The organism is Brevibacillus choshinensis, assembly GCF_016811915.1.
Lineage (GTDB): Bacteria > Bacillota > Bacilli > Brevibacillales > Brevibacillaceae > Brevibacillus > Brevibacillus choshinensis_A.
Map to the genome: position 1 here is coordinate 4,307,672 of NZ_CP069127.1, position 115,343 is coordinate 4,423,014.

Here is a 115,343-nt window from a genome sequence, read left to right on the forward strand (position 1 = left end):
CTATGCCGTCATCAAAATTGACGCCGATTGCAAGCTGTTTCCACTTCCTCTCGGAAACTCCGCCCACACCAAAGTTGGCGAATGGGTCATCAGCATCGGTTCCCCATCTGTCGCCATAGAGGCAAAAACAAGCAGCTCCTACCCCATTTGCCGTTTCGGCTGGGATTGGCTTTGCTGCGCAGCCAGCCTGATGCGACTGCCCGTTTTCTCCTCAATCAGATGCACCGCAAACAACACAGGTCGACGGATGGCTTCCGCATACAGATCCATCGCTTTCATTTGCTTAAAGATTTCCCGGCCAGGCTTTGGATTGACTTCGATGAGCCACGACCTGCCATCGACGTCTACCCCGATATCCAAGCCAAATTCCATCATGCGGCCGAATTTCTCTTCGAGCACAGATGCGACCTGATGGGCCATGTGGTGGCACTCGCGCAGGATCTGCTGTGCTCCCTCTTCACCAAATCGTTTGGACACAAAGACATGAAAGGGAATGGCCCGCCCTCCTCCATGCAGATTGGAGGTAGAGCTCCCCTTTTCACCTACCCTCACGCCACACCCTGTGACACTCCATTCGCCAGCTGCGTCCTTCTGGATCAGCAGCCTGATATCCGCTATCCGATTGGAAACCAGCTCCAGATCCAATCCTTGCTGCACCAGAAAATTCCCATCGCTGATTCGCTGCTCAGTGACCCATTTGCGAACCCATCTGCCTACATCCTCGGCACGCTGGAAGCTGGCGTTTTTATAGACATAGCGCTTGTCTCTTCCTTTCAGCTCATACTGTTTTCCCCGTACGGCCACTTTCAAGATGCTCCTGCCTCCCGTACCATTTCCCGGCTTCACATACAGCATGGGATGCCGCTTCAGCATCACCTTCAGCTTTTCCGGCGTATACACGTAGGTCTCGGGGATCCACCTCTTGACTCTCTCGTCATTGGCGAGCAGCTCCGTCACCCTCCACTTCTTGCTGAAAGGACTGTTGGCAAACTTAAACAGATTGCTGTGGCGCAGCTTCATGTATTCAGGAACCCGCCTGCGATACCGATCTATGACGATCTGTGGCCAAGGATACCAACTGCTCTCCCAGCCCCCGCCACTCTTCGGAGTAAATCCCCGGATTTTCCGTTCCGCTTTAAACACATCCTGATGGGAAAATAAAAAGATCTGTGCCCCCAGCTCCTGACCGGCCTTCACCAATCGTCGGAGGTAATCTGGTTCCGCAAAGCGTTTTCCCTCTCTCCAAGTCAAAATGCCGATGACTTTTTTGGAAGACATGTCCGAACTCCTTCCTTCTTTTTCCTTATCCTATGTGCTCCTGCCCGGCAGGGAGACGAAAGCGTCGGAATCAGGCTTGTTTCTGCCGCTTATTAGCAGCATAGGCGGTTCGTTTTTTGGCGACAACAAGAAGGTATACTTCTGTTACTTACTTTTTTCAAGTCCGTATGATACAATATAGGGTAATTCAAACATGCAGGGTAGAGGTGACGCCGTCATGAGTCAAGAATTTGCTGGCGAACACATGTGTCCGAAATATGAAGGGGCTATCAATGTCCTGGGCAAACGCTGGACTGGCTTGATTATCCACGTACTGTTGCGTGGTGCTGTACGCTTTAAGGACATTCGGGAAATGGTTCCTCACATGAGTGATAAAATGCTGTCCGAGCGGTTGAAAGAACTGGAGGAATTGCAGATCCTGGAGCGCAATGTGTATCCGGAGATTCCCGTTCGCATCGAATACGAGCTGACTGAAAAAGGAAAGGACCTTCGTCCCGTCATCGATTCCATTCACGAATGGGGTCAGAAGTGGATGTAGTTCCCCCCGCCTCGTCCAATAAGGATGAGCGGGGCTTTTTTTATGTGGGCCAGGCATAACCCCACCCTTCCTGCTGTAGACTCTAGCAACCCGAGCGACAGGAGGGGATTTTCATGCGAACGGCTGTCTATATCCGGGTCAGCACAGAGGAACAGGCGCGCGAAGGCTTCTCCATTGCTGCGCAACGAGAAAAGCTGCTGTCCTATGTCCATTCGCAGGATTGGACGCTTAAGAGCCTTTACGTGGATGAAGGTGCTAGCGCCAAGGATACCAATCGTCCACAGCTCGCGCGGCTTTTAACCGACATCCAGCACGGGGAAATCGATGTCGTCCTGGTCTACCGCCTCGATCGTCTCACGCGGTCTGTACTCGACCTGTACCAGCTGCTCCAGAAGTTTGAACGCTATGGCGTACGCTTCAAAAGCTGCACGGAAGTTTATGACACGACGACGGCCATGGGGCGCCTATTCATTACCCTGGTAGCTGCATTGGCTCAGTGGGAGCGCGAAAATCTGGCAGAACGCGTCAAGCTCGGCATGGAACAGATGGTCAAGGAGCGCAAACGGCCAGGTGGCCCTCCTCCATACGGCTACGAACTCATCGACGGCAAGCTGACGGTTCATCCAATCGAAGCAAGCACGGTCAAGACCATGTTTGCCGAATACGCTCGGGGAGATTCGCCCAGAGCGATCGCTGAACACGCCAATCGTCAGGGATCCCGCGGAAAAAACGGAGCCAAATGGAGCGCCAGCGCAGTCCTTCGCCTGCTGAAAAATCCCGTCTACTACGGCGCTCTTCGCTGGAACCATGCTGACGCCGGCCAAAGGCAAAATCCGCCAGAGGAGTGGCTCCTGGAGGAATCCGCTCATCCAGCCATCGTCGACGAGCACACCTTTTTTGCCGTGCAAAACAAGATCGAGCAGCGCAGCTCGCACCATCCGCGCACCCTCTCCTCCTCCCTCCTTTTTTCCGGACTCTTGCACTGTTCCCGCTGCGGCTCACTCATGCGGGGGAAAACCATTCGCTCGCAAAGGATTGGCGGCGCACCGTTTGCGCAGGCGTATTACACCTGCCCGGGAAAACGCAGCAAACTTTGTGACGCGCCCGCCATCCGGGAAGATCGACTGGAGCGAGCGATGCTTCAGCAGCTTATGCAGTATTCCCAGCAGGCGCTGGAGGTCGCAGCCAGCTTGTGGAGCAGGCAAGCGCAGAGCAGGCAAGGAGTGGAGCTGCAAACAGAAAACGCGCTGTCACTCAAGCGAAAACGCTGGGAAGAAGCCTATGCAGAAGGATTGATTTCTTTGGATGTTTTTCGAGCGAAGCTAGCGGAGCTGAAAGCTGTGAAAGACATGCTTCAGCTGCCTGCAACCGATCCAGGTTCTCCCGACAGCTTGCACCTCCTGGGAGATTGGGGCTCGATCTGGTCGCATGCCACACGCGAGGAAAAGAGGCAGCTTACGATGTGTTTGCTTGCGCGTGTGGATGCCGAGGAATCGGTTAACCCTCGACGCGTACAAGTGAGCCAGTGGCAATTCCGTTAATTCTGGATTTTTGACTCTACGAGAACACGTGGCTCCCCACTTGGTTTGGAAAATTCGGTCACAGCCGGAATTATCAGTGCCAAAAACAGAAGATTGCAGGTAGCGAAAAGGCTTTACGAAGAAATTTTCCAGACAGATGCCGCCATCAATCCCGGAAACAGCGGGGGGCCGCTCATTAATTTGAACGGAGAAGTCATCGGTTTGAACGCTTTTATCATCCAGTCAAGTCAATGCCTGGGCTTTGCCATAGGAATTGACGCCCTGAAAACTCAATTGGAGCAGTACGTGTTCAAGTAATCCGATTGCAGGAAAAACGAAAAAGAACTGGCTGCGCCATTATCGGCGTAGCCCCACCATTCATGGATGGCGTCTATTAGCTGTACAAAAAAACCCCGTCTAGAGGGACGGGGCTTGCTTTTCAAACGCAATCAGGTACACATTTTTACCATCGGCATTGATCTGTTCTTCCGCTTGCTTCAGTTGCTGCAGCTGAGCGGCCGTCAGCTGTGCAATTGGCAATTCATTCAAGCGATTTTGCTCCATAGCCCATTCCTCCGTTGATATCAGACTCGCCGATTAGTCTGCCCAACCGGATCGGTATGTATTTACGCTGGCATATGAAAGGCCTTGGCAATGGCAGAGCAAGAGCGTTTACAAAACAGAATGGGCAATTCACGGTCTTTTGCCTGGTTCTTTACTGTTTTTGCGAGGTTGTGATTGACGTAATCCGTCAGCACGAGAATCATATGGGTGCCAGTCGGGATCTTCACTCCTGTTTGCGAGCTTTTCCGTCCCGTTACGTGGTGAATTTCCCGGAATCCCTTTTCCTGCAAAAACTCGATGATATTCCCTAGGCGGTCTCCGCCAATGACTAGAATGGATGACATAACCGTGTTACCTCCTTAAAATAATGGGATTGTGTATGTGATCGGTGTCGGTTCTCATTCGGTTAATTGATAATGAATATCACTCTTATTGATAAATATTATCATTCCCATTTGTGTTTGACAATACTCTCCATGATATCTTTTTTGTAAAATAACAAAACGTAATGGCAATGACAGAGGGCTCCCCTTCTCATGATCGTTTGGGCTGTCCCTGTGGTATGCTAATGCAGGATAGGAAATGGAAAAATCCTTTCTAACGGTCAAATCAAGGAAACTGTACATATTTCTTGCCCGGTGTATTTTTCCAAAGGTATAATGAAGAAATAGAATCAATTGCGAGGAGGTGGCGTAGGGTGCAAGACTTTACACAGCTGCACGCCATTTTTGATCGAACCAGAGGTTATATCAACCGCTTCATGGGCATTATTCAGCCGATTATTGACGCTGCCCAGGACGAGCATACTCGTCTGTACTATCACCACATTCTGGAAGAAGAAGAGCAGCGCATGGGACGTCTGCAAGAACTGGTTCCTCACCTGGAAACCTTGTCTGCTGAGAAAAAAACGGACCAGCTAAGTGACCGTGAATTGTCCCAACTGCTTTCCGATATCAATCTGGAGCGTTTTGGATTGCACAATTTCCGCGAGCATCTGGAGCTTTCCCTGTACGAGTTCCGGGATGACGAGACCCGTCAAACCCTCGATGGCATGAGGGAAAAAACTCACGCAGACTACCTGCAGGTGAAAGAAATCATGGCCAAGCTCAGTGAGCGCTTTTCCGATGTGTACACGGATCTTACCGACCATGACGAAGGTCACGATGTGCACCAGGTGGATCACCTGAAAGCGTCTGCGAATGCCCCTCAAGGCGTCGCTTCCGTCATCACTCACTCTGCAGCACCGGTTTCCGCCAAAAAAGGACTGACTGTAGGCAGCTTGAAAGGTTTGAAATAAGAGTACGATCCCGTATGACTTGGAGGTAGCGCTATGGACAAGCTTCGTAAATACCCGGATTCTCCCCTGACAAACGAGGAATGGAACCAACTGGATGCGACTGTCATCGAAATGGCTCGTCGCCAACTGGTTGGCCGCCGTTTTATTGATATCTACGGACCGCTGGGTGAAGGCATCCAGACGATCACCAATGACGTCTATGAAGAATCCCGCTTCGGTGGATTGAGCCTGCGCGGCGAATCGCTGGAAATGACCCAGCCGAGTCGCCGAGTCAGCATGACCATCCCGATTCTCTACAAAGACTTCATGCTCTATTGGCGTGATGTCGCGCAGGCTCGTACGCTGGGAATGCCGCTCGATATGAGTGCGGCAGCCAATGCAGCCGCAGGCGGCGCTTTGATGGAGGACGATCTGATTTTCAACGGTGCTGCCGAGTTCGATCTCCCAGGGCTGATGAATGTAAAAGGGCGTCTCACCCATCTGAAGAGCGATTGGATGGAGTCCGGTAACGCTTTCGCTGATATCGTGGAAGCACGCAACAAACTGTTGAAAATGGGCCACAGCGGTCCTTACGCTCTCGTGGTATCGCCAGAGCTGTACGCACTCTTGCATCGCGTACACAAGGGAACAAACGTCCTGGAAATTGAGCATATCCGCAATATCGTAACGGACGGTGTTTTCCAATCCCCTACGATCAAGGGCCGCAGCGGTGTTCTCGTAGCGACCGGTCGTCACAACCTCGACCTGGCGATTGCCGAAGACTTCGACTCTGCTTTCCTCGGGGACGAGCAAATGAATAGCCTGTTCCGCGTATATGAGTGCGTCGTGCTGCGCATCAAGCGCCCTAGTGCCATTTGCACACTGGAAGAAACGGAAGAATAAATCTTTCTTCGCATGGGAAAAGGCGCATCAATTGACTTATACAGCAATTGATGCGCCTTCTTTATGTGGATTTGGAGTCGTTCGGTGCTTGAACAAGATCATGTGATCCATTATCAACCGTGGGGTGACTTACTTTCATGTTGTTTCGCAGCTTTTTTGGACCCGTTCTTGCTGTGATCCTGCCTTATCTTTTGTTCGAGTTCCTGCGCATGAACCGCTCACTGGATCTGTTGTTTGTTTTGCCGAGAGGTCACTTTTACGTCGTCAGTTCTGTCGCACTATTGGGAATTATCATCGCCATTACGGTGGGAATGGCAGGGTCACGTCTACGGAACATCCAGGTAACCTTGCTGTCCTTGGCATTTCTCTCCCTCGCTGCCGTCTTTGCCATCCATGGATTGTCCACTCCGGACTTTCTTCTACACGCTACCCATCTTCCCAGCGTCGCAGCGCAAGGCAGCATCCTCTTGGCAACCATTTGGCTTTGGTTGTCCTCTTTTACTACCGACCATCCGTGGATCGAATTTTTAGCGCGCAAGCAGAGACATCTTCTCCCGGTCTGGACTTTATTTTTGGTTGGCAGCGGCATCGTCAGCATGCTTCATCCCCATCTCGTTGATCCGATTGATTTGGAATCTCTGCTCGTCAACTGGCTGGCATCCTTGACTATCCTGATTCTCAATGCCATCACCGTGTATCGCTATTATCAGTCCTATCAATACTCGCGGTTTCCATTGCAGCTGTCGATCGTCTACAGCTCCGGCTGGTTGATCACCTCGCAGCTCATCATGCAGCTCGGCGAGTCATGGCGGGTGAGCTGGTGGATCTATCACTTTTTGCTGCTCGCATCCATGATTGTGATGATTGTAGGGCTGTATAGACAATACGCCCTGAAACAGTCTCTGGCAGGTGCTCTGCGTGCTTTGTTTACGACAGATCCGATCGAGCGGATCACAAACAGTATCTCGCCGAGCGTGAAAGCACTGATCGAAGCCACCGAGAACAAGGACCGGTATACGGCCGGGCATAATTTTCGCGTCGCCCTCTATGCACTGCGGTTGGGGGAAGAGCTGAAGCTACGGCCGGAACAGCTGCGGGCTGTGGCGCAGGGCACCATCATTCATGACATTGGGAAAATCAATATTCCCGATTCCATTTTAGGCAAGCCTGGGAAGCTCACAGCAGCGGAACGGGCGACCATCGAAAAGCATCCGCTTTTGGGCTATGAAATGTGCAAAAACCTGGGCTTTATGAAGGATGAGCTCTCCATCATTCGCTCCCATCACGAAAAGTGGGATGGCAGCGGCTACCCGGATCGGCTTCGTGGAGAACAGATTCCGCTGATGGCTCGAATCGTTGCCGTAGCCGATGTCTACGACGCCCTTACGTCCCATCGCGCATATCGCTCCGCATGGACGCACGATGAGGCGGCTGCCTTTTTGCTGAAAAACGCAGGAACCCATTTTGATCGCAGCTGTGTAGATGCATGGATTCGCGTATGCGAGAGAGATCCTTCCGTCTATCGATATCCTGCGACGATGATTAATGAGGATACAACCATCGCCACGGTTTCCGCTGAAGATCGAATTCGGCACGTCTAATCGGACCTCTATCCAAACGAAAAGACAGCCCATTTCTGGCTGTCTTTCTTGCTTTATGCCTGTGACACGACCTGATCTTGCAGATACTGTGCCAATCCTTTTCCCAGACGCGCGATCGCTAATTCTGTATCCTCGCGATTGAGCAGCGTGTAGTTCAGGCGCATCGTGTTGAGCTTTGCTTCTTCCGCATAGAACGGTTTGCCTGGCACGAATGCCACCCCTTCTTTAACAGAGTAGGCCAACAGCTTCTCGGCATCCACATTCTCCGGCAGATTCACCCAGAGGAACATGCCCCCGCGCGGTTTTTCCCATGTCACGCCTGCCCATTGCTGCTTGGTCATCAGCTCGTGCATCCACTCCATGCGCTCTTTGTAAGAGGAGCGGATTTTTTCGATATGCGTCTCCAGATCAAAACGGGACAGCAGCTCGTGGAGCGCGATCTGGTCGATGGTACTCGATTGCAGATCCACTGCTTGCTTTGCCTTGACCATCATCTGGATCACACGCGTATCGCCGATGGCCCACCCGGTGCGAAGACCCGGTGCCACGATCTTGGAGAACGTGCTGGTGTATACCACACACGAATCATTCGGGTGCTCATCCAGAGAGAAAATGGAACGGTAAGGCGCCTCGCCGTCAAACTGGATTTCACCGTACGGATCGTCTTCCAGAATCAAGATGTTGTTTTCCTTGCATTGCCGCAGCAAGCCGAGGCGGCGCTCCATGGACCATACTTTGCCTGTCGGGTTGGCAAACGTCGGGATGACATACGCCATTTTCGGGCGGTATTTGGCAATTTTCGCTGCCAGGTCATCCATATCCATGCCTTCAGCGTCCCCCTCCACCGGAATGGCGCGAATACCACGGAATTGGAACAATTGGACCGCAGCCAAGTAAGTAGGATTTTCTACCAGCACGACGTCGCCTTCGTCCAAATAGACTCGGCAGAGCAAGTCGACGGCCTGCTGGGAGCCGGTGGTCAGCAGCATATTGTCCACGCCAACATTCATATGTTTTTGTTTCATGCGGTCAGCCACCCATTGGCGCAGCGGGAGATAGCCATCCGTCAAGCCGTATTGCAGTGATTTCGCACCCAAATCGAACGAACGATTGAAAGCTTCACGCATTTCCGCGATCGGAAAAGAATCCGCCGCTGGTAATCCTCCAGCGAGCGAGAGCACTTGATTGCCTTGGGTCAGCTTCAAGATTTCCCGGACAGCCGAGGAGGATAATGCTTCTACTGATTTTGAAAAGGAATACTCCATGTTCCGTTCCCCCTTGATTTTTCATATAAGTGGATGTGACCGCTCGCGGCGGCCGTTTTGTTTATACTTGTTTTATCACTGTCGAATGGCAATGTCCAATGCTCACTTACTATGGGGGAATAGGTTTTGACTATGTCGAGCGATTGTTCGATCGACACTGCCGCTATCTTTGCCTTGTGTGCCGTCAGGATGACAACCAAATGAAAAACCTCTTTCCAGAATCGGAAAGAGGTTATGTAAGCTTGATTCATACCTATGCGATGCGAATCACGCGTGCTTTTTCCACTTGCGGCAGGAAAGACAGATCGACATGGGCATGCGCTTCTTCCAACCCAATATCTTCGGCCAGCAAAAGAGCTTCTTCCTGGAAGGTCAGCGTACAGCTTCCTTCGTTCAGCTCGCACAGACGCTTCAATCGTTTCAAGCGTTCTGCTTTCTTTTCCGCTCTCATGCCATCATTGCGCAAATCGCACACATTCACGTGGCGAGCGTCTGCAATCATGCTGATATCGTCTACATGGACAATCAGTCGCTGTCCTTCTTCTGTTACAAAACCGATCGAGCAAAAATGCGCTCCGGACATTTCCAGACGAGTGAGAACGGCATTGGCAAACATTTCACCCGTACGCAGACGGATCGAACCTGCTTCAATAGCCCCGCCTATTTTTCGCTCGTTGGCGATTACCGTATACATATCCGTGTAACCATTAATCTGATAGCGCATGGTACCCTCCCGCTCTGCCAAAAGTTGTCGCTGAGACTAATTATCATTAACAGTATTTATCGTATAATGAAAATCATTATCTGTCAATAATGAGAATGATTTTTATTGAGAATGGACAGTGATTTTATTTTGCCCAGCTCTTCCTACCATATTCGCTACCTCTCCTGTAGGCGATGGGCAGGTGCCCGAAAACGAACAAAAAGAATGGGCCTGCTTCACAGCGGGAGCCATTGCTGCACATAAGACTTGTAAAAAGAATGCAAAAAGACCGTACCCGCTGATTTCAGCAGTACGGTCCGTCTTTTGCATTGTTGTTTATGCTTTTGTAAATATCCCCAGCCGCTCGATTCGACTCACTGCTTCAGCGAGTCGCTGCTCATCCGACAAGAGAGCCGCCCGTACGTAGCCTTCGCCCGTAGGCCCGAAGCCATTCCCCGGTGCTACCACCACGTGTGCTTTTTCCAGCAGCAGATCCGAAAACTCGATCGAGGAATATCCGCTCGGAACGGGCAGCCAAGCAAAGAACGAGCCTTGCGAAGGCTGTGCCTGCCAGCCGATGCGATGCAGATTGGTGAACAGTGCATTGCGGCGTCCTTCGTAGACGGCTACCAGATCGCGTACGCACTGCTGCGACTCCGTCATGGCTTTTGCCGCGGCCATCTGCACTGCTCCGAACAAGCTCACAAAGTAATGGTCTTGAATCAGATTGATCAGTCGGACCAGCTCGCGGTTTCCTACCATCGCACCGACGCGCCAGCCCGCCATGTTGTAGGTCTTGGACAGTGTGTAGAACTCGACGCCCACTTCCTTCGCACCCGGAACCTGCATAAAGCTCACCGGCTTTTTGCCATCGTAGCTGATGGCACCGTAGGCAAAGTCGTGGCATACGACGATCTCGTTTTTCTGTGCAAAGCGAATCGTCTCCTCGTAGAACTCAAAGGGAGCATTCACCGCTGTCGGATTGTTCGGGTAGTTGAGGAACATCAGCTTCGCTCGCTCCAGATCTTCCTTTGCAATCTGACCGTAATCAGGCAAAAACTGATTCTCTGCGCGCAGAGGCATCATGACCATTCGCCCGTCTACGACGGCAACCCCGGACCAGTAGTCAGGATAGCCTGGATCCGGCACCAATGCGACATCCCCTTTGTTCATCAAGACCTGGCAGATTTCCACTAGCCCTGTCTTGCTGCCAAACAAAATCGCTACCTCTTCTTCCGGGTCGAGGTCCACGTCAAATTCCTGCTTATACCAGTGAGCGACCGCCTGCTTCAGCTCGAGGCGTCCGCTAAACGGCGGATATTTATGATGCAGCGGGAGCGCTGCCGCTGCCTGCAATTCTTCTACGATATGGGCCGGTGTCGGCAAATCAGGATTGCCCTGGCCGAGATTGATCACATCATGACCGGCAGCGATGACTTTATTTACTTTCGCTACGAGTGTGGCAAAAAATTGCGTCGGCAGCCGATCGATCATGTCGGAATGTTGGATACGCATCTGTCTTCATTTTCCTTTCTGTCGGATGATGCATGTAAAATAAATTCGTACAGCAAAAAACCCCTCTTTCCTTACAGAAAAAGGGGTAGATCAGCTTCGTCACGTCCTTATCTGTCAGGAAATCTCCTGCTGGAATTGGCACAGCATCCAGCTCCACAAGGGAACATAGATCCGCTGCCGGGTTTCATAGGGCCAGTCCCTCCACCTCTCTGAATAAGTAAAGCACACGGAATATAATGTTTTGAATCTTCTTCATACTACTTGAGCGTTATCGGTGTGTCAAGATCCTTGCTGAATTTGCACGGTTGCCCCGTCTCTAAGTAACGTCTGTCCCCGCACGACAATGCGGTCACCTTCCTGGACACCTTCCACAAGCTCGATCGAATCGCTGGTCTGTTCTCCGGTTTTCACTTCCACTTTCTTTGCGGTCTTGTCGGTTATGCGGTAGACGTACTGTTTCCCGTTTTCCTCAAAAACTGCCTTTCGTGAGACGACGAGAGCATTCGCTGACTGCTGCAAGCCGAACTGGATGTTGACGACCATATCTGCTTTCAGGATCGCCTCCGGGTTGGCAAGGGATATCTCCACGGGATAGGCGCGCAAGTCCTGATTCATGACGGGGCTGATGGCGGTGATCGTTCCCTTCAGGTCTTTTTCCAGGGTGGTGAGCGTGATCGTCACCACGTCACCCTTTTTCACGGTTGACACATCTTGTTCGGATAGATTCGCTTTGGCGATGAGGGGATCTGTATTTACGATCGTCACGACTGCTGATTGCACGGAGGCCATCTCTCCTGCGGAGCCGTGCACCTGCGAGATCGTTCCTGAAATGGGGGCGGTGATCACGGCATAGCCCAGCTCTTCACGTGCGTTCTCCAAAGCGACACGCGCTTGCTCCACCGACGCCTCAGTTACGGCTACTCCTGTTTTCTGCTGGGCGGTCGCAAGCGTCTGCTTTGCATTGTCATAAGTGGTCTGAGCGTTGACCAACGCGGCTTTAGCCTGCTCGAGCTGCTGGGCAGCTACCGCCCCCTGCCCATACAGCTGCGAGATTCGCTCAAAATCGCGCCGGGCGTCCTGCAGCCTCTGTTCGGATGAGACGAGACCGCTCCTGGCTTGCTGCAGACTTTCCCCTGTATTGCTCGCGCTCTGCCGAAGTGAGGCTACGGACAGCTCATAGGCTGCCTGCGCTTGCTTGACGGCACGATTCAGATCGCTCTGATCCAGCGTGAATAATACAGCTCCTGCCTGCACCTTTTGACCGAGCTTCACCTGGATCTGATTGATTTTCCCACTGATTTTTGGCGTGACGGCGACTTCCTCGCTAGGCGCCAGCTTTCCAGTGACACCTGCTCTCGTCCCCACGCTCCCCCGCTTTACGGTATCGATCTGCACGGGCACCACCTTGCCCTCCTCCTGCTTGGGCGGCACCTGCGCCACTTGGCCGCTGCAGCCCCCGACTGCCAGGAGCATCGCCAGCAGCAGCCCGATCCTTGCCTTGTTTCGTAGCATTTCCTTTATCCTCCCTCTGCCGAGCAGACTGCCTTATCGACAGTCATCTCTTAAGTCACCAGCTCGTTTTCGAGCGGCTTTTTCTGCTTGCGTTTACGGTTTTTGAGCTTGCGTCCCAAATCATCGAACCAGGTGTAGACGACCGGAATGAGCACAAGCGTGATCAGCGTGGAGAAAGACAGACCGAAAATCACGACAATCGCCATCGGAGCTTGCGACTCGTTCCCCTCTCCGCCGCCAAACGCGAGCGGCGTGATGGCGAGGATCGTCGCCAGCGATGTCATCAAAATCGGACGAAGCCGCAGGGGCCCAGCATGCAAAATGGCATCGTTGCGCTCCACACCCTTTTTGCGCAGCTGGTTGACGTAATCGATCAATACGATCGCGTTGTTCACGACGATCCCGATCAAGAGGATGTACCCGATCAGGGCCGGCACACTAAGCGGTTTTCCTGTCACCAAAAGTCCGACGACAACGCCGATAAAGGTAGGCGGGATGGAAAACATGATGATGAAAGGAGTAAACAGCGACTCGAATTGACTGGCCATGACCATGTATACGAGAGCGATGGAAAGGATAATCGCAAGGCCGAGACTTCCGAACGATTCCATCATTTCCTTGCTCTGGCCGCCAAACTCGATGCTGTAGCCATCCGGCAATGTCAGTGCGTTTAGTCTCGCCTGAATATCGGTAGAGACGGAATTCAAGTCACGTCCCACGAACTCTCCGGATATTTTCACTTCCCGGGTCTGATTGGACCGCGCAATGACCTGCGGCACTTCCTGGCTGACCACTTCGGCTACCGAGGAAAGAGCGATTTGCGCGCCGCTCGATGTCGATATGCGAAGCTGCTGCAAATAGGTGATGTCATCCTGATACTTTCGCGGCATCATGACGCGGATATCGATCTGATCGTCCCCTGTTTGAAAAGTCGTCATCGTCTGACCGTCAAAGGCGGTGCGCACACTTGCGAGGACCTGACTGGTCGTAAGTCCGTACAGACCGGCATTCGAAGCATGGACGAGCACCTGCAGCTCATGGTTTTTTTCCTCCAGGGAGGAAACGATGTTGCGCGTACCGTCGACCTGCTTCATTTCCCCCGCGATAATCGCGCTGATGTCTTCCAGTACGGCGAGGTCGTCTCCGCGCACCGTCACTTCCAATGGGGCTGTCATCGGGCCACCGGATTGATCCAGCTCCTTCACCTCGATCTCGGGACCTGAGATGTCGGCCAGCTGATTGCGCAGTTGTTCGACGACCTGCTCTGTTGTCACATTGCGTTGCTCCTTTGGCACCAGAGAGACCTGAAGCTGTGCACGGTTGCTCGCACCCGTGGCGATGATCGATGGCCCTCCGGACGAGCCGATGGAGGTATATAATTGCTCGAGCTGCGGCAGCTCCTTGATCCGCGTCTCTACCTCTGCGACGACCTTCTCCGTTTCTCTCAGCAAAGTGCCATTCGGCATTTTGATGGATACGGAAATCTTGCCTTGCTCCAGCTTGGGAATAAATTCCGCACCGACCGCCCCCGACAGAAATACAGCTCCGACGAACAAGGCGAGTGTTGCGGCCAAAACGGTTTTCCGATGCGTGATCGCCCAGCCGAGGAAGCGGCCGTAGCCGCGAGCCAGCTTGAAAAAGCCAATGTTGAACCAGATCATCGGATTGAATCCGCGGTAGCCCTTGCGCGTGTGCTCATCCATGTGCGGTGTCTTTTTCAGCCAGCGCGCACTCAGCATCGGCACCAGAGTCAGGGAAGCCAGCAACGCAGCGATGTGGGAATAGACGACCGTCAAGGCGAGTGGACCAAACAGCTCGGAGGCGAGCCCTTCGACAAAAACGATCGGAGCAAACACGGCGATCTGCGCCAAGGCGGAGGCCATTACGGCTGTACCCACTTCCTTTGAACCGAGCCGTGCCGCTTCCATCATGCTCTTTCCTTGCTCGCGATAACGGAAGATGTTTTCGAGAATGACAACAGCAAAGTCTACGAGGGATCCGAGTCCGAGCGTCAAGCCGGATAGCGAAATGAGGTTGATCGTCTGTCCGGTAAAATACATCAGACAGAAGGTGGCGATAACGGAGATGGGCAAAACGATCGCGATGATGATCATCGAGCGGAAGCTGTTCAGGAACAGGAACAGCACGAGGATGGAAAACAATCCGCCGACAAGCGCATGTTCTCCCACGGTGTAGATGGAATCCTTGATGAATTGGGACGAATCGAGAATGGTGGTGATTTTGACGTTTTTCGGCAAGGCATTTTGGAGCTGTGCAAGCTCTGCCTTCACTTCGTCAGCGACTTCGATTGTATTGCCGCCCGAAGCCTTTGTGACGCTGAGGCCAACACTCGTCTTACCGTCCAAATACGTTTTCTGGGTGATTTCCTTGTATGTATCCGTTATGGTCGCCAGATTTTTCAGCGCGATGGTGCCGCCTGCCAGCCGTATGGGAGTCTCCCCAATATCCTGGACACTGCTGTACTCTCCGTCCACCCGGATGGAAAGCTTGGTGTCCCCCTCGCGGACACTTCCCGATGTGCCGGAGATGTTGGTTGCTTGCAAGGCTTGCTGGACCTGCTCGAGACCGATGCCGTACGCCGCAATCCGGTCCGGATCCAGCACGACTTCGATCACTCTGTCCTCTCCGCCGGACACGCCGACAGAGGCGATTCCGTCGATCCTCTCCAATCTGGGCTTGATCACGTCCTCAGCCAGAGACTTCAGCTTGGCGATTTCACTTTCCCCCGTGACAGACAACGTCATGATCGGCTCGCTGTTCGGATCGATTTTAATAATCCGGGGCGCGTTTGCATTGTCCGGCAGTCGTCCTCGCACCTGGTCTACTTTGTCTCTCATGTTCAAGGTAGCCTGGTCCATGTCCGTACCCCAGTTGAATTGCAGGATGACCTGCGAAGCGCCCTCCGCTGAGTTGGACATGATCTTGTCGACGCGCGCGACCGTTCCGAGCGCTTCCTCAATCGGCTTCGTCACGAGCTTTTCGACCTCTGCCGGCGTACTTCCTTCCACCGTCGTGACGACTACGGCGACCGGCAGATTCAGCTCAGGGTACAGCTCGACAGCCAGTTTGGGCAGGGAGACAAAGCCAAAGATGAGCAAAGCTATGGCCATCATGAAAATCGTGACAGGACGTTGAATCGAAAAACGTGAAAGGTTCATCTCGCATCACTTCCTCCCTTTTTCGGAAACGACTGTTGCCGCGCTTCGAGATGTCTGGTCAAAAGCAGCAGGGACGCTGACGCCCTCTCCACTTCTGACGCCGTCATGGATGCGAACAAATCAGGGAAATACTCATCTCGCATGAACGGAATCCGCTGCTGGATCGCCTCTACCGAATCGGCAAGCACGACCCAGACCATGCGCCTGTCACGGGTGTCGCGCGCACGCAGCACAAAGCCATTTCGCTCGAGCCGATCGACGATTCCGGACACCGTGCTGTAGGACAGATCGATCAAGCGACTGATTTCACCGATCGTCTTTTTCCCCTGCATCACCGGTCCCAGAACGAACATCTGCGGGACGGTCATCCCGCATGCAGCCAGCTCCTGTGCGAGTAGATCCAGATACACTTTGTTCATGTACATCAGGTGCGTTGTCAGCAGCTTCTTGTCGTCCATGGCATACACTCCAAATAATTTCTCGTTGCGAAATAATTATGTCACGCTGGAATATTTCGCATCAAGAAATATCGTTTGTGAAAAGCGACGCAAGTTTCGACAAGCGACTGGACAAGCGGCCCGCTCTCTTTCCCCCTCCGCTCCCCTTTTGCATGCTATAATAAAAAGTGACATCGTCACGGAGGACATGCCATGACCACCATGCCTTTATCACTGATTCTGATTGGATCCGCCCCCGAATTGCAGCGGACGCTTCTGGATTGGAAACAGCTCGGTGCCATCAACCTCATCGGAGTATGGGACCCGCATTCGCCCGATGCCATTTCTTGTGAATCGCTGACTCCGAGTGCGGAACAACCCGTTGATCTGATCCTGGTGGCGAATAAAGAGAGGGAATATTTAGATAAAATCTCGGATTTTCAGCAGGAGCGCACTCTTGTCATCGATTTCCACACCTTTTGGATCCTGGAGCTCCTCGTAGAAAAAACACTGGACCTTCAGGCTTTATCCAAAAGTGAGCAGCTTTTTCAAACGATATCGAAATACTCCCATGAAGGCATCCAGTTCGTAGATGCACAAGGAATCGTTCAGTATGTCAATCCTTCTTTCTCGAGAATCACGAATGTTTCGCCGGAAGAGCGGATTGGAAAGAGCATTTTTGACGTGTCCCCCAATGGAGCACTCGCACAAGTGCTGAAAACGAGGGCCCCGGTCATTGGCTGGAAGTCTACGAGCCATGGATCGAATGTGGAAACCATCTCGAATGCTGCCCCCATAACGGTAGAGGGTGAATTTCGCGGTGCTGTCACGACCTTTCAAGACATTACCGAGATCAAGCATCTGTCCATGGAACTGCAGCAGCGGGATCTGGAAATTAGCTCGCTGCACGATCACCTGCGCCAGGTCCACATCCCCCGCTATACGTTTCAGGATATCATCGGGGAGAGCAAATCCATTCAACGGACGATCGAGATAGCCAAAAAGGCTGCACGCACACGCTCGACCGTCCTCATCACGGGCGAAAGCGGAACGGGCAAGGAACTGTTTGCTCATGCCATTCATGCCAGCAGCTCCTTTCATCAAAAACCGTTCGTCGCCGTCAATTGCGCAGCCATACCCGCCTCCCTGCTCGAAAGCGAATTATTCGGCTATGAAAAAGGAGCCTTCACCCACGCGACCAAGCAAAAAATCGGAAAGATCGAGCTGGCAAACGAGGGTACCTTGTTTCTCGATGAAGTCGGGGATATGAGTCCCCAGCTGCAGGCGAAATTGCTGCGGGTGCTGCAGTCCAAGGAATTCGAGCGAGTCGGGGGACTTGCGACGATCAAAGTGAATGTACGTATCATTGCGGCTACGAATCACAATCTTCAACAATTGGTCGAGGAAGGAGCCTTTCGCGAGGATTTGTACTACAGACTTCATGTCATCCGACTGGAGACTCCCCCGCTGCGCGATCGAATTGAGGACCTCCCTGCTCTCGTGCAGGCGTTGATGGAGAGAATCGGTAGTCGGCTCGGTCTTAGCCCCATGGCGTTGACAAACAAGGGGACCGGGCTGCTGTCGGATTATCACTGGCCGGGCAATATCCGGGAGCTGGAAAACGTCCTGGAGCGGCTCATGAATGAAAGCACCTCCTCGGTCATTCCGGATTCGCTGGTCCGCATGCACATGAATAAACTCCTGGGCACTTTGAGCGCCTCCCATGCGGCAGGTCAGGCAGCTCTCTCCGGCACCGATATCCTCCCGCTGCGTGTCATGGAGCGCGAGCAAATCAACAGGGCGCTCTCCAAGTACGGCACCTCGCTTGCAGGCAAGAAAAAGGCGGCCAACAGCCTGGGCATATCCATCGCCACTCTCTACAACAAAATCAAGGAGTATCGCTTGCAGGAGGGATGATTGACCATCGCAGCGATGAAACGGTATGAAAAAAACGCTTGCCCCAAAGAGGACGAGCGTTTTTTGCTTTCGTCTATTCCTGACAATCAGAGAGCATGTGCATCCGCGGAGGGGTCCCGATGGTGCTTGGTCGGCAGCACGAGCGAGACGAGGACGGTCAAAATCGTCGAGATCAGAATCCCCCACAGGATGCCGATAGCGACCGAGCAGATGGCGCCCGATAACAGGCCCACCCGGGCTCCCCAGGCGGAAACTCCGCTGTTTTGCATGCCCATTTGGAACGCCTCCCGCCTCCGCCGCTTCCAGAGCAAGCCGACAAGCAGGACAGGAATCACACCGCCGCCTGCCATCGTGTACGCCATCGAGAAAAGACCGATGATGGAGGATGCCCAGAGCGCGGCAGCAACCGCAAACACGCCGACCACCAGGACACACCACCGCGTGAACCTGACGTACTGCGCGTCTGTCTTCCCGGGAACATAAGGGATCACCAGATCGTTGATGATGACGACCGCCGCTGAGTGAAGGGTAGAAGCCGCGCTGGAAATCGCAGCCAAAAAGATCAGGGTAAAGAAGATGAGTGCTGCCGTGACGGTCATTTCTTCCATGATGAGCCAAGGCATGGATTGATTTGGATCGAGGTTGGGATTTTGAATCTTGGAGACCAGTCCCGCTATCGTCGCCAGACAGGTGAACACGATGGCGACGATCCCGCTGTACAGCATGGCACGACTGGCTGCTTTTGGTTTATCGGCGGCAAAACAGCGCTGCCAGTATACCTGCGCTGCCAAGATCCCGAAGCACCCTGTGATGAACAAAGTCGCCACTTCCGTGAACGACATATGGAATTCGGCGAGATGGCCTGCCCCTATTTCGTTCAGCTTGGTTTGCAGGGTGGAAAAACTGAAGTCGATTTTGGCAAATACCTGTATGTAAAACCAAACCGCAAGCCCGATAATGAGCCCGCCCTGGATCAACTCCGTCCAGACAACGGAATAGATCCCCCCCACTGTCGTGTACAAAATGAAGACGACGGAAAAGACCAGAATCATGGCCAGTGGATTCGTCCCTGTAAAGGCAGCAAACAAGTCTCCCATTCCCTTGGCTTGACCACCGATCCAGGCGATCATGATGCTAGCGGTCAAAATACCGATCAACGCGCGGGAGAATTTGTCTCGCAAAAGCAGGTCATCCATCATTTCGGCGATGGAATGGTACGTGAATCTCGCAGCAAATCCGGCAAATACCAGCGCAAAGAGAATTTTGGCACCTTGCTCCCCAACGACAAACGGGATATTCGCGATGCCGATATCATAGCCCTTTGCCGCGTGCCCCACGAAGTTTCCCACACCCATGATCGTGGCGATGTCGGTGAAAAGAATCAGAAAGAATGGCAGCGTCCCTCCGGCGATCGCAAAATGCGCGAAACTGGTATCTGCCTTTTCTTTAAAACGAAACGACAGAATTAAGAAGAAGAGACACATGACAATGGTGATCATCCACGTCCACGTTGCCAAGCTCATTGCTTTTCCCCCTTTAGCTTTTTGCTGTCACTCCATCGCATCTCTCTTTCCTTACATGTCCCCAAGCAGGACGGGTCTGACGGGAGCCTGTGCTCGTTGGAGCGGAGCAGGCTGTCCGGTTTCACGTTCAATCAGCTCGTTGATCACTCGTTGACAGACCCGCCCTTGGCAATAGCCCATTCCTGCTCGATTTCGCTTTTTCACACCGGGCACGGCGCTTGCCCCTTCCAGAATCGAGGCCAGGATTTCGGAGTAACGCACTCCCTCGCAACGACAAATGATTACATCCTCCAAGCCTCGTCACCCTCCTTCGAAAGCCAGGCTTCCCGCCACAGCCTCTCCATTTTGGCGAGTCCTTGCTCGACATCCGGCAAAAATCGGATGGGTGACAGTGCCCTTGCTCGTTTGACCGCCTGAATGGCTTCCTCTTTTGGTAGCGTGGGCGATTTTCCCATTGCCTGGGCAATCGATACAGCAGCCAGCTTCCCCTGAGCCATCGCCACTTTCGCCCCCTCGATCCCCGTGATGTTCCCCGCCACGTACAGGCCATCTGCGGTGGTGCTCAGATCACTTCCGTACAGCGGAACCACGCCGCCCAGCTCAGGCACCTGCACAAGCGAGCATCCTGCCACTTGCGCCAGCTCGATGAGAGGATACAAGCCAGCAGAAAGACAGACGGCATCTACTTCGACTCTCTCCTCACGCCCTGTCGGCACGCCGTTTGCAGAAACGGATTGAAGAATGACTGCCTCGACAGATTCCTCGCCTTCGATTCTCGCCACAGCTTTACGGATGTCCACCGGTATCCCCTCGATCTGGAGAAGCGGCCAGCGCAAAGCGTGAACAGCCATTTTGCCCAAACGCCCCCCAGCAAGCCGTCCCATCAGCCTTAGCAAGGGATTGGGTGCCAGATCCGCAGCCTTTGCCAGCTGAGACAGCGCATGGCTGGGGGAGGAGAGCTTTTCAGTCATCGGCGAACGAGGTGCCATGGCTACCCCAACGACGTTCACTCCCGCGTGCTTCATTTCCAAAGCTACGGATATCGCGAGCGGATCCACACCGACGACCATCACGCTTTTTCCGATAGCGACATGATGCAAATTCGTAAAAGTCTGCGCAGCACCTACACTGACGACGCCGGGAAGCGTCCAACCAGGCATCGGCAGCGCCCGCTCTGCTGCCCCTGTGGCCAAAAGCACCGCCTTGGCGTGCACCGTTTTTTCGTCAGCCCCGCCCAGCTCGATTTTCCATCCAGGGCTGACCGACCATACCGTCACCCCGCATCGAATCTCTACCTGCCGTTTCCTCGCTTGCTCGACCAGCTCCAAAGCTAACTTCATGCCGTCCCATTCCCGCTCCGTTTCAGGTGCTTTGGGATCCTCATATCGCTGCCCCAAGAGACGACCGCCCGGCCGATAATATTCATCGAGAATGACGACAGATAGTCCGGATTCTGCCAATTCGATGGAAGCTGCCAGGCCAGCTGGACCTGATCCGATGATCGCTACATCTACGTTCATCTCTCACGCCCCCTCGATGTGCCAATCAGACGAAGATGAGACCGATGTTCCCCGGCTCAGTGGAGTCATGCAGGTGCGCACATTGGCAACCCCATCTACTTGGGCCCGGCATTCGTAGCAATGACCGATGCCGCAATAGACTCCTCGCGGCTGTGCAGTTGCCCCGCAGCTGCGAATCGTCTTGATTCCGCATGCCCACAAGGCTACTGCGATCGGTTCTCCCTCGTAACCCATCACTTGCTGTCCATTAAAAGTAAACGCGATTTGCTCCCGTTTTTCTGATGATTCTGCAACGGGGAGGCGAAAATTTGCCGCCATGATGAGCACTCTCCTTTTAAACCGGAACGGTGGATGTAAATCGGGATAACAGGAATGGACGAATGTCATGACTGGCTTCTCGGCCGCACACGATCTCTGCCATGATTTTTCCGGTGATGGGGCAAAGAGCCACTCCATCTCCCTCGTGTCCGGCAGCAATATACAGCCCCGGCCATTTCTCGATCGGCCCCAGAATGGGTTTGCCGTCAGGTGTATATGGGCGCAGACCAGAAAAAACACGCAATATTCGAACACTTCTTAGCGCGGGAAACACTCTCGCCGCACACTGGTTGATCGCCCTCGTCACTTCTACGCTCGTCCTGGTATCATACCCTGCAAATTCACGCGAGCCTCCGATAAGCAAGTTGCCGCTGTTCGTCTGGCCAAAGGAAAGTCCTACACCCGCCGCTGGGGAAGCCGTGCTTTCTTTTGATTTCGGAGTCATTTTGGCAGTGATGTACGATCCGCCGAGGATGTTACAGGCGACAAAAGCAGGCAGCTGCTCCGACACGAGGATTTGCCCTTTTCGCGGCAGGATGGGGATGTCGAGATTCAGTGATTTCAACAGGAGCGGAGTCCAGACACCCATCGCCATGACGACTGCATCGGCGTATATCTTTTCCCCCTCACACTCCACACCTACCACGCGATCCCGCTCTGTAAGGATCCTGCTCACTCGCTTCCCCAGACAGAGTGTGGCGCCGCGCCTTTGGGCCGCCCGCACCATCGAAAAGGATACGTGCAAGGGGTTCACCTCGGCATCGTGGTCCCACCAGGTCGTGCCCAGAATATGATCCGCCAAGCCGGGCTGTCGCAGGCGTGCCTCGTCTCTCGAGAGCAGCTGAACATCCAGTCCCGCTTGCCGCTGCCGCGCCACCAGCTGATGGATCGCCTCCCGCTCCTCTTCTGTCTCAAACAGAATCATTCCGCCCCCTTCCCGATACTCCAGGTCTGCCTCCAGCTCTTCCTCGAGACCTTTGTACAGAGCAGCACTCTGCAGGGCCAGCTCAAGCAGAGGACCAGGCTTTTTGGATTGCATCATGATGGCCTTGTCACAAGCACCCGAAGTACCTGAGGCAATGTCCTTTGCTTCGATCAAGGTAACGTCTGCCCCCTGTTTGGAAAGGTAGTAGGTCGTAGCTGCCCCGATCAGTCCTCCGCCGACGACGATCACTTTCTGCTTCATTTCCGCTGCCTCCTGTTACCGTGATTAGCCGTAGTGAAGCCTATACAGCAAATATGATGCCAACGAATGTCATTCATCCAGAGCGCCTCGGACTCGCAGGGAAAACGTGAGAAAATCCAGAAAACGATTCGAAAAAAACCAATGTCCCGAGCAAAAGTTACGAAATCAGGAGGATCAGTCCCTGTTCTGTTTTTTAGAATATTCTACCGTTTAGAAATGTAGCGGAGACCGTTACTTCAGCGCGAGATGGAAGCTGAAGCTCGTCTCCCCCTTTTTCCTTCTAAAAAATAGAACTTCTTTCCCTCAAGCACCCACCGTGACTTTCGCTTTCGGCTTCTCTTTCCTTCCTGTCAGAAACACCCCTCCGACGATGAAGACCATACCGACAAGCAGGTTCCATGTAATCTCCTCATTGAGTAGCGTATAGCCCCACACAAACGCGGTGATGGGAATCAGATACGTCACGAGCGAGGCGATTTCCGGTCCGCCTTTCTGCACGAGATAGTAATAGAGGATGTAGGCGACACCCGATCCGAATACGCCGAGTCCAATCAATGAGGCGACTGTACTGGCCGAAGCAAAGCCAGAGAAGGAAAAGGACTCTGTCATGAGTGCGAGCCCGCCGCTCCCGATCATGCTGCTAAGCAAGGTCCCAAACGTGATCTGATACATGGACAGGTTACCAGGAAGCCGCTTGGACAGCTGACCACCGATCGCATAGGCGCAGGTCGCCCCCATCATGCAGACAAAACCGAGCAAATCGACAGACACCAGGGAGACGGGATTCACGTCGAGCAAAACAATAATTCCACAAAACGCAATCAGCATGCCGAGCCATTGCATCCGTCCTGAAACGGCCTTGAAAAAGAGCATGCCGATCGCCAGCGTCCACAGCGGAGTGGTCGCATTGAGAACGGAAGCCATCGTGCTCGTCAATCTCGTTTCGCTGAATGCGATGAGGGACCACGGGATCGCCGTGTTGATCAAAGCCATGATGATCATGGGAACCCAGGAAATATGCCTGAACCCGATCGGCTTCTTCAGACTGAGCATGACCAACGTGATGGTGATCAAGCCGAGTGCAGACCGCATAAATGCGATGGTCCAAGGTCCGAAATCATGGAGTAAGATCTTGAGAAAGAAAAATGATCCGCCCCAGATCAGACTGAGCAGCGTGAGTACCAGAAACAACGATCGAGACACGTAAATCCCTTCCTTCTTCGTTTTCATCCTTTTGCCGCACGTTCATGCCTGTATTCTAACAGGGCTTTGATTCTTCCACCATCGAAGTTTGCCTGCCAAATAAAAAAAGACGCACAGGGCGTCTTTTACTTTTCGATGGTGGTGGCAACCACCCGTCGTTTGTGATTCTGAAAGGAGCTGTGCAAAACGAAAAAGGCAACGGAGGTGAGCGATAGGCCAGCCATGATGTAGAGCAGCCCTTGCGCCTCAAACGTCTGGAAAATAAAAGCCCCAAGCAATGGCCCGAGCATGCGGCCCGCGGAGCCGGTGCCGGATACCAGCCCTTGGATAAAGCCTTCCTGTCCTGCCGGGGTAAACTCAGCGGCTACCGTAGGAACGGCTGGCCAGACGAGCATCTCCCCGATCGTCATGACAAACATCGCGATGAAAAACCCAGCGTACGCAGTTGTTTGAGACAAGATCAGCATCGATAAGGCAAAAACATAGGTGCCGAGCAGCATCTGCGCCTTCAGCGTCCGGGCAAAGTGCTTGATGACCCACGAAATGAGCGGCTGGCCAAACAAGATCAAAGCTCCATTGAGTGTCCAGAGCAAGCTGTACTGACGCAGGGAAATGCCTAGAGACTGCATGTAGGTCGACAGTACCGTCGTCCATTGGACATAGACGATCCAGCTGATCAAGAGTCCCGCACACAAGAGCACCAGTGCGCCCCAGATCACTTTTTTCGGTGAAGCAGGCGAGAGCGTCGCATTCTGGGCGGATGCTTCCGTCTGAGCTGTTCGTGCAGCTGGAGCCTGCTCAATCGCTTTCAAGTGGCGCGGCAAAATGAGCACGAACATCGCGAACACGACGACCTGGGCTATGGCGTTTCCAAAAAACGTCCAGGAAAACGAGACGCTTGCCAAGATGCCTCCAAGCGCAGAGCCTGCTGCTACCCCCGCGTTCAGTGCCACGTAAATGAGATTGATGGCTCGGCGGCCGCCTTCTGGCCACATGACGACAGCGAGCGCATTCATGACCGGAGACAGGGTTCCGTAAAACAGTCCGTTGAGCAGCAGGAGAATCGTGTACACCGTGAAGTCCGTTGTAAAACCGAGACAAACCGAAATGACGATGATGCCCAATGACGAAAAAATGATGGTCTTCATTTTGCCCCAGCGGTCGAACAGCATCCCGCCAGCCAAGCTTCCGATGAGGAAAGCTCCCTGGTTAAGCAACAGTAAAAAGCCAGCAACGGTCAGCGGCTTTCCCAAATAGTCGTGAATATAGATGGTGACGAGCGGCCAAATACAAGCCATGCCGGTAGAAAAAATGATGGCAGCAACCGCCAAAAGACGAATGCTGCTCGGATAGGATTTCCATGTCTGTCCCATTGGTTAGTTCTCTCCCCGCCGGAAGTCCCCACTTTTTCCGCCTGTTTTCAGGAGCAGGCTGGTCGGACCGATGACCATTTCCTTGTCCATCGCCTTGCACATGTCGTATACGGTCAGCGCAGCGACACTCACCGCCGTCAACGCCTCCATCTCTACCCCCGTTTTACCTGTCGTTTTGACAGCCGCTTCGAGCTCGAGCGTCACATCATCGGCAAAGGTAAAGCGAATATCGATTCCCGTCAGCGGCAACGGATGACACATCGGAATGATGTCCCACGTTTTTTTGGCAGCCATCACACCAGCTACCTGAGCAACAGCCAGCACATCCCCTTTCTCCACTCGCCCTTCGCGGATGCGAGTCAATGTTTCCGGCTTCATGATGATTTTGCTGTGGGCTACGGCTTCACGTTTGGTGATGTCTTTTTCCGATACGTCTACCATGCGGGCGCGGTTTTGTTCATTAAAGTGAGTCAACTGGTCGCTCATGCTAGGCCTCCAAAAATAAGCGAAAATACGGATGAATGCCGATTTTCGCTCCATTCGATCGATATGATCCTCTATCCTCTACCTTACTCTGGCTCCCGTATAAAATCAATCAGAATGTAAAGGGCCTAAACGTCCAATTCGTTACCATCCTGCCAGCTCGGAGATCAGCAAACCCTTCCTCGTGAGAATGCACTCTTTAGGGGAGGGAAATCCCTTCGTTGTGCGAATGCGGCGATCGTCAAATGAAAAACAGTAGGTCTTGGCAAAATTCCCATGCAGCGCGAAATGCACGAGCCTCTCCTCTGGAAGGACCACCAAGGAAAGCTGAGTAGGAAAATCGCCACCCTGCTGGACCGCATCCTTCAATATCGAAAAAGAGGTCTCCACATCCAGCTCCTCCTGCAGCGAAGCCAATCTCTCGGAAACGATCCGGTAGCGATCTGCCCCGGGTGCATCGCTCATGGGACTGTCTTTTTCTTTTGCGTCGGACAGCGAAAAGTTCGTCAAGACCAAAGTCTGTCGGTCACTCGGTGTGATGTCGATCACCTGCTTGCCTGGCTGTACGATGCAGGCCACATCGGTGCCCGCAACGAGACTCTGGACACTGTGTCCCGGCACGTTCACAATCACATGGTCGTTTACAAAGGAAATTACTTCCGCAGGAGCAAGCTTCTCGCCCATCACATCCTCAAAGAGCCTCATGATATGGACGCAATCTTTTCCTCGGCGGTACGCTCCCGCTGCATTGGCTTCTACCATATGCAGATTCATGAACGTGCCTTTTCGGTTGATGCCGAATGCCGGCAGGAACTGTCCTTGCTCCTCCTGCATCACGAGGAGCTGGCTGTCCTTTTGATAGACCAGCTTGATGGGATGGGCCGAAATGTCAAAATTCATTCCGATCCACGTGCGATCCCCTTTCACCACAAAGCTTGTACACATCCCCGAATGCCCCTTCCTGCCGCTGTCTTGTGCTCTTTTCTCTTACCATACCACAGATGGAAAACTTTTGAAATTCGCACACTACGCGGCCATTTGAAGATTCAGGCACAGAACCTTCGAAGGCCCTTAAAGGCCCTCCGATCATTGGCAGCCCGCCGTTATTGTGATATCGTCAAGCCATAGAGAAACAATTATTTTCAACGGGAAATGAGGAATTGATGGATGACTGTTACGATCTTGCTGTTTGCCGGCCTGGCCGAGCGAGCCAATGAACGTGAAATTAGGTTGACCCTGCCTGAACAAGCGAGCGTTCGTGATCTGCTGGAGGCTGTCGCCGAGCAGCACCCTGTACTCGCTCCCCTGCTTGGCAGTTGCTTTGTTTCGATCAATCACGAATACGCAGCTTCGGATCGCATCATCGGGAAGGATGACGAAATCGCCCTCCTGCCTCCAGTCAGCGGCGGGGAAGACGCTCGCTTTTCCATCACCGACGAGCCCTTGAGTGCAGACAAGCTGGTTCGCATGGTCAGCAATCCCCATGCTGGCGCCGTGCTTACTTTTGTCGGCACCGTACGTGAATTCACACATGGCCAACGAACCGTGTACCTCTCGTATGAAGCATACGCGCCCATGGCCGTCGAAAAGATGAAGCAGATCGCCGCAGAAATCGAGGAGCGCTGGCCAGGCGCACAAGTCGCCATGCAGCACCGCATTGGGGATCTGCAAGTCGAGGAAATCGCCGTCGTCGTAGCTGTGGCTACCGCTCATCGCAACGAATCCTTCGAGGCTGGCCGCTACGCAATCGAGCGCCTCAAGCAAATCGTCCCGATCTGGAAAAAAGAGATGTGGGAAGACGGCAGTGAGTGGAAAGGCCACCAGCAGGGACCCTGGAATCCTCTCTCGATGTACGAAGAAGGAGGGAAATAAATGGTGGATACCCGCTATTCCCGCCAGATCCTGTTTGGTCCGATCGGTCGCAGCGGACAGGAGAAGCTCGGACAAAGCCGCGTTGCCATCGTCGGGATGGGAGCCCTCGGCACCGTTCTCTCCAACCACATGGTTCGTGCAGGAGTAGGCTTTGTCCGTCTGATCGACCGCGATTTTGTGGAACCGAGCAATCTGCAGCGCCAGATGCTGTACGACGAGTCGGACGCAGCCGAGCATTTGCCAAAAGCGATCGCAGCGCATGCCAAACTGTCCCGGATCAACTCTCAGGTCACCATCGAGCCCATCGTGGCCGACCTGACAGCGTATAATGCCGAGGAGCTGCTGGCTGAAGTGGATCTGGTGCTCGACGCGACAGACAACTTCCAGGTGCGTTATCTGGTCAATGACGTCTGCGTCAAACACGGCATCCCTTGGGTGTACGGCGGAGCTGTCAGTGCGACAGGCACCTTTACCGCGATTCGTCCCGGCGAAACTCCGTGCTTGCGCTGCCTGTTTCCGGAAGCACCCAATCCGGGTGAAATGGCAACCTGCGATACGGCGGGCGTCATCGGTCCGATCATCCATATCGTCGCTTCCTATCAAGCTACGGAGGCGTTCAAGATCCTCGTGGGTGCGACGGACGCGCTCAACCCGAATCTGGAGCATTTCGAAATCTGGAGCAACCGCCACCAACAGATCAAGGTCATAAACGGGCGCCGCTCTGACTGCCCATGCTGCGGTCAGCGTGATTTCGCCTTCCTGCATCCTGACTCACAGGACGGACAAGCCGTATCTTTGTGCGGGCGGGATACCGTGCAGATTTCTCCGGCTGCCGCTATGTCGCTCGATCTGGACAGCCTCGCTGAAAGGCTCGCTCTGCTCGGCCAGGTAGAACGCAACAAGTTTCTCTTGCGCTTCCGCGTCGATCCGCATACACTGGTCGTTTTCCCGGATGGACGAGTACTGGTGCAGGGGACGGACGATATCACCCAAGCTCGGACCCTACATGCCAAATACATCGGAGCATAGCCTGTATAAAAAAGGGCGATCTCATGTCGAGGTCGCCTTTTCCTTGCTCTTTTCACGCTGCGCCTGTGCCGCCTGCTTTTGGCAAAACGACCGTAAACGTCGTCCCCGCCCCCAGCTCGCTTTGCACAGAGATCGTCCCATGGTGCATGTCGATGATTTTCTTCACGATCGACAGTCCCAAACCGCTGCCTCCGCCGGTGCGATTGCGCGATTTGTCCGCCTTGAAAAAACGCTCGAACACGCGCTCCTGATCCTCCCGGGAGATCCCGATTCCGGTATCGATCACCCGCACAATCACCTCTCGCTCCATAGTCTGCAGCTGGATCTGCAGCCTTCCCCCGTTCGGCGTAAACTTGATGCTGTTGCTGATCAGATTGTTCCATACCTGACTGAGCATCTCTTCATCCGCCACGATTTCCACCTTGTCCAGCGCGATATCCAGCTCCAGCTCTTTTTCCATCCACTGCGGCTCACAGGCCAGGATGATGCGCCTCAGCTGCTGGTCCAGATGGTACAATCGGGGCTCGACAGGATGGTGTTTTCCCTCCAGTGAAGTGAGCTTGAGCAGGTTTTCACTGATTTTGGACAAGCGCGCACTCTCCGTTTCGATGATCTCCAGATAGTGCATTCGCTCCTCTCGCGTGAGGCGCTCGTTTTGCAGGGCTCTGGCAAACCCGCTGATGGATGTCAAAGGAGACTGGATTTCATGCGAGACATTGGAGATAAACTCCTGACGCAGCTGCTCCATCTGGCTGAGCTGCTCTGCCATGTGATTGATCCCATCCACCAGCTCCCCCCAATGATGATCGATTTTCACGTCGAGATTGACACTGAAATCCCCTTTTGAAATCCTGCGCAGGGCATCGATGAGCATGCGAAAGAGTTCCATGTGACGTCTGGGAAAAAGCCGGGAGATCAGAAACATGGTTAGCATGAAGATGATAAAGCCGAGAAGGCCGCTCGCCACTCCTCTGGTGAACTCTGACGCCTGCGGCCACATTTTGGGAAACAGGGAATGGGTGAGTCCGTACGCTGCCGACCAACTGGCTACGAGGACGATCAAAAGGCCGAGGATGGCGAGCAGCTTGAAACCAATATGCTTTCTCCGGCGCGGCTCGCTCATGGAATCACCTCCAGGCGATAGCCGAGTCCGCGAATCGTCCGGATCAAAAAGCCGTACTCTTCTGCCGGAAAGCGCTCACGGAGCCGATTGATGTGCACATCTACCGTCCGCTCGTTCCCGTCGAAATCATATCCCCAGATCTGTTCGATCAGCTGTTCCCGGGAAAGCGTCTTGCCCGAATAGCTCGCCAGCTTGAACAGCAGCTCAAACTCTTTTAATGGAAGCGTCAAAAGCTTGCTGCCACACGTCACCTCCAGGGTTTGGCTGTTTAGCTGCAGGCTGCCCACCTGCACCACGTGAGAGCTGGCGATGCGGTACCGCTTCAATAGCGCCTTTGCCCGCACCACGAGCTCAGCAGGCTCGAACGGCTTGACGAGATAATCGTCCGTCCCCAGCTCAAAGCCCTTGATCTTTTGCGCAGTCTCGCCTTTTGCCGTCAGCATGAGCAGCGGGATGTCATACTGGCTTCGCAGCTCCCTGCACAGCTCCCAGCCATCCATGTTCGGCATCATGATGTCGAGAACGACCAGATCGGCAGGTGTCATCTCCAGCTTGGACAATGCCTCCACGCCATCCACTGCTTCCATGATGTCAAAGCCTTCCCGCTGCAAAAAGACCCGGACCAACTCCCGTATATGCGGATCATCGTCTACCACCATGATTCTGGTCATCGGTTTACACCCTCTCTTTCACACGCAGCTGCTGCGTGGCAAATTCCCGATACAGCGCATGAGTCTCGAAAAGCTCGGCGTGAACTCCTCTGCCGGTAATCTTTCCTTTTTCCATGAACAGAATCTGATCCGCATCCACCACCGTCGACAGGCGATGGGCGATGACCAGCGTCGTGCGTCCCTTCATGAGATTGGCGAGCGCCTGCTGCACCACCAGCTCCGATTTGCTGTCCAGGCTGGAGGTCGCTTCATCCAGCATGAGGATTTGCGGATCGCGAAGCAAGGCACGCGCGATCCCAATCCGCTGTCTTTGACCGCCGGAAAGCTTGACTCCCCGCTCCCCGACCTGTGTATCGTACGCTTCGGGTAACTCTTCGATAAATTGATCGGCATACGCCATGGCAGCCGCCTGCCCCAGCTCGGCGTCGCTGATTTCCCGATCCAGACCGTAGCATATGTTTTCCCGGATGGTCCCGGCGATCAGCGGGCTTTCCTGTGAGACGTAGCCGATCTTGCTGCGCCAGGAAGCTAGGGAGAAATCTTGAATGGAGTCATTTCCGAGGCGAATCTCCCCGTTCAAAGGCTGATAGTATCGCTCCAGCAGGGAAAACATCGTCGTCTTTCCGCTGCCGCTCGGCCCGACAATCGCGGTCACCTTGCCCGGCTCGATCGTAAAGCTCACATCGTCCAAAATGGTCTCGCCGCCGCTCTCATAGGCAAAGCTCACGCGATCCACATGAATGGGCAGCTCAGCGCTCAGAAGGTCCCGTCCGGATAAGTGGTCCTCTTCCTCTGCTCCCAACGTCTCGATAATCCGCTCCGTCGCTCCCATCGCTTTTTGCAATTGGGTGAAAAACTGTGTGAACTGCCCCAAAGGCATCACGATTTGAACGAGGTACAAAATAAAGGCAACCAGCTCTCCCGCCGTCAGCGCGCCTGTCGCAACACGCATCCCGCCGTACCCCATGATGACGACCAGAAGCACCATCAGAACAAACGAAATGAGCGGTCCGATCATCGCCTGGACCCGGCCTTCCTTGAGTCCATAGCGGAACAGATTGTCGATTCCCTTTTTTCCGCTCTCATACTCATGCGGCTCCGCATTGGACGACTTCACCAGACGAATTTCCGAAAGCACCTGGTTCATGATCGTGGTAAAGCTCGCGGTTTCGTCCTGCAGCCCTTTGGAAATACGATACATCTGCCGGCCGAGCGGAAACAGGATCAGGAACGAAAACGGAACGGCCACCAGCATGACCAAAGTCATCTGCCAGTCGAGGTACAACAGCGTCGCAATCGATCCGATGATCGCGATGACACCAGTAAAGAAATTGGAGAGATGCTCTGTGATCAGCCCTTTGACGACACCCGTATCGTTCGTCATCCGGCTGATCGTATCACCCGTGCGATGGTTGTCGTAATAGGAGACCGGCAGCACCAGCAGCTTTTTCCACAGTCGATCCCGCAGGGCAGCCACAATGCTTTGCCCCACATGATTGAGCAAATAAATGGAGAGTCCGCCCGCAATCGCTTGTGCGATAAAAGCGGTACCCAACAGCACGATTTGCCCTTTACTAATGGAAGAGAGGGTAAAGCTGTCCACGAGATCCTTCGTAAAAAGCGGAATGACCAAACTCACCAGCGTGGTGGCAATACTCAGGAACAGGGCGATTCCGACTTTCCACTTGGACGGATTTGTTTCTTTTATTAATTGAAAGAACGGACGCCAGTTAGCCTGTGTTCGATCCTTTTGTTTCTTATTCATCATGACTATCTCCTTACTTGCACAGATTGTGGCTGGGACTTCTCTCGCTTGATCAATCGGGCGTTTCCTAGAAAAAGGGCGGCTACCCATGCCAGGATGATAAAGAAGAGGCCGAGGGTGAAGACGTGCTGGATGGAAACCACTAAAACCGCTTGTGCATGCAGCATGGCCCCCATCACACTGACCCCGATCGCAGCACCCATGGAGCGGATGAAGCCGAAGAAGGCGGTCACGACCCCGCGCTGCTGATGACCGACTGCGCTTTGCATGGCCGTGCCCAATACCGGCATGAGGGGCCCCATCCCCAAGCCTGCTACTATCATATACGAACCAACCGTCATCAAGGTTGTCATTTCGTCCATCATTCTCAGCAAACCAAATCCGATCGCCATGACAAACAAGCTGCTCCATACGATTTGACGGTACCTAAAACGGGTGACCAGCTGCCCGCCAATGATGTTGCCTGCGATAAAGGCAAGCATGAACGGAATGAGCATGTATCCGGCTATTGTCGGTTTCACTCCGAGAACTTCCTGCAAATAGAACGGCACATAGGTGATGGCTCCAAACATGCCCGCACTCATAAAGAAAGAAACGATGCTGGCACTCGATATGACGGAATTTCGAAACAGGGTTAACGGCAAGATCGGTTCCGCCACCCTGGTTTCGATCCATAAAAACAAGCCGAGGAGAATCCCTCCCAGACCGTATAGTCCGACCAGCATTGCATCCGTTTCCCTGCCGCTCTCGCCTCCGAGCACGAGGGCGAGCAAGATCGCGATGATCGACCCACTCAAGGTAACGGCTCCTGGCCAGTCGATCCAGTGCTTAGTGGTGGTACGCTTTTCTTTGAGCCCTGCCGCCAAGAAGCACATGGCCGCGACGCCAAAGGGCAGGTTGACGTAAAAGACCCAGTTCCAGCTGACTTGCTCGGTCAAATATCCGCCAAGGACAGGCCCAAGAATGCTCGACACGCCGAAAACGGCTGCAAACAGCGCTTGAAACTTACCTCTTCGCTCCGGTGGAAACAAATCTCCCACGATCGTCATCGCAATCGGCATCAGCGCTCCGGCTCCCAGCCCTTGGATGCCCCTGTATACGATCAGCTGCGCCATGCTCCCTGCCATTCCGCACAGAGCTGATCCGACGAGAAAGATTGCCATTCCAAATAGGTACATGCGTTTTCGTCCATACAGGTCTGCGAGCTTTCCATAGATCGGCATGCTCGTCGTCGACGTCAGCATGTAGATGGAAAAGACCCAGCTGTACAACGAGAGTCCCCCCAGTTCCTTGACCACGGTCGGCATGGCTGTCGCCGTGATGGTCTGATCGAGGGAGGACAAGAGAAGTCCCAAAAGCAGCCCGGTCAAAATCAGCTTGGTGTCAGATCCCTTCCCGTTTATCATCCTTCTTCTCTCCTTCAGGTTAGGTGGATGAAATGCGTTCATCCCTTTGCAAGAGAAAAGATACCGCATGAATGTAAACGGAATATAAACGGGATAATACGGGAGGTTAGGTTTTTCATAGAAGAACGGATGCCGTTTTTTCTCCTATGATTTTTGTATATAAATGATGAATTTGGGGTAGATGACAAGAAACAAATCGAGTATAATAGGTTCGTAATGAAGGAAACGAAACTGCGTTTCACCAGATGAAACCCCAAGAATCTTTAGGGAGGTTGTATACATTGGCTAACAAAGATGCTTACAAAGTAAAATCTTCCCTGCAAGTAGGCGACAAGTCTTTCGCGTACTATCGCCTGCAAGGGTTGGAAGAACAAGGTGTTGGAGAAGTTTCCAAACTGCCGTTCTCCATTAAAGTTCTGCTCGAGGCTGCTGTACGTCAGTTCGATGGCCGTGCTATCACCAAAGAACACGTACAACAACTGGCGACCTGGACAAAAGGCCGCGACGAAAACCAAGAAGTTCCACTCGCACCAGCACGTATCGTTCTGCAAGACTTCACCGGCGTTCCAGCTGTTGTAGACTTGGCAGCTATGCGTATCGCAATGAAGCGCGCAGGTGGAGATCCAAAGCGAATCAATCCATTGGTTCCAGTTGACCTCGTTATCGACCACTCCGTCATGGTTGACGATTTCGGTAACGCTTCTGCTCTGGACAACAACATGAAGCTGGAATTCGAACGCAACGCTGAGCGCTACCGCTTCCTGCGTTGGGCACAAACTGCGTTTGACAACTTCCGTGCGGTTCCTCCGGCAACGGGTATCGTTCACCAAGTAAACCTGGAGTACCTGGCATCTGTAATCGCTACTCGTGAAGTAGATGGCGAACTGGTTGCTTTCCCTGACTCCCTCGTAGGTACTGACTCCCACACCACCATGATCAACGGTCTCGGTGTTCTTGGATGGGGCGTTGGCGGTATCGAGGCAGAAGCAGGAATGCTCGGCCAACCTCTGTATTTCGTAACACCGGAAGTCGTTGGTTTCAAACTGACTGGTACCCTGAGTGCCGGTGCGACTGCAACTGACCTGGCTCTGACTGTTACCCAAATGCTGCGCAAAAAAGGCGTTGTAGGTAAATTCGTGGAGTTCTACGGCTCCGGCTTGTCCAACATTTCGCTGGCTGACCGCGCTACCGTAGCTAACATGGCTCCTGAATACGGCGCTACCATGGGCTTCTTCCCAGTAGACGCTGAAACACTGAACTACCTGCGTCAAACAGGTCGCGAAGAAGATCTGATCAACCTGGTTGAAACTTACACCAAGGCACAAGGTCTCTTCCGTACCGACGAAACTCCAGACCCAGTATTCTCCGAAACTTTGGAACTGGATCTGTCCACAGTTGTACCTAGCTTGGCTGGTCCAAAACGCCCTCAAGACCGTGTAGAACTGACTGCTATGAAGGAATCCTTCAACAACAGCCTGCGCACACCAATCGACAAAGGCGGTTTTGGTCTCTCCGAAGAGAAAATCGCAGCTTCCGCACCTGTTGCTTATGCAAACGGTGAAAAAGCTACACTGAAAACAGGTTCTGTCGTTATTGCAGCGATCACTTCCTGTACCAATACTTCTAACCCAAGCGTAATGCTCGGCGCTGGTATCCTGGCGAAAAAAGCAGTGGAAAAAGGTCTGACGAAACCAGCTTTCGTGAAGAGCTCCCTGGCTCCAGGTTCCCGTGTTGTTACTCAATACCTGATCGACGCAGGTCTGATCGATTCCTTGAACACTATCGGCTTTAACGTCGTAGGTTATGGTTGCACCACTTGCATCGGTAACTCCGGTCCATTGCCAGAGGAAACCAGCAAAGCAATCGCGGATGAAGATCTGACTGTAGCAGCTGTCCTGTCTGGTAACCGTAACTTTGAAGGCCGTATCCATGCACAGGTAAAAGCGAACTACCTCGCTTCTCCTCCATTGGTTATCGCTTATGCATTGGCGGGTACAGTAGATATCGACCTGTCCACAGAGCCAATCGGCACTGGCAAAGACGGTCAACCTGTATACCTGAAAGACATCTGGCCAACTCCGCAAGAAATCTCGGAAGCTATGGGTAAAGCGATGAACCCTGACCTGTTCCGTGCCGAGTACGCGAATGTATTCACGGCTAACAAAGCCTGGAATGAAATTGACGTACCGGAAGGCGATCTGTACGAGTGGGATGAAAAATCCACCTACATTCAAGAACCGCCATTCTTCCAAAACCTTACTGGTGCTATTGGTCACATCGAAGACATCAAAACAGCAAGCTCCATCGCTCTGTTCGGTGACTCCGTTACAACTGACCACATCTCGCCAGCAGGTAACATCTCGCCAACCAGCCCTGCAGGTCTCTATCTGCAAGCAAACGGCGTAGAGCGCAAAGACTTCAACTCCTACGGTGCTCGCCGTGGTAGCCATGATGTAATGATGCGCGGTACATTCGCGAACATCCGTATCCGCAACCAAGTGGCTCCTGGCACTGAAGGTGGCGTAACCAAATACCTGCCAACTGACGAAGTAATGTCCATCTACGATGCTTCCATGAAGTATCAAGCAGACGGTACTCCACTCGTTGTACTGGCTGGTAAAGAATACGGTACTGGTTCTTCCCGTGACTGGGCAGCAAAAGGTACTTTCCTCTTGGGCATCAAAGCGGTTATTGCTGAGAGCTTCGAGCGTATCCACCGTGCAAACCTGGTAGGTATGGGCGTACTGCCTCTGCAATTCGTTGACGGTCAAAGCTGGAAATCCTTGAACATCGACGGTACTGAGTCCTTCAGCATCGTAGGACTTTCCGACGACGTTCAACCTGGCCAACGCGTGAAAGTACTCGCTACCCGCAAAGACGGCAGCAGCTTCGAATTCGAAGTGATTGTTCGTCTGGACTCCATGGTAGACGTAGACTACTATCGCAATGGCGGTATCCTGCAAACCGTACTGCGTCAATTGCTGGATGAAGGCAAACCAGTTAACGCATAAGTTCACTTTACAAATAAGTTCGTAACAGCACCCACCCAAATAAAAAGGCAGCCATCGTTTCGACGATGAGCTGCCTTTTTGCATGTCTGTTTATCGATCCATGACTTCGGCTGATGATTTTGCCTGTCTTCGCTTCCACTGTTGATCAATCAAACCGGATGCAAACGTGACACCGATGAAAACGAGCAGTCCTCCCCACACCTGTGGCTGCGTGATCCCCTCCCCAAACAGGACGCTGATCATCGCTGTGAACACGGGGATCAGGTTCAGGGTGATACCTGCCTGACTCGCCCCCACCGCACGCACCGATACGTTCCAGAATACAAAGGAGCAAATAGACGGGAACAAGACAATGTAGGCAATGCCAGTGAAAGCAAGCGGGCTCAGTGTGGAGAAGTCTATCCCCTCCGCGATGGCAAAGGGAAGCATCATGACCACGGCGAAAGCGGTTGACGCAGCTGTGGCCGTAATCGGCGATACCCCCTTCACCTTCTTGCCGATGATGGAATACAGCGTCCACACCAGCACACAGCACAGTACCAGCAGATCCCCTTGATTGTAGTCGGTTTGAAAGACCCGCAAAAGATGTCCCTTAGTCAAGATGACGAGGACCCCTAGCAGCGAGAGGATAAAGCCGGATGCCTGAATACGAGATACCTTTTCACGCAGGAAAAACACGGAAAACAAAACGATCACGACCGGATTCAGGGCTGTCACCAGCGCCGCATTGGTAGCCGACGTATGCTTGAGCGACGAATACAGCAGAACATTAAACCCGATGACACCGAGCAGCCCCATCAAGCTAAGGGGCAGCCATGCTCTTGCGACCTGCCTCCAATCCGGCTTTTCCAATGCAAGCGCGAGTGGGATCAGAATGACGAGCGCCAACACCCACCTCGCAAAAGTCAGCCACAGCGGAGTCATCTCCGATACGACAAACTTGCCAAATACGTAATTGCCTGCCCAAAACAGGTTGCAAAATACCAGCAACCACCATGCGCGTGATTTCCCCACAACTCCCACTCCTCATGCGTTCTCTTTTTATCATGTCCCTCTTAGTATCCTAGTCGCGCCCTGTTTTTTCAATATTTGAACTTTCTTTTCCACGCATGATGGCTCCTTTTCTTAGACACCCTTACACCAGAAGGGGGAATCTGACATGGATCCAGTCAATCCAGCAGGTGAAAAGGATTTTGCACAGATTTATGCGCAGTACAAAGCGGACGGCGAGCAGCAGGCCCTGCGTGAAAATGGAGGAGCAAACCAGCAAGCCGCGGCAGGCAAAGAACAGATTGTGGCTGTCCGGAAAAACGACGACGGGGACCTGATCGCGTTCAAGACAGAGACGGGCAGAGAGCTGGACTACATCACTGCCTTGTCCGAAGCAAAGGCCGGAAAGATCGCACACGTGGACGTCTTTCACAAGTATGGCCGCGATATTTTGCGCAGTGAACCCGACGGCATCAAGGAGAACAATTTGGACAACCTTCCTGAGTTTTAAATGAATGCAAAAAGGTCGCCCGCGGCATGCAGGCGACCTTTTTGCATTCATGGTATGCGTTTACGTTGCAGGGCTTACCTTTTCTGCTGAAAGGATGAGGAACATCGGTCTTCGCATTTCATCCTGCATCAGGGGATCATCCTTCCGCATTTCCTCCGTAGGCATTGGCTCCTGAACTGCTTTGATTCTAAATCCTTGTTCAATCAGGTCATTCATGTAAGTCGAGATGGTGCGATGGTACTTGATGACATTCTCGGCCAAAAAGGACGTTTTTCTCATGCCTTCTTCCTGGTAATGATCGACGGGCCAATGCAGACGCCTGCCTTGCTCGTCTACCGTCCAGTCCTGCTGTGCGCGGGCTGTGAAGATCGGATGCTCGACGGAAAACAGGAAGGTGCCGCCCGTCTTCAGGCAATGGTATACCTTTTGGCAGAGCTCTCCAAAATCCTTGACGTAATGGAAAGCCAACGAACTGATCACCACGTCAAACTGGTCGGGAGAAAACGAAATGTCTTCAATGGGCATTTGCAGATAGGTGACGGCCAGATCGTCCTCTGTCATCTCCCTCGCCTTTTGAAGCATCTTTTCGGAAAGATCTACCCCGACTACCGAGCTTGCCTGCTGTTCACGCGCATAGCGGCAATGCCAGCCGAATCCGCATCCCAAATCCAGGACGTGCTGATCTCGCAGGTCGGGAAGCAGCGACTTGAACACATGCCATTCGCCTGCCCCTTCCAACCCTTTGACAGAACGGTTCATCTGCTGATAGGCGGAAAAGAATGCGGGGTCATCGTATTTGTTTTGTTTCATCATCGTTCACCTCTGCTTTCATGCAGGCATGAATGAGCTGGCGGAGAGCCTGCTTCGCATCGCCTTGAAACCGTCCACCGTGATAGCATACGATCTGTTCGATGTCGTATTCCAGTAAAAGCTGGATCGAGCGGATGGCGGCTTCCATATCCAAGGTGTACTGAGGATTGGCGATGGCAAGCTGTCCTCCCTCCATCACGACTGCGTCTCCTGCGATCAGCGTTTTGGCAGCGGGAAGATACAAGGAAATATGGCCAGGCATATGCCCTGGAGTGTGAACGATCTCGATGCCGCCGCACCAAGGCAGCCTTTCTCCGTGAGAAACCGCTCGATCGACGGCTGCCGGCTCGACTGACTGCAAAAACCGGATGAACGCTTCCGCTCCCGGCTTTTCCGCTTCTGGCAGTACATCCAGGGATGCTTCGGCCTGTTCCACTCGAAGCGACCTTTTCGTTCCTTCCACATAGGGCACATCCAGCTCATGCGCGATGATTTCTATGCGTGGAACCAATCTTTTTAGTGCCGCCATGGACCCGATGTGATCGACATCGTGGTGAGTGATGATCAATTTGGTTAGGGAATCGAGCTGGATGTCATACTGACCAGCAGCTTCCGCAATCTGCTGGATTTGATCCGGATAGCCGCAATCCACGAGAATCGTTTCGTCCCAATCCCGCAAAAGCACTGGGGTAATCGTCTGGGTCTGTCCGTTCCACGTACGATCAATAGGGAGCAGATGCAACACGCTCATAGGTACCTCCTCATTCCTCTGCCATTTACGTACAGCTTACAGCAAGGGATGAGGAGATGAAAGTTCGTTCACGCTACAGAATTAACGATGTCCGCGGATGATTCTGCGGATGCTGTGCTCCGTCAGATGATAGAGCTGGGCGAGCGTTTTGACGGGCACGCCGGAGTGATTCGCCGAAACGATCGCTTCATTTCGCTCCTGGACTAATTTCTTCGACTGGGTACACTCTCCCCATTGCTTTTTATCCTCTTCGCGGACAGGGATGTACAAATAGCTGCCTTGCGTATATTCCTGAATGCTGCGAAGCAATTCTTTCGGCAGCATTTTTTCTGCATTGATGTATTTCATGTCGCTTTGCTCCTGTCTATATCACGTTCGTTCGTTCTATAGAGAAGCAAAGAGTTCCCCTTTTAGTGTGGAGTAGGCTCTAAACAAAGAACTTGCGGAACTCTTTGCTTAGAGCCGAATTCGGCAACGCGAACAAATGCAATCATCATGGGATCACCTCCGAACAGCATTCTTTTCACAGTTTACATCCTCCAGCTGTCTGCCTGCTACCATGAATTCGCTTCAGGTCCTCCTCATTGTGGGGGCGTCGGTACAGCTGGTTCATTCTCTCCCCCCAGGCGTCTCCTTGCCGTTTCCCTTTTCCCCACTGCCGGTACATGCTCCCCTGCCTTGGCCAATCCCCATACCGGCATGTTTCCGTATAGACACTCGTATTTTCCCGCCTCCACCAAATACGTTTCGTGAAAGATCCCGACTGTCCCGTCAGTCCCTACCGACTGATTGAACTTCCTCCATGCTGTCAAATGATTGTGACTATTTCTCGCATAATGTTCCAGATGCTCATAGGAGCGCCAGTATTGGATCTGGGTGAGCTCGCGCGAATTGAAATGTGCGGTACTCCCCAAAAACCCAAGCTCGGGATGCTCATGCAGTTCTTTGAGCATCCCGCCCATGGCAGACGCGACAGGCACCCACTTGTGAAACGCAAGCAACTTGTTCACACGCATGCCGATAATAAACACGACAAAAGGTCCATCCAAATGAGCCGTGAATCTTCCAGGTACTACTTTTGCCATTAGGTCCACCTACCTGATCAATAATTTGAGGTGCATCTCGTAATACGCCATGTAGTCCTTGGAGCGAAACAGATGGGCGGATAAGTAAGCGCCGTAAAAAATGGAGAACAGCAGCACCACAGCTTCTTCCTCGGTTACATGGGGAACGAGCTGCCCGTCTTCACGGATTTCTTTCACACAGCGCCCAAAAATACAATCCAGCGTCACCTCTGCTACCCCTTCCGTCGACTCACGCTCGGGAAACAACAGCCACAGCTCCGTTTCCGTGAGTTTGGGAACCCATGGGTGCATTTTTTGTTCCGACAAAAAGCTGATCAGGCTGAGCATGATGCCGGGGTGCTTCTGGGCATCCTTTGTCACTTTTCCATAGATGTGACGTACGGCTTCCCATCCTCTTTTGCCCGAATCCGCGAGCTCTAGGTAGCACTGAGCCTGCCAGACGCTCATGAAGTAAATGAGCAGGTCTTCTTTTTGCGGGAAAAACTTGAAGAAGGTGACTTTCGAGATCTCCGCCTGCTGACAGATTTCCTCCACGAGCACCTGGCGAAAGTTGTGCTCTCCACTCAGATCCAGACTGGCTTGCAGCAATGCCAGCTTCGTCTTGGCCTTTTTCTTTTCACGCAACGATATCTTCATCATCTATGAGGTTCTCCTATGTCGATTCAATTACCCTTATGTTAGTATATAAATTAACAAGAGTAAAGTTTTTTACAAAAGAAAGCACTCCCTCTCTCGATTTTCTTTTTTCGGGTAGCCAATCGCCCTCCACACCAATACCATAGTGAAGAGCCCTTCGAAGGAGAGAAACACGTGAGAGTCTGTTTTTATTGCAATCTCATCGAATTCAAGCCAAAAGGGAACGTTCTGCAGTTTTTCATCCTGTTACGCGCTCTGGATCGCAAGCTCGACCAATTGTCTGAATTCGAACGGCAACCATACGCTTTCGAATGCGTCCTCCCCTTCCGATTTCGCAATGGAATGGGTGGCTTTTCGTTTCGACACATTCGCTTTTTCCATTCGGAAGAACCGATCGAGGAAATCATTCAGCGAGATCGCAGGCGACCGTACGACTTCATCTTCATTCGCGGCCGCAATGAAGCCGTTAAGCTATTGCGGAAAAAGCAGTCCCTGGGACCGAAGCTGCTGTTTTTAGCCATTCAATACAATTTGTACGATCCTTACATCATGCGCCGGCTCAATTATTTGTTCCGCCATGCACGGGTTGTCTTTTTTCAGACAGAACCGAATGCCGAGCGATACCGTACGTATCAGCTCCAAAAAGGCTCCTATTCCAATCAAGAGCTTCTCCGAAAAATACAGGTGCTCCCTCAATTTGTGGAGCCCATGCCCAATCCACCCCCTGCACGCTCGCCTTCCGATCCCCTCGATCTGATTTGGGCAGGAGTCATTCGACCTCGCTACGGCCTTCCCGTCGCTACGAAGGCGATTTCGCTCATCCGCAAAGAGTACCCGAGAGCAAAGCTGCGTGTACTCTATCCCTCGATCGTAGGAAAATATCGAAAACGGGCTGAGAAATTACTGCGTGCCCCAGGGGTCGCCGATCATGGGCAAAAATCCATGTGGAAAACCAAAGAGATGATCGTCAAAAGCGGCATCGGTGTCGCACTCCTCTACGACAATACGCAAGACCGCAACCCTTCCCATTCCTACTTGTCCCGCATTCTGGAGTACATGGGGCTCGGGGTGCCCGTTTTGACCACGCGAACCATCGGCAATCTCTCCCTGCTCGGCCATACCTACCCTCTGTTCGTGGAGGATGCGCATGATATCGCGTTCCACTACGCAAAACTGTGCAATCCCGTTTACTATCAGGAAATGAGCGAGTATGTCAAAGAGCACGGGAAACGCTTTCTCGCTGACGAGGCAGTTCTGTCCTTTTGGCAAGTGATGCATGACGAATACAGACGCGGCATCTAACTCCGCCCCATGTCTTTTTTTCGTACAAAAAAAGCCAACACGCTGCAGAAGCAGTCGGCGTTGGCTTTTGTCTATTTCATCATTTTCCCCATGCGGTACGCTGCTTCCATGATGTAAGGAGCGTACTGACTCATTTTTTCCGGCGTCAGTCGATTGGATGGACCTGATGCCGCGATCGATGCCACCAATTGACCGTTTCGATTAAAGATCGGAGCGGCTACCGCAGCGGTTCCGAGCTCCCGCTCCTCGACGCTCGTAGCGAATCCTTGCTGTTTGATTTGCTCCAGCTGCTCTACGTAGGATTCTCGGCTCACAAAGTCCGGCCAATCCGGGTCCTGCAGAAGCGCCTGCGCGACAGACTCATCCGCATACGCTACCAATACCTTGCTGGACGCTCCCACAGTCAGTGGCATGCGCGCTCCAATCGGGGCAACCCTGCGGATTGGCTGCTTGCTTTGCACAGCCTGAATGCGAATCCGCTCATTTCCATCCCGCACGTACAGGCTGATGGTTTCTTCCACCAAATCGCGCAGCCTTTCCATCTCTGGCAGCAGCATGGTGGCAGGATCATCATTATGAGTCAGGTTCGCAGACAATTCCCAGATTCGAAAGCCGAGACGATATTTCTCTGTTTGGACATCTCTGATGAGAAAGCCTTTGTTTTCCAACGTTGCCAGCAAACGATGCACCGTGCTTTTATGCAACGAGAGTCGACTGGAGATCTCACTGAGACCCAAATCGGTGTCATCCGTAAAACAGAGCAGGATATCCAGAGCCCGTTCGACCGCCCGCACGTTTGCTTTTTGTTCTTCCATCTTTCTTACACCTGCTTCCTTCGTGGTTCCGTACGTTTCATCTGATGAAACTAATATGCTACTTTTCAGTATACGAAAAAAATGTGCGTAGTAAAGAGCGGAAATTTCATTGCCTTGTCACAGCTTCCCATTTTCTAGCAGGCAGGACACTCCCACAAGCGATGAAACAAAAGGGACATACATTAATAAAAATACACCACTTGTTTCAATTCAGGATTGGGGGAATGACCTCACATGAGCATAAGCGAATCCAAATTGACCAAGTACTATGTCTTGCGTGCAAGCTCTGCACTCGCAGGAGCGTTGCCGCGCACTCGTCCCTTCAGCAAAAGAGCTCTCTATGATTATCTCCATCGGTATCGAAAGGTGATCGCCAAGCCGGCCTCTGGCAGCGGCGGTGCTGGGGTCATCCTGATTTCCAGCCGTGGGAATAGCTCGTACCGTGTGCAGCGTGGAGCCAATCGTCGAAACGTCAGCAGTAAGAGCAGCGCGTATCGATATCTGCGCAATAAGATCAAAACACGCTATCTCGTACAAAAGGGGATCTCCCTCGCTCGCGTCAATGGCCGCCCCTTCGATGTACGCGTCATGGTGCAACGGCATCCGGGTTCCCACTGGGTCGTCACCGGCATGCTTGCCAAAGTCGCTGGCAGGGGCTATATCATCACCAACGTCAAGCGCAGCGGCGGTCGCGTCCTCCCATTGCGCACAGCCATTGCCCGTGCATCCATCCGCTCCGCCTCCACCGATGCCATCATCACCCGTCTGCGCCGTATCGCCTTGCTCGCCGCTAGGAGGCTGGCCACCTACTACACCAAACAGCTCGAATTTGGTCTGGACATGGGCATCGATGTAAACGGCAAGGTATGGATTATCGAAGCGACCTTCGTCCCGATATCTCTCTGTTTCTCAAGCTCTCAGACAAACAGATGTACCGCACCATCGTCAGCTACAAGCGAACAGCCTAATAGAAACATGCCTTGCCAAGCTATTCCCCTTATGCGGATCAGTCACGCTCTCCTCACCAGCGGCATGAATACGGAAGCGTACGAAAAAAGGGAAGCCGCAGTCATCGGCTCCCTTTTCTTGTTTTGTTAGAAATTGAAATTGTCCGGGTCAGCCCCAAAACGTCTGTTTTCATTAAGCGCATTGATTTTTTCCACATCTTCTGCATCGAGTGAAAAGTCAAACACATCTGCGTTTTGACGAATCCGCTCTGGTGTGATCGATTTGGGAATGGTCACGACCTGATTGTCCAAATCCCAGCGAATGACAATCTGCGCTGGAGATTTTCCGTACTTTTGCCCCAGCTCCACGAGCAGTGGATGATCGAGATTTCCTTGCATCAATGGGCTCCACGCTTCCATCTGGATGCGATGCTCCCGGCAGTAAGCAAGCAGCTCTCTCTGGGTCAGCAGAGGATGGTATTCGACCTGGTTGACAACCGGAGTGATTTCGCTGTTTTGACGCAAATCCTCCAAATGATGGCTGTGGAAGTTGCTGACTCCGATCGCGCGTACATAACCGTCTCGGTACAGCTTCTCCAGTGCTTTCCACGTTTCTACGTACTTGCCTTTGACTGGCCAGTGGATCAGATACAAATCGAGTGTCTCGATACCGAGTTTTTTCACACTCTCATCAAAAGCTTTCAGTGTGGAATCATAGCCTTGATCGGCATTCCACACCTTGGTTGTGATGAACAGCTGATCCCGATCGATTCCTGATTGACGGATTCCCTCACCAACGCCGACCTCATTGCCATAGACAGCAGCCGTGTCGATGCTGCGGTAACCCGCTTCGATGGCAGAACGGACTGCGAGTGTTACTTCGTCTCCGTCCTTCACCTTCCAGACACCCAGACCTAACCAAGGCATCTTCACCCCGTTGTTCAATACCGAACTATCCGTGATCTGTGTTGCCATCCGATCTCCTCCCGTCGTCCACAATGATATGTACGTACAATAAGTAAGTGTAGCACAAGTGGACTACCAAAAAAAGGGTGGTCATCTCCTCAAACTCTTTTTACATTTTTTGTTAATTTTAACGTCTGCAGGAAATACTCTTGCTATGGACAACTTTACATAGCAGGTGAATCCAATGCCCCATCCTTACTGGTACGGTGGACTCGTCTTCATTTCGTTGCTGCTCCTCTGCTTTACCCTCTGGAAGAAGAGGGATGGTCGCTTGCTCGTTCTGCATTTTGCCTTGGCTGGCCTGATCGATCCGTTCGAGTACATCATACTCATCCTCTACCCGGCTTACCAGTACTTCCCTTCTCTAACCGGCGATTTATGGATCGACAACATGCTTGGCGCCATAAGCTCCAATGACTTCATCGTTCCGGCAGTCGCCGTCATCGGCGCAGCCTTTCACCTTCGCGTTTACTGGCTGGTGTTGTTTTCTGTGCTCTTTATGCTGGTAGAATGTCTGTTCCTTTCGTTTGCAGTTTTTGGGCATTTTTGGTGGGAGATTCCCTACTCCGGGATCGGCATCCTCCTTTTCCTTCTGATTGGCAGATATCTTTGGAAGCTGATCCTGCGCGGCCCCTTAAAGAAGCCTGTCCTTTTCCTTTACATCTTCTTTGTGTTTCTATTCATCTACGGCTCGTGTCATTTTATACAGGCGCATCTTCTCGATGTACATGACTTAAACATTGGCTGGTTTCCTGACCAGATTCGGGATCATCTCGCCCTCTCTGAAGCGATCGAAATACTCGTAGCTCTCCTTACCTCAGCTGCCTTCTTCTTCAATCGTACCGGCCAGCTCCTGATAGCGGTTGTGTTGATTGCCTTTGACACGTCCCTCATGGCATTGAAGATCATTCAGGTAGACAATGTCTGGGAGTTTATATTTTACGTTCTCTTGCAGTTTATCTCGATCTGGGTCGTCCATAAGATCGTGAAATACGGAACACAAACTCAGGTTAGCTAATTTTTCCCTATCGGAGCTGAAATTCATGCATGTGACCCTTATCCTCTGGTCTATCTTTGCTGCCTGGCGTTGGGGCGACTGGAAACATTGGAAAAAGTACCACGCCACCATGCTCTTCATGGCCTTATCGAGCGCCATGTACGATGTCCTTGTGAACGACGGCTCCTATTACTTATGGAGGTACGTAGGAAACAATTACTTCAGTGAAGAAATGGCCAGCCTTCTGTATACGTGCGTTGCCTTTCCCGCAACAGCCTTGCTGTTTCTGTCCAATTTCCCCGACGAGAGATGGCAGCAGCTCCTGCACATCGGCAAATACGTAGCCATCTATGTTTGCCTGGAGATCATCGGCCTGTACTTCGGCACCATCTCCCATGCCCACTCCTGGAATATGTGGTGGTCCACCGTGTTCAATCTGGCGATGTTCTCGATCCTGCGGCTGCATTTTACCAGACCCTTGATTGCCTACGTCGTTTCCTTGGCAATCGCCACCTATCTCATGATCCATTTCCAAGTCTCTTTGTGGGACAGCGAATAAACGCAAAAAAAAAACCGACAGCCCAGACTTCCTGCTGTCGGTTCGCATTCTTTGTCCATACGTTAGCTAGTACAGACGATTTTTATAGCTATCTTCCAGACCGATCGCCACTTCTTTTGCCGTCACCCCTGGAAGCTTCACATGATCTGCCAGGACCTGCGCCATATTCGGAACGGACTCGGGCGCTGGCCATTTTTCAGGATTCCACAGTCCGGAGCGCATGAATGCCTTTGCGCAATGCACGTAGCACTCTTCTACCTGCACGCCGATTCCAATCGTCGGCACTTTTCCGTTCACAGCCATTTTTTCAAGCACCTTTGCATCGCGAATCACACAAGCACGCCCATTGATGCGCAGCGTCTCCTCCAAAGTCGGTATCATAAAAATCAAACCGACATGCGGGTTTGCCAGAATATTTCGGAGCGAATCCATGCGCTTGTTTCCTGGACGCTCGGGAATGACCAGATGCCGATCATCGAGAACGTATACAAAACCAGGAGCATCTCCCCGAGGGGATGCATCGCAGTTGCCCTCCGTGTCTGCCGTCGAAAGGATGAGGAACGGTGCTCTTGCGAGAAAATCGCGGCAATGCTCATCCAAATAGCTGATCGATTTGTTCTGTACCAGACGACTAGGTTCACCGAGCAGCTCTCGAAGCTGCGATTCTTCCGTAATGACTCCCTGAAAGATATCGAATCCGTGCAAGCGAAACACCTCATTTTCCATGGTTTGGTTAACTTCCCTTCCTCCATGATAGCATGAAGGAAACAGCACTCGTCTCTTTCTTTATCATCAATTGTTGAGGCTATCAGCTATTCCCAGCTTGCTTTCCACATAGTGCTGGATATAGTGTACCGATTGGGCACTGAGACAACGATCCTCTATCATAATTGGCGTAAAGCGGGAGAGACGCTGCAAATAAGGGGTAACGATACTCGTACTGACGATCAGATCAGGCTTGGCCTCGATAATCGCATCCAGAGAAGCCGGATATTCCAGCGAGCCGATGAGCAGCTCCACATGGGCCAATCCCGCATCGACGATCGATTGGCGAAAATTATCCGCTCCCAGCCACGTCGTTCCCGCGATCCCCACCTTGCTCCCTGCAGGCAACTCCTGCAGCCTCTTGATGCTTTGCAGGCTTGACTCCGGGAGGCAAGCGATGACCTTGGGTTCATTTTCTCCGCACAGTCGTGCGATGATGGTCTGGACTTCTTCTACGTGCAGAAACGTCGTCACGATCAGGTCGTAGTAGCCGCTCTGGATGCTGCTCCCGAGCAATTCCAAGTCCTTGATCAGGCAAGGCTTCACGACGTAACCAGTCGCTTTCTCCAGCTCCACTGCATACTCTTGTGCCTGGGGGACATTGCACTCGACAAACAGCACTACCGGTTTGGCATGTGCCGCTTCTTCCCCCTCCCACTCGTGTGCTTCCCTGATGCGCTCTGTCTCGTGAGGTGGATCAGCGTGTACATATACGCCTATTCCTGGCTTGCTATAGATATATCCGTCCAGCTCCAGCTCCGCGTAGGCTGTTTGAACCGTATCCCGATTAATGCGCAAAAAGCCAGCCAGCTCACTTGCGCTGGGCAATGCTTCATTGGGCGGGTACACACCCTCGTGTATAAATGTCTTAATCTGTTCTTTCAGTTGAACATGTATGGGAATGGAAAGGGATTCATTTACCGAGACTCTCATCTGGTCACCTCTGACTGCAACGGATTCAAGATACTGTCATCGTACAATGCCTCAGCGATTTCTAGCAAGAGTGAACTATCAGACAATAAATCCACTGGATCACTTCCCCAGCATCGACACAGCTAGACCTTTATAACTTTGCAAACCGTGTTTTGTAAATCATGCGCCTACAAATTGGATAACCTATAGCATAATCGAGCTATCAATCACGGAGGTATTTGCATGAGTTGGACTCTTATTTGGCAGGCCGTAGGTGTAATTGTAATCGGAACTCTTTTGTTACGAATTGCAGGTAGAAAATCGATTTCCCAAATGACAATGGCACAGGTAATCGTTATGATCGGTCTTGGGACTTTGATCATCCAACCGATAACTGGTAATGGTTACTGGCCAACCTTCCTTTTAGCAGCCGTCTTGGTAATGGTCATGATCGTGATGGAATACCTCGAGATCAAATCTAACGGATTCGAAACTTTTATTACTGGCAAGGCAGTTACTGTCATTGAGAATGGGCAACTGAATGAAGGCAATATGCGCAAACTCAGACTAACAGCTGATAAGCTCGAAATGAGACTGCGACAAGCTGGAATATCAAGCATCTCTGACATTGAATGGGCTACAATCGAAGTCAGTGGAAACTTAGGCTACCAGCTTAAATTGGAAAAGCAGCCTGCCACCAAAGAAGATATCCAGAGGTTAATCGCTATTCTCGAGAATCGAATCCCCGATACAGAGCCCTTTGTACCAAATAACATTTTTTCAGAAATTAAGCATGGGCATCAAAATCCACACCCCACCAATCTCCAGTAAACTTTCATCTAACCGAGCGGCAAGACTCTTTTGCCGCTCTACATGTTTCCATCTAGAAAAAATAACAGGTGACTTTAGATACGTAGACGAATAGAATCTTTGATAGTACACACATTTGCAATTATCCGTTTGCTTGTGTACGACAATTACGATCCTTCAGTAACCTGACCTGGGGGTGCTTTTGATGACGAAAGAATCAGCAGCATTTCAACAGATAAAGAGTAAAGCTAGATTATTGAAGCGAGAGGCATTTGTTCTTTATTTCGCATACAAAGATCACCGAGTTGCTTGGTATGCTAAGCTTTTTGCGATTTGTGTAGTGGCCTATGCATTCAGTCCGATCGATTTAATACCCGATTTCATTCCTATCCTAGGCTATTTGGACGACATCATCCTCGTTCCTTTCGGTGTGTGGATCGCCCTGAAGCTAATACCTGATGAGGTTGTCAGAGATTGTCGAGCAAAAGCCGAGGATTTAATGTCGAAGGGCAAACCGAAAAACTGGTTCATGGGTATGCTTTTTATTGCCTTATGGGTAGTCTGCGGAATATGGATATCATGGTATTGCTACAGATGGCTCCTTTCCTAAGGGCCTTTTTACTTTTCTCCCTGCATCTTATTTTATGGAGGTGTGGATATGCTTCTCGCTGTAAAAGTCCTCGCAGCCTTTCTCTGTTTTTTCCTCATTTATCGCTTCATGAACCTTTTACGAAATAAACGGAATGCTTCTGCAAAAACCAGCTGGAAGCAAGACATCACTACAGCTCTGTTGCAAACGGCAGTTTTCACTTTGGTGAGTTACTTTTTGACATGATGAGCACGTTGTAAAATGATGAATAGCCCCCTTGGATGTCCAAGGGGGTCTCACGCATAGGAGCCGTTCGTTCACTAATCACTATCGTTGTTGATCCCCTTTTTTTATTCGGATCTTATCTACTGGATGAAACATAGCTGGTCGTGTTTTCATTAATTGCAGTGGAACACGAAGGATAAAATCCTTCAATCCCCTTAGATTTAAGGGACTTAATGGAGAGAAGTATGTCACTCCAAACGATTTGAGAGAGGCAAGATGGACTGTAACGAGGAGCAGAAACAACATGATTCCATAAAGCCCAAAAATCCCTGCCATAATCATCAAAGGAAACCTAAGCACTCGTGTGGCAATTGCTGCACTGTAGCTCGGGGATGTAAAGGATGCTATTGTCGTGAGTGCAACGATGATTACCATTACAGGGCTGACCAACCCAGCCTTTACAGCCGAAGTCCCAATGACGAGAGCACCAACAATTCCTATTGTGGGTCCGATCGGCCTTGGAAGTCTAGCGCTTGCTTCCCGTAGGATTTCCATTGCGGTCTCCATGATAAAAGCCTCTACCAACGAGGGGAAGGGCACGGTAGACCGACCAGCTGTCATGGCCATAACCAAACGGGATGGTATCATTTCCGGATGAAAAGAACTAAAAGAAATGTATAAAGATGGCAATAGCATGGATAGGTTTAAGCTTACGAAACGGATGAAGCGGACAAGAGAGGCTATGTAAAATCGCTCGTAGTAATCTTCAGGGCTCTGATAAAACTGGGAGAATACGGTGGGTACAACGAGGACAAAAGGCGTTCCGTCAACTAAAATGGCTACTTTTCCTTCCAGCAGATTGGCGACCACTTTGTCAGGGCGTTCGGTATTTTGCATCTGCGGGAACGGAGACCATGTACTATCTTCAATCATATGCTCGAGAAATCCACTCTCCAACACAGCATCCGCGTTGATGGAATCTATACGATTCAGTACGTCTTCAACAATACGAGGGTCGATTACTCCTTCTATATACATCACATAGACGTCTGTCTGTGAGCGCTGTCCAACCACTAAGTGACGCAATCGTAACTTTGGATCCTTCAACCGAATGCGTATTAACGCCGAGTTCACGCACAACGTCTCGCAAAATCCGTCACGTGGACCGCGTACTACAGACTCAGTAAGCGGTTCTTCTACTTTCCTGCGCTCCCAGCCTCGTGCATTATTTAAAAAAGCTTCTCGATGTCCGTCAAGTAGAAGCACGGCGGATCCGGACAAAATGTTCCGTATGACCTGCCTTAAGCTGGTCGTGGACTCCAATTCGTTGGTTGTCGGCAAATCGTATGTACTGTTCAAAGACGTCATGTGCCGTATAATGCTATCGCTTACTATGTTTCGATCAATCATACCATCAATAAAAAAAATGATGCCTTCCGCACCCGACTTCACCACAAAACGGCGGGCAACCAGATCATCACACTTTAACTGCTGCTCAATTAACGCAATGTTTTCGTTCAAGTCAGCAGAAAGGACGATGTCTGGCACATTTTCCATACTCTTGTTCGTATGGGCATCCAAGAACGCACTTTGCACTCTCTCTTTGCGATTTTTCCAAGCATTCCAAAACAAATTCATCACTTGATCTCCCTGTCTGAAAGTGGCGCCAAATGGAAGCCTCTGTTCATGCTCCACCTTGCCTTTTCACTACATTCAAGAAGATGATTATTCCATGTTTCTTCTTGGTGTTCCTATTATGTGCAACCTTGCTGGGAATATTTAAGCAGGCATCTTTTTTTACCTGACGGCCACTGCAATAATCCCCTCCGTTCAACAAGATAAGGGCATCTTTAGCGGATGTCCTTTTTTCTTGTTTGCTCAGAGGGGACGGATATTGAAACCTATTGCATCTGTCAGTCTACTTCGCCGATAAACCGCCATCCACCACGACGGCACTGCCTGTCATCGCAGATGATTCGTCAGAAGCCAAGAACACTGCTACATTCGCGATCTCAATCGGTTGGATTGTACGCCCGATCGGTTGGATATCTTGGATGCTCTTCAGCACATGGTCACGCCCGCCAAACAAATCGGCATGGGCGTCATTGAAGGTCGTATCTACCCATCCCGGGCAAATGCAGTTCACCCTTACGTTATCCGCCGCAAAATCCAGCGCCATTTGCTTGGTGAGCATATGAATGGCACCTTTGGATGTTACATAGGCAGACAATCGTGGCTCTGCGACAAAGCTGTTGGCGGAGGCCATGTTTACCACGGAGCCTCCCCCTGCCTCAATCATTTCTGGAAGGAAGTATTTTGAAGTGAGAAACATGGATTTCACATTGACTTTCATCGTGCGATCCCACACTTCTTCCTCCGTTTCGACGACGGAGCCTGGGATGTTGATCGCCGCGTTATTGCACAGGATCGTAGGAACCCCGTAGTTTTCCTTGGCAAAAGCCAGGAGTGCCTGAACCTCCGACGCTTTGGATACGTCAGCCTGAAAAAACACGGCGGTGCCGCCCTTGCTCGTGATAGCTGCCACCACTTCTTCCCCTGCGCTGCTAACGTCGGTTGCCACTACACGGGCTCCCTCTTCCGCATATCTGTGGGCAATGGCCGCTCCGATGCCACGTGCCGCTCCTGTTACGACTGCAATTTTGTTTTGTAAACGCATCGATGAATACCTCCTCGTACTGTATTTTCCTTTACATGTCTTTGAGAACAGGGGCTATTTTTCGATATCCATTGGATTTCACGTAGCCGACGATGACTCCGATCAGCACCCACGCGAATCCTACAGTGAAAGTCATACGGTCAAAGCCGGACCAGACGTATCCTGTAATGAGAAGCCCGATGAAGGGAGTAAGCGCGTAGGTGAGGAACCCCCTTACTCCACGCCGCTTCTTCTTGCCGAAGAAATAGACGATGATGGTGACATTCAGCATCATGAAGGCGGTGATCGCCCCGAATGTCACGAACTTGTACAACGTCTCTATCGAGAGGCAAAACGTCACCACGATGGAAAGCAGTGCACAGAAGATCGTGGCATTCACAGGCGTTTGAAATTTGGGATGGATTTTCGCCAGCACCTGAGCAAAAGGCAGCAGATTTTCCCGACTCATTGAATAGAGCACTCGCGCTGTCGCAGACTGTACATTCAGCGTGACCGCAATCCCTACCGCAATGACATTGATCAGAATCAAAATCGTGTAGAAAACAGGGCCTCCAGCTTCCCGTGCTATTTCGAAAAAGCCCATGTCCGGGTTCAGTGTCTCATAGTTCGGATGGATCAAGGCAGCCATGTACACTTGAATGAAAAACAGTATGCCGCTGAGCAAAATGGATAAAACCGTTGCCTTTCCGACTGTCTTCACCGGATCGCGAGCTTCTTCGGCCAGTGTGCTTATGCCATCAAAGCCTAGAAAACCGAGCACGGCAATCGATGTGGCTGTCGCGATAAAGCCAAAGTCTACATGGTCTGCCTGGAAAAGTGGCGCCAGACTAAAGCCTCCCATACCGTGTCCATCGACCAGCACAAACTTGGCAGCGATCCCCAGGAACACGACCAAAGTGATGATCTGCATCCAGAACATCAGAAGATTAGCTCGCGCTGTCATCGTAATCCCTCTGACATTGATCAGCGTGTTGCAGACTACGAAAATGAGCGTCCAGACGAAAGCAGGCACCTGCGGCAGGATCCCTGCCATCCACACACCTGCAAAGGCATACAGCAACGCAGGACATAGGATGTAATCTGCCAGGATCAGCCATCCTGCGATAAAGCCCACATGCGGATTCATTCCGCGGCTCACGTAGGAATAGACGGAGCCCGCATACGGAAACTCCTTGCTCATGTGGCTGTAGCTGAATGCCGTGAACATCAAGGCGATGACTCCGATACAGTAGACAAGCGGTACCATGCCAAAGCTCTGCTGTGCCACGGCTCCATAGACCTGCATCGGCGCAAGCGGAGCCATGAAGACCATACCGTAGATGACCAGATCCTTAAACGTAAGCGTTCGCCTTAATTCTTGTTTGTACTGACTGCTGTCCAAGCCGAACTCCCCCTTTATGCTAAGAAATAAGAAGTAGTACTTTTCTCATCTTAGCTCTCTGTCGGAAAATTTCGAAAGGGATTCGGTCGAGACAGGAGCCCTTTTGTCTGTACGGGCTGATCTTGACATTTAGAAAACTTGGCTACGCCAAGCCTTTTGCGGAGCCTTAGTTGCACTTATACTGGATAAGATTCTTATAAATTCTTATCTGTACAAAAAAACAGCGAGCCATGAAGACCCGCTGCCTTGCCTATAACCACTTCTTCAGATTGTTCCAGTAAGAGACGATATCCTGTTTCTTTTCCTCCGCGATAAGGGCTTGTTTGCCTTCCTTCCCCTTCTGAAAGAAAATACTGCTGCCCTCGATATGGCTGATTTTCTTCAGATTCACCAGAAAGGACCGATGGGTCAGGTAAAAATGGCAATCCTGCAAGTAGCTTTCATACACCTTGATCGGTATTTTCGTTTCATAGACTTCATTTGGGGTGTGCACGAGAATGGTCCGATTGATCGATTCGATATACAGAATCTCCTCCGGGGTCATCTGGTGAATCTCCTCGCCAAAAATAGGGACAAAAAGACCACCCGCCTCCATAAACCTTTGGTAGGCAATATGGTTCTGCAGCTTTTCGATGGCTAGTCGAAGACGTTTTTCGGTATATGGCTTCTCGACGATATCCACAATCCCCAGATCATAAGTGACACTAGCATGCGGAGCCATTCCAGTAATCAGGATGGTAGGGAGATTCACCCCTCTCATCTTCAAGATGGAGTAGCTCTCCAATCCCCCTCGGCCCTCTCCCAGATGGATGTCTACGATCATCGCTGTTAGATTCGGCGTAAGCGTCGCCAAGGATATGAGCTCATCTCCAGTACTCGCTTTGCCGACAATCCGTATATGCTGAAACGAGGCCAGGTACCCCTCTAACAACTCCTGCTGCAGCTCATCATCTTCTGCAATCAACACGTCGATCTGCTGCTTTCGCATATACCCCACTTCCCCCGCTATTGTCTATCCGCGATCGATAGTAGGATGGAAAAGCATGTTTTTCCCCTCGCGGATGTGATGTGCATTTCCCCTGCGTATTTATGGACGACTTCCCGAACGATACCAAGGCCGTACCCGCGTGCTTTTCCCGCTTCGGTTTCTTTTGTAGTGAAACCGGCCTCCGTGAGCTTGTTTATGACCTCAGGGGCTAGCGTCGGCCCTGTATTTTCCACCATGAATTGATAGGAATTGCCCACTTTTTGCATCGTAAGAGAAATCCTTTTCTCTCCTCTCTGATCCTCGTCGGCCGCCTCGATCGCATTGTCGAGAAGATTGGAGAGAATCTTGATCAAATCGGAGGAAAGAACGCCATCGAAGGTCTCATCGGGCGGGATATGAAAATCCATCTCGATGCTTTTGCACCGCGCCTTCTCCGCTTTGGAATGCAGCAGCACCAACAAGGCAGGGTTGGCTACCTGCTCCGACAGCGTGAGAGCCTGTATATCAGCCTGAAGTCCCCGCAAATACTCTTGAGCCCGGTCCACCTTTTTTAATTCCAAAAGGCCAAATAGAACCTGCAAGTGATTGGCAAAATCGTGCCTGATCGACTGAATAGATGTGAGAATGGCACGGAATTCCCGTTGGAAGGTTTGCTCGGAATCACCCACAGCCCTTAGCGTCTCTCGCTGATACCACCTGCGTATCAACGTATAGCTGACCACGATTAAAATCAAAACAACCAGATTGGCCGCAAAGTGAAAAAGGCTGTTATTCAAAGCGTTCGCTTCAATTTGCTCGAGTAATTCTACGCCGATGTCAATGCCCACAATCCCGACCAGTTGGCCCGATGCATTGACCAAAGGTGCACCTGCTGTCATGTAGACACCGTATTTGGGGTCGTGAATAATTCCCGTATGAAACGTGTCGTCATGATAGGCCGGCTGCACTTCTTCCATGGTCAGCGTACACAGTTCACCAATGTATGTCTGGGCGCTGTCACCCGGCGGCAGCCCGTTGATCATGACACGGCTGTTTCCCTGTGCATCCATAATGACGAGATACACATGCTTCGCGCCGATTTTTATCCGATAATCATTAAGGAAATGATTCAATTCGATATAGTCTGTACTATCTTCCGTCGGCTTCTGCAAAAATCTTTCAAAGCTCGATACATCTACTTCCCTTGCGATATCGGCCGCTGTCTTCATGCTCTGGGTCGCAATCGATATTTCTACTGTGCGAATCGTACTATCGTAGCTTAGAAAAATATTCGTAAACATGAAACATAGGCTCAAAATGATCGCGACGATCAGAATGATTCTGACCTTGTTGTTGGTTCGAGCATAGATTACGTTCATAGAGCGGACAGTACCTTTCCAAACAGTCATGGCCAGTGTCGATTTTCCTCATTTTATCATGAAAAGAGTGGGATTGGCCGGAAGATAATCGGAAATATCTGAAATCAGATCCCAACTGTCTAAAGAAAATTAAGTAGTAGACTGAAAAAGAAAGTAGTAGACTTCGACCTTCGTTAAAGCAAGTACGACCACAAAAAAAGGAGGTCGGACCAGTAAAGTTCTGGTGACCTCAAGTACGATCGGTTAGGTTATTACTTCATGAGAGAAATAACTGGGCTGAGGATTGCGAATCCTGCTATGCCTGACAAACATCCAATGCAAATGAGATCTATCCTTTTGCGCTAAGTGCCAACAAGTGTTTTAGGTTATCATCAATAAATTGATTATCGGCACTATTGATTCCGCGACCGGCAAAATGGCCCCAGATCGACTGGATTGGGTTAAAGGCAGCATTAGGTATAAGCTTAGCTTCGTATTCATTATCGTCCGCTGTGCAGAAGAGATCCGTGCTCCCCGGCATGATGCAGGCAAGAGCTCTAATGCTCTTAAGCGCATTATCGAAATCTCCGTTATAGGAGGGGTTTGCACTAATATCTGCATGTTGTCCTGTCCATAGCATGGCCAGGACATTATGCGGATCCATCTTCATAAAGCTATCTTCCCAGACGCCAGCCACAAAATCCTCCAAGGAGTCAAATCCCAGCTCACGATAAAGCTCCTCTCTATAAAACGCATGTGATAATCCCCATCCCGCATAGACCCGGCCAACGGCGCGCATGTCTGCAGAAGTCAACTGGTCTAGTTTACTTGAATCGAAGCCAACTGCAGCCAGCAGCGAAGCTTTCATACCGTCCAAGACCACAAATGTATGGGGCCAAGTCTTGGCAATTCCCGCGAAAGGTGCAATTCGTTCCACCATCTCTGGATAACTTGCACCCCATTGAAATGCCTGAATGCCTCCCATGGACCACCCAACTACGAGAGCAATCTTTTGAATGCTGAATTTTTCGGTCACTAGCCGATGCTGTAATCTAACATTGTCATAGATGGTTACCTGTGGAAAATGAGCCCGATCGAATGGAGGAGGCGTGTTACTGGGAGACGAAGATAATCCGTTGCCCAGCAGATTTGGAACGATAATAAAATATTTTTCAGGATCCAGTGCCATCCCGCTGCCAATCAGCCATTCATTCTGAACATGCTGGTCACCAAAAGCAGTTGGATAGACGATGACATTATCTTTTTGTTCATTTAATTTTCCATAAGTCTTATAAGCAAGAAAAGCGCTTGGTAACGTCACTCCTGATTGCAAGGTCACATCACCCAAATTATAAATCTCATAATCCATCGTATGGTCGCTCCCTTCACTATGAAACCACACGTTCAGTGTGTGATTTCTTGTGCTTAGTATAGAGCTGTGATACTCTCAATAAAAGTGAATTGAATTCACAATAGCATTCAATAAAATTGAAAGTATAAGGGGGATCGTATGATGGAGTTGCGCCAACTGAATACGTTCCGCACGGTTGCATCAACATTAAATTTCACTCGGGCTGCGGAAGTGCTGAACTACGTCCCCTCCAACGTCACAATGCAAATGAAAGCATTGGAGGATGAGCTTGGTGTTCGTCTCTTTGATCGTTTGGGCAAGCAGCTCGTTCTCACAACTGCGGGTAAACGCTTTTTAACTCATATCCAAGGCGTTCTTGACAAATTGGACGAAGCTCGCAGCGACGTTCATGACAATGAAAATCTAAGCGGCACCCTAACGATAAGTGCCAATGAGGTTATTTGCGCCTATCGACTTCCAGCTGTCTTTCGACGGTTTCGTTCGCAGCATCCGGGAGTTCGTCTGATCTTCCGCTCCGTTCCAAATCAAGAGCTCAAGCAAACACTCTTTGAGGGAACCGCGGATGTCGTCTATATGTTGGACGAACCTATTCGCTCGAGCGGACTTGCCGTGGAACCGTTGCGGGAAGAAACTTTCCGCTTGTTCGCTGCTACAGACCACCCGCTCGCAAAACTAACTGTGCTACAGCTGGAGGATTTTCACGGAGAAGTGTTCCTGACGAATGAAAAGGGTTGTCCCTATCGTACTATGTTTGACCGGTCATTTGAGAAAGAGGGCATTGATAGCATTACGTATTTAGAGTTTCAAAGTGCCGAAGCCATTAAGCAATGTGCAATCTCGGGAATCGGTATTGCCTTTCTTCCTGAAATTGTAGCGGAAGCCGAAGTTGAACGCGGAGAACTTGTTGCCCTTCCATGGCAAATTCCGGACTTGCACGTATATACACAAATGTTGTGGCATAAAGACAAGTGGCTTTCACCAATCATGTTATCTTTCATAGAAGCAGCAAGGGAAGTTCTTGCTTTACAGGAGTAGAATAAAACCGTTTAGCCTATGCTGTCTTAACTTTAGAGTGAGTCTAGTACTTATTTTTCGGGGTATGACTGATTTGTACTTTGAAGAACCGCGCTGGATCAGCGAATCCGGTCTCTTACTTTATTTTCCGGAGACACCAACATGTCTCGCAGCCCTTCTCTAGTTTTTGGTTTGGCGAGTTTAAGGGCGAACCCCTGACCTGGCAAGGATTGCCCTCCTCCCTGCAGCTGATTGGGGATCATAAAGCTTGTTTTCCCCCTATTCAGTCAGCAGAACCAAAAATCGTACTCTTTTTCAACATTGCTATCTTGGAAACTCGATGTCTCCCCTATTTACTATCATCACATGTTCCAAATCCACTTCACTATTTGAATACCCAGTCCCATTTACAGAGCTCTCTGGAAAGGTTTCTTTATTCATCTGATCATATGGAATCCAACCAAAAAACAAATCCTGTTCGGGGAGTTTTGCTGATTCTGCTTTTCTGTATGCATTCATGATTGCTACCCAATCGTGAGACAGTTGCATCCATCCATAAGATTTCTCTTGAAGCGAGACTCTCTTCTCCATTTGTACTCTTGGCTCGTAATGCTCTACCCCTTTTGTGATACGATATCCTCTGTCTCTAATCATATAAAAATGAATAGAACTCAATTGATCTTTCGGATGAATATTCCACACGAAATAGAACGATGAAGGATCGTTTTTATGAATCTTCCATAGCCTGGGTTCCCCCTTTGTATCAATCGACGCAACCTTCCACTTATGATTTTTCCATACCCAATAGCTAAGACCGTAGTCACCTCTCTTGGAAATAAAGGGCACTAATACGTTGCGCTCGCCAACAGGAATCGTTTCTTGAATGACACTTGCGGTCGCTTCTGGAAAGTTGCGATTCATCTCTTCAACCAATTGTTCATTTGTTGGAAAAGAAGTAGGCTTTGAAAAATAGAACCAGTATAAAATGATTGATGGCAATATCATAAAAAAACCAAGAGACCATAGCTTTTTCTTCGTCATTTTTATTCTCCCCCCTCTAATAGCGAATCTTTGGAGCGAAAATAAAGCTGCATTTTCGGTGCTGATAATAAAATGCCTTTACCATCTTCTTCCACATAAATCAATGTATGGAGACCACTACCCCATTTTGACGAAGTTCCAATGAGTTGATAGGGAAACCGTTCGTTTCTTTTATTGGATTCCGTATTCATAATGGTCTCTTCGTACCACCGATTACTATAAATTGGCTCCTGTCTTAATGTATCGAGTTGATTTAGAAGGCTATCTTTGTTTAGTGATCGGTCTTTAGCTGATGGGTGAATTTTTATAATGGCAGCATTCGTAACTTTCGAGATATGGACTGATGGTTCGTCTTTGGGGTATATCGCATGATGGACTGGTATTGTTAGTAAAGTGGATGCAAAGAAAATAAAATTCGCCCCAAAGCCTAACCAAGCAAAAGATCGATAAGTCTGCCACCTTTCAGCTCGATCTTTACGTTTACGAACAAAATACAAGATCCATACACCAAGAGGTAAAATTGGCAGCTTAACTATCACATCAAACATATTCCAATTAATTGAAAGGGAAATAAGACCGGCAAGTATGATTACTGGAATTTTCCATACTTTCGGTTTTACCATTTGTTTTTGATAAATTTTATTGGCAAAAAAAACAATAACAATCCACCCTAAGGTTTCAGTTACTGTATCTATCGCATTAAAATCAACATGAATTTCCACCCCAATCCTCCTTTTTCCCTCTGTAATCATTTGAAATTAGTCCGCCGATTACAGCCCAGCTTATCGAACAATCGAATCCGGTTTGAAGAGATTCGATCTCCGTTTTTCTTTATTTTACCATTAATGCCATTTATTTTTATCCATATTACAGAAATTGTCCATTACACAATTCGTCCCGTTAGCGCAACAAAGCTGCCGATCATCGCGGCAGCTTTGTGTGGAGTGTTTTTTGCGTTATCGAACCCGTCAGCCTAACGCCGCTTTCTCGGTCTAAGCTGTTTAGCAAAGCATCAAAGTTTGGGACTACTCCTTCTGTTAGTGAATGAGGACCCTATTAAATGCTAGGGTAAATGCGTTCGGGAAAAGCATAAGCGTAATCACAAGGAAATAAAGCAGACTAGTGGCTTGAAGCCCCTTCAAAAAAATTGTACGTAAACTACTTGGACGATGTTTCGAATCATCTTCAGCCGTATTAAAATAAATGACTCATACTGATGACGATGGACATCAGGCAAAGTACGATAGCCGGTATTGCCTTTGGAAAAGGATCCTTAGCAACAACGAGAAGAATAAAAGCTGCGACAAACATCGTAGCCGCTAGTAGAAGTCCTGCGATAACAGCCGAAATCGGAAACCAAATGCCTACAAGTAAACCGATTGCACACGTTATCTCAATAAAGCCCGTCAAAAAGTTGAAAATGGACGGCATGCCGAAGCGCTCAAACTCATTTGCCATCTTACCGGAAATAATTTTACTCCCCGTAAATATAAAAAATACGCCGACAATAACTTGCAAAATGATCATCACCATGATATTTCCCCATTTCTTTGTGTTCACTACTTTTATATGCTATAGCATGTATTCTGCAAAAAAATTAACGCTCTTCGAGAGTCGATTCCTCTGTGATCACCAAAAAGTGAAGTGAAGCCTTGAGCTTTTGAATGAAATCATCATCCGGTATTTCAAATTGCTGAAAAACGGAGAAACCTTCGTCCTTACGGGTGCTCATTTCATCCATATTTGGTTGGATGGACTTTCCTTCTTCATGATATGGCTGTTCGTTTTTTAGCATAGCCGCGCACTTCTTTCTTCTATCTATTTGAGCTCAGTCATCCCGAACACTCGCATACAGTTTTTCAAGTATAGCTTTTAATTGCTCAATTTCACCCTCGCTCAAGTATCTCGTCACGTGATTGTGTGCTTCGATAACAATTGGCAGAAGTTTTGATTTCAACGTAATTCCTTTGTCGCTCAGAAATAAGTTATGGGATCGTTTATCCGCATCATTTACAATCCGTTTGACGAACCCCTTTTTCTCAAGCGAGTGGATCATCCGAACAACCGTACTCTGATCCCGATCGATAGCTTCCGCAAGCTCTTTTTGCGTTGTTGCCCTTTCTCCATCTAGAACACTAATAATACTCCATTGCTCTGGTGTCATTTCAAATGGCTTTAATTGCTTTGTAAAATAATTGGTCATCTTAACATCCGTACGATGAATCAGAAAACCCGTTATATTATATAGTTCCATAGTTTGCTCCCATTCATTTTAGCCCGCTGACTAGCTGCTACATTTTCCCATAAAATCTCATGTTTTTCTATATCATACATGACTTTGATTTCTTTCAAACTATATGCTATAGCATATAAATTATCTAATAACATAATGATTGTCAAGTTGGCCTATTTTCCGTCTTGCGTGAAATGGCGTGAAATGGCTTGAATTGGCTTACCTAGAATGATCTCCATAACAGGATCAACGAATAATTTGCCGATGGTCCATTACGCTGTCCTGCCCGTTACTTCAACGGAAAAACGACAGCCGATCCTCTCGCGGCTGTCGTCTTTTTTTGAACAAAATCTGCTTTTTACTACCTAAACCCGTGTAAGCTTATCCGGGTTTCCCATGATAAAGATTCCGGCAAGCTTTCCGTGTCGGCGTACTATTTAAGCATACTGACGGTATCCTCTATCAGCTTCTTGATTCTCCCAGGAAACCTCCCTGTCAGGACCATATCGAGTCCCCATGTGCGTATCCAGAACACCCCTTTTCGCCCAGGGCTATTGTGAAAGCATCCATCCTCGATTTGAGTGAATGATGAATGGGAGCCGGACGCCCCTGCAAATCTGCCATCACGATTTTCCCCAGTCGAACCCCTGCTCCCCAGCTTCAAAGCATGTCATCTGAGTTTCTCTGCCGTCTCTCGGATCGACGATTCTCGTACAGTCGCCAATGCTGTAAACGTTCGGCGTCCCTTGGACACGATAACATTCATCCACCCGTACCTTCCCATCAGGAGTAAGCGGCAAGCCCATGCCCCGAAGGTCCGGATTGGGTATCAAACCCAACGTCCATATGCATAGGCCAACCGGCAGGCAATCACCGTTGCTGAGCGTCACAGCTCCTTCCTTCTCTTGCAGCGCCTTACGATTGTGAAGCACTGCCACTCCACATTCGATGAGCTGCTGATCCAACTTCCGTCTAAATTTCTCCGACACTTCCGGGAGCAGTCGTTCTTGTGCATTCAGCAAATAGACGGAGGCATCGGCCGGATTCAGACCTTGCGTCGCTGCTTCCTTCCTCATGGCGAGGGCTAGCTCGGCAGACGTCTCAATGCCGCTGATGCCTGCTCCTGCAACCGCGATGGTCATCAGTCTTTTGCGTTCCTTAGGATTGGTCTCGTCGACAGCCTTCCGCAGGTTGGCACGCCAGTGTTCCCGGATGTCTACAGCGGCTTGCGGGTCCGTCAAAGCGATGCCGCCTTGATCGGGGTCCGGTCTCCGAGCAATGCTGCCGACCGCCACGACTAGAAGGTCATAATGAATTCGGACATCATTTCCTTGAACATCCGTATATCGAAGCCGCTGCTCCCCGCCATCCACGGACGCAACCGTCCCTTGTATGAATTCGAAATCTTTTAGGGCCAAATGATTCCAGGGAATCATAATCTCTTCCTCGACCGCCGTCGGACGGAACATTCTCAATTTACGCAAATGACCGGGCTGCTTGTCGATCAGAACAAACCGAATCTGCCGTCCGTTCGCTATGCCCCGAGTCTTTTCCTTTATTGCTTTGAGTGCTCGCAGCCCTGCATAGCCGCCTCCTATGATGACGCATGTCAAATCGTTCATCGCTCCTCAGCTCCTTTTACGTTTGCAAATATAACGATGTAAGGCACTGATTTGTGACTTCGGAAACGCTGTTCTTTCGTGTCATTTTGTTGAGTAAATCTGCCCGTAAGCATAGAAAAGGCAGCCCGTCTTTAAGGCTGCCGAATTGCTCAATATAAGAAAGGGGCGTGCCACGGTGAGATACCCGCTACCTGGCCAGCCAACCACGGACGAATGCCGAAGCTTCTATCGGTATCGGAGCGCGATGATGAATGAAGCCAATGCCGCTAGGGAAGCGACCGTCCTCACGTGGTTCCATGCCGTCCAATTAACGATGTAATGCTTCCATAGATCGGCTCCTGCGGCACTGTTTGGATCTACGCTGGCAAGAGAGTCATTCAGCGGCACGTTAAACGCGATCGTCACCAGAAAGCCGACGAGATAAAATAGGCTGCCAGCAAGCACATAGATCGTGCCAGTCTCGCCCCATCTGAAGAACGACTGGATAGCCAGGGCGATACACGCCAGTGCCGTTCCGAAAAACACCAGGGCAAACAATGGATTGAGCACTGCGACGTTGATAGACTGCATGGCGGCAATGCCTTGCACCGATGGGATGCGGGAGAGGGCCGTCATCACGAATGACGAAAAGGCGAAGAACAGTCCCGCAATCAATCCAGCGCCTAGTGCAGAGAGAAAGGTCAACCCAAAGAGCAATTGGCCAGTCATTTTGCCCCTCCCCATATGCCGGTTCCTGCAGCTTCTCGCGCGTAGTCGGCAAAATCACGAGGCTCCCGGCCCAAGGCTCGCTGGACGCCGTCTGTCAGGTGGGAGTTGCGACCGTCCAAGACTTTGGTGAACAAGTCTGTCATCAGTGCCAAGACCTCGGCCGGTACTCCCTCTTGCGCCAGCATGGACGTGAACTGCTCTGCGGTGATTTGTACATAGCGAACATCCCTGCCGCTTGCCTTTGCGATTTCCTCGGTCACTTGCGCAAAAGTGAGCGCGCGAGGACCCGTCAGCTCATAAAGTTGGCCGACATGTCCGACCTCTGTCAGCGCCGCGACCGCGCAATCCGCGATGTCCCAAGCGTCGACGAACGGCTCCGGCACGTCCGCGGCCGGCAGAGCGACCGTACCGCTGAGCACCGGTCCGAGTAGGAAGTTTTCGCTGAAATTTTGACAGAACCAGCTCGCCCGCAAGATCGTCCAGTCCGCGCCCGAATCCCGCAGTGATTGCTCGCTGAGCTGAGCCTCTTCTTCGCCTCTGCCAGACAACAGCACCAGGCGCCGCACTCCGCTTTCCACTGCCAGCCTGGAGAAAGAACCGATCGCGTCAGCGGCCCCTGGCACCGCCAGATCAGGGTAATACGTAATATACACTGCCCCAACGTCCCGCAGCGAAGATTCCCAAGTGGCCGGGTTCTCCCAATCGAAGGCCGGTTCACCAAAACGAGAGCCAATCCGAATTGGCAGCCCGCGAGACGTGAGCCGCTCCGCCACACGGCGACCGGTCTTCCCTGTGCCACCAAGAATCAAGATTGGCTTCATTTCGTGAGTGCTTTCCCTCATGCCATTATCCTTGTTCATGTGAATCCTCCTTGTGAGGTTTATAGACAAGGCGTATGCCTCGGTCCACTGTAGGAACGATCGATCTTTCAAGGTCATTTTGGTAAATGATGTAAACATTTGCTTGCGCAAACAAATTTACGATCAAAAAAACAGCAGCGTACGAATCATTCTTTATGCTCTAATTGATCACTTACTTTATATAACTGAAAGGTTAAGTCATCCCCTTCTTTATCGCCCAAAACGGCTGAATATCGGCTGCGAAGGTTATTCCAACACTGGTTGATCACATCTTCCAAAGCTTTGCCTTTATCCGTTGAATAGATGAGCGACAAACGTCCCTCCACGCGGCTGTATAGCAACCCTTTTCCGACAAGCTTCTCGATAAGACGGGTCACCGTAGAAGGTTGGAGATGGAGAATTTCGCCTAACTCTTTCTGTGAGATCCCTTCCTTTTCATACACGGCCATCAGTAAAAAAGCATGGGTTGGCGACAAACCGCTTACGGCAAACTCATCATCAGCCATTTTCGTGATAACCCGACTGAGCCGGTTTGCAGTGAAGTATAGGCATTCTTTTAAATAAATCTCGAGCATTTTGGCTGCCTCATTTCTGAATGGAACCAGCGAAATGTTGTTTGCGCAAACAAATGTAATACATTTCCAGCACAATGTAAAGTCTAAAATTCACGTCGACGTCCTCACCCATTTTGCAGCATTTCCATATCTGTCATATTCACCCTAAGGCAGAAAATCATATCCTATCTGGAAAGTCGGACACTCTAGCCGTCCTGTTCAGACACATATGCTTGAAACTGCTCAAAGTAAAGGAGTTGAGAAATTGACACGATCAGCGAAAAAAGCCTTCTACAGCTCTATCAAAATCGATGTCCTGATCCCGGCTATTGAGAAAGACCTCGGCACTCTTCCCTATGTCATTGACAGTATCCGTAAGCAAGTGAAGCATCCCATCGGTAGGATCATGGTTGTATCGCCGCCAAGCAAGCGAATCCAGGCCCTTTGCCGGCGTAAAAACTGCACCTTCATCAACGAAAAACGCGTCCTGCCCATTACGAAAGAAGACATTCACTACCAAACCAAACGCACCAATCGTTCTGGCTGGCTGCTCCAACAATTGTTGAAGCTGGCAGGAGGAAATTTGACCAGGAAAAGGTATTATCTGGTGATTGATGCCGACACCATCCTCATCCGCCCTCATGTCTTTCTCGTCAACGGGAAAACCGTTTTTTACTGCCGTAACTGGAGTCGTCCCGAGTATTTTCGCACGTATAGGAAATTACTGGGAACCAAGCCAACCGCCTCGCGCTCTTTCGTTGCCCATTATATGCTATTCGACAAATGGAAGCTCTCCCGGCTGAAGCGTACCATTGAGGCCAGGCAAAAGACTAGGTGGTACTGGGCGATTATCAAGAAAACCAATAAGCAGAGTTATGCTGGCTTCTCTGAGTTCGAAACGTACGGTAACTTCGTGAAAGCTCACTACCCTGGTCATCTGGTTATAAGAAGTTCCCTTAACAAAAGCTTCTCTTCCAATCCGGCAGCCCTTACTAGGAAAGGAATTTTCAGACTGGCCCAGAAATATAGGTCCCTCTCCTTTCATAAACGCAGCTGGTATATCCGGAAGAAGGGCGTGAGAAAATGAAGAGCTGCCGGATCATCGGTTCTGCCAAATAGTAAACGAGGCTGCCGGATCTCATCCAGCAGCCTCAGATGTTTGGTGAAAAATCTATTTTTAACCCAGCTCTGATTACATGGCCTGCATCCACATTTGAAACAGGCCTTCCGATACCCCCAGGTTGTACATATAGTAGCATCCAAATGCGATACTGATAAGGCCCGTGATCCGAGTCAAGGCGGCATTCAGGCTGATATTCTTCGCACTGAGCACAAAGGGTATTCCAATGATCGTAGTGCAAATCAGCATGCCAACGATGGTGCCTGCACCGAATACCAGAATGTACAGCAGCCCTTCCCACTCGGTCTGCACGGTAGACATCGTCAAGAGTACCATGGCTGCACTTCCCGCCAAGCCGTGAACCATGCCGATGATGGCCGACTTGGCAAAAGAAGCCCTGTTGCCCTCATGCGTGCCACGATAGCCTATTGCATGCAAGTGGTGGTGCACGTTTCCATCATGCTCATGACGGCGCAAATGAATGCTCCGCTTTCGGAATGAAAGAATGCTGGTCAACCCCAGGTAGACGAGCATGATCCCCACGATGAACTCCAAAGACATGGCCCAGGTTTCCGGAATGGCGCCCTTCATCCAAATCAGCAGCATCCCCACCAAGAGCAAAGTCAAGGTATGCCCGCTCCCCCAGAAAATGCCGGCCAATGAAGCCTTGCCGAGCTTCTTCGTGTGACTCGCAATCGTGGATACAGCGATTACATGGTCTGGTTCCATCGCATGCTTGATCCCCACGATGAAGCCTATGGATAATACGGTCAGAAAGCTCGCTTCCATGGAATCCCTACCTTCCCTACGTTTCTGTTCTTGTACTCTCGCAGTCCTCCTACTCCTATTCGGATCGATTGCATGATTTCCTCCTTTTTCTCGCTGCAGTCCAGACATCAAAAGACGAACCGGCTGCCGCTCGAGAGTTGATCAGACATAAAAAAAGAAACTGCCATTTTAGGCAGCTTCTCGATCGATCACTTTTCCCTTTGCTTGTAGCCCGTCAAAAAGGAAAGCATCACATGCACAGCTGTTTTGACTGTCATTTCTCCCCTGTCTTTAAAGGGATCGAGGCAAACCAGGTCCATCGCTTTCACCTTGTGACACAAGCCTGCGGCATGGACCGCCTCAAATAGCTCATCGGTGTTCATCCCTCCCGGTGTCGAAGCCGGCACTCCAGGAGCGTAGCTGATATCGAGGACATCCATGTCTACCGTCAAATAAATGGTGTCCACTCGCTCACTGAGCGATACCAGCGCCTCGCTGACCGTTTGGACGACTCCGTGTTTGCGGGCTTCACGCAGCGTCGTGTATCGGACTTTGGTTTCATCTGCATACGCTTTGAGCGAGCGGGCGTTAAAAAAGCCATGCAGGCCAATGTTATGGACGTCCTCGCCCTTGACTGTTCCGCTCTCAATCAAATTGCGGATGGGTGTTCCGTTGGATGGGCCATTATCCGCCAAATCGCGCAGATCAAAATGCGTGTCGAGCTGCAAAATCCCGATGCGCTCTCTCGGATGCGCATCCTGGTAGCCTTTGATCAGCATTGCGGTAATCGAATGATCCCCGCCAAGCATCACCGGCAGTACGTGCGGATGATGGCTGCGCATGGCATGCATGGCTTCCCGAATGTTGCGGTGACACTGGGCAATATCGGTGACGTGCTGGCGGACATCCCCCAAATCCACTACCCGCATATCTTTCAGATCTACATCGTGATCCAGATTGTAGGTCGTGAAGTACTTCCATGCCCGTCTCATGGCATCCGGATTTTCACTTGCGGCGGAGGCGGAGATGGACGAGCGGGACAGGGGAATGCCCAAGATGGCCGCGTCCACATCCGACCAATCCGTCTGATCTGCATGGGCTGCATCGAGAGTCTGGACCCATTCACTTACTTTGGGCTCCGCCGCCGCGGCGCTTCTGTCCCAGGCAAAGCTGGGCGGCTTCAAGAGGGGGTACGGGTAGCTCCTCACACCAAAGCCCCTCCCGCCACGACGACCTTACCGTTTTTGATCACCGTATGCACGTGGTTGACGCCGTAGCGATACTGCAAGGTCATGAAATCCGGCACGTCAAAGATCGTAACGTCTGCGCGCTTCCCGGCTTCGATACTGCCGATTTCGTGCGCTCGTCTGATGGCGTGAGCGGCATTGATTGTGGCTGCCGTCAGCACCTCCGCAGGCGTCATTCCCATTTTGAGACATCCGAGATTCATGATGAGAGGCATCGACACGGTGGGAGAAGATCCCGGATTGCAATCCGTGGAAATCGCTACGGGTACTCCCGCATCGATCATCTTCCGCCCATTCGCAGATTCCGCCATCAGGAAAAAAGCAGTTCCCGGAAGCAGAACAGCGATGACTCCCGCCTCAGCCATGCGCTGGATGCCGCGATCCGAAGCGCGCAGCAAATGATCGGCAGACACCGCTCCGATCGCTGCCGCCAATTCAGCCCCCTCATAGGGCTCGATCTCATCCGCATGAATCTTCGGCAAAAGCCCGTGAAGAGCTCCCGCCTCTAAAATACGGCGGGATTGCTCCGGTGTAAAAACACCCCGCTCGCAAAAAACATCATTAAATTCCGCGAGCTTGCGACGGGCGACCTCCGGAATCATCTCCGAAATGACCAGGTCGACGAAGGCATCCGGATGTTCCTTATACTCTCTCGGAACAGCATGCGCTCCCATAAACGTGCTGACCAGGTCAACCGGGTGCTCCGCGTCCAAACGCTTCGCCACTTCCAGCTGTTTGATCTCGTCTTCCAGCGTCAGACCATATCCGCTTTTCGCCTCGACGGTCGTCACTCCGTGCAGGAGAAACAGATCGAGCCGCTTTTTGCTCTGGTCAAACAGCTGTTCATGGGAAGCATTGCGCGTCGCAGCCGTCGTAGCATGGATCCCGCCGCCGTTGTTCATGATTTCCATATAGGTGGCGCCGTTCAGACGCATGTTGAATTCGTTTTGACGCGTGCCCGCATGCACCAGATGCGTGTGAGGATCGATCAGCCCTGGCGTTACCAGCCGACCAGAAGCATCAATGATCTCGGCTTCTCCCGCGCGATCGCGGTAAACTTCCTCCAGCTCGGAATCGGCACCGACGCGCTCGATCCGACCGTTTTCCAGCCATACGCTCCCGTCTTCGATGATGGACAGCTCATTCATGCCCTCGCCCGTGACCGGGGAGAGTGAACCGCCAGCCAGCGTGGCAAGCTGGCTGGCATGACGGATCCATACAGGTCTTGTCATGACGATCACTCCTCCAACATCGGGATGTGTACACCTTTTTCTTTTGCTGTCCGAATCGCGAGGTCGTATCCGGCATCCGCATGACGGACGATGCCCATGCCAGGATCCGTAGTCAGGACACGCTCCAGTCGTTTCGCCGCTTCCGGCGTCCCATCCGCCACAATCACCATTCCCGCATGCAGCGAATAGCCCATTCCGACCCCGCCGCCGTGGTGCACCGATACCCAGCTCGCTCCTCCGACTGCGTTCACCATTGCATTGAGGATCGGCCAGTCCGCTACCGCATCGCTGCCGTCCTTCATCGCTTCGGTCTCGCGGTTCGGCGATGCAACTGAACCGGAATCCAGATGGTCGCGTCCGATGACGATCGGTGCGCTCAGCTCGCCGCGGGCGACCATGTCGTTGATGATCTGCCCGAATCGCGCACGCTCCCCGTAGCCCAGCCAGCAAATGCGGGACGGCAAGCCCTGGAACTGAATGCGCTCCTGTGCCATGCGAATCCAGTTGCACAGATGCGTGTTATAGGAAAACTCGCGGAGGATGACCTCGTCTGTCTTGTAGATGTCTTCCGGATCACCCGATAGCGCTACCCAGCGGAAAGGACCTTTCCCTTCGCAAAATTGCGGGCGGATGTAAGCCGGCACAAAGCCTGGGAAGCGGAAGGCATCCTCTACCCCTTCGTTTTTCGCCACTTGCCGGATGTTGTTGCCGTAATCGAACGTGACAGCGCCTTTTTCCTGCATGGCCAGCATGGCGCGTACATGCTCGGCGATGCTTGCTTTCGAGCGTTTTTCATACTCTTTCGGATCACTCCCCCGCAGCTCAGCCGCTTCCTGCAGACTCATGCCGATCGGAATATAGCCGTTCAACGGATCGTGGGAAGACGTCTGATCCGTCAAAACGTCCGGGATAAAGCCTCCAGCCAGCATCGCGTTCAGCACTTCAGGCGCATTGCCCAACAGGCCGATCGAGATTCCCTTCTTCTCCCCTTTTGCCTCCTGCGCCAATCGGATCGCTTCATCCAGACTGTCCGTCATCACGTCGAGATACTTGGTGTCCAGACGTCGTTGGATGCGTGTCGGATCGACCTCGATGTTGATGCTCACACCACCGTTCAACGAAACGGCCAGCGGTTGTGCACCACCCATTCCCCCCAGGCCCGCGGTGACCGTGATCGTGCCTGCCAGCGTTCCCTCGAAATGCTGGCGTGCCAGCTCCGCGAAGGTCTCGTACGTTCCTTGCACAATGCCTTGGCTTCCGATGTAGATCCAGCTGCCTGCGGTCATCTGCCCGTACATCATGAGCCCTCTTTTGTCCAGCTCATGGAAATGCTCCCATGTCGCCCAAGCCGGTACGAGATTGGAGTTCGCGAGCAGCACACGAGGGGCATCCGTATGGCTTTTGAATACCGCAACCGGTTTGCCGGATTGGATCAGCAGCGTTTCGTCGCTCTCCAAATTTTCCAATGTTTTGACAATAGAATCGAAGCAATCCCAATTGCGAGCCGCCTTCCCGATTCCTCCGTATACGACCAAATCCTCGGTACGCTCTGCCACATCCGGATTGAGATTGTTCAGAAGCATGCGCAATGCCGCTTCCTGCACCCACCCTTTGGCATGCAGCTTCGTGCCGGAGTAGTCTTGAATCAGCTGTTGAATGGTTTGTGTTTGCGTCATGGTCATCTTGTCCACCTGCTTCCTAGAGAATCTTGCTTACCCTCAGTATAAAAAAGGGAAAAAGCGCAAAAAAGGCACCTCCCTTTCGAAATGGTGCCGTTTTTTTCGATCAAAAAGGATGAGCAGGCAACCTTCGCCCAGAAAAATCACTCTTTTCTTTCGATTTCTATATTTTCTTTTGATTTCGCAACAAACGAGGGGTTGTCCCCGTTTTTTCCTTAAAAATTTTGCTGAAGTAATTGGCGTTCACAAATCCCGTCCGTGCCGCCACTTCCTGCACGGACAAGGACGTCTCCAGCAAAAGGCGCTGCGCTTCCTTCATCCGCAATTGGTTCAGCAGCTGCCGAAAGGATATGCCCTGCTTCTGACTCAATAGCGTGCTGAAGTAAGCAGGGCTCCGATCCACATGACGCGCAACATCCTCCAGTCGCAAATCGGGATCCGTATAGCGTCCCTCGATGTAGCGGATCGCCAGCTCGATCAGATCGACTCTGGCCTCTTCCTTTTGGTGATGAACCGAGTCCACCAAAGAGTAAATAAACAGCAGCAGCTCCTGCACAATCCGGTACAGGATCGGGGAGTAGAGGATCGTCTCGAATACGCGATGGTAGCCTTCCTCTACCTTCCCGTGATCCAGGCCATGCGCCTTCATGTAGCGTCGCACCTGCGCCAGAATGCTGGTCAAGCGGATGCGCAGGAGGCCCGGCTCCGGATAAGGCTCTTCCTTGAAAAAGAACTGCCGGTACATCCATTGCTTCAGCTCTTCTTTGTTGCCATCGTGCAGCATGTCGATCCAGGCACGCTGTTCAGCGGGAGTTAAAAACGGATCGATCATCGTCCAGGCGATGCGGCTTTTGATGACGGAGACTTGGCGATAGCCTTTGAAAAACCGGATGTGCAGGGCTTGGCTGGCATCGATGTACGTCTTGTTCAGATCCTCCGTCTTCTCATCGGAGTGGTACATGACCAGCGAAAGGGGATCATCAAAAGCGGCTTCCCAGTCCCGCAGCAGCCTTTTTCCTACCTGATGCAGATTCGGCAGAGGATCGACCTCGTCCAGGGAAAAAATGCCGACGATCGCATCACTCAAAGGCAGCAAGGTCGGACGCTCGCGAAACGGATACGCCTCCAAAAATCGCAAAAGCTCAGGGTGTCTATGGGGATCCTCCAGTTGGGCCAGCATCAGCGGATAAGGCCGGGACGTCTTTTGCCCCGGTGTGAACAGCTCCTGATAGGTCGCTTGATCCACTCCTACCGCCTTCCCTAGCGCTGTAAGTCGGAGCCCGCTTCCCTCTTTTCTTTCTTGACAGTACCTGGTCAGCACACGTCTGATCTGCTCTGGGGTTTGCGGTTTCAGCCACAGATCCCGCGCATTCAGCTCAATTCCTTGCATGGCACGTTCAAAAGTGGCTTCCGCCGTCATGACCAAGACGAGCGGCCGATACTGCTCGACCAACAGCTTGAGCGTGTCCCATTGCCCTCGTCCGATCATGTCCAATTCCAGACAGATCACATCAGGCGTATGAGTCTCCATGCAAGCAACGACCTCTGCCATCGTCGCAGCCGAATAGACCTGATCGTACGGGATGGCGCAGCTCGTGATCAACCAGCCGATTCCGATTCGCTCATTTTCATCACGATCTGCAATCAAGATGCTCGGCATGCTTGCACCCTCCTTTCCATTGGCAGAAGATTTCGACGCCGCAATCCAAAGACAAAGGTTGCCCACCTGCGGACAACCTTTGCTCCTTACGATGCGAATGGATTTTCAATCATCGTTCCCATGATGTGGTCAACCGGGATGAAACCAATCTCCCGGGAGTCCGTGCTGTGGTTCCGGTTATCCCCCATCACAAAGATGTGATTCGCCGGGACGGTAATCTTGCCATCCGAAACGTAATCCATGGTTTCTTTAATGTATGGCTCGTCTAACGCTGTTCCATTCCGATACACCTTGTTATCTTTAAATTCCAGTACATCCCCCGGTTTGCCAATGACACGCTTGACGTACATGGAGTGATCCTCTCCTGTACCGATCAGCAAACCGACCAACGGATGATTCGTTACATCATCGACCCAAGAGCGGTTTCTGTCCACGCGGCTGTCAATCACGACAATGTCGCCGTAATTCGGCAAATAGCTGAACGTATGGGATAGTTTACTCACATATATGCGCTGTTGATCTTGCAATGTCGGATCCATGGAATGGCCATCCACCTTGTACGGCTGGAACACAAAGATTCCGAGTACCAAAGCGAAGATGACAGCAAATCCAATGGAACGGATCCATCCTACGATCTCTCTTATTTTCATGCGTCTATCCTCCCTCCAGTTTGAAAAATCGCATTGCTAGAGACATGATACCACAAATCGAGCGCCAATCCAAAAAGGCAGGCTATGCCCGTATCTGATTGCAGCAGAAAGAGCAGGCAGCATATTGCCTGCCCGCTCATTTTTGATTGGCGATCATCAATTGTTTACCGGCACTTCCACCGTTGCGGTGCCGCCGCGAGTGGAGCGGATGGTGACTGTCGCACTGCCAGTCCCCGAGCTCGAGGTTGAATCCGGTCTGTTTCTCGACTGCCTTCTGCAGCATCGGGCCAGCGGGTGCATTTTGATTCCAGAACTTGGGATTCCAGCCTCCCACCTCTACCTTGCCGAGCTGCGGATGCTCGATCGCCTTCCAGTTTTGGAATAGCTTGCCCACCGTGCCGATGCACCTGCGACCCCCATCGACGAGCAAAAGTGAAGAATCCATGTTCCCGGAGGATCTGAAGTATTACCATCACTTCGACAAGAGGGGGCAGGAGCTGAGCGGCTATCCATGGGCGGGAGATGTGTACCATACCTATGCAACGCGAAACGGCGGAACGGAGGGAACCCCGCTCTTTGGCCATCCGCCCGACTGGGGATATTTCCAATACGGCACCATCTGGTACGGCGACGAGCTGTGGGGAAAACAGGAGTACGTCGAGGACTACAATGGCGACGGCAAAAAGGATGAGCTTGACCAGCTCTGGATGAACGATCATTTGCAGGGAGCACGGGATCGGCGGGCTGGATCTTGATCCTCCTTGTTAGCTAGCAATTTGTTTGGTTTTACAATGAAACAAATAATTTCTTCGTACAATAAATGCGAAACTCAATATCAAAAATAGCAATCCGCCTAATACGACGTACTGTGTACCCATTCCTGATATAACTAATCCGCTTACCGAGGTACCGGTTGTAACCCCTAAGTTACCGGATGCTAGAAACAATCCATTCGAGAATTCAGGGGCTTCTGGAGCTGCAGACGTAATCCAATATTGACCAATATTATTTCCTATAGCCACTACTATTCCAAAAATCAAAACAATGAATGCCATAGGTACAGTGAACTGTCCCATTAAGAACAATAAGATGTAAACGGCCCCTATTACGAATGGAAAAGATGTTACAGATCTTATGGCATTTTTAGTAAGCAACTTCCCGGCGACGATGTTTCCTATTATGCTTGCCCCACCGAATATGAATAACATGAAACCAATCGTTTTCCCGGGTATATTCGTAATGGTTTCAAGATACTCAGCAAGGTAACTACTAACTCCATACATCGCTGCATTTATAAAAATGACAGCAGCAATGGATAGCCAAGTAATTGGTTTTTTTAATGCACGTAATTGAGATCCATAGGAGAGTCTTTCCTTAACAGGCATAGATGGTACAAATAGTAATATGGCAATGAATGCTATCGCATTTACAACAGTAAAGAATAACATTGCCATTTCAAGCGAAGCTGTATTAGCAATAAAACTAGAGACTGGTGCACCAAGTACCATCCCCCCCGTTACTCCCATAAATACTTTAGAAGTAGCTTTTGGAGCTTCTTCCTTGCTAACTGAGGCTGCTGCTGCTGTCAAAGCTATTGAGACATAAACTGGATGTAAAAAGGCTGGAATCACACGAGCAATTAATAAAATGGTAAAGTTTGATGCAAATATGGAGACAATGTTACCTAGAACGAAAACACCTAGTACAAGTAACATTGCCTTCTTGCGATTTATGCCCGAAAACAATAACGGCATAGTGGGTCCAGATATTGCAACAGCAAGTGCAAAGAGACTCACTAGCAACCCTGCTTTGGATATACTGATATGGAAATGATCAGCAAGTAAAGGTAATATCCCAACGATCCCCATCTCCGTATTTAAGATGCCGAATACACCTATGGTCAATATTACTATAAGCAAATTATATCGTTTAGCCATAAAATTCGCCTCCTACTTTCATTAATGATGAAACTTGAAAAATAGATATCGATCGGTTAATCAACATATGTTGATAATTATAAAAAGAAACAGGGTGTTTTCAATCGTTAACTGAACGCGATTTGTTGATTGTTCAACAAATCTATCAAAACTGCTGATTATCTTGAGGAAAGATTGGTGACCTACCAATGTCTAAAGTGGATAGGAGAATAACCAAAAGCCAAGAAGCTATCGCCGATCTCGAAAAAGGGCATTATTTTGCATAAAAATAGAGGGTGCACCGAAAGCCCTTAAACGGCTGCTGGGACACCCCCATATAATTACGTGTATCATCGGTCAACAATTTTAATGAAATTGAAACGATAAGAACGCTGCCCTGAACATCATTAGCGGTTCGCTTCGGGATCCGTGAACTCGCTGTACGAATTGATGGAGACTTCATAAAAACCGCAATTATGCTCACCTATGGCGGGAGCAAGGCGGTTTTTTCTTATGTCTTGATTTCTTCCTTACGTCATCCGGTGGGGCGAATAAACAAGCAGTGCAGAGCATTTGAGCATATCCTGTTCTAAAGCTTCTTCGGGAAAGGAGAGAACACATATCTTACACGCCCAACAGGCAAGAAGAAGGTATACGGTTCAAGGTGCGTTTCGGGTGATACGCACGATAAAAGTGGGAGAAAACCCAATCTCTGTAGCATTCGCTCCCCTCACAAACCGCATTTATGTTGTGAATAACGGCAGCAGTACCGTATCTGTGATTGACGGTCGTTCCAACAGCGTGATTTCCACCATAAAAGTCCCATTGAGAGCAGAAAGTATCGCGGTCAATCCCAGAACCAATCGCATCTATGTTACGAGCAGTGATTCGATTGGACGAGTCACCGTTATCAATAGCGTGACCAATAAAATCATGGCAGTGATCCGAGTTGGCAGTTCCCCAGGTGCCATACAGGTGAACAAGATAACGAACCGAATTTATGTCCTCAACGCAGGAGAAAACACAGTCTCGGTCATTTCCGGCAGGACGAATAGAGTAATCGCCACTATCAAAGTAGGCAACCAAAATCCCAGCGTCAACACATCTGCTCTCATTGCTGTAAACGGCCGAACGAATCGAATATATGTCGCGAACTCTTCCAGTAACTCTCTGTCTGTGATTCATGGTAAAACAAATAAAGTCATCGCCACGGTCAGGGTGGGAGACACACCAAGAGCAGTCCAAGTAAACACCAGGACCAATCGCATTTACACCGTGAGTGGACCTTTTACACTTACCGCCATGACTGTCGTGAACGGATCGACGAACAAGATCATCGCCACCATTCGCAACATCGGTGACGTGAACAATTTTGGGATCAACCCTTTTACGAACCTCATCTATGCCCCCGATGATGCGAGCAGGCGCATCTCTGTCATCAGTGGAAAAACCAATCGGGTTGTCAAAACAATTGCGAATGGAGAATTCCCTTCGCTGACGGTTATCAATGCAAGAACCAACCGGATTTTTGTCGCTACGATTGGTGGGCCATCCCCCAATCAGCCGAGCAGGCTATCCGTAATTAATGGCCGGACGAATAAAATCATTACAAGCTTGAGGAGCGGTGTTGGAGCCACGGCTGGAGTGGTCAATAGCCGAAACAATAACGTATACATCGTCAATCAAATCAGCAATGATGTTTCCGTCGTAGCTTTTCGAAAAAGATGATTTTCCTGAATAGGACTTGTTAAAAATACAGCCCTCTGTGAGTGATCACTTCGGGCTGTTCGTATTCGTATGCATGGTTATCAGGTTACTTGTTACTTGTGTGGATACAAAGAAAGCTTTTCCAAAAAACAGAAATTCGGTACGCTCTGCCGCCTCTCCTTCCGCGAGAATAGTTGCTTTCGATGGGGCGGATGCCAAGGGAATGTCAGGCAAGCGAGTGGCCTTTAACGATGATGTGATCAGCACAGGCAAATCGCTGAAGCCCATCGAAGATCGGTCGTTCAAGCAGGGGGCAACGTTGTGTTTTTTTGGCCGATTAACTTTTTTATCGCATTCTAATTTAGGGAGACAAGATAGTCAGCAAGTTTATCGAAAGTACCCTCAAGATCTTGTTGAAGCTTTGGAGCCATACCTTTGTAGGTTTCTTGTTCCTCAGCTGAAGCGTTCACAGGCCAACCTTTCAGTTTTAAAACAGTTTTACCTTCGTCATCTTCTAGCGTTACGATATTCATCATTTCAAGAGGCCAGCTCACGCTAAAAGGCGCTCGGACCGTATTGCCTTGCTCATCAGAAAAGGATCGGATATAAGTCACCTTCTCAGCGGTTTCTCAAGGATTGCTAATGTGCACAGTCCGGGCCATGCCGAATACTAGTCTAATCCTTTATTTTCATCTGACACATAATCCCATCTTTTGTCCTGTATAGAACGAACTAAAGAGGGAGCCATTTTACTCGGCCCCCTCCTCTCTTCCATCCTAACTGCTTCCTATATCAGACCATGCTCCTTTATCTTTCGGAACAGAGTAGCACGGCTAATCCCCAGCAAACGTGCCGCTTCTTCTTTCCGACGTTTGTCCTGCTGAACCAGCTGCAAGGCATGGCTGATCGCCGCGCGCTCCCTTTCCTTCAGATTAAGTGGTTGTTCAAGGGTCGTACCTGCTGCAACGGATGGAGCCTTAGCCATAGACTCTCTTCTCGCATGGAATGGAATACTTTCCGGCCGTATCCACGGAGATGTTTCCATATTCACGGCATATTCGATCACGTTGGCCAGCTCCCGCACATTTCCCGGCCAGACGTGGTGAAACAAGAGTGCCTGCGCCTCCTGGGTAAAGCCCTTGATAGGCTTCTTCAGTCTTGCCCCACACGTTTGCAGATAGCCATTGGCCAGCGTCAGAATATCCTCCCTGCGCTCCCTAAGCGACGGCAGCAGAATCGGGATCACGTGCAAGCGGTAATAGAGGTCTGCCCGAAAGACTCCAGCTGCAACCAACTGCTCCAGATCGCGGTGCGTTGCTGCGATGATCCGCACATCCACATCGATAGGTTTGCCCGATCCCCCCACTCTCACGACCTGCTGCTCCTGCAAAACTCGCAACATCTTTACCTGAAGGTGAACCGGCATATCCCCTATTTCATCAAGAAAAAGCGTACCCTTGTCGGCCGCTTCGAACAATCCGACCCTTCCTCCTTTGCGCGCCCCCGTGAACGCACCCTCTTCATAGCCGAACAGCTCGCTTTCCAGCAGATGCTCAGGGATGGCGGCACAATTGATGGAGACGAAAGGCTGCTTGCTACGGTGACTCGCCTGGTGGATCGCTTTGGCAAACAGCTCTTTTCCCGTGCCGCTCTCTCCCCGCAAAAGGACGGTGGAGTCGCTAGTCGCCACACGTCTCGCTACTTCCTTCGCCTGTGCGATAGCCGAACTGATTCCCGCGATCCCGGAAAAGGAATCCTTTAGCTCGAAGCCTCCTACCTGTCTGGCGATCGCTACGACTTCGCGTACATCATCCAGCGTGATGACCCATTCCAACGTGGCGCCATCCAGTTGAATGGGCTTGATCGTAAACAAAAACTCCTTTGCTTCTCCGCCCACAGCAAGTACCACCTTTGGTGGCGCCGCACCCGATTCCACCGCCTGCCTGATCGCCCGAACCAACCCTGCCGCTGGCTCGTAGTCTTCGCCTGTTTCCGCCAGTTGAAGATACTGCTTGGCACGCTGATTCATCTGCACGATCCGATCTTCCTGATCCACCGTCAGCATCGCCTTGTCCAGGTCATCCATGACCACCCGCAGCTTTTCCAGTGTCAGCTGCTGCTTCTTGTACATGAGGTGTTCCTTCATTTTGATGGCAATCAATTCGGCGATCTTTTGCAAAAAGTTGAGGATCGAGTCCACATCGGCAAACAGACGCGCTCTTTGCTCTTGGTCGAAGGCGAGCAGCCCGATCACGCCAACTTCCTTGCCGTCCAGCGTGATCGGACAGCAGATTTCCCCCGTCTCTTCGCAGTTTCCGAAATGCGTGCAGGGTCGACAGCGCTCATCGGCACCCGGGTTCATAATCACCACCGGCCGCCCATCAAACAGCGAAGCTCGGTACACATGGTCTTCTCCCGCCATCGTCCGCAGGATTCCCGACTCTGTCCGTCCCGTGCCGGCGATGCGCACCAGTCGATGATCGGCAATTTCCACCTCGACCCGCAGCACGGATGCGACAGCGGAGGCAATCTGTTGGACACTTTCCTGTATCTCTTGCAAGGGCATACGGATTCCCCTCTCACTCATGCGTATGCCTCCATTATAGCGCGATCGGCTGGGAAAGCCCGTCCCCCACGTCCTTTAGCCGCAAAATTCGCAAATCGCTTCCGCCAAAATATGGGCCATGTCCACCAGACTGTCCGTTTCCACGTATTCGACCGCTCCGTGAAGGCCCGCTCCCGTCGGACCAAACAAGACAGTAGGGATCCCTGCCCCCTGCAAAAAGGCTGCATCTGTCCATCCCGAAAAGCCGGAGATGCCTGGACTGCGCCCCAATCTGTCTCGGCAAGCCTTTTCCAGCGTCAGAAAAATCTGCTCCTCCGTAGAGACCTCGTACGGCTCTCTCCAGAAAAACACTTCTGCACTCGCCTCAAAGCTCTCGTCCTCTGCATGCAGCTTTTGCAGGATCGCCTCTACTTCCTGCACCACATCCTGTTCTGTCTCGCCAGGGATCGTCCTTCGCTCCCAATCCAATCGGCAATAATCCGGGTAGGTCGACAGCTCAACTCCCCCTTTGATCAAAGAAGCATGAATGGATGGCGAACCCAAGATTTCATGCTGCTTTTCCTTCAGCTTTTGCGAGAGTCGATCGATCTCATTCAATACCCGGCCCGCATGCACAATGGCGTCCACTCCCTCGGACGGGCGACTTCCGTGTGCTGCCTTGCCTCTGACCTCGCATGCCACCCAGGCAAAGCCTTTGTGCACCACACCGATATCCAGATCGGATGGCTCGCATACGATGGCGGCATCCGCGCGGTATTCCTTCACCAGCGCTTCTGTCCCGATGCTCTTGTATTCTTCATCTGCCACGAACGTCAGGATCACATCGCCAGCCAAACGAACATCAGCCCGCTTGATTGCTTCGACGGCAGCGATCATTGCCCCCAGGCTGCCTTTCATGTCCTGACTTCCGCGCCCGTATATTTTTCCGTCTTCATGCACAGGCTCAAACGGTTCAATGGCCATCCTCTTGGCACTTACCGTATCCATGTGGCCGTTTAGAATGAGCGACTTTCCCCCGCCAGTGCCTCTGAGTATACCGATGACATTCACTGCCGTCTCATTGATGGGTTCGACCCGCACCTGAAGCCCGCTGTCCAATAGCCGCTTTTTGATATAATCAGCGATCTCCCTTTCTCCAGGACCATCTATATCCAAATACGGATTGACCGAATCGATCCGGATGAGATCCTGTACGAGTGAAACCAGTTCTTCGCGTTCTATCGTAATCTTCATGCGCTTGTCCTCCCGTTTCATTTTGTGTGATGATCCGTTATGCAGCAAAAAGCGTGCCATCAAATCCGCTCATCGACATGCGATGAGCGGGCTCCCCCGATCTCATTTCGAGATTTATCCGTCTCAATTAGAGACTTCACGTCTCACATTGAAACTAAACGGCACCGCGACGACTGTTCAAGGTGGTACCAGATAAAATAGGTACTCCTTTCTTTGGTAACGACCCGTTACGATAGATGGTAGGCAATCCATACCCAAATTCCTCATAACTGGTGGCGATCTTATGTATCTTCTCATCCTGCTTCTCGGACCGACTGTCATGATTTATCTCGGCTTGCAGGTGTTGGCCAATGTCCCGATTACCTTTCTTCTGTTTTACAGCTGGCTTTTTCTTGTACCGTTGCTTGATTTGCGATTCTTGCAGAAAAAGCCGTGGAGTGACGCTATTCCCGCCTATGGACTGGCTTTGCAGCGCAAAAATCTGCTGATCGGGAGCGCTACGGGTGTCCTATTTCTAATCGTGATCATTGGGGCAGGGTCCGTATTCCATCCCTTTCTCTTTGATCGTGAGGATCTCATTCCCCTCTTGGAGCGCTGGCATTTTTCCGGGAATCAGGCTGTTTGGCTCATCGCCATCTTGATGTTCATCAATCCGCTCTTGGAAGAGCTTTACTGGCGAGGCTTCATGCACCACAGGCTGCAAGGGAGACACGGCAAAGCAACCGTCGTATTTCTGACGGCGTTATTCTACAGCCTGTACCATTTTCTGTCCGTCGTCCCACTGTTCGCGTGGCCCTTCAACGTGATGATGGTTGCTCCCGTTTTTATCGCGGGATTGATCTGGGGCTGCATGCGGCAGCGGGATTCCACGATCACGGGTTCCGTTCTCAGTCATATTCTCGCTGATGTAGGAATTATGTCTGTTTATTTGTTGTTTTTGGTTTGAGTTTCAAAGAAGTACATAGAAAAACGCCTTTCCTAGGATGCTCGGGATGCCGAAGCTTTTCTTTCGGAAAGGCGTTTGGTTTTCGATGAGCGGTTTTGGATCAAGGTCGCAAAGTTGAACACATGGAAATGATCAAAGAAGTCAGCTTTCGTACGAATGATATGGATGTGGCTGTTTCCTCTCCTGATGGCTTTGCCCGTCACCCCTGCAAAACGATGGTTATGCCTTTCATCGCCTTCTTCCGCAAACTTCGTGCTGCCGGTAAATTCGTGCACATGGCGTTGAGTGGATACCGCGATACCTTTTCGCTTAACCTCCAATTGAGGTTTTTGGCTGTTTTTTCTCTTTTGAACAAATCGAGCTTTCAAAAAGCCCTAACTGTTCGTTATAATGAATAGTAAGGAATACCTATTTGGATAAGAAAGGAGGCTTCCATGATTGCTCGCCTGCGTTGCTCTCTCAGCAATCGCCTTGCTTTGTGGATCCTTTTGATTTGCCTTTTCGCCCTGCTCTATGTAGTGGTAAAGGATCGTCTGAACCACTATCAAAATCAATGGATCCTGGTATGGAGCGACGAATTCGACGGGTCTGTATTGAATCGCTCCAAATGGAATGTCGTAGACGCTCCTTCTCCTCGCAACAACGAGCTAGAATACTACACACCCGAAGCCGTATCTGTCATAGACGGCTATCTTCGAATTCGCACAGATCAGCGAAGCTACAAAGGCCTGGAGTATACATCCGGCGCAGTCGAGACGAGAAACAAATACGATTTTTTATATGGCAAAGTGGAGATCCATGCTCGTCTTCCCAAAGGACAAGGCATATGGCCTGCCCATTGGATGCCACCAAGCGACCACGTTTCCCCCTATGAGATCGACATCATGGAAATGCTCGGGCATGAACCGAACAAAATCTACTTGACTCATCACTGGTTGGGGTGGATTCCGCAGCAGTATACAGGCACTTTTGTCGGTCCTGATTACTCGGAGGCTTTCCATACCTTTACCGTAGAATGGGACCCAGGAAAGATCACTTGGTACATAGATGGAATCGAGCGCTATTCCTCTACCTCTCATGTCCAAAACACACCTGCCTATTTGTATCTGAATACAGCCGTAGGAGGGAAATGGCCAGGAGCGCCAGATGAAACAACCGTGTTTCCCCAATTTCACGACATCGACTACGTACGGGTCTATCAGAAGCAAAAAGCATTTGACTGGAAGTTCTGGTAGCTCTGTAATCAGTTCATGTCGTTCTTTACAAAGAACAGCTTCCCCCACGCCACGTTTTTCCCTACCTTTTGAAAGAGACATAGGAGTTGACTGTATGAAGATCATCATTAATGCGGATGATTTTGGCATGTCCACTACCACGGATGACGCCATCATCCAGACATTTTCGATTGGCGCATTGACCTCTACCACGATCTTCGCGAATGGTGCTACTTTTGAAGCGGCATGTCAGCGAGCGCACGAGGAAAAATTACAGCACCAGGTCGGGCTGCACATCAATCTGAATGATGGGCTACCGCTCTCCGAAGCCATCCGAAAATGCCCGCGCTTCTGTGATGAAAACGGTTTTTTCCGACCGCGGACCCGCTCGCTCTCCCGCCTGATTCTCCCTTTAACTGCAAATGAAAAATCTGCATTGGCCACCGAGCTGCGCTCACAAATTCGCCGCTGCCGTCTGCATGGCTTGCCGCTTACACACGCTGACTCCCACAATCACATCCATACCGAGATCATCCTCGGGACACTGATCATGGAGGTACTCAAAGAAGAAGAAATCCCCTACTTGCGCTTGACTCGCAACATCGGTACGGATATGTCCGTACCGAAAAAACTATATAAGACTCTATACAACGGTATCCTGTCATCAAAAGGTCTACGCGGTGTCCAATACTTCGGAGAATTTGAAGGCATGATTGCTCTCTGCCAAAACGGAGGGAACCGGACTGGATCTGTAGAAATCATGTGTCATCCGATCTATAACGAAAACGGTCATATCTACGATCTGTATGGCGCTTCCATCACACAACAGTTCAAGGAGTTGCTCGACCTGATCCCTGGAATGGAATTGACCACGTACGGGCAAATGAAGCTAGCTGGATGAGGCAGAGCTCACAAACCTAAAAAATGGGGTGAGATCCATGTGATCCCACCCCATTTCTCTGGCTATACTGTCGCCACCGCCAAATTGCTTTCCTGCTCCCCGTGCCCTTCCCTCACGTCTTCTCCCTCGAGAAAGCGCATAAACAGGGCAATCGTCACCATATTCCCCAGATGCGTATCCAAAATATCGCTTAACTGCAGCTGATCGTCCAAGATTCCCTCCTTCTTTAACTTGGCGAAGGCTTTTTTCGTCAACTGCATATTGCGTATCGTTCTGAACAACTCAGGATGCTCTGGACTTTCCTGCAGATAAGTTTTATGAAATAGCTTGCGTCCCAATACCTTCGCCGCTCTCCTCGTTCGATTACGGATGTATTTGACCATATCCTTGAGCATTTCCACTTTTTCATATGAAACCGAGATGCCACCCTCTGCTGTGCGGATTTTGGCCACCTTTGGATTTAATTGTGTGATCATTTTTCGATGGTACTGATTGAAAAAACGCTCCCTGCGTTTCAAATGAAAGCCATACCGCACCAAATCGTATTCCAGGAACGGAGAGTAACAGCCAAAGAGATGGCTCGCCGCAGAGATATATGTGCTGGCTACCGTTTTCATCCGGAAGTGATAGTAGATGCTGTCATAGGTTTTCGTATTGGTATCCAAGAGATAATACCCCAGCTTCTCAACCACCCGATCCTCGAACGATTCGTTCAACTGCTTGTAGTCTCCGGCAAAATAGGTGTTCTTGCACTTGATTTGCAGCATCCTCATCCGCAGAAAGCGACGAATGTTGGACTTTTTGCGAATATAGAAAGGAAAGTCCTGGACCCACATATTCTCTTTGAAAAACTCGCCGCCGATACCGGAAACGACGAGATCGACCCCGCGCTCCTCCCGATTCTTATGATGAGGCAAGGTGCGGTAGTGCTTGAATAAATCGTTCATTCCATCACACCAGTCAAACAACTCCGGGACACTCTGCTCTAGCCGGTCGATACTCGGCTCCGAAATGAAAAGCTCATGCTTCAGCTCTTTGGCCACTTGCTTGGGGACCTCGACATCCTGAATCCCATTCATCCCCGTTATGGCCGCTTCGAAAGGGACACCATGATGATCGAGCAGGACACAAACAAGCCGGGAGTCTACTCCCCCTGTCAAATCGGCGCTCACTTTCATTGTCTTGACCGACTGGCTGAACAGTCGGAAAAATTCAATGACATCTAGTTTCGGGCAGGCATCTTCCAAGCTTTCCAGTTTCTTGGATACAATGGTTTTTTTATGATTGCAAAGGACAATGATCTCGTTACAGTCGATTTTGAAGATGCCATCCACCAGTGTGCGGTTGTCGTAGATGTTTCCAAAGTTCAGAAATTCGATAATGGAATCCTTGGAAATCTGTTCCTTTCCATAGCCGCTTTTTTTCGCTAACGCCAGAAAGGACGTCGAGACGATCGCATCCATGTGAAACGCCTCGAAAGCCCCGCTGTTATCAATAAATGCATAGTACATTTCGGCCTGCTTGTCGTAGACCGTCATAAAAAAGTGACCCTTCAGGACTTTGACCGCCCCTATCATCCCACTCATCCGGAGTTCTTCTAAAAAAGCCATGACCGACTCGATCCCCGCTGCCACTCCCAAAATAAAAACAAACCCTTTCCAGCCCACAATATAGTTGGCATCCTCCCAGGCCTGCTCCTTACTCTGCCATTGTGTAATACCCTCACTCGTGATCAGCATGCACACTCACCCTGTCCTATCGAAGAATTCACTACGAGTGGAAAAGAATCGATATCTGTCTATCTCCGCGCTGTACTGGTATATTGTCCAAGTGGACCGGCTTTCGTAGTCTCCAGATACGAGATTAAGGTCGCCAATGAAATCAGATTTCCCAGATGCTGATTGTGGATCTGGTCAATCCTCAAATCGTGGTGCAGTATGTGAACCTCTTTTAACAGATTGATTGAATGATGGGTGTGCCGGAGTTGTCTTATCACCGTGAATAGCTCCGGATGCTCTGGACTTTCTGACGAGTAGCTTTTTTTGAGCACCTTCCTTCCCAGCATTCCCATCAGCCGTTTGGTGTAACTGACAACGTACTTTCGTATATCCTTTGCCACCTCCAGCCTCTGGGTTGAGACAGAGATCCCCCCTTCCGATGTCCGTACTTTTGATACCTCGGGATTAAGTTGGGTAATCGTTTTCCGGTGAAACCTGTTGAATATCCGTTCCTTTCTAGTGAGTTGAAAACCAAACCGAACGAGCTCCTCATCCAGCAACGGTGCGTAGGTTGGCAGCACATAATTAGCTGCTGTCAAATATTTGCCGGCGATTGACTTCATCCGGTAGTGGTAGTAGATGTTGTCGTATGTCTTCGTGTTAGTCTCGAGTACGTAGGGGGCAAGCTCGTCTATCATTTTCCCGGTGAAGGATTTCTGGAGTGGGACAAACGATTCGTCAAAATAATACTGTGCGCATGAAACCGGGAGAAAGCGTGTATGAAAAAGGCGGCTCAGGTTTGCCTTTTTGTTGGTGTAAAAGGGGAAGTCCTGGAGCCAGAAAAAGTCTTTGAACATCTCTCCCCCTATTCCCGTAATGGCAACATTCATACCTCGCTGGACTCGATTACGGTTATGCTGCATTGTCCGATAGTGACGAAAAAGATCGTGCATGCCATCACTGATCCTAAACAGCTCCCCAATTTCTTCCTCCAAATGAAGTACGACTGGGGTGGTCACATGCAGAGAAACCCCAAACAGCCCGGCAACCTCTTTGGGGATGTCCACATCCTGAATCCCCTCCCTTCCCGAGATGGTCGTTTCAAAATTCACACCATAATAATGAAGCAGGACGCTGATCAATCGAGAGTCAATTCCGCCGGATAAATCCACACTGACCCTTTGGTTACGCAGCGACTGCGACAGCTTTTGAAAAAAATCGTGAAAATCAGCAACTGGCTGCTCTTCGTCATAGATTGTGGCGAGCTTTTTTCTTCTTACCTTCACTGTGCGACGGTCGAATACGAGCAGCTCACTGCTGTCAATTTTTCGGATCGATTCGAAGAACGTTTTATTTTCAAAGAGATGACCGAAGTTGAGAAACTCCATCATCGCCTGACGATTCATCGTGGTGATGTTCATGTTTTTGTGCGCAGCCAGCGTGAGAAAAGAACTGGAAATAGCATCCTCGGAATAGAAAGCGTCGTGGCAGCCGCTTGAATCCACAAAGCAGTAATAGAGCGGGGAAGCCTTCACCTTCATTACGATCATATAGCTGCCTTTCAATTGCAGCGCATCCTGATCCAAAGTCGCTTCGGTAAAGAATTTCGCAAAATGCCGAACAGACGGCAGCCCCGCCAGCACTCCCTGTATATACACAAAGCCTTTCCAGTAAAACACAGCCTTGTCGTTCTCCCAGCGTTGAAATCCAGCATCAACAGTCGTTATTCCTTCACACGTAAGTAGCAAGAGTCCACTCCTCCAATATCCATCTGATCTCTATTCGTTCTGAAATTACGTTCCGTGGCGTTGCCCTTTGATCGAATGCAGAAACTCCATAAAAAGAGATAAGGATAAGAAATGACTGAGATGAGCGTCATGGATGTCAGGCAATTGGACGTTTCCCTGCAGGATTTTTTCTTCTTTTAACAGCTCGATCGCATCCTTCGCCAGCCGAGATTCCCGGATACGAACGGACAGCTCCGGGTGATCTGCAGGCTGTCTGGTATAAGATCCGTGAAAGAGTCTGCGCTCGATCACCTTTATGAGGCGAGTCCCTTTGTCCCATACATATTTTTGAATGTCCTTGCTTACCTCCCATTTGTCTACGGAAACAGAGATCCCGCCCTCTGAGGTTCGAATCCTTGCAATCTGTGGATTGACTTTTGAGATTGTCCGGCGATGAAACGTATTGAAAAATCGCTCCCTGCGCTTTAAATGGAATCCGAATTGCACGAAATCCAGCTCGACCATGGGGGCATAGCTGGGCAACACTCGATTTGCCGCACTGATATAGCCGCCTCCAATCGTTGGAAACTCATAGTAGTAGTAGATGTTGTCGTATGTTTTCGTATTGGTATCTAATTCATAGCGTGCCAGCTTATGTAGCGTTCCGTTTTGCAGCAGTTGGTTCGCATTGGCGTACTCACCGGTGAAATATTCATTTTTGCATGGAATGGGCAGCATAAACATCGTAAACATGCGATCAAGCCGCGATGTTTTGCTCGTATAAAATGGAAAATCCTGCAGCCACAACTCATCCTTGAGGAATTCACCGCCAATGCCGCTCAAGGCAAGATCGATCCCTCTTTTTACCCGGTTTTGATTGTGTTGATAGGAACGATCATGCTTGAAGACATCGTTTAATCCATCGCTAATGCGAAAGACTTCCGGGATCCTCTCTTCTAAGCCGTCTACAAGGGGACGGGTCACATGAAGAGTTGTTCCCATGGCGGCAGCCACTTCCTTTGCAATCTCGACGTCCTCCATCCCGTCTATTCCGGAAACCGTCGTCTCGAATGGTACGCCATAGTAATCCAAAAGAACGGCAATCAGCCGGGAATCCACACCGCCCGTCAAATCTACACTCAACCGAAGATCCTTTATGGATTTTGCTATCTTTTCAAAAAACTGGAGGTAATCAAAATCGCCGTTTCCCGCATCGATCGGCGCCAATTTTTTGGAGTGAACACTCTTGCCGCCCGGTCCAAAGCGGATGATCTGGTTACGATCAATCCGGGAAATGCCCTCGACCAATGTCTTGTTTGCAAATACGTTTCCAAAGTTGACGAACTCCAGTACGGCGTCACGGTCCAGCTGCGTAGTGGTCAAGCCTTGATATGAAACCAGCTCCAAAAATGATGCGGCAACAGCCGTTTTGGAGTGAAAGGCCGCAAACCCGCCATTGTTGTCCGTGAAGCAGGTGTACTTATGGGTCTTTTTTTCCTTTACTATCATGAAGAAGTGGCCTCTCAGTGCCAAAAGTGCACGTTCTATGCCTTTTATCGCGGTCAAGCGGGAAAACTCTCGAACAGATGCTTCCCCAGGAGGGATTCCCAGCAAGTAGAGAAAGCCCCTCCACCGGAAGCAATAGTCCGCATTTTCCCACGTTTGCAGGTCACTCGCTAAACTCCTCATGCCTTTCGCTGTTAACAGCAAAACCAACTTCCCCCTTTACGTTGTCCGTTCTCCATTACGGGCTCAGTATTCCTTTCAGCTTTTGATTGTCGGCAAGAATGTTTCTCGCCTTGCTCACGAAGGAAACTTTCTTGGCAGCATCCTTGTTTAACTGAATGATTTTTTGGACGAAGGTCAGGGGATGATTGACGCAAAAGTCTTCGTCAAAAATGTCTACGGAATAGCCGACCGTGCTTTCCTTGGTCGCGAGTACCGGGATCCCTTTCATGATCCCTTCGAGTATCTTGATTTTCGCGCCGCCTCCCAATGTGTTCGGTACGATGAGAAAATCGCAGCTGCGAATGTACTCATCCACAGAGGGAACAGCCCCTGTCACAACGATTTGCTCCGAATGGTACTTTTGAATCCGTGGGCTGGGATCACGCCCCACCACGTATAGCCGGTAGCGATCATCCTCCTTGACGAGCTCCTGAAAGACATTTTCAATAAACCAGACAGCCCCGACCACATTGGGATACCATTCCATGCTCCCCAGGAGCAGTAGATTGTAGGAGGGGTGTTCTACTTGCTCTCTCTCCTTGATCGCCGGGTAATTGTAGTAGGGTGGAATCACATGAATGCGATCGGCTGCCTTTCCCATTTGGGCAATAATCCTCTTGTCCTCCTCGGAAATGACCCAGATCTCATCCACTGTGTGAATCGCATGGTACTCCAGCCTTTTGATTCCACGATTGAGCAAGCGCAGCTTCCATTTATCTTTGCTGCGCGACTGGTACTTGATTTCTTCGCGTGCGTTCAAATGCTCGATATTGTGTTGGATCAGCACGAGCTTGGTTCGCTTTCGATCGATATGCTTTTGAATCGTGTCGTAGAGAAAAAACATGCGCAAGTGATCGAGAATGATGACGTCGTAGTGAGTCTCTGCCAAGAGAGCATCCGCTTCCTCGATCATTCGGGGCAAATATTTTTGAGTGCTGTCTCCGTACAGAAGAATTTTCTTGTAGTTCTCCCATTTTTTCGGTCGATACGGTACCAGCCTCATTTGCCGAAAGAGTGTGGAAAAGTAACGATACTCCTCCGTATTCGCATCGGTCTCCTCGTATTGGAAGGAGAGCACGTCAATCGAGCTGTCAGGACTGGCGATTCTCTCTAAGATTCCGAGTGAATAGATGGCATCACCCGAATTTACCGGAAACAGCTTTCCCGAAATGTACAATACGTGTTTTCCCATAGTTATCGCATCCTCAACTGATTTCGAAATGTTAGACATCGTTTGAGAAAAGTCTTGCCTCTGTACATTCGCAAAAGCATGGGATACTGCCTCAGGATCTCGTAGCGCTGCCGAAACAATTCTTGTCTGTGCCGATCACTGACCCCGCCGCCTTCGTACGTACATATGATTTGATCCACCTTTTCAAAAATGTCCTTATTCCTGCGCATTTCCAAGACAGCTTTGAAGTCTGCCGAGATGGAATAGCTGCAATCATACAAAACTCGGCGATGAAGCCTGGTCGCAAACAGAATCGATTGGTGGCAGATCATTTGCGTGCTCAAATAAAAATCACTGAGCTTGTCGGGTTGCAAACAGACTTGGCCATCGCGATGGATGTTGCCGTATAAATGACTCTCCCCTCTTCGTCCGGGCAGACTCGCGTCCAGTACCACTCGATTGTAAAAAACGTCACCTGCGTTCATATACATGACGTAATCACTGTCAGGAGAGACAAGGGAGAGGCCTTTGTTCATCGCATCGTATATACCGTTATCCGGCTCGGAAACCATCTTGTCGATCATATGGCGATAGCGCTCTACGATGGCCAGCGTCCCGTCTGTAGATCCCCCGTCGATAATCACATACTCCTTATTGCGGTACGTTTGGTCCATAACGCTTTGAATCGTAGCCTCCAAACGTCGGCCAGCCTGATACGTAACGGTGATGATGCTGATTTTGGGCAAATGCTGCCCTTTCATTCGCGCTCCTCCTTTCCTGCCAGATCCCCATGCAGATGAATCCCTTTCATGTAGCCGATAAAGAAGAAGAATAATGTCACGTAGGTATACGAGGCGATCAGTGTCGGCTCGACCATCATCGCCACCAAGAAGGATACCGAAATGCCGATGACGCCATACGATTGATGCGGCTTGTTTTTGAGGAAAGAAAGCAGATAGGGAACATGCTTCAGCTGAATGAGTAGCAGCAGCAGCATCGGGATCACCCCGACATACCATCCGACGTCGAGCCACAGATTATGGGCGTAGTCGAAGGGCGAGAAGTCGGTTTTCGCGCCTCCCATCGGGTGCTCGACCAAACCGACCAACCCTTTGTACCAAAGCTCGTATCGGGGCGTATCCAGCCCTTCGCTGATCAATCGCTCCATGAACGGATTATCGAATAAGCTCTTGGTTTCCGAAAAATCAACAAAAAACAGATTCAGTGGCATCAGACAAAACAAAACGATGAGCACCACAAGCTTCTTATGTGTCAGTCTCATCCGGTTCACGTACATGAGTGTGGCGAGCGAAAAAGCCAGCACGCCCGCATAGATCGGGCTTCGGTTTTGCAGCATCAGATTAAAAAAGATGCCCGTACACGCAAGGCCAAGAAAACACACTTTGGCAAACCAGTTGATTCGGCTGTAGATCACGGAAATCAAACAAATACTCAAGGAAAAGAAGATCCCAATTATGGGGCCGTTGATCGTACCCCCATTCCAAAAAGATGGGACGGCCCGCTCAGTAATCAAATAGTTGTTGCTCGATACTTCTCCCAAGTGATTCCATACGTAGCTGGCGGTTGACAACAGTCCGTAGGAAAACAATCCCCCTACCGTCACAGCGATGACCACGCTGATATTCGTGAAGTTCTGTGCCAGAAAATAGCCGATGATATAGGCCAGTGTCATATTGGCAATGAGAAAGATCATCTTGCTTTCCATCCAGTCATCCTCTGAGGTGATTTCAAATAGAACACACATGGTGTAATAGAGGAAGGCAAACAAAAAGACGAGCGAGGCATCAACCAGGAAGGAAACAGTCAATTTCGTGTGCTTCAAAAAGTATATCAGCGGCAAGCAAGGGATCAGGCAGATGAGAGACAGATTGGGGATGCTGGTTCCATAGAGGAATACAGAGATCAGCAGTAAATAGGTGGCTAGCTTGTAGGTCGTTGCCTCTTTCCGGGAGGACAGACTCCCGGACTGGCTTCTGGAAATGATGATAAATGTGTCCCTCACATGAATCCCCCCAAGAAACGCTCATGTTCTATGGCCCGACAATCAATTGCTGCTGTTTGAGAAACCAGTCGAACGTCTTCTGGATCCCCTCTTCCAACGCCGTTCTGGCTCGCCAACCCAAACGATCCATTTTGGATACGTCCAGCCATTTTCGCGGGGTTCCGTCCGGCATATCCGGCTTAAAGACGATCTCCCCCGAATAGCCGACGATCCGCTTGATCATCGTAGCCAGCTCGCCAATCTCTATATCGATTCCAGTACCGATATTGACGAATGGAGCAGTATCCGTCCGATCAAAGGATTTCATTAAATAGAGGCATGCATCTGCCAGATCATCGACAAACAAGAACTCTCTGCGCGGTTTTCCGGTTCCCCATACCTCAACTTTTGGCGCCTTATGAACAGTGGCTTCATGGATCTTGCGCAGGAGCGCTGGCAAAACGTGCGAGCTTTCGAGATCAAAATTGTCGTAGGGTCCGTACAGGTTCGTTGGCATCACTGCCAAAAAGTTGGAGCCGTATTGACGATTGTAGGCTTCACACATTTTGATTCCGGCGATTTTGGCAAGTGCGTATGGTTCGTTGGTTGGCTCGAGCTCTCCACAGAGCAAATACTCCTCTCGAATCGGCTGCGGTGCAAATTTGGGATAGATGCATGAGCTTCCCAAAAACAACAGCTTTTTCACTCCAAACACGTGCGCAGCGTGAATGACGTTGGTCTGGATCGTCAGGTTTTGATAGAGAAAGTCAGCGGGATACTGCACATTCGCCAGAATTCCCCCCACCTTGGCAGCTGCCAAGAACACATACTCCGGCCGCTCTTGTGCAAAAAAACGGGTAACGGACTCTTGATCTAGCAAATCGAGCTCGTCGCGAGTTCGAACCATGACATGCTCAAACCCTTGCGCTTCCAGCGTCCTTTTGATCGCTGATCCGACAAGCCCGCGATGACCAGCTACAAATATGCGTGCGCGTAGATCCACTTATAGATACTCCCCTTTCGAGCGAACTTGCAGCTGGGATATGATTTTTCTCAATCGGAATGGAACGAGAATTGCCTTGGTCTGCATTGTTCCAGTCTGATAAAGCGGCCGAAAAAAGTAACAAGAACCATGCGTCTGAAACCAGTAGGAGAACAGCGAGGCAACCGTCGCTCCCATCGCGCCGTATCTGGGGATCAGCAGGAAATTCAGCAGAACGTTCAGAACGCAGCCCATAAACGACGTGATAAATTGCCACTTGGTATAGTTCATCGTGTTGAGGAACGATGTGCGGGCAACGCCAAGATTGACAAACAATCCGATCCAAATGTAGCAGATTAATAAAGAGGAGGCTGTCTTGTATTCCTGACCAAAAAATGAAACGAGAAAGGGAGCGAAGAAGGTCATTGCAATCGCCACGATGTATCCGATGAAAGCCATGACATCGTACAGATTCTGCAGCCGTTCATAAAAAACTTCATCGCTGATTTGCTTCGACTGGACAATGCTGGGATACGTAGAGGATACGATCGCCAGCGGAACAAAATACCACATTTCTCCCAAGCGGACGACCACGGAATAAATACCCAGCTCGTGATCTCCTACCATATCCCCAATCATGATCTGGTCAATGCGCATATAGATCAGAATAGCCAAACTGGACAAGATCAGCGGCCAGCTGTCTTTCAGCATCTCTATTGCGCAGCCCAGGGATACGCGCCATTTTCGCACGTAATTTCCGTGAACACGGTACCCGATCAAAAGACCAATCATGATGATGACTGCTTCCGCCATCCCTGCATAGGCAAAGGCAATGAGCGGCGCATGCAGAACGATCAAGACGACCTTCAGCATCGAAATGAGGAAGAACGACGTCGCGTAAGTATACACCTTTACTTTGGCATTTACTTGAGATTGAAACCAGTAATCGATCGTATCGAACGATTGGAGAATCATGCCCATCGCTACCAACGCCACCATCCATTGCATATAGTGATCCTCGGGACGAAGAACGGTAATCAACGCAATGGTCAAAACGATGGTAGATAGGGAGCCAAAAAGCTTCAGGACGAATGTACTGCCTAGTATCTCGTCTTTTCGCTCCGGCTGCCTGACGATATTACGAACGACAATCCCCTCGAGTCCTAAGGTCGCTACTGTCGAAAATAGCGCCACAAACGATTGAGCGTAGTTCAACTGTCCGAATTGCTCGGGACCGAGGTATCGAGCGATTGCAATCCCGACAAAAAAAGAGATGATCATACGAAAAATACGCTCCACGGCCAGCCAGCTCGAACTGATCACAATCTTCTTCAGGGCCTGACTCCTGTTTACCAGGTTCATAATGGAAAGCACGAAGACACGCCATTTCTGAATCATAGGGTTAAGAGAATCTCTTTGTTTGCTGCTTCCAGATCCGCACGTACCATGGAACTAACAAGCTCGTCAAACGTGAATTCCGGACTCCAGCCCAGGATATCCTTCGCCTTTTGCGGATTGCCCAGGAGCAGATCCACTTCCGTTGGCCGGAAATACTGAGGATCCACTTGAACGATTACCTTTCCTGTCTGGGCATGAATCCCGACTTCCTCGACACCTTGCCCCTGCCACTCCAGCTCAATGCCGCTCTCTCGGAAGGCAAGCTCGACAAACTCCCTGACGGAATGGGTCTCTCCTGTCGCGATCACAAAATCGTCCGGTACATCCTGCTGTAGCATCAGCCACATCGCTTTGACGTAATCCTTGGCATAGCCCCAGTCTCGTTTGGCGTCTAAATTGCCGAGGTACAATCGATCCTGCAAGCCCAGACGGATACGAGCCGCAGCTCGGGTAATCTTGCGAGTGACGAATGTTTCACCTCGCAGTGGAGATTCGTGATTAAAGAGAATGCCGTTGCAGGCGAACATTTGGTAAGCCTCTCGATAATTCACCGTTATCCAGTACGCGTAGAGCTTGGCTGCAGCATATGGGCTGCGCGGGTAAAAAGGCGTCGTTTCGCACTGCGGCACTTCCTGCACCAATCCGTACAGCTCGCTGGTAGACGCTTGATAAAATTTCGTTTTTTCGCTCAGGCCCAGTATGCGAATCGCTTCCAACAAGCGGAGAGTCCCGATCCCATCAGCGTTGGCGGTATATTCCGGCGTTTCGAATGACACTTTCACATGGCTCTGGGCTGCCAAGTTGTAGATCTCATCTGGCTGTACCTCTTGGATGATTCGGATGAGATTCGTCGAGTCCGTCAAATCGCCATAGTGGAGAAAAAACCGACTATTCTCGTCATGCCTGTCTTGGTAGAGGTGATCAATCCGGTCAGTATTGAAGGAGGATGCCCTCCGTTTGACTCCATGGACTTCGTACCCTTTTTCAAGTAAAAACTCCGATAAGTAAGCACCGTCTTGACCTGTAACCCCTGTAACCAACGCTACTTTTTTCATCTGGTGGATCTCTCCTTTATCCGAGAGCGGATTTACTCATGATCCGCTGCTTTTGCAAAACCCTGGATTTTTTGTATTGACTGTAGGAATCGAACAAGAGTACAAAAGCAATGGAAAGGAAGAATCCGACGACAAACGCCATAATGATGTTCAAAATCGGCCTGGGGTAGACAGGGTAGGGATTATCCGATACCTTCGCTTCCGAAATGACCTGGATATTGTCGATCTTCATGATATCTCTGATCTCTTCCACTGAAATTTTGGACAACGTGTTGGCGATTTCAACTGCGGTTACTGTGGACGGGTCTCGAACCGTAATTTCGATCACCTGAGACGATTTCACGGGCTTGACCGCTATTTTGCTGTCCAACTCACTTGTTGATAACCGCAGCTTCATGGCGATCATTGTCTTTTCAAGCACCCGTGGGCTTTTGATCATGACTTGATAGGTGTCCATCAATTTGATGCTGGTTTGGATATCGTTGAAATCGATTTGCCTTGACTCCTCGGGTTCCACAGCAGTGTTCGGCATCACCAGTAGCTCCACTGTTGCCCCATACACCGGAGTGATGTAATAGTAGCTGTAGATACCGACGGCAGATGTGACAACGGTGGTAAATACAATGACAATCCAGAGACGTCGCCAGATCATGTCAAATAGATCTCGTACTTTCATATGCCCTCCTGGACTCCCAACTTATTCGTTCTTTTTAAAGAACGATTTTCTTATAGTTTACCTCAAATATTCTCAAAAGGGAACAGACATATTCGTGTAGGAATCAGCAAAATTCCTTACTACATTTAGAATTTCGACAGAATGCTTCGATAAAATCCCACACTACCGGACGTTCTCTATGACGAATATTTTGAAGATCCCTCATCTTGGTTTTTTGTCCAGGCATCTTTCCATGATTTCAATATTTCTTTGCTGATTCCCGACTCTTTCATGTCGCGGATCAATTCCACCCACTCATGGTCAAAAGGGATATTCCCGTCCTGACGATCATGAACATAGCGTACCAGGCTTTCCAAATCCATATCCAATACCGTCGATATTTTCTCCAGAACCTGTATGGATGGATTCGTCTTGATCCCTCGCTCCAAGGCGTTTACGTACGATTTTGTCACCCCTGCTCTATCTGCGAGCTCCGACATGGAGATCCCTTTTCTTGTTCGCAATTCCTGTATGGATTTCCCCAGCAATGATTAGCGCTCCCTTCATACCCACGCACTGTTTTTTTCAATTTCCTCCCATGTCATGTAAATTCGGATAATGTCTTCTTCTACGAGGGATTGCCCAGTTTGTACCTCGATGAACTCGAGATCGGTCAACGCCTTGATCGCGTGCTTCGCTTCTACGGGAATTTTGAGCACATCGCCGACCTTTACAGGGAAAATTTTATCGTTCAAGCAAAAGATCCCTTCGCCTCGTATGATCGTCCAAACCTCACTGCGCATGTGGTGCAGCTGATAGCTCAGATTTTTGCCTGCCGTTACGCCAATCCGCTTGGTCAACACTTCGCTGCCATCCAGTGATTTCGCATGATCCAGGACCTTGTACCATCCCCATCTGCGCTCCTCAAACATTGGTCTGGTTCCAATATCCTTTACCCACTCCTTCACCATATGGCTGACCGATTTCTCGGAAATCAGGATTCCGTCTGGGCTCGCAGCGACAATTGCATTGGACAATCCGAGAACAACAACCGGAATGTCCAGTTCATTTACCAGGTGAGTCGAGCAGGAGCTCTCGTCCACAAGACCCTTTCCTACCTGATTGGCCGCCATTTGATCCGTGAGTGTATTCCATGTCCCTAGGTCACTCCAGCTACCCTGATAAGGTAGGACTGCAATCCGATTCGTTTTCTCCACGAACTCGTAGTCAAAGCTGATGGCTGACAGCGATTGATAGTGCCGGAGCAGCTCTTCGAAATGAATCGGGATTCCCCGATCGATCAGACTCGCAATCATCGTTTCCAAACGGAAGGCAAACACGCCGCAATTCCATAGCGCGTCCTGTGCAATCAATTCCTTCGCGGCATCTCTCGTCGGTTTTTCCGTAAAGCGGTTTACTTGGTAGTACGCCCTATCCTCCTGATGAGCGAAGGGTACGATGTAGCCGTACTTTTCGGACGGGTATGTCGGCTCTACGCCAATCAAGGCGAGCTCTGCCTCTGAATCGTCCAAGACTTCCTCCAATTTCTTTATCCTCTCGAAAAACTCATCCTCCACGTATGCGTCGACCGGCATCACGACACATATTTCCTGCATGCTGATTTCCTTCATCGAGTACAAATAGACCGCCGCCAGCGCTATCGCGGGGAAGGTATCTCTTCGCTGCGGTTCGACCAACAGCTCAACGTCACTCCCGATCTGATTCTGGATCATGTCCACCTGTGTGTAACTGGTTGTAATGATCGAATCTTTCTGCAGATTCGCCGAACGCAACTGCTTCCAAATGCGCTGGAGCATCGATTCCAATTCCCCCTGCTCGTTTTGCAGGAGTCTTAGAAACTGTTTGGACCTAGCGTCATTGGACAGCGGCCACAGCCTTTTTCCTGAACCGCCTGATAAGAGAATCAGCTTCATGGGTGTTTCCTCCGTTCATCTGATTTCATTCGTGATTTGCCGTGTTTGCCGTGTCATAATATCCGAATAGCCGCAGCAGTTTCTTCTTATTCTCATCATTGTCAAAGGACACACCTGCAGCTTGCTCCCTCTGCAGCACAACGCGAATGGTCTGGAGCAGGATTTTGATATCGAGGACAAACGAATAGGTTTTGACGTACAAAATATCAAAACGGAGTTTGTCTTCTACTTTTGTACTGTAATTTGCGAGGATCTGAGCCAGGCCCGTAATTCCCGGTTTGACTGACAAGCGGTAGGAGTAGTCAGGGAGGATCTCTTGAAACTGCCGGATGAAATAAGGACGCTCCGGCCTTGGACCAACGAGGCTCATCTCTCCCTTCAGCACATTGAACAGCTGGGGAATTTCATCCAGACGCGTCGAACGCATGAAGGCGCCGACTCTTGTAATCCGTGGATCTTTTGCTGTAGCCAGTACGGGTCCCGTCGTATTTTCCGCATCCACCACCATGCTGCGGAATTTGTAAATCAAGTAGGATCTCCCCGCCTCTCCCAATCGTTCCTGCTTGAAAATAGCAGGCCCAGGGGAAGTAAGCTTGATGAGCACGCAGAGCACCAGCATGACCGGTGATAGACAGAGAATCATGAGTCCAGACACTGCAATATCAAAGCTGCGTTTCACCAGCAGTTTTTTCGGGGCAAATTTCGGCGGTTGAATCGACATCACCAGTAGATCATCAATTTGCTGCAGCTCCGACTCCATGGCGAGAAGCTCGACCATTTCCGGAACCACCATCACTTCTTTTTGGTGCTTGATACACAAGCTGATGATGTCTGCCTTGTCTTCCCGATTTAGACTGCCTCCCAGCAGCACAATATCCACGTCCGACATGCTTTTATGCAAGAACCTTTTGCTGTGGGCAGGCAGGAAGCCGTGGATAATAAACCATCCCTTGCAATGATTCATGCACTTTTCTGCAAGCAGCACCCCATTTTCGATCGTGTCTCCAATGATCAGCACCTTCTTGCTGCCATGCTTTTTTCTCTCCATATGCCACAGGAGGGAACGGCTGACCCCCAGAACGATAATCTGCAAGAAGGTCGCGAAGAGGATCACGCTTCTCGGGAACGAAAAGCCTTTGCCCAAATACGTCAGTGACATGGTCATAATCATCACCAGCAAAAGTGACAGCGTGATCGTATAAACCAGATGATGCAGGCTTTTTCGCTTCCAGTCGGAGTACAGGTCAAACATGTAAAAGGCGATCAGACACAGAATCGATATCCAGGGAAACAAGGTCAGATACGGTTTGACGTTTCGCAGCGGAACATCAAACGAAAATCGAGACAGAAAGGAAATCGCATAGCACGCATTCAGTAAACCAACGTCGAGTAAAGCCAGCAGTAAAAGACGAAGCTTCAGCCTGTTGCCACTCATAGGTTCCTCCTGCTTATTTCGATGGAATCGTCAGCTGCTGACAATGGACATTTTGTTCCGAACATAATGAATGGTCTGGAGCAAGCCTCTATGCAAGGAGACTTGAGGTTCCCATTGCAGCACCTCTCTGGTCCTTTCATTGTTCAAGCAGCTGTCTCGAATATCGCCTTCTCGGGCAGGCATGTAGACCGGCGCGATCCGGATGGACATCATCTCGTTCAACAGCTCGACCAGATCATTGATGCTCAATGCCTGGCTAGTCGCTACGTTCAACACCTCTCTGTCACCAGCTGACAAGGCTGCTACGTTTGCAGCCGCTACATCTTCCACGTGGATAAAATCTCTCGTTTGCAATCCGTCGCCGTAGATTTGAGGAGGTGTGTTTTGCAGCATTTTCAGAACGAAGTTGGGAATGACCCCCCCTTCTCCCGCAAGCTCCTGTCTCTCACCGTACACGTTGGCATAGCGCAAAATCGTGTAGTTCAGACCGTACTGTTCGGAGAAAACGCCAATGTACTGTTCAGGTGTGTATTTGGATATTCCGTAGCAGGACAAGGGCTGAATAGGATGTGTCTCGTTGATGGAAGTGGTGTGAGGCTTTCCGTAAACAGCTGCTGAGGATGCGTAAATAAACTTTTGTATGCTGTGCAAAACGGAGCATTCTAACAGCCGGAGCGTCCCGATGATATTGACGATCGCATCATGAAGGGGGGCATGCATCGACTGGCGCACATCGACTTGGGCCGCTTGGTGGATCACGGCATCCGGCTTTTCTTGTTCGAAAATCTGTTCCAGTGCATGACTCGTAATATCGCACGGATAGAACGTGGCTGACGGATGAACCTGATGTCTTCTACCAGTCGAAAGATTGTCTACCACGATAACCTGCAGATTATCTGCGATGAGTCGATCCACAATATGTGAACCGATAAAGCCAGCTCCACCCGTCACAAGTACTTTCATGGCTCTCTCCCTTTTTCCTGAAAACTTGTCGTGACCAGCTGTGCGTCAATCCCTCTACCGATCGGATGATATTCGATCCCGAGCCTCGCTAGGGCAGGAGCATCCAGGCAGTTCCTGCCGTCAAACACGACGGACACTTTCATTCGTTGTAGCAGCAGAGCAAACACTGGCATTGTAAATTCAATCCATTCGGTCAAAAGGAAGGCTGCGTCGACACCTTCCAGCGCTTGCTCGGCACTCTCGCACAGTTCTATTTGGGCTGGCAAGAAGTTCCGAGCGTTTTCCATGCTGACCGGATCGTATCCGACAACCTGCGCCCCCCTTTTCAACAAGGCATCTGCAATCGCCAAGGAAGGGGCTTCACGCATATCATCCGTGTCCGGCTTAAAGGAAAGTCCCAGGAGGGCAATCCGCTGTCCGCGCAGATCGCCCAACCGCTTTTCTGCTTTTTCGACTAAACGAAGCTGTTGCATGCGATTGACCCGCTCGACAGCCTGAAGAATCTGAAACGTATAGTCCGACAGCTCTGCCATTCCCATGAGAGCCTTGACGTCCTTGGGAAAGCATGACCCCCCGTAGCCGATGCCAGCTCGCAAAAACTTCTCCCCAATACGCTGATCCATTCCCATTCCCCGCGCGACATCCTCGATGGTCGCCCCTAGCCTTTCGCACAGATTGGCAATTTCATTGATGAAGCTGATCTTGGTTGCAAGAAAGGCATTGGATGCGTATTTGATCATCTCGGCACTGCGGATATCGGTGTGCAGAAACGGAATGTGCAAAGGCCGATAAAGTGCCTCCAGCGTGTTTGCTACCCCCTCTCCTGCTGCCCCGATGACAATTCTGTCTCCATGAAAGGTATCGTAGACAGCGGAGCCTTCCCGTAAAAACTCTGGATTGGAGGCCATCTGGATGGATACGGGATGACACTGCTCTTCTGCAATGATCTGTGAAAGAAAATGGTTCGTCCCAACCGGTACCGTACTTTTGATGACCACGATAACGTCGTGATTGACCGTCCGTCCAATGTTGCGGGCGACTTCAATCAGCGCACGCAAATCTGGCAAACCGTCAATTCCTTGGGGAGTGCCCACGGCGATGATAATCACTTCGGCCTGGTCAAATGCCGCTTCGTGATGGATCGTGAACGAGAGGCGCTTCGCATGGACTTGCTCCTGCAGCAATTCATCCAGTCCCGGCTCAAAAAACGGTACCCTTCCTCCCTGCAGCTGTGCGACCTTCTCACGGTCCACATCCACGCACACGACACTATGGCCGATGCTGGCTAGACAAACCCCTGTGACTAGTCCGACGTACCCTGTTCCGACAATGGCCAATTTCATATGTTCTATCCCTCTCTTATCCACGCTGATCCACTCTTTTTCTCCAAGCGTTCCAGCCGTAATGCAAGAAGCACCACGACGCTCGCACAAGACTGAGCTTTTCGATATCCCGGTACAGCCGCCACGTATTTCGGGCTGCTTTCCACTTGTTGCTGGAAATCGACCCTTCCACCTGGCGATACTGGGAGAGCTCCTCCTGAATCCCGTACGCCACATGTCCTGCCCGGAGAATTTGCAGCCACAGCGCCGTATCCTGACGTGTCCGGATGTTTGGCATCTGAACGAGTCCCAGCTTATCTCGATCCAGCATGACGGTAAGGCAGCCAATGATCGTATTTTTCAACAAACCGTTGTAATCGATCTCTTGCGGTATGGTGACCACAAACGGAGTAAGCGTGCCATTTTCCCGAATCATGCGGTACCGGGTGAAGGTAAAGGCAACATCATGATGCTGCATGTAGGTGACCTGCTTTTCCAGCTTTTCGGACAGCCACAGATCATCGCTGTCCAAAAAGGCGAGATATTTTCCTCCTGCGGCGCTAATGCCAGTGTTTCTCGCCACAGCAGCCCCGCTGTTTTTCGGTAATACGATCAGGCGTATACGGGGATCGTGCAGCTCCTCCTGGATCAAGGAGACAGTTTCATCGCTCGAGCAATCGTCAACCAGTATGAGCTCCCAGTACGGGTAGGTCTGCCTTTTCACGGAGTCGATTGTTTCCCTAATGAACCTGGTCGCATTGTAAGTCGGTGTAATCACAGACACCAACGGATGCGCATGTCCTTCCTGAATGGAACGGGCTGGGGACACCGTCATTGTGCGACACCTCTCACCCATGATGGTTTGGTCTGTGAAAGAGACTGATAAAGACTGACCAACTTTTCCGATTCCGCCTCCCAGTTGTACTCATTGATCGTATACGCCATTCCTCTTCGCCCCATCTCTTTTGCAAGCTGTGGCCTATCGTGCATCAAGGTAATCATCTGGGCAATCTCCAGAGCATCCTCCTGATCGACAAAGACACCAGCCCCTACATGTCCCACTTTTTCCCTCCAAGCTGCAAAATTACTAGCGATAAAGGGAATGCCAAACCGTTGGTACTCGAAAATCTTGTTTGGACTTGTTTTTGCGTGATCGCCGATGTCGCAAATAGTGATCAGCCCGACGTCCGCCCGGATGATATAGGCAAATGCCTGTTCTTGGGGCACGCTTCCCATGTAATCTACGTACTTCCAGCCCGCTCGCGCTTTCGCTTCCTCCATCCCTGCCTGATCGTGAACGGGGCCAACGAGCCACAGCCTCGCAGAAACATATTGATTGACGTATTCCATGGCTTTTACCATCTGTATCAGACCCCGACTGCGGCCGATCGTCCCCACATAAATGGCCCGAAATTCCACTGTTCTGGGAATGCTGTGGCTGTATGCGTACGCCCGCTCAATCAGCTCTCCCCTGGAGATCGGTGCATTTTCAAGAACAATGCATTTACTCCCTAAACGCTTTGCGACGTCAGGTTGTGTCGCAATCGATGCGTCAAATACGCGCCCCGCCCAAGCTTCCAGCTTTCCAACTGCCTTTGCGATGTACGTACGCAGCCTCGCTGGAATCCATTCACGCATCAAAATGCGTTGGGTGAAATCCTCGTGCGTATCGTAGATGACCGTCTTGCCCAAGAGCTTCAATAAAAACCCGAGGGGCAGCGTATCGGGATTGTGCAGATGAATGATGGATGCCTTCGTCCTCAAGATCTTTCTGAGCATCAGTGGCTGCAGCAGGAATCGCTGAAGGCGGTTTTTATAACGTGGCACTCCCTCCACTGAAAGCATCTCTCCAGACAATTCCTCGTTCATACCCTCAACTGATCTGGCCAAAAGCACGACTGAATATCCAGCGGAAGCGAGTGCTTTCGCTTCTTTTTGATACACTCTGACATCGGTGGAAACGTGTACGGGTGCAAAAATACAGACTTTCGTAGGAGTTGCCATTCCGTCTTCACGATCATCCTTCCCAACATTTTTCGTTCTTTATAAGGAACCATTTCTTTAAGTATATGCGGCGAAAGGAAATAAAAAAAACGGCTAAAATAGCCGTTTAAGGACGTTTAATCTGTTTTTTTACGTTTTTTGAGCTTTTTCATATCCGTTCTTAAAAAAGAACATTTTAATTACAATAGTCCCAGATCTCAGCGTTTTTTTGGTCTTTTACCGCTGTCCTGTTGTTCTCTTGGTAGCCATCAGCAAAAAGTCCTGGATCTCTTCCTTTGTAATTCCCAGCATTTTCGCCTCCTCGATCAATTTCTTCCACTCTTCGTCCATCTCTTCGATGCCGATCTCTTTAGCGAACATGGCAACGACTCCTCTCGAACATATTGCTCCTTCCTTTGTCCAAATCAGCCTGCGGGTTTCACTATTGGGCAAAATGTTCTTTTCCTGCTATAATGTAAGAATCAGCAAAGAAAAAGGATGATTCTTACATGATTGGGTCACGTATCAAGAAACTGCGTAACGAAAAGGGTATTTCCCTGTCGCAACTAGCGGAACGTGCTGGAGTAGCCAAGTCTTATTTGAGCTCCATCGAGCGTGATATACAATCAAATCCTTCTCTTCAATTCATTGAAAAGATTGCTCAAGTTCTTGATGTTCCCATGAACGTATTGATTGAGAATGACTCTTTGACCGAACATGATCTGGACGATGAGTGGAGCCAATTGGTCTTGGAAGCCATGAGATCCGGTGTTAGCAAGGAAGAATTTCGCGGGTTTCTGGAATTTCAAAAATGGAAGTTGGCACAAAACAAGGAGTAGCCGTCCTTACCTTTTTTGCGAGATGGTTTGCCCCTGCATCCAATTTTCTAAATAGCGCATCAATTGAGTCCGTAATTCGTCGTTTTGCATGGCGAATTCAAGTGTCGTCGTTATAAAACCCAGTTTGTCTCCTACATCGTACCGCACCCCCTCAAACTGATAGGCGTACACGGTCTGTTGTTCGTTCAGACTCTGAATGGCATCTGTCAGCTGAATCTCTCCACCCGCTCCCTTTTCCTGTCTTTCCAATATCTCAAATATCGCGGGCGTCAGAATATACCTGCCCATAATGGCCAGATTGGAGGGCGCTGTTCCTCGCGGAGGCTTTTCAACGAATGCACGCACGCGATACAATCCTCCTTCCTCCGTGACGGGATCGACTACTCCATATCTGGATATATGCTCTTCTGGTACCTCCTGGACTCCTATAACGGAGCAGTTCGTTTGGTCAAATATTTCGGACAGTTGCTTGATGCACGGTATCTCTGAACGGACGATATCGTCACCCAGCAGAACGGCAAATGGTTCATCCCCCACGAATTTTCTCGCACACCAAATGGCATGTCCCAATCCCAGAGGTTCTTTCTGTCGAATGTAATGAATGTTGGCGATCTTGGCTGCGTACCGTACCCGATCCAGCAGATCGAGCTTTTGCTTTTCCAACAAATTATGCTCCAACTCGAACGCTGAGTCGAAGTGATCCTCGATCGCACGTTTCCCTTTTCCCGTCACGATAATGATGTCCTCGATCCCCGCTTCTACCGCTTCTTCCACGATATATTGAATGGTCGGTTTGTCGACGATCGGCAGCATTTCTTTTGGCATGGCTTTGGTCGCTGGCAAGAATCGAGTACCCAGACCTGCCGCCGGAATGATTGCTTTTTTTATGGTTGTCTGCGCCATGTCGTGAACAGCCTCCTAGGAAAAACGGATCAGATCATGCATTGCTCCACGCAGCAGACTTATTTTCTTGTCAGCTTCCTCTTTTGTGTGGGCATTAGTGCTCAGATACACTTTCATTTTGGGCTCCGTACCGGATGGTCGGACCGTCATCCAAGAAGCATCGGCCAAAATGATTTTCATGACGTTTGCTCTTGGGAGAAGGAGTGGTTCCGTCCGTCCCGTTTCCATCACCGTTCTCACTTGCAGCTCGTAGTCCTCAACGACCGATACAGCAATCCCTGCCATTTGAGAGGGAGGATTCTCCCGAAGACCCTCAATGCTCTCCTCCATGTGCAATCGCCCTTCTTTTCCTGTGGCCGTAAAGGAGTGAAGCTCTTCGCGGTAGTAGCCGAACCTGCTGTAGATTTCGTCCAACACCTGGAACAGTCCCTTGCTTTGCTGTTGATAATACAGTGCCATTTCAGCAACTAGAATGGTCATTTGCACCGCATCTTTGTCGCGAACAAAATCTCCTGCCAGATAGCCGTAGCTCTCTTCGTATCCAAAGATGAACGTGTGTGAGCCCGTCTTACAGCACTCTTCTATTTTTTCACCGATATACTTGAATCCTGTGAGTGTATTGAAGGTTTCGACACCATAGCTTTCAGCGATTCTCTCCCCCAGATCTGAGGTAACGATGGTTTTTAGCACCAGGCCCTTTTGAAGCTGCATATCTTTGTCTTTCCCAGCGGATTGTTCAAGGAGATAGGACAAGATCAAAGCTCCCAGTTGATTGCCATTCACCATTTCGTACTTTGTCCCTGTCTTGACCAGGACTCCCAGCCGATCTGCATCCGGATCTGTCGCCATGATTAGGTCGGCCTGCAACTCAGTTGCCAGCTTCAGCGCCAATTCAAACGCTTGAGGCTCCTCTGGATTTGGCGCTTTTACGGTCGGAAAACGAGGATCTGCTGTCGCTTGCTCCTCTACGAGGCATACCTTTGTAAAACCCACCCGCTTCAAGATGTCGGGAATGATCGTTGCCCCCGTTCCATGCAGAGGTGTATAGACGATGGTTAGATCTCCACCCCTTTCCGCTATCAGTTGACGCTGGCAAAGCAGTTGCTCTACTCGCTGGCTGTACGCTTCAATGACATCGTTTCCAATCATGACGATGGACTCTGTATCGCCTTGGGAAAAAAGCTCCTCAATCGATAGCACAAGTGGATCTGAGATGGCCTGAATTTCTTCGTAGATGCCGCGAGCATCCTCTTCCGTAATTTGACCCCCTTCCTGGTTATATACTTTGATTCCGTTGTATTCCGGTGGATTATGACTGGCGGTGAGCACGAGACCCGCGGAGGCTTGGAGATGACGAATGGCAAAGGAGAGCAGTGGAGTCGGAGCAATTTCAGGAAACAGATGAACTTTGATACCTGTGCGGGATAGCAGATCGGACATTTGCTGGGCGAATTCTCTAGAGTACTTACGTGAATCATAGGCAATCGCGACGCCTTGCCTTACCTCTGCCTCCGCCTTTTTGCCGAGATAACGGGCGATTCCCAGAGCAGCCCTGCGAACCGTATAGATATTCAGACGGTTGGTCCCCGCACCTATGACACCCCTCATTCCCCCTGTTCCGAACTCAAGATCCTTGTAAAAGCGTTCTTCAATTTCGGAGCTATCTGATTGAATTTGCTTCAGCTCAGCTAGGAGGTCAGCCGGCATCGATTCGTGCCCCAACCATCGAGTATACTCTTTCCTTGCAGTTTCAATTGGATTCTTTTCCTCATCTCTATTTTGCACGTAGGTCACCTCTGGATTCAGCATCAGCTTCTACGCCATACACCATATTCCAATCGCTACATATTGGGAGGATCGTCGGATAGGCTTATACTACAATACGCCTATTTGAATGACAATAGACTTAATTTGTCGTTTGACGAGAAAGAATAGCGAATCGTGAGCGCATGTTGTTTTGTCAATAGTCTTTTTAACGCATTATTCCTACCATAGTCGATTAACTTTTTCTAAGACAACTATCCAAGGTTAGTATTCTTGCTGATGGATTCAGGAAAGTTTTTTTGAATGATAAAGCACCTCGGTCTCCGAGGTGCTTGCAAATCTGCGATTTACGAACCCGTATAGCTGATCATTTGTACCCAGTCTGTATTCAGGACGTTGCTGCTTCCGGTCGTTATGCGGCACCACCCCAGTACGATATATCGACTTCCACTTGTCCCTTTGACAGAGGGGGCTGTATTTTCTATTCGGTCTCCAGCCGTCCATCTGCCTGTAGTTGGCATCGCGGTTCCCAGCATCCGCCTCTGCCCGTTCACGATAATCCCTTTGTAAATGATACCGTTTACGTTGATACAGGTAGTTGTCCCGTTTTCATCGACGTAAGTGCCCGTACTGTTGTTACTGTAAGAGACGTAGCTGTTGCCGTTTGTCGGAAGTTGGCACAAATTGAACATCGCGTCTGCCCCGTTTTGCACAATGTGATTAAAGTTGTTGGTAGTCGAAAAGGTGTACGTTGGGTCGGATGGATCGGAGGTTTGATAGTTGGGGAAACGGCAAGCATTAAACACGACGCTCGAGGATCCGGTTACGAAGATGATAGCGGACGTCCCTCTGCTGACTGGTGCACCCAGGAGATAGTAGGAGTTAAACGTGTTTACCACAGCACTCGTATTCTCGAAATAAAGAACATCGCCCTTGATATCCTCGGCACCGCACCCGTTCAGTGTGATCCCGTTGCATTTCTTAAAGGAATAGGCGCGGGCCGTTCCTGTGTCCACGTGATCGACTCCGCAGCTGGTAAAGGTCGAGTAGTTCAGGAGGGTGATATCGAACCCCACTTGAGCCGTGTTCGCCCAAACGTTTGTTGCATTCAACGTTGTACCCGTTCCGTTATTGCTACCGTCATCTTTCCAGCAGAGGGCAGAAACACAGTCCCTGGCGAAGAATTTATCAATCTTCGTCATCCATGAATCATACGTAAAGAAACCGTAATCGCAGTAGTAGGTTTGGATATTGCTGAGGGTAGCGTGGGTCGTTCGAGGAGCGAAAATACCGTATCGCACTCTTTGGGGGGCAGTGGAGTAAAGCGTCAAATTAGTAAGCGAGGTATTGTAATTCGTTGTATTTTCACCGTGGTCTACGAGGAAGAAGGCGTCGACATTGTAATCGTCGATAACGGCACTGCCTCGCGATTTCCGCGTTTTGACTCCATAGGTTGTATTGGTTGTCTTTTCGATGATGGTGCACGGAACAAACGTGAATTTGCCTGTGTAAATATCATCCAAAACAACGGAGGAAATGGAGGTTCCTTCGAGGACGATCCCTTGTGGTGGCAGCAGGATTGGTTTGCGAATCTTAAACCTTTGTATGGGGAATAAAACGATCCCCTGGATATTCGATTCAAAGCCGTTAGAACTGTTACTAGCTTTTTGGGACACGTCGTTGACAGCTCTCTGGATAGCGTCTGACCAGTCTTCAGTCGACGTCCCTACATTTAATGCATATTGCTTGTAATCCGTAATGGAAACAACATACGGTTGCGGAGTTAAAATACTCATCAACCTACCTTCCCTTCTTTTCGTGGAGTGGACCTGCTATACGATATGCAAAGCCAGAATTTTAGCCACGGCTTTTCCCATTTTCCGCAGAATCCTACCCATCAAAAGACGAGCTGACCTCCCTGTTTTCTCAGGTGTCAGCTCGTTAAATGGCAGCTACCTGCACATGCGTTTAGGAATGCTGGCTTTGACCATGCAGGACCTCCTCAATCTGCTTCTTGATCCGTGCTCGCTCCTCAGCAGATACGACATAATAGTAGATCCCGTTGATCATCTGGCCTTGGCCGCTAATCCTGAGCACATTCACTTGATCAAGTGCACTTTTGTAGTGGAACATGAGATTCTTCATGTCCTCAAAGGTCAGATTGGTTTTGACACTGGCACCAATATCGGCCAGCACTTTATCCAATTTGTTGACCGTGCTAATTTCCTTGGCTTTGGTCATCAATTGCTCCACGATCAGTTGCTGCCTTTTATTTCGTCCTAAATCCCCTTCCGGATCATCATGCCGCATGCGTGCATAAGCCAGAGCCATTTTTCCATCCAGGGAAATCTTCCCTTTGCCAAAGTGATACCCCTCATAGCTAAAAGCTCGCGCGTTGTCCACCTGGACTCCTCCGAGTGAGTCGATGATGTTGAGAAAGCCTTCCATATCGACCTTTACGTAATAATCGATTGGGATACCCAAAAAGCTCTCGACTGTACGGACTGTCGCGGACATCCCTCCAAATGCATAAGCATGATTGATTTTGTCCTGCCGGCCTACATCCGATAGCTGCGTACGTGTGTCACGGGGTATGCTGAACATCAGGGTCTGCTTCAATGTAGGATTGCTCACAAGATATATGATGGTATCGGAACGACCCGCATCAGTCCCTCGCTTGTCAACACCAAACAACAGGATGGACACTGCCTTGTTTTCCGGCTGCACCTCTTCCTTTTGCTCTTTTGGCTCAGCGGAAGACGCCTGAATCTGTGGCGGCGGACTTGGAGAAGTCGTGTCTGATGCAGAGGAGACGTCAGGCAGGGGCTCGTAAATCGCTTTGGCTGTTTCCTCCATGTTTTTGTACAGGTCATAAAAATACCAGGACACGGCTCCAGCACCTGCTAACAAGAGAATGAGTAACATTCGCATGAATCTTTTCATGAGCTAGCTCTCCTACTCCAGTCATCGGACATTTCCTCTACTCCTAGCCTATTACGCCTCCGCTTGACTTTTGACTCGCGTCATAAATTTCACATTTGCTGCTGGCAGCTTCCTGAACCCGCGTACAAAAAACAGCGATCTTGATTGATCGCTGTATCTTGGTGTCTTTCTTTATCCGATAACCTGTAAATTCGGGTTATATCGTTTTACATACTGGTAAATGTCTTCCCCGCACAATTGGGCTTGGGTCGGATTCACCGATTGCTTCGCCCAGTGCGTCGCCAGCTCCTCCCGTCCTCGCTCCAGCCGCTTGCGGGCAACGTCAGGAAGCGTCAGAACATGTGGCACCAAGACTTGCAGATACCACTTTCCTTCATGCTCTTCTGAGACGTCTATCTCCAGCTCGATATCATTGCTCTCAAATTCAAACAAATGCGTAAACAGTGACTCTCTCTCAGGTGTATTAAGGGGAGAAATATCAAGGTGTACTACGCTCAAATAATATTCGTCGTTAAACAGAACGATCTCCTGGTCAATCGCTTGGTATTTTTTCGTCACCTGATTCATACGGCCTCCTGTCTAATGGCATCTCATATCCCCTAGGTTACTATTTTATGAAATATTTAGTCAATTGCCATTTTGTATAAAAATTTCACATGGGGACTGGACAGAAGGCAGTGAGAGCATCAGGGTGGGGACGGGAGTTTTTCTATCAAACCAGCAAAGGCGTCAAGCCAAATGCAAAGATCGCTACGGTCACAATCCGCATCCCCATGCCGACCAGTGCGGCAGTCAGCGCCTCCCGAGGCGAAAGGTCGGAATTGGCAGACCAGATCGCCGGGATTTGTCCAAACACGTCGGAGAGCGGAAGACCGGATGCCGCCAGGACGAAAGCCCCCACCACCAACCTGGGATCAATGGTTGCTGCCATCTCCTTCAGTTGGGCCATCGCCAAGGTCGGAGACGCCATGATCGCCGTAATCCCTGTCTTGGGCTCTACGCCGATCCAACTGAGCCCTGCTGATAGTGCACTCTCAATCCCTTGCCATATCCCTGCGTAATCGAGCAGCCCGATGATCCCGAAGATCACTGCGGCTGCCGGTATGACCAGAAGAAACAGCAGCTCTGCGCCTTCCTTTGCCCCGTTGAACAGGGTGGTAAAAAAGGGTGTGCTCGGAGTGAATGAGGGCAAATCGTGAAACGACACCGACTTCGTGTCCCGGTAGATGGTCCGGCTCAATACAAAAGGCACTACGACGAGCGGGGCGAAAATAGCCAGAAACACGACAGGAAATGCCTCGATACCGGCAATAGACAAACAGATGAGACCGAGCATAAAACAGGAAAATGACTGCTGCGACTGCACCATCGTGGCGATGGCGATCTTTTGCTCGTCCTTCGTGGCACCCGCCCGCTTCAGAATCGGACCGCCAATCCTTCCAGCAGCGTTGATATCGCCGAGAATATTATAGATGCCAGGAATAACGACGGACGGGTTTACGCGGATCCGCTCTGTGATCGGAACAAAGATTCGCATCAGTGCATCGGTAAAGCCTAAACGCTCCAGCATTCTGCCGGTCATCACGCTCAGGATGATAGCCACACCAACCGTCCCCATCAAAAACACGTCGACTACAATCGGCTTCACCTTGTTTAGCATGGCAGTAAACGCGTCTCCTAGCACACTCGGTTGAAAAATCAAGAGCGCCGTGACTGCCACGACCAGTCCCAGTCCCACCCATTCCATCGGGCTCCATGCCCTTTTTTGTGCTTCCTGCTGCAGCGAATAGACGCTTTCCAATTGCTCCTGCGGTTTTGCCATTTCCATATCCCCCTTTATTGGTGATTTGATTCGCTACACATTCACTTTTTTGACGAGGTAATGATCGGCCATCTTCTCTGCGTATTCCCGGATTCGCTCTCCCCCCATTTCTCTTAGCGGAATGGATGTCACCCGCTCTCGGAACACAACCACCTCCACTTCAGGCAGGAGCTTTTCGAGAGCATAAGCCAGAGGAAGGCCGTTCTCCAAAATCTCTAGGACATGACAGTTCCCAATGACAAACCGCAGCCCCAAACGCTCCGCCTCGCGAACCAATTCACTGTCGCTCCGAACACGGCTGATGGACGCGAGCACGGTGTCGATCTCCGGGAACTGCTCCTTTGCCTGACGCAAATGAGACGGAGAAAAGCCAGTGTGAGGGAAGATGTGCAGCACGTGTTTCACGGGACTTTCTCTGCTCCCAAGCACGATTCGCCCCTGTGTCACCAGTGTCGCCTCGATCGCCGATGAGCTTCCGCGAATCTCCCGCTCCATCTTCAGCAGCTCCTTCTCCTGCTCCAATCCCATGTACGAATCCAGCCGCTGAAGGATATCGCCCAAAACCCTTATCTCTGGGAGCACGGTACCGACAAACAGCACATTCCCTTCCACTCCGCCGTAATGAATGTCGGCGTACCGGACCTGATGGCCATGCAAAAACGCTATGCCAGGGTGCAGTCCATGAAAGGCCTCATGCAGCTCCAGCACTGCCAAGCCGGAGAGACTCAAGTAGTTTTTCAGCGTCACTCCTCCTGAACTGGCGGCGTCAGCAATCGGGTGGTGCGCGACGATCGCGTCTACTCCGGTAGCGGCAGCCAACTCGATGTCGTGCTCGGAGAGGGTCATCGCCACCGCCAGTTTTTTCACTTTACGATCTGGGTCGCCCCAGACAAGACCGGGACTCTCCTGCACCCTTTTTCCGCTAATCCCCGAATCCTTCCAGATGGCAAAGGAATGCTCAGAATTGGAGTCGCTCACCCTTCCCCCCGAAAGTTTGTCCAGTGCGATCACTACATCTGAAATGGTTGTCATCTTGCTTTCCTCCCGTTATGGAAAATAAAAATAGCCGGCAGTACCAAACAAACAGGAAAGGGAAAAAAACCCAACCCTGCTTATTTGCGTACTGACGGCCGTCCTGCACTCTCATCGAGATCATTCTACCAGTCAGCTTTGCCTTTGGAGGTACGTCTCCACATTCTGATCGAGTACGACTACGGTTGCCGACAGCTCGGTTTCCGGGTCGTAGTCCTTTAGAATAGAGACCACCTTGATTTCATACTTCACTTCCAGACGTTCTTTCAACAGCACTTTAAACTCGTCGATCAAGAGAATATCCATCATCCGTGTGAGTTCCCGATTTTTCTCGTCGACTGAGCGAATTGCTGGGACACGCCGATGGTAGGTCATGAACAAAATCCTGTCCCCTACAAAATCGACGCGCAGCCGTTTGACTCCGATTTGAAACAGCTGCAGATTCACTTCGTTGTAGACCTTCGTCAATTCTTGCTTAAACTGTCCTGCGCTGAGTACAAGCGGATTCATAGACCGCACCCCGTATGCTGCTAGTTTCAGAAAGTTATTCATTACTATAATGGACAGACCGAAACTTGTCAATATTATGACAATGATTAATATTCCGAATTGTTTTTTGTGCTTTGATCGAACAAAAAGAACAGGGAAACCGCTCTTCGGCGATTTCCCTGCGTTATGCTGCTCCATACTACTACACCAGCGTAGACCCTTCTACAACCGCTTGCGCATCTTCGCGTGTGATCAATACCGCACGGGCTTTTCCCCCGCTTTGACCTGCCACGTAGCCGTCTGCCTCCATCATCTCGATCAGACGGGCTGCGCGGTTGTAGCCGACGCGGAATCTGCGCTGCAGGCCGGAAGCCGATGCCTGACCCTGCTCTGCTACAAATACGAGGGCTTCCAGATAAAGCGGATCATCCCCGGCATCGAACGATTGAACCTGCTGCTCCAGATCTTCCTTGCTGAAAATGTAAGATGGC

Annotated in this window: 111 protein-coding genes, 1 pseudogene and 1 riboswitch (2 of these 113 running past the window's edge); of the genes and pseudogenes, 26 read left to right on the forward strand and 86 right to left on the reverse strand. The window is 50.5% G+C overall.

Annotated elements, in window-relative coordinates; all coding sequences use genetic code 11:
• Positions 1–97, forward strand: a pseudogene (locus tag JNE38_RS30775) (S1C family serine protease); its annotated part reaches 182 nt to the left of the window's first position; the annotation flags it as partial.
• Positions 98–138: 41 nt separating this feature from the next.
• On the opposite strand, the gene JNE38_RS21725 reads toward JNE38_RS30775, so the two are convergent.
• Entirely contained in the window at positions 139–1,278 is a 1,140-nt protein-coding gene (locus JNE38_RS21725) for a YheC/YheD family endospore coat-associated protein (RefSeq protein ID WP_203353218.1), read from the reverse strand.
• Between the two features lie 217 nt (positions 1,279–1,495).
• Between JNE38_RS21725 and JNE38_RS21730 the strand changes: the two genes are divergently transcribed.
• The 3 genes from JNE38_RS21730 to JNE38_RS31000 all read left to right on the forward strand — a co-directional run bounded on the left by JNE38_RS21730 (position 1,496) and on the right by JNE38_RS31000 (position 3,654).
• Entirely contained in the window at positions 1,496–1,816 is a 321-nt protein-coding gene (locus tag JNE38_RS21730; RefSeq protein ID WP_203353219.1) for a winged helix-turn-helix transcriptional regulator, read from the forward strand.
• A gap of 113 nt (positions 1,817–1,929) precedes the next feature.
• The gene (locus JNE38_RS21735) at positions 1,930–3,357 is read left to right on the forward strand and encodes a recombinase family protein (protein ID WP_203353220.1); all 1,428 of its coding nucleotides are present in this window, start codon (positions 1,930–1,932) and stop codon (positions 3,355–3,357) included.
• Between the two features lie 6 nt (positions 3,358–3,363).
• Positions 3,364–3,654, forward strand: a complete 291-nt coding sequence (locus tag JNE38_RS31000) for a S1C family serine protease (RefSeq protein ID WP_275296726.1) — start codon at positions 3,364–3,366, stop codon at positions 3,652–3,654.
• 99 nt (positions 3,655–3,753) lie between these two features.
• Here JNE38_RS31000 and JNE38_RS21745 read toward each other — a convergent pair whose 3' ends face one another.
• Positions 3,754–3,900: a hypothetical protein gene (locus JNE38_RS21745; RefSeq protein ID WP_203353222.1), complete on the reverse strand. Its 147-nt coding sequence runs from the start codon at positions 3,898–3,900 to the stop codon at positions 3,754–3,756.
• A 62-nt stretch (positions 3,901–3,962) separates the two neighbouring features.
• Entirely contained in the window at positions 3,963–4,244 is a 282-nt protein-coding gene (locus JNE38_RS21750) for a DUF2325 domain-containing protein (RefSeq protein WP_203353223.1), read from the reverse strand.
• A 353-nt stretch (positions 4,245–4,597) separates the two neighbouring features.
• On the opposite strand from JNE38_RS21750, the gene JNE38_RS21755 reads away from it, so the two are divergent.
• From JNE38_RS21755 to JNE38_RS21765, 3 genes are all read left to right on the forward strand, one after another.
• Entirely contained in the window at positions 4,598–5,197 is a 600-nt protein-coding gene (locus JNE38_RS21755; protein WP_203353224.1) for an IMEF encapsulin system ferritin-like cargo protein, read from the forward strand.
• 33 nt (positions 5,198–5,230) lie between these two features.
• Positions 5,231–6,079 carry a family 1 encapsulin nanocompartment shell protein gene (locus tag JNE38_RS21760; RefSeq protein ID WP_203353225.1) on the forward strand — a complete coding sequence of 283 codons (849 nt, stop codon included), beginning with the start codon at positions 5,231–5,233 and terminating at the stop codon, positions 6,077–6,079.
• Between the two features lie 137 nt (positions 6,080–6,216).
• On the forward strand, positions 6,217–7,680 hold the full coding sequence (locus tag JNE38_RS21765; RefSeq protein WP_203353226.1) for an HD-GYP domain-containing protein: 1,464 nt from the start codon (positions 6,217–6,219) through the stop codon (positions 7,678–7,680).
• A gap of 53 nt (positions 7,681–7,733) precedes the next feature.
• On the opposite strand, the gene JNE38_RS21770 is transcribed toward JNE38_RS21765, so the two are convergent.
• The 6 genes from JNE38_RS21770 to JNE38_RS21795 all read right to left on the reverse strand — a co-directional run bounded on the left by JNE38_RS21770 (position 7,734) and on the right by JNE38_RS21795 (position 16,312).
• The gene (locus tag JNE38_RS21770) at positions 7,734–8,945 is read right to left on the reverse strand and encodes an aminotransferase-like domain-containing protein (RefSeq protein WP_203353227.1); all 1,212 of its coding nucleotides are present in this window, start codon (positions 8,943–8,945) and stop codon (positions 7,734–7,736) included.
• 253 nt (positions 8,946–9,198) lie between these two features.
• On the reverse strand, positions 9,199–9,669 hold the full coding sequence (locus JNE38_RS21775; RefSeq protein WP_203353228.1) for a hypothetical protein: 471 nt from the start codon (positions 9,667–9,669) through the stop codon (positions 9,199–9,201).
• Between the two features lie 315 nt (positions 9,670–9,984).
• Positions 9,985–11,163, reverse strand: coding sequence for a pyridoxal phosphate-dependent aminotransferase (locus JNE38_RS21780; RefSeq protein WP_203353229.1), 1,179 nt, complete (start codon positions 11,161–11,163; stop codon positions 9,985–9,987).
• Positions 11,164–11,267: 104 nt separating this feature from the next.
• A riboswitch (SAM riboswitch) is annotated at positions 11,268–11,383 on the reverse strand.
• Between the two features lie 59 nt (positions 11,384–11,442).
• Positions 11,443–12,675 carry an efflux RND transporter periplasmic adaptor subunit gene (locus JNE38_RS21785; RefSeq protein WP_203353230.1) on the reverse strand — a complete coding sequence of 411 codons (1,233 nt, stop codon included), beginning with the start codon at positions 12,673–12,675 and terminating at the stop codon, positions 11,443–11,445.
• 50 nt (positions 12,676–12,725) lie between these two features.
• The gene (locus JNE38_RS21790; RefSeq protein WP_203353231.1) at positions 12,726–15,854 is read right to left on the reverse strand and encodes an efflux RND transporter permease subunit; all 3,129 of its coding nucleotides are present in this window, start codon (positions 15,852–15,854) and stop codon (positions 12,726–12,728) included.
• Positions 15,851–16,312, reverse strand: a complete 462-nt coding sequence (locus JNE38_RS21795) for a MarR family winged helix-turn-helix transcriptional regulator (protein WP_203353232.1) — start codon at positions 16,310–16,312, stop codon at positions 15,851–15,853. Before JNE38_RS21795 ends, JNE38_RS21790 begins: the two co-directional genes overlap by 4 nt.
• 192 nt (positions 16,313–16,504) lie before the next feature.
• Between JNE38_RS21795 and JNE38_RS21800 the strand changes: the two genes are divergently transcribed.
• Positions 16,505–18,208 carry a sigma-54 interaction domain-containing protein gene (locus JNE38_RS21800; protein WP_203353233.1) on the forward strand — a complete coding sequence of 568 codons (1,704 nt, stop codon included), beginning with the start codon at positions 16,505–16,507 and terminating at the stop codon, positions 18,206–18,208.
• An 86-nt stretch (positions 18,209–18,294) separates the two neighbouring features.
• Here JNE38_RS21800 and JNE38_RS21805 read toward each other — a convergent pair whose 3' ends face one another.
• From JNE38_RS21805 to JNE38_RS21845, 9 genes are all read right to left on the reverse strand, one after another.
• On the reverse strand, positions 18,295–19,731 hold the full coding sequence (locus tag JNE38_RS21805) for a sodium:solute symporter family protein (protein WP_203353234.1): 1,437 nt from the start codon (positions 19,729–19,731) through the stop codon (positions 18,295–18,297).
• A 51-nt stretch (positions 19,732–19,782) separates the two neighbouring features.
• Positions 19,783–20,025, reverse strand: a complete 243-nt coding sequence (locus JNE38_RS21810; RefSeq protein WP_203353235.1) for a (2Fe-2S)-binding protein — start codon at positions 20,023–20,025, stop codon at positions 19,783–19,785.
• Positions 20,013–21,251 (reverse strand): NAD(P)/FAD-dependent oxidoreductase, encoded by a 1,239-nt coding sequence (locus tag JNE38_RS21815; RefSeq protein WP_203353236.1) that lies wholly within the window; start codon positions 21,249–21,251, stop codon positions 20,013–20,015. The genes JNE38_RS21810 and JNE38_RS21815 overlap by 13 nt, the downstream gene beginning before the upstream one ends.
• A 3-nt stretch (positions 21,252–21,254) precedes the next feature.
• Positions 21,255–21,569 carry a (2Fe-2S)-binding protein gene (locus JNE38_RS21820; RefSeq protein ID WP_203353237.1) on the reverse strand — a complete coding sequence of 105 codons (315 nt, stop codon included), beginning with the start codon at positions 21,567–21,569 and terminating at the stop codon, positions 21,255–21,257.
• A gap of 16 nt (positions 21,570–21,585) precedes the next feature.
• Complete coding sequence (locus JNE38_RS21825; protein WP_203353238.1) at positions 21,586–22,755, reverse strand: NAD(P)/FAD-dependent oxidoreductase; 1,170 nt, start codon at positions 22,753–22,755, stop codon at positions 21,586–21,588.
• A 303-nt stretch (positions 22,756–23,058) separates the two neighbouring features.
• Complete coding sequence (locus JNE38_RS21830) at positions 23,059–23,958, reverse strand: DMT family transporter (protein ID WP_203353239.1); 900 nt, start codon at positions 23,956–23,958, stop codon at positions 23,059–23,061.
• A gap of 125 nt (positions 23,959–24,083) precedes the next feature.
• Positions 24,084–25,331, reverse strand: coding sequence for an MFS transporter (locus JNE38_RS21835; RefSeq protein ID WP_203353240.1), 1,248 nt, complete (start codon positions 25,329–25,331; stop codon positions 24,084–24,086).
• Positions 25,332–25,334: 3 nt separating this feature from the next.
• Positions 25,335–25,817: a cyclic pyranopterin monophosphate synthase MoaC gene (moaC, locus tag JNE38_RS21840; protein ID WP_203353241.1), complete on the reverse strand. Its 483-nt coding sequence runs from the start codon at positions 25,815–25,817 to the stop codon at positions 25,335–25,337.
• 141 nt (positions 25,818–25,958) lie between these two features.
• Complete coding sequence (locus JNE38_RS21845; RefSeq protein WP_203353242.1) at positions 25,959–26,759, reverse strand: hypothetical protein; 801 nt, start codon at positions 26,757–26,759, stop codon at positions 25,959–25,961.
• 222 nt (positions 26,760–26,981) lie between these two features.
• Here JNE38_RS21845 and JNE38_RS21850 point away from each other — a divergent pair, with 222 nt between their 5' ends.
• Positions 26,982–27,686 (forward strand): molybdenum cofactor biosynthesis protein, encoded by a 705-nt coding sequence (locus JNE38_RS21850; RefSeq protein ID WP_203353243.1) that lies wholly within the window; start codon positions 26,982–26,984, stop codon positions 27,684–27,686.
• Between the two features lie 3 nt (positions 27,687–27,689).
• Positions 27,690–28,715 carry a ThiF family adenylyltransferase gene (locus JNE38_RS21855; RefSeq protein ID WP_203357678.1) on the forward strand — a complete coding sequence of 342 codons (1,026 nt, stop codon included), beginning with the start codon at positions 27,690–27,692 and terminating at the stop codon, positions 28,713–28,715.
• Positions 28,716–28,767: 52 nt separating this feature from the next.
• On the opposite strand, the gene JNE38_RS21860 is transcribed toward JNE38_RS21855, so the two are convergent.
• From JNE38_RS21860 to JNE38_RS21875, 4 genes are read right to left on the reverse strand one after another with little or no spacing between them, the layout of a single operon-like run.
• Positions 28,768–29,838 carry a sensor histidine kinase gene (locus tag JNE38_RS21860; RefSeq protein WP_203353244.1) on the reverse strand — a complete coding sequence of 357 codons (1,071 nt, stop codon included), beginning with the start codon at positions 29,836–29,838 and terminating at the stop codon, positions 28,768–28,770.
• Complete coding sequence (locus JNE38_RS21865) at positions 29,835–30,509, reverse strand: response regulator transcription factor (RefSeq protein WP_203353245.1); 675 nt, start codon at positions 30,507–30,509, stop codon at positions 29,835–29,837. The genes JNE38_RS21860 and JNE38_RS21865 overlap by 4 nt, the downstream gene beginning before the upstream one ends.
• A gap of 4 nt (positions 30,510–30,513) precedes the next feature.
• A complete protein-coding gene (locus JNE38_RS21870; RefSeq protein WP_275296727.1) occupies positions 30,514–32,274 on the reverse strand; it encodes an ABC transporter ATP-binding protein in 1,761 nt (586 codons plus the stop codon).
• A gap of 5 nt (positions 32,275–32,279) precedes the next feature.
• Complete coding sequence (locus JNE38_RS21875) at positions 32,280–33,680, reverse strand: MDR family MFS transporter (protein WP_203353247.1); 1,401 nt, start codon at positions 33,678–33,680, stop codon at positions 32,280–32,282.
• 281 nt (positions 33,681–33,961) lie between these two features.
• Here JNE38_RS21875 and acnA point away from each other — a divergent pair, with 281 nt between their 5' ends.
• Complete coding sequence (acnA, locus tag JNE38_RS21880) at positions 33,962–36,691, forward strand: aconitate hydratase AcnA (protein WP_203353248.1); 2,730 nt, start codon at positions 33,962–33,964, stop codon at positions 36,689–36,691.
• Positions 36,692–36,781: 90 nt separating this feature from the next.
• Here the strand turns inward: acnA and JNE38_RS21885 are convergent, their stop codons facing one another.
• Positions 36,782–37,705, reverse strand: a complete 924-nt coding sequence (locus JNE38_RS21885) for a DMT family transporter (RefSeq protein WP_203353249.1) — start codon at positions 37,703–37,705, stop codon at positions 36,782–36,784.
• 145 nt (positions 37,706–37,850) lie between these two features.
• Between JNE38_RS21885 and JNE38_RS21890 the strand changes: the two genes are divergently transcribed.
• Positions 37,851–38,192: a DUF3892 domain-containing protein gene (locus JNE38_RS21890; protein WP_203353250.1), complete on the forward strand. Its 342-nt coding sequence runs from the start codon at positions 37,851–37,853 to the stop codon at positions 38,190–38,192.
• Positions 38,193–38,252: 60 nt separating this feature from the next.
• Here the strand turns inward: JNE38_RS21890 and JNE38_RS21895 are convergent, their stop codons facing one another.
• The 5 genes from JNE38_RS21895 to JNE38_RS21915 all read right to left on the reverse strand — a co-directional run bounded on the left by JNE38_RS21895 (position 38,253) and on the right by JNE38_RS21915 (position 41,477).
• The gene (locus tag JNE38_RS21895; protein ID WP_203357679.1) at positions 38,253–39,002 is read right to left on the reverse strand and encodes a class I SAM-dependent methyltransferase; all 750 of its coding nucleotides are present in this window, start codon (positions 39,000–39,002) and stop codon (positions 38,253–38,255) included.
• The gene (locus JNE38_RS21900) at positions 38,980–39,753 is read right to left on the reverse strand and encodes an MBL fold metallo-hydrolase (RefSeq protein WP_203353251.1); all 774 of its coding nucleotides are present in this window, start codon (positions 39,751–39,753) and stop codon (positions 38,980–38,982) included. The genes JNE38_RS21895 and JNE38_RS21900 overlap by 23 nt, the downstream gene beginning before the upstream one ends.
• Before the next feature lie 81 nt (positions 39,754–39,834).
• The gene (locus JNE38_RS21905; protein ID WP_203353252.1) at positions 39,835–40,101 is read right to left on the reverse strand and encodes a CD3324 family protein; all 267 of its coding nucleotides are present in this window, start codon (positions 40,099–40,101) and stop codon (positions 39,835–39,837) included.
• Between the two features lie 233 nt (positions 40,102–40,334).
• Positions 40,335–40,838, reverse strand: a complete 504-nt coding sequence (locus JNE38_RS21910; protein ID WP_203353253.1) for a DUF4188 domain-containing protein — start codon at positions 40,836–40,838, stop codon at positions 40,335–40,337.
• 9 nt (positions 40,839–40,847) lie between these two features.
• Entirely contained in the window at positions 40,848–41,477 is a 630-nt protein-coding gene (locus tag JNE38_RS21915) for a TetR/AcrR family transcriptional regulator (protein ID WP_203353254.1), read from the reverse strand.
• Positions 41,478–41,648: 171 nt separating this feature from the next.
• Here JNE38_RS21915 and JNE38_RS21920 point away from each other — a divergent pair, with 171 nt between their 5' ends.
• Positions 41,649–42,776: a glycosyltransferase family protein gene (locus JNE38_RS21920; protein ID WP_203353255.1), complete on the forward strand. Its 1,128-nt coding sequence runs from the start codon at positions 41,649–41,651 to the stop codon at positions 42,774–42,776.
• A gap of 71 nt (positions 42,777–42,847) precedes the next feature.
• On the opposite strand, the gene JNE38_RS21925 is transcribed toward JNE38_RS21920, so the two are convergent.
• Positions 42,848–43,591, reverse strand: coding sequence for an IclR family transcriptional regulator (locus JNE38_RS21925; protein WP_203353256.1), 744 nt, complete (start codon positions 43,589–43,591; stop codon positions 42,848–42,850).
• 234 nt (positions 43,592–43,825) lie between these two features.
• Here JNE38_RS21925 and JNE38_RS21930 point away from each other — a divergent pair, with 234 nt between their 5' ends.
• Positions 43,826–44,689, forward strand: a complete 864-nt coding sequence (locus JNE38_RS21930; RefSeq protein ID WP_238933411.1) for a YheC/YheD family protein — start codon at positions 43,826–43,828, stop codon at positions 44,687–44,689.
• Here JNE38_RS21930 and JNE38_RS21935 read toward each other — a convergent pair.
• A complete protein-coding gene (locus JNE38_RS21935) occupies positions 44,686–45,513 on the reverse strand; it encodes an aldo/keto reductase (protein WP_203353257.1) in 828 nt (275 codons plus the stop codon). The two genes, JNE38_RS21930 and JNE38_RS21935, sit on opposite strands and share 4 nt — an antisense overlap.
• Positions 45,514–45,688: 175 nt before the next feature.
• Here JNE38_RS21935 and JNE38_RS21940 point away from each other — a divergent pair, with 175 nt between their 5' ends.
• Both JNE38_RS21940 and JNE38_RS21945 read left to right on the forward strand, forming a co-directional pair.
• Positions 45,689–46,522 carry a hypothetical protein gene (locus JNE38_RS21940; protein ID WP_203353258.1) on the forward strand — a complete coding sequence of 278 codons (834 nt, stop codon included), beginning with the start codon at positions 45,689–45,691 and terminating at the stop codon, positions 46,520–46,522.
• Between the two features lie 25 nt (positions 46,523–46,547).
• Positions 46,548–47,060: a CBO0543 family protein gene (locus JNE38_RS21945; RefSeq protein WP_203353259.1), complete on the forward strand. Its 513-nt coding sequence runs from the start codon at positions 46,548–46,550 to the stop codon at positions 47,058–47,060.
• A 66-nt stretch (positions 47,061–47,126) separates the two neighbouring features.
• Here the strand turns inward: JNE38_RS21945 and JNE38_RS21950 are convergent, their stop codons facing one another.
• Together JNE38_RS21950 and JNE38_RS21955 are read right to left on the reverse strand one after the other, a co-directional pair.
• Positions 47,127–47,765, reverse strand: coding sequence for a pyridoxamine 5'-phosphate oxidase family protein (locus JNE38_RS21950; protein ID WP_203357680.1), 639 nt, complete (start codon positions 47,763–47,765; stop codon positions 47,127–47,129).
• An 87-nt stretch (positions 47,766–47,852) separates the two neighbouring features.
• Positions 47,853–48,758: a GntR family transcriptional regulator gene (locus JNE38_RS21955; RefSeq protein WP_203353260.1), complete on the reverse strand. Its 906-nt coding sequence runs from the start codon at positions 48,756–48,758 to the stop codon at positions 47,853–47,855.
• Positions 48,759–48,980: 222 nt separating this feature from the next.
• On the opposite strand from JNE38_RS21955, the gene JNE38_RS21960 reads away from it, so the two are divergent.
• Positions 48,981–49,568 (forward strand): DUF421 domain-containing protein, encoded by a 588-nt coding sequence (locus tag JNE38_RS21960; RefSeq protein WP_203353261.1) that lies wholly within the window; start codon positions 48,981–48,983, stop codon positions 49,566–49,568.
• A 184-nt stretch (positions 49,569–49,752) separates the two neighbouring features.
• Positions 49,753–50,157, forward strand: coding sequence for a YkvA family protein (locus JNE38_RS21965; protein ID WP_203353262.1), 405 nt, complete (start codon positions 49,753–49,755; stop codon positions 50,155–50,157).
• Between the two features lie 306 nt (positions 50,158–50,463).
• On the opposite strand, the gene JNE38_RS21970 is transcribed toward JNE38_RS21965, so the two are convergent.
• From JNE38_RS21970 to JNE38_RS21995, 6 genes are all read right to left on the reverse strand, one after another.
• A complete protein-coding gene (locus JNE38_RS21970; protein WP_203353263.1) occupies positions 50,464–51,999 on the reverse strand; it encodes a spore germination protein in 1,536 nt (511 codons plus the stop codon).
• 280 nt (positions 52,000–52,279) lie between these two features.
• Positions 52,280–53,038, reverse strand: a complete 759-nt coding sequence (locus tag JNE38_RS21975) for an SDR family NAD(P)-dependent oxidoreductase (RefSeq protein WP_203353264.1) — start codon at positions 53,036–53,038, stop codon at positions 52,280–52,282.
• Positions 53,039–53,069: 31 nt separating this feature from the next.
• The gene (locus JNE38_RS21980; RefSeq protein ID WP_238933412.1) at positions 53,070–54,419 is read right to left on the reverse strand and encodes an APC family permease; all 1,350 of its coding nucleotides are present in this window, start codon (positions 54,417–54,419) and stop codon (positions 53,070–53,072) included.
• A 250-nt stretch (positions 54,420–54,669) separates the two neighbouring features.
• The gene (locus JNE38_RS21985; protein ID WP_203353265.1) at positions 54,670–55,407 is read right to left on the reverse strand and encodes a LytR/AlgR family response regulator transcription factor; all 738 of its coding nucleotides are present in this window, start codon (positions 55,405–55,407) and stop codon (positions 54,670–54,672) included.
• A 17-nt stretch (positions 55,408–55,424) separates the two neighbouring features.
• The gene (locus JNE38_RS21990) at positions 55,425–56,765 is read right to left on the reverse strand and encodes a sensor histidine kinase (protein WP_203353266.1); all 1,341 of its coding nucleotides are present in this window, start codon (positions 56,763–56,765) and stop codon (positions 55,425–55,427) included.
• A gap of 328 nt (positions 56,766–57,093) precedes the next feature.
• A complete protein-coding gene (locus JNE38_RS21995; protein ID WP_203353267.1) occupies positions 57,094–58,113 on the reverse strand; it encodes an alpha/beta fold hydrolase in 1,020 nt (339 codons plus the stop codon).
• 144 nt (positions 58,114–58,257) lie between these two features.
• On the opposite strand from JNE38_RS21995, the gene JNE38_RS22000 reads away from it, so the two are divergent.
• Positions 58,258–59,151 carry a LysR family transcriptional regulator gene (locus JNE38_RS22000; RefSeq protein WP_203357682.1) on the forward strand — a complete coding sequence of 298 codons (894 nt, stop codon included), beginning with the start codon at positions 58,258–58,260 and terminating at the stop codon, positions 59,149–59,151.
• Positions 59,152–59,454: 303 nt separating this feature from the next.
• Here the strand turns inward: JNE38_RS22000 and JNE38_RS22005 are convergent, their stop codons facing one another.
• The 9 genes from JNE38_RS22005 to JNE38_RS22045 form a co-directional block, all read right to left on the reverse strand.
• Positions 59,455–60,171: a hypothetical protein gene (locus JNE38_RS22005; protein WP_203353268.1), complete on the reverse strand. Its 717-nt coding sequence runs from the start codon at positions 60,169–60,171 to the stop codon at positions 59,455–59,457.
• Positions 60,172–60,173: 2 nt separating this feature from the next.
• Positions 60,174–60,893, reverse strand: coding sequence for a hypothetical protein (locus tag JNE38_RS22010; protein WP_238933413.1), 720 nt, complete (start codon positions 60,891–60,893; stop codon positions 60,174–60,176).
• A gap of 472 nt (positions 60,894–61,365) precedes the next feature.
• Positions 61,366–61,704 carry a DoxX family protein gene (locus tag JNE38_RS22015; RefSeq protein ID WP_203353269.1) on the reverse strand — a complete coding sequence of 113 codons (339 nt, stop codon included), beginning with the start codon at positions 61,702–61,704 and terminating at the stop codon, positions 61,366–61,368.
• Positions 61,705–61,768: 64 nt separating this feature from the next.
• Positions 61,769–61,966 (reverse strand): hypothetical protein, encoded by a 198-nt coding sequence (locus JNE38_RS22020; RefSeq protein ID WP_203353270.1) that lies wholly within the window; start codon positions 61,964–61,966, stop codon positions 61,769–61,771.
• A 33-nt stretch (positions 61,967–61,999) separates the two neighbouring features.
• On the reverse strand, positions 62,000–62,425 hold the full coding sequence (locus JNE38_RS22025; RefSeq protein WP_203353271.1) for a MarR family winged helix-turn-helix transcriptional regulator: 426 nt from the start codon (positions 62,423–62,425) through the stop codon (positions 62,000–62,002).
• A 602-nt stretch (positions 62,426–63,027) separates the two neighbouring features.
• Complete coding sequence (locus JNE38_RS22030) at positions 63,028–64,026, reverse strand: NAD(P)/FAD-dependent oxidoreductase (RefSeq protein WP_238933414.1); 999 nt, start codon at positions 64,024–64,026, stop codon at positions 63,028–63,030.
• Between the two features lie 225 nt (positions 64,027–64,251).
• Positions 64,252–64,734, reverse strand: a complete 483-nt coding sequence (locus JNE38_RS22035) for an anthrone oxygenase family protein (protein WP_203353272.1) — start codon at positions 64,732–64,734, stop codon at positions 64,252–64,254.
• Positions 64,731–65,594, reverse strand: a complete 864-nt coding sequence (locus tag JNE38_RS22040; RefSeq protein WP_238933415.1) for an NmrA family NAD(P)-binding protein — start codon at positions 65,592–65,594, stop codon at positions 64,731–64,733. The genes JNE38_RS22035 and JNE38_RS22040 overlap by 4 nt, the downstream gene beginning before the upstream one ends.
• Before the next feature lie 146 nt (positions 65,595–65,740).
• A complete protein-coding gene (locus JNE38_RS22045) occupies positions 65,741–66,169 on the reverse strand; it encodes a MarR family winged helix-turn-helix transcriptional regulator (RefSeq protein ID WP_203353273.1) in 429 nt (142 codons plus the stop codon).
• Positions 66,170–66,413: 244 nt separating this feature from the next.
• Here JNE38_RS22045 and JNE38_RS22050 point away from each other — a divergent pair, with 244 nt between their 5' ends.
• A complete protein-coding gene (locus tag JNE38_RS22050) occupies positions 66,414–67,235 on the forward strand; it encodes a DUF6492 family protein (RefSeq protein ID WP_203353274.1) in 822 nt (273 codons plus the stop codon).
• Between the two features lie 105 nt (positions 67,236–67,340).
• Here JNE38_RS22050 and JNE38_RS22055 read toward each other — a convergent pair whose 3' ends face one another.
• The 7 genes from JNE38_RS22055 to JNE38_RS22085 form a co-directional block, all read right to left on the reverse strand.
• A complete protein-coding gene (locus tag JNE38_RS22055) occupies positions 67,341–68,057 on the reverse strand; it encodes an urease accessory protein UreH domain-containing protein (RefSeq protein WP_203353275.1) in 717 nt (238 codons plus the stop codon).
• Positions 68,058–68,245: 188 nt separating this feature from the next.
• Positions 68,246–69,244, reverse strand: coding sequence for an agmatinase family protein (locus tag JNE38_RS22060; RefSeq protein WP_203353276.1), 999 nt, complete (start codon positions 69,242–69,244; stop codon positions 68,246–68,248).
• Positions 69,241–70,515 carry an imidazolonepropionase gene (gene hutI, locus JNE38_RS22065; RefSeq protein ID WP_203353277.1) on the reverse strand — a complete coding sequence of 425 codons (1,275 nt, stop codon included), beginning with the start codon at positions 70,513–70,515 and terminating at the stop codon, positions 69,241–69,243. Before hutI ends, JNE38_RS22060 begins: the two co-directional genes overlap by 4 nt.
• A gap of 5 nt (positions 70,516–70,520) precedes the next feature.
• The gene (gene hutU, locus JNE38_RS22070) at positions 70,521–72,191 is read right to left on the reverse strand and encodes a urocanate hydratase (protein ID WP_203353278.1); all 1,671 of its coding nucleotides are present in this window, start codon (positions 72,189–72,191) and stop codon (positions 70,521–70,523) included.
• Positions 72,192–72,357: 166 nt separating this feature from the next.
• Positions 72,358–73,854: a response regulator transcription factor gene (locus JNE38_RS22075; RefSeq protein ID WP_203353279.1), complete on the reverse strand. Its 1,497-nt coding sequence runs from the start codon at positions 73,852–73,854 to the stop codon at positions 72,358–72,360.
• Between the two features lie 86 nt (positions 73,855–73,940).
• On the reverse strand, positions 73,941–74,498 hold the full coding sequence (gene lepB, locus JNE38_RS22080) for a signal peptidase I (protein ID WP_203357685.1): 558 nt from the start codon (positions 74,496–74,498) through the stop codon (positions 73,941–73,943).
• A 142-nt stretch (positions 74,499–74,640) separates the two neighbouring features.
• Positions 74,641–74,898: a hypothetical protein gene (locus JNE38_RS22085; protein ID WP_203353280.1), complete on the reverse strand. Its 258-nt coding sequence runs from the start codon at positions 74,896–74,898 to the stop codon at positions 74,641–74,643.
• A 49-nt stretch (positions 74,899–74,947) separates the two neighbouring features.
• Here JNE38_RS22085 and JNE38_RS22090 point away from each other — a divergent pair, with 49 nt between their 5' ends.
• Positions 74,948–75,259 (forward strand): M14 family metallopeptidase, encoded by a 312-nt coding sequence (locus JNE38_RS22090; protein ID WP_203353281.1) that lies wholly within the window; start codon positions 74,948–74,950, stop codon positions 75,257–75,259.
• Between the two features lie 9 nt (positions 75,260–75,268).
• Here the strand turns inward: JNE38_RS22090 and JNE38_RS22095 are convergent, their stop codons facing one another.
• On the reverse strand, positions 75,269–76,441 hold the full coding sequence (locus JNE38_RS22095) for an MFS transporter (RefSeq protein WP_203353282.1): 1,173 nt from the start codon (positions 76,439–76,441) through the stop codon (positions 75,269–75,271).
• A gap of 654 nt (positions 76,442–77,095) precedes the next feature.
• Between JNE38_RS22095 and JNE38_RS22100 the strand changes: the two genes are divergently transcribed.
• Positions 77,096–78,148, forward strand: coding sequence for a YncE family protein (locus JNE38_RS22100; protein WP_203353283.1), 1,053 nt, complete (start codon positions 77,096–77,098; stop codon positions 78,146–78,148).
• Positions 78,149–78,483: 335 nt separating this feature from the next.
• Here JNE38_RS22100 and JNE38_RS22105 read toward each other — a convergent pair whose 3' ends face one another.
• The 3 genes from JNE38_RS22105 to JNE38_RS22115 form a co-directional block, all read right to left on the reverse strand.
• A complete protein-coding gene (locus JNE38_RS22105; RefSeq protein WP_238933416.1) occupies positions 78,484–78,663 on the reverse strand; it encodes an SRPBCC family protein in 180 nt (59 codons plus the stop codon).
• Positions 78,664–78,914: 251 nt separating this feature from the next.
• Complete coding sequence (locus JNE38_RS22110) at positions 78,915–80,714, reverse strand: sigma 54-interacting transcriptional regulator (protein WP_238933417.1); 1,800 nt, start codon at positions 80,712–80,714, stop codon at positions 78,915–78,917.
• A 54-nt stretch (positions 80,715–80,768) separates the two neighbouring features.
• Entirely contained in the window at positions 80,769–81,926 is a 1,158-nt protein-coding gene (locus tag JNE38_RS22115; RefSeq protein ID WP_203353285.1) for an ArgE/DapE family deacylase, read from the reverse strand.
• Between the two features lie 283 nt (positions 81,927–82,209).
• Here JNE38_RS22115 and JNE38_RS22120 point away from each other — a divergent pair, with 283 nt between their 5' ends.
• Complete coding sequence (locus tag JNE38_RS22120; RefSeq protein ID WP_203353286.1) at positions 82,210–82,872, forward strand: CPBP family intramembrane glutamic endopeptidase; 663 nt, start codon at positions 82,210–82,212, stop codon at positions 82,870–82,872.
• A gap of 32 nt (positions 82,873–82,904) precedes the next feature.
• On the opposite strand, the gene JNE38_RS31245 is transcribed toward JNE38_RS22120, so the two are convergent.
• A complete protein-coding gene (locus tag JNE38_RS31245; RefSeq protein WP_428993735.1) occupies positions 82,905–83,147 on the reverse strand; it encodes a YmaF family protein in 243 nt (80 codons plus the stop codon).
• Positions 83,148–83,306: 159 nt separating this feature from the next.
• Here JNE38_RS31245 and JNE38_RS22130 point away from each other — a divergent pair, with 159 nt between their 5' ends.
• Positions 83,307–84,107, forward strand: coding sequence for a glycoside hydrolase family 16 protein (locus JNE38_RS22130; protein ID WP_203353288.1), 801 nt, complete (start codon positions 83,307–83,309; stop codon positions 84,105–84,107).
• Between the two features lie 94 nt (positions 84,108–84,201).
• On the forward strand, positions 84,202–84,987 hold the full coding sequence (locus JNE38_RS22135) for a carbohydrate deacetylase (RefSeq protein WP_203353289.1): 786 nt from the start codon (positions 84,202–84,204) through the stop codon (positions 84,985–84,987).
• Positions 84,988–85,049: 62 nt separating this feature from the next.
• Here the strand turns inward: JNE38_RS22135 and JNE38_RS22140 are convergent, their stop codons facing one another.
• The 18 genes from JNE38_RS22140 to sinI all read right to left on the reverse strand — a co-directional run bounded on the left by JNE38_RS22140 (position 85,050) and on the right by sinI (position 105,441).
• Positions 85,050–86,726 (reverse strand): asparagine synthase-related protein, encoded by a 1,677-nt coding sequence (locus JNE38_RS22140; RefSeq protein WP_203353290.1) that lies wholly within the window; start codon positions 86,724–86,726, stop codon positions 85,050–85,052.
• A gap of 59 nt (positions 86,727–86,785) precedes the next feature.
• A complete protein-coding gene (locus tag JNE38_RS22145) occupies positions 86,786–88,453 on the reverse strand; it encodes an asparagine synthase-related protein (protein ID WP_203353291.1) in 1,668 nt (555 codons plus the stop codon).
• 45 nt (positions 88,454–88,498) lie between these two features.
• Positions 88,499–90,142 (reverse strand): asparagine synthase-related protein, encoded by a 1,644-nt coding sequence (locus JNE38_RS22150; RefSeq protein ID WP_203353292.1) that lies wholly within the window; start codon positions 90,140–90,142, stop codon positions 88,499–88,501.
• Positions 90,143–90,176: 34 nt separating this feature from the next.
• The gene (locus tag JNE38_RS22155; RefSeq protein ID WP_203353293.1) at positions 90,177–91,352 is read right to left on the reverse strand and encodes a glycosyltransferase family 4 protein; all 1,176 of its coding nucleotides are present in this window, start codon (positions 91,350–91,352) and stop codon (positions 90,177–90,179) included.
• Positions 91,353–91,354: 2 nt separating this feature from the next.
• Positions 91,355–92,092: a glycosyltransferase family 2 protein gene (locus JNE38_RS22160; protein WP_203353294.1), complete on the reverse strand. Its 738-nt coding sequence runs from the start codon at positions 92,090–92,092 to the stop codon at positions 91,355–91,357.
• Positions 92,089–93,354: a hypothetical protein gene (locus JNE38_RS22165; RefSeq protein ID WP_203353295.1), complete on the reverse strand. Its 1,266-nt coding sequence runs from the start codon at positions 93,352–93,354 to the stop codon at positions 92,089–92,091. The genes JNE38_RS22160 and JNE38_RS22165 overlap by 4 nt, the downstream gene beginning before the upstream one ends.
• A gap of 28 nt (positions 93,355–93,382) precedes the next feature.
• Entirely contained in the window at positions 93,383–94,336 is a 954-nt protein-coding gene (locus JNE38_RS22170; protein WP_203353296.1) for a GDP-L-fucose synthase family protein, read from the reverse strand.
• Positions 94,337–95,713: a flippase gene (locus JNE38_RS22175; protein WP_203353297.1), complete on the reverse strand. Its 1,377-nt coding sequence runs from the start codon at positions 95,711–95,713 to the stop codon at positions 94,337–94,339. It lies immediately after the preceding gene.
• Entirely contained in the window at positions 95,710–96,768 is a 1,059-nt protein-coding gene (gene gmd, locus JNE38_RS22180; RefSeq protein WP_203353298.1) for a GDP-mannose 4,6-dehydratase, read from the reverse strand. Before gmd ends, JNE38_RS22175 begins: the two co-directional genes overlap by 4 nt.
• Positions 96,769–96,784: 16 nt before the next feature.
• Positions 96,785–97,444, reverse strand: coding sequence for a YveK family protein (locus tag JNE38_RS22185; RefSeq protein WP_203353299.1), 660 nt, complete (start codon positions 97,442–97,444; stop codon positions 96,785–96,787).
• 176 nt (positions 97,445–97,620) lie between these two features.
• Positions 97,621–97,971, reverse strand: coding sequence for an XRE family transcriptional regulator (locus tag JNE38_RS22190; RefSeq protein WP_203353300.1), 351 nt, complete (start codon positions 97,969–97,971; stop codon positions 97,621–97,623).
• 15 nt (positions 97,972–97,986) lie between these two features.
• Positions 97,987–99,357, reverse strand: a complete 1,371-nt coding sequence (locus tag JNE38_RS22195) for a sugar phosphate nucleotidyltransferase (RefSeq protein WP_203353301.1) — start codon at positions 99,355–99,357, stop codon at positions 97,987–97,989.
• Positions 99,358–99,382: 25 nt separating this feature from the next.
• Positions 99,383–100,792, reverse strand: coding sequence for a sugar transferase (locus tag JNE38_RS22200; protein WP_203353302.1), 1,410 nt, complete (start codon positions 100,790–100,792; stop codon positions 99,383–99,385).
• Positions 100,793–100,822: 30 nt separating this feature from the next.
• Complete coding sequence (locus JNE38_RS22205; RefSeq protein ID WP_203353303.1) at positions 100,823–101,755, reverse strand: NAD-dependent epimerase/dehydratase family protein; 933 nt, start codon at positions 101,753–101,755, stop codon at positions 100,823–100,825.
• The gene (locus JNE38_RS22210; protein ID WP_203353304.1) at positions 101,752–103,098 is read right to left on the reverse strand and encodes a UDP-glucose dehydrogenase family protein; all 1,347 of its coding nucleotides are present in this window, start codon (positions 103,096–103,098) and stop codon (positions 101,752–101,754) included. The genes JNE38_RS22205 and JNE38_RS22210 overlap by 4 nt, the downstream gene beginning before the upstream one ends.
• Positions 103,099–103,114: 16 nt before the next feature.
• Entirely contained in the window at positions 103,115–103,912 is a 798-nt protein-coding gene (locus JNE38_RS22215) for a glycosyltransferase family 2 protein (RefSeq protein WP_203353305.1), read from the reverse strand.
• Entirely contained in the window at positions 103,909–105,081 is a 1,173-nt protein-coding gene (locus JNE38_RS22220) for a glycosyltransferase (RefSeq protein ID WP_203353306.1), read from the reverse strand. Before JNE38_RS22220 ends, JNE38_RS22215 begins: the two co-directional genes overlap by 4 nt.
• Positions 105,082–105,297: 216 nt before the next feature.
• Complete coding sequence (gene sinI, locus JNE38_RS22225; protein WP_203353307.1) at positions 105,298–105,441, reverse strand: DNA-binding anti-repressor SinI; 144 nt, start codon at positions 105,439–105,441, stop codon at positions 105,298–105,300.
• Positions 105,442–105,569: 128 nt separating this feature from the next.
• On the opposite strand from sinI, the gene JNE38_RS22230 reads away from it, so the two are divergent.
• Entirely contained in the window at positions 105,570–105,899 is a 330-nt protein-coding gene (locus JNE38_RS22230) for a helix-turn-helix domain-containing protein (RefSeq protein WP_203353308.1), read from the forward strand.
• 6 nt (positions 105,900–105,905) lie between these two features.
• Here JNE38_RS22230 and galU read toward each other — a convergent pair whose 3' ends face one another.
• The 9 genes from galU to JNE38_RS22275 form a co-directional block, all read right to left on the reverse strand.
• Entirely contained in the window at positions 105,906–106,802 is an 897-nt protein-coding gene (galU, locus tag JNE38_RS22235; protein WP_203353309.1) for a UTP--glucose-1-phosphate uridylyltransferase GalU, read from the reverse strand.
• 15 nt (positions 106,803–106,817) lie between these two features.
• Entirely contained in the window at positions 106,818–108,509 is a 1,692-nt protein-coding gene (locus JNE38_RS22240; RefSeq protein WP_203353310.1) for a phospho-sugar mutase, read from the reverse strand.
• 404 nt (positions 108,510–108,913) lie between these two features.
• On the reverse strand, positions 108,914–110,362 hold the full coding sequence (locus JNE38_RS22245) for a hypothetical protein (protein WP_203353311.1): 1,449 nt from the start codon (positions 110,360–110,362) through the stop codon (positions 108,914–108,916).
• A 172-nt stretch (positions 110,363–110,534) separates the two neighbouring features.
• Positions 110,535–111,509, reverse strand: coding sequence for an LCP family glycopolymer transferase (locus JNE38_RS22250; RefSeq protein ID WP_203353312.1), 975 nt, complete (start codon positions 111,507–111,509; stop codon positions 110,535–110,537).
• Positions 111,510–111,680: 171 nt separating this feature from the next.
• Positions 111,681–112,076 carry a hypothetical protein gene (locus JNE38_RS22255; protein WP_203353313.1) on the reverse strand — a complete coding sequence of 132 codons (396 nt, stop codon included), beginning with the start codon at positions 112,074–112,076 and terminating at the stop codon, positions 111,681–111,683.
• Between the two features lie 145 nt (positions 112,077–112,221).
• The gene (locus tag JNE38_RS22260; protein WP_203353314.1) at positions 112,222–113,331 is read right to left on the reverse strand and encodes a hypothetical protein; all 1,110 of its coding nucleotides are present in this window, start codon (positions 113,329–113,331) and stop codon (positions 112,222–112,224) included.
• A 33-nt stretch (positions 113,332–113,364) separates the two neighbouring features.
• Positions 113,365–114,363 (reverse strand): Nif3-like dinuclear metal center hexameric protein, encoded by a 999-nt coding sequence (locus JNE38_RS22265; RefSeq protein WP_203353315.1) that lies wholly within the window; start codon positions 114,361–114,363, stop codon positions 113,365–113,367.
• Between the two features lie 132 nt (positions 114,364–114,495).
• Complete coding sequence (locus JNE38_RS22270) at positions 114,496–114,873, reverse strand: Na-translocating system protein MpsC family protein (RefSeq protein WP_203353316.1); 378 nt, start codon at positions 114,871–114,873, stop codon at positions 114,496–114,498.
• A 181-nt stretch (positions 114,874–115,054) separates the two neighbouring features.
• Positions 115,055–115,343, reverse strand: the 3' portion of a protein-coding gene (locus JNE38_RS22275) for a DNA translocase FtsK (RefSeq protein ID WP_238933418.1). It continues 2,891 nt past the right edge of the window; the window shows 289 of its 3,180 coding nt (coding positions 2,892–3,180); its start codon lies beyond the right edge, outside the window — the gene reads right to left on this strand; the stop codon is at positions 115,055–115,057.

What these genes read in the sequence shown, in the direction of transcription:
- JNE38_RS22185 (WP_203353299.1), bottom strand. Translation starts at nt 97,444, where the DNA reads ATGAAAGTACGAGATCTATTTGACATGATCTGGCGACGTCTCTGGATT.
- JNE38_RS21965 (WP_203353262.1), top strand. Translation starts at nt 49,753, where the DNA reads ATGACGAAAGAATCAGCAGCATTTCAACAGATAAAGAGTAAAGCTAGA.
- JNE38_RS21895 (WP_203357679.1), bottom strand. Translation starts at nt 39,002, where the DNA reads ATGAAACAAAACAAATACGATGACCCCGCATTCTTTTCCGCCTATCAG.
- JNE38_RS22030 (WP_238933414.1), bottom strand. Translation starts at nt 64,026, where the DNA reads ATGAACGATTTGACATGCGTCATCATAGGAGGCGGCTATGCAGGGCTG.
- JNE38_RS22200 (WP_203353302.1), bottom strand. Translation starts at nt 100,792, where the DNA reads ATGAGTGGCAACAGGCTGAAGCTTCGTCTTTTACTGCTGGCTTTACTC.
- JNE38_RS21930 (WP_238933411.1), top strand. Translation starts at nt 43,826, where the DNA reads ATGAGCATAAGCGAATCCAAATTGACCAAGTACTATGTCTTGCGTGCA.
- JNE38_RS22175 (WP_203353297.1), bottom strand. Translation starts at nt 95,713, where the DNA reads ATGATTCAGAAATGGCGTGTCTTCGTGCTTTCCATTATGAACCTGGTA.
- JNE38_RS22240 (WP_203353310.1), bottom strand. Translation starts at nt 108,509, where the DNA reads ATGCCGGCTGACCTCCTAGCTGAGCTGAAGCAAATTCAATCAGATAGC.
- JNE38_RS22040 (WP_238933415.1), bottom strand. Translation starts at nt 65,594, where the DNA reads ATGAACAAGGATAATGGCATGAGGGAAAGCACTCACGAAATGAAGCCA.
- galU (WP_203353309.1), bottom strand. Translation starts at nt 106,802, where the DNA reads ATGGCGCAGACAACCATAAAAAAAGCAATCATTCCGGCGGCAGGTCTG.
- JNE38_RS22005 (WP_203353268.1), bottom strand. Translation starts at nt 60,171, where the DNA reads ATGACGAAGAAAAAGCTATGGTCTCTTGGTTTTTTTATGATATTGCCA.
- JNE38_RS22035 (WP_203353272.1), bottom strand. Translation starts at nt 64,734, where the DNA reads ATGACTGGCCAATTGCTCTTTGGGTTGACCTTTCTCTCTGCACTAGGC.
- JNE38_RS22220 (WP_203353306.1), bottom strand. Translation starts at nt 105,081, where the DNA reads ATGGCAACTCCTACGAAAGTCTGTATTTTTGCACCCGTACACGTTTCC.
- JNE38_RS22155 (WP_203353293.1), bottom strand. Translation starts at nt 91,352, where the DNA reads ATGGGAAAACACGTATTGTACATTTCGGGAAAGCTGTTTCCGGTAAAT.
- JNE38_RS22210 (WP_203353304.1), bottom strand. Translation starts at nt 103,098, where the DNA reads ATGAAATTGGCCATTGTCGGAACAGGGTACGTCGGACTAGTCACAGGG.
- JNE38_RS21955 (WP_203353260.1), bottom strand. Translation starts at nt 48,758, where the DNA reads ATGAGAGTCTCGGTAAATGAATCCCTTTCCATTCCCATACATGTTCAA.
- moaC (WP_203353241.1), bottom strand. Translation starts at nt 25,817, where the DNA reads ATGAGCGACCAGTTGACTCACTTTAATGAACAAAACCGCGCCCGCATG.
- JNE38_RS22115 (WP_203353285.1), bottom strand. Translation starts at nt 81,926, where the DNA reads ATGAAGATTACGATAGAACGCGAAGAACTGGTTTCACTCGTACAGGAT.
- JNE38_RS21725 (WP_203353218.1), bottom strand. Translation starts at nt 1,278, where the DNA reads ATGTCTTCCAAAAAAGTCATCGGCATTTTGACTTGGAGAGAGGGAAAA.
- JNE38_RS21970 (WP_203353263.1), bottom strand. Translation starts at nt 51,999, where the DNA reads ATGAATTTGTTTTGGAATGCTTGGAAAAATCGCAAAGAGAGAGTGCAA.
- JNE38_RS21780 (WP_203353229.1), bottom strand. Translation starts at nt 11,163, where the DNA reads ATGCGTATCCAACATTCCGACATGATCGATCGGCTGCCGACGCAATTT.
- JNE38_RS21910 (WP_203353253.1), bottom strand. Translation starts at nt 40,838, where the DNA reads ATGGCAAAAGTAGTACCTGGAAGATTCACGGCTCATTTGGATGGACCT.
- JNE38_RS21775 (WP_203353228.1), bottom strand. Translation starts at nt 9,669, where the DNA reads ATGCGCTATCAGATTAATGGTTACACGGATATGTATACGGTAATCGCC.
- JNE38_RS21870 (WP_275296727.1), bottom strand. Translation starts at nt 32,274, where the DNA reads ATGAATAAGAAACAAAAGGATCGAACACAGGCTAACTGGCGTCCGTTC.
- gmd (WP_203353298.1), bottom strand. Translation starts at nt 96,768, where the DNA reads ATGAAAAAAGTAGCGTTGGTTACAGGGGTTACAGGTCAAGACGGTGCT.
- hutU (WP_203353278.1), bottom strand. Translation starts at nt 72,191, where the DNA reads ATGACGCAAACACAAACCATTCAACAGCTGATTCAAGACTACTCCGGC.
- JNE38_RS21845 (WP_203353242.1), bottom strand. Translation starts at nt 26,759, where the DNA reads ATGTGTACAAGCTTTGTGGTGAAAGGGGATCGCACGTGGATCGGAATG.
- JNE38_RS22120 (WP_203353286.1), top strand. Translation starts at nt 82,210, where the DNA reads ATGTATCTTCTCATCCTGCTTCTCGGACCGACTGTCATGATTTATCTC.
- JNE38_RS22245 (WP_203353311.1), bottom strand. Translation starts at nt 110,362, where the DNA reads ATGAGTATTTTAACTCCGCAACCGTATGTTGTTTCCATTACGGATTAC.
- JNE38_RS21815 (WP_203353236.1), bottom strand. Translation starts at nt 21,251, where the DNA reads ATGAACGTAGATGTAGCGATCATCGGATCAGGTCCAGCTGGCCTGGCA.
- JNE38_RS22255 (WP_203353313.1), bottom strand. Translation starts at nt 112,076, where the DNA reads ATGAATCAGGTGACGAAAAAATACCAAGCGATTGACCAGGAGATCGTT.
- JNE38_RS22195 (WP_203353301.1), bottom strand. Translation starts at nt 99,357, where the DNA reads ATGAAGCTGATTCTCTTATCAGGCGGTTCAGGAAAAAGGCTGTGGCCG.
- JNE38_RS21995 (WP_203353267.1), bottom strand. Translation starts at nt 58,113, where the DNA reads ATGGATTATGAGATTTATAATTTGGGTGATGTGACCTTGCAATCAGGA.
- JNE38_RS21945 (WP_203353259.1), top strand. Translation starts at nt 46,548, where the DNA reads ATGCATGTGACCCTTATCCTCTGGTCTATCTTTGCTGCCTGGCGTTGG.
- JNE38_RS22130 (WP_203353288.1), top strand. Translation starts at nt 83,307, where the DNA reads ATGATTGCTCGCCTGCGTTGCTCTCTCAGCAATCGCCTTGCTTTGTGG.
- JNE38_RS21960 (WP_203353261.1), top strand. Translation starts at nt 48,981, where the DNA reads ATGAGTTGGACTCTTATTTGGCAGGCCGTAGGTGTAATTGTAATCGGA.
- JNE38_RS22135 (WP_203353289.1), top strand. Translation starts at nt 84,202, where the DNA reads ATGAAGATCATCATTAATGCGGATGATTTTGGCATGTCCACTACCACG.
- JNE38_RS21800 (WP_203353233.1), top strand. Translation starts at nt 16,505, where the DNA reads ATGACCACCATGCCTTTATCACTGATTCTGATTGGATCCGCCCCCGAA.
- JNE38_RS22230 (WP_203353308.1), top strand. Translation starts at nt 105,570, where the DNA reads ATGATTGGGTCACGTATCAAGAAACTGCGTAACGAAAAGGGTATTTCC.
- JNE38_RS22015 (WP_203353269.1), bottom strand. Translation starts at nt 61,704, where the DNA reads ATGGTGATGATCATTTTGCAAGTTATTGTCGGCGTATTTTTTATATTT.
- JNE38_RS21990 (WP_203353266.1), bottom strand. Translation starts at nt 56,765, where the DNA reads ATGAACGTAATCTATGCTCGAACCAACAACAAGGTCAGAATCATTCTG.
- JNE38_RS21750 (WP_203353223.1), bottom strand. Translation starts at nt 4,244, where the DNA reads ATGTCATCCATTCTAGTCATTGGCGGAGACCGCCTAGGGAATATCATC.
- JNE38_RS21825 (WP_203353238.1), bottom strand. Translation starts at nt 22,755, where the DNA reads ATGAAGCAGAAAGTGATCGTCGTCGGCGGAGGACTGATCGGGGCAGCT.
- JNE38_RS21765 (WP_203353226.1), top strand. Translation starts at nt 6,217, where the DNA reads ATGTTGTTTCGCAGCTTTTTTGGACCCGTTCTTGCTGTGATCCTGCCT.
- JNE38_RS21860 (WP_203353244.1), bottom strand. Translation starts at nt 29,838, where the DNA reads ATGAGCGAGCCGCGCCGGAGAAAGCATATTGGTTTCAAGCTGCTCGCC.
- JNE38_RS22055 (WP_203353275.1), bottom strand. Translation starts at nt 68,057, where the DNA reads ATGGAAGCGAGCTTTCTGACCGTATTATCCATAGGCTTCATCGTGGGG.
- JNE38_RS22140 (WP_203353290.1), bottom strand. Translation starts at nt 86,726, where the DNA reads ATGCTGATCACGAGTGAGGGTATTACACAATGGCAGAGTAAGGAGCAG.
- JNE38_RS22090 (WP_203353281.1), top strand. Translation starts at nt 74,948, where the DNA reads ATGTTCCCGGAGGATCTGAAGTATTACCATCACTTCGACAAGAGGGGG.
- JNE38_RS22110 (WP_238933417.1), bottom strand. Translation starts at nt 80,714, where the DNA reads ATGAGTGAGAGGGGAATCCGTATGCCCTTGCAAGAGATACAGGAAAGT.
- JNE38_RS22095 (WP_203353282.1), bottom strand. Translation starts at nt 76,441, where the DNA reads ATGGCTAAACGATATAATTTGCTTATAGTAATATTGACCATAGGTGTA.
- JNE38_RS21935 (WP_203353257.1), bottom strand. Translation starts at nt 45,513, where the DNA reads ATGGCAACACAGATCACGGATAGTTCGGTATTGAACAACGGGGTGAAG.
- JNE38_RS22260 (WP_203353314.1), bottom strand. Translation starts at nt 113,331, where the DNA reads ATGGCAAAACCGCAGGAGCAATTGGAAAGCGTCTATTCGCTGCAGCAG.
- JNE38_RS21865 (WP_203353245.1), bottom strand. Translation starts at nt 30,509, where the DNA reads ATGACCAGAATCATGGTGGTAGACGATGATCCGCATATACGGGAGTTG.
- JNE38_RS22025 (WP_203353271.1), bottom strand. Translation starts at nt 62,425, where the DNA reads ATGGAACTATATAATATAACGGGTTTTCTGATTCATCGTACGGATGTT.
- JNE38_RS22000 (WP_203357682.1), top strand. Translation starts at nt 58,258, where the DNA reads ATGGAGTTGCGCCAACTGAATACGTTCCGCACGGTTGCATCAACATTA.
- JNE38_RS22020 (WP_203353270.1), bottom strand. Translation starts at nt 61,966, where the DNA reads ATGCTAAAAAACGAACAGCCATATCATGAAGAAGGAAAGTCCATCCAA.
- JNE38_RS21785 (WP_203353230.1), bottom strand. Translation starts at nt 12,675, where the DNA reads ATGCTACGAAACAAGGCAAGGATCGGGCTGCTGCTGGCGATGCTCCTG.
- JNE38_RS21760 (WP_203353225.1), top strand. Translation starts at nt 5,231, where the DNA reads ATGGACAAGCTTCGTAAATACCCGGATTCTCCCCTGACAAACGAGGAA.
- JNE38_RS21770 (WP_203353227.1), bottom strand. Translation starts at nt 8,945, where the DNA reads ATGGAGTATTCCTTTTCAAAATCAGTAGAAGCATTATCCTCCTCGGCT.
- JNE38_RS21835 (WP_203353240.1), bottom strand. Translation starts at nt 25,331, where the DNA reads ATGGGACAGACATGGAAATCCTATCCGAGCAGCATTCGTCTTTTGGCG.
- JNE38_RS21795 (WP_203353232.1), bottom strand. Translation starts at nt 16,312, where the DNA reads ATGGACGACAAGAAGCTGCTGACAACGCACCTGATGTACATGAACAAA.
- JNE38_RS22075 (WP_203353279.1), bottom strand. Translation starts at nt 73,854, where the DNA reads ATGCCGAGCATCTTGATTGCAGATCGTGATGAAAATGAGCGAATCGGA.
- JNE38_RS21735 (WP_203353220.1), top strand. Translation starts at nt 1,930, where the DNA reads ATGCGAACGGCTGTCTATATCCGGGTCAGCACAGAGGAACAGGCGCGC.
- JNE38_RS21900 (WP_203353251.1), bottom strand. Translation starts at nt 39,753, where the DNA reads ATGAGCGTGTTGCATCTGCTCCCTATTGATCGTACGTGGAACGGACAG.
- JNE38_RS21940 (WP_203353258.1), top strand. Translation starts at nt 45,689, where the DNA reads ATGCCCCATCCTTACTGGTACGGTGGACTCGTCTTCATTTCGTTGCTG.
- JNE38_RS21890 (WP_203353250.1), top strand. Translation starts at nt 37,851, where the DNA reads ATGGATCCAGTCAATCCAGCAGGTGAAAAGGATTTTGCACAGATTTAT.
- JNE38_RS21875 (WP_203353247.1), bottom strand. Translation starts at nt 33,680, where the DNA reads ATGATAAACGGGAAGGGATCTGACACCAAGCTGATTTTGACCGGGCTG.
- JNE38_RS22205 (WP_203353303.1), bottom strand. Translation starts at nt 101,755, where the DNA reads ATGAAAGTACTTGTGACGGGTGGAGCTGGCTTTATCGGTTCACATATT.
- JNE38_RS21985 (WP_203353265.1), bottom strand. Translation starts at nt 55,407, where the DNA reads ATGCGAAAGCAGCAGATCGACGTGTTGATTGCAGAAGATGATGAGCTG.
- JNE38_RS22215 (WP_203353305.1), bottom strand. Translation starts at nt 103,912, where the DNA reads ATGACGGTGTCCCCAGCCCGTTCCATTCAGGAAGGACATGCGCATCCG.
- hutI (WP_203353277.1), bottom strand. Translation starts at nt 70,515, where the DNA reads ATGACAAGACCTGTATGGATCCGTCATGCCAGCCAGCTTGCCACGCTG.
- JNE38_RS21975 (WP_203353264.1), bottom strand. Translation starts at nt 53,038, where the DNA reads ATGCGTTTACAAAACAAAATTGCAGTCGTAACAGGAGCGGCACGTGGC.
- JNE38_RS21730 (WP_203353219.1), top strand. Translation starts at nt 1,496, where the DNA reads ATGAGTCAAGAATTTGCTGGCGAACACATGTGTCCGAAATATGAAGGG.
- JNE38_RS21925 (WP_203353256.1), bottom strand. Translation starts at nt 43,591, where the DNA reads ATGGAAGAACAAAAAGCAAACGTGCGGGCGGTCGAACGGGCTCTGGAT.
- JNE38_RS22105 (WP_238933416.1), bottom strand. Translation starts at nt 78,663, where the DNA reads ATGATGAATATCGTAACGCTAGAAGATGACGAAGGTAAAACTGTTTTA.
- JNE38_RS21850 (WP_203353243.1), top strand. Translation starts at nt 26,982, where the DNA reads ATGACTGTTACGATCTTGCTGTTTGCCGGCCTGGCCGAGCGAGCCAAT.
- JNE38_RS21905 (WP_203353252.1), bottom strand. Translation starts at nt 40,101, where the DNA reads ATGAAATACATCAATGCAGAAAAAATGCTGCCGAAAGAATTGCTTCGC.
- JNE38_RS21790 (WP_203353231.1), bottom strand. Translation starts at nt 15,854, where the DNA reads ATGAACCTTTCACGTTTTTCGATTCAACGTCCTGTCACGATTTTCATG.
- JNE38_RS21745 (WP_203353222.1), bottom strand. Translation starts at nt 3,900, where the DNA reads ATGGAGCAAAATCGCTTGAATGAATTGCCAATTGCACAGCTGACGGCC.
- JNE38_RS22045 (WP_203353273.1), bottom strand. Translation starts at nt 66,169, where the DNA reads ATGCTCGAGATTTATTTAAAAGAATGCCTATACTTCACTGCAAACCGG.
- sinI (WP_203353307.1), bottom strand. Translation starts at nt 105,441, where the DNA reads ATGTTCGCTAAAGAGATCGGCATCGAAGAGATGGACGAAGAGTGGAAG.
- JNE38_RS21805 (WP_203353234.1), bottom strand. Translation starts at nt 19,731, where the DNA reads ATGAGCTTGGCAACGTGGACGTGGATGATCACCATTGTCATGTGTCTC.
- JNE38_RS22270 (WP_203353316.1), bottom strand. Translation starts at nt 114,873, where the DNA reads ATGAATCCGCTTGTACTCAGCGCAGGACAGTTTAAGCAAGAATTGACG.
- JNE38_RS22160 (WP_203353294.1), bottom strand. Translation starts at nt 92,092, where the DNA reads ATGAAAGGGCAGCATTTGCCCAAAATCAGCATCATCACCGTTACGTAT.
- JNE38_RS21915 (WP_203353254.1), bottom strand. Translation starts at nt 41,477, where the DNA reads ATGATGAAGATATCGTTGCGTGAAAAGAAAAAGGCCAAGACGAAGCTG.
- JNE38_RS22265 (WP_203353315.1), bottom strand. Translation starts at nt 114,363, where the DNA reads ATGACAACCATTTCAGATGTAGTGATCGCACTGGACAAACTTTCGGGG.
- JNE38_RS21820 (WP_203353237.1), bottom strand. Translation starts at nt 21,569, where the DNA reads ATGGCGGCAAATTTTCGCCTCCCCGTTGCAGAATCATCAGAAAAACGG.
- JNE38_RS22250 (WP_203353312.1), bottom strand. Translation starts at nt 111,509, where the DNA reads ATGAAAAGATTCATGCGAATGTTACTCATTCTCTTGTTAGCAGGTGCT.